The sequence below is a fragment of the Pseudomonas sp. S3_A03 genome, assembly GCF_054668275.1.
In genome coordinates this window covers 4,875,373-4,990,715 of sequence record NZ_CP162753.1, presented here as the reverse complement: position 1 = coordinate 4,990,715, position 115,343 = coordinate 4,875,373, and the positions used below count along the sequence as shown (strand labels likewise).

Genomic DNA, 115,343 nt, shown 5'->3' with positions numbered 1-115,343 from the left:
AGCAGGTCGAACAATATCGCGCGGCGGACGAAGCCAAGCGCGGCAAGATGTTCGGCTTTTTCGTCGGCCAGGCCATGAAAGCCTCCAAAGGCAAGGCCAACCCGCAGCAGGTGAACGAACTGCTGAAAAGCAAGCTCGAAGGCTGATTGCGATGCAGGATCCGGGCAAGACTTCATGCTTGACTCGGACCTCCTGTGGGAGGGGGCTTGCTCCCTCCCACATTTGATATGGGGATACCTTGAATGAAGCGTTTACTTGGCCTTTTAGCCTTGTTCTCTCTGCTGACCGGTTGCGCCAGCGGCCTCATCGACCCCAACGGCTACGACGAAACCGGCACCGCCTCGTATTACGGCGCTCGGCACCATGGTAAAAAAACCGCCAGCGGTGAACCCTTCAACCAGAACGCCCTGACCGCCGCCCACCGGCGACTGCCCTTCGGCACGCGGGTCAAGGTCACCAATCTCGACAACGACAAATCCGTCGTGGTCCGCATCAATGATCGCGGCCCGCATACCCGTGGACGCCTGATCGATCTTTCGCGCGAAGCCGCCGAGCAACTGGGCATGCTGCGCAGCGGCACCGCGCGGGTTCGCGTGCAAGCCATGAGCAACTGACCGAGGGAGCCTGGCCATTTTCGGATTAACCGCCCTTTCGCCCTGGAGCCTGCTCGAACTGGCCAGCGGCCTGCTGCTGCTGATCGCCGGCGCCGAAATCCTGGTGCGCGCCGCCGTGCGCCTGGCGGCCAGCCTCAAGGTGCGCCCGCTGATCATCGGCCTGACCATCGTCGCCTTCGGCAGCAGCGCGCCGCAGATGACCGTCAGCCTGCAGGCCACCCTGGCCGGCAACACCGATATCGCCGTGGGCAGCGTAATCGGCAGCGGTATCTTCAACATCCTGGTGACCCTCGGCCTGTCGGCGCTGATCATTCCGTTACGTGTCTCGCGGCAACTGGTGCGCCTGGATATCCCGGTGATGATCCTCGCCGGCCTGCTGGTGTTCACCCTGGCGGCCAATGAAGAGCTGACGCCGGTCGATGGGCTTTGCCTGCTGACCGCCTTGCTGGCCTACCTCGGCGTGTTGCACTACCAGACCCGTCACTCACGCCGCCCACGCAGCCTGGATACGGTGGCCCGGGCGCCCTGGCTGAGCAGCGTGCTGCTGATGCTCGGCGGGTTGTTGGTGCTGGTGCTGGCCGGGCACCTGCTGCTGGGCGCGGCCGTGGATGTAGCGAGCGACCTGGGCTTGTCGGAACGCATTATCGGCCTGACGCTGATCGGCGTCGGCACTTCGCTGCCATGCCTGGCCACCTCGCTGATTGCCGCGTTGCGCGGCCAACGGGAAATTGCCGTAGGCAACGTGATCGGCAGCAACCTGTTCAACCTGCTGGGAGTACTGGGGCTGACCGCGCTCTTGGCGCCGTCGCCGTTGTCGGTATCGCCCAACGCCCTGGACTTCGACCTGCCGGTGATGCTCGGCGTCGTGGTGTTGTGCTTGCCGGTGTTCTACACCGGCTACCGTGTGACTCGCGCCGAAGGTCTCGTGCTGCTGGGGTTATACCTGGCGTATGGGTTGCACGTGATGTCATTCACCACCGGCATGCCCCTGGCCGGCAAGCTGGAACAATTGATGCTGCATTACGTCCTGCCGGCGCTGGTGGTGTTCCTGATGTTCACCTCGCTGCGCGCCTGGCGCGGCCAACACAAGAGGGAATCGCAATGACCGAACAGAAAAAACCCGGGGTTGAGATGCGTCGCCAGGTCATGGGCGACGTGTTCGTCGACCGCGCCCTGGGCAACGCCACCGAGTTCACCCAGCCGCTGCAGGACTTCGTCAACGAACATGCCTGGGGCAGTGTGTGGAATCGCGAAGGTTTACCGCTGAAGACCCGCAGCCTGATCACCCTCGCCGCCCTCACCGCGCTCAAGTGCCCCCAGGAACTCAAGGGCCACGTGCGTGGTGCGCTGAACAACGGCTGCACCGTGGAGGAAATTCGCGAAGCGCTGCTGCATTGCGCGGTGTATGCGGGTGTGCCGGCGGCGATTGATGCGTTTCGTGCCGCTCAGGAAGTGATCGATACCTACCAGAAAGAAGGCTAGATCCAGCCACCCGCCTGCAGCACAAAAATACCGATATTCGTGGTCACCGCCGCCATCAGGGTGGTGATCACAATAATCGCCGCCGCCAGCTCGTGATTGCCCTCGGCCGCCCTGGCCATCACGAAGCTAGCGGCGGCCGTCGGCGCGCCGAAATACAGGAACAGAATCCCCAGTTCAGGCCCGCGAAAGCCCAGCAGCCAGGCACCCAAAGTGGCGACCACCGGCAACCAGACCATCTTCATCAAGCTCGCGCTCAACGCCATGTTGCCGCTCTTGCGCAGCGCCGCCAGGGACAGGGTGCCGCCGATGCAGATCAATGCCAACGGCAAGGTGGTGTCGGCCAGGTACTGCATGGATTTTTCCAGCCAGCCGGGCAGGCCAATCTGAAAATACGCGAACGGCGCCGCCACGATAACGCTGATGATCAACGGGTTGGCCACCACACTTTTGAAGATACTCCAGGGGTCGGACTTGATCACCGGGCTGTACACCGCCAGCACAATGGTCGAGAGGGTGTTGTAGAACAGGATCACCAGCGCTGCGAGGACGGCCCCGAGCGAGATCCCATAGTCACCGTACATGCTGGCCGCCAGTGCCAGGCCGATCACGCCGTTATTGCCGCGAAACGCGCCTTGGGTGTAGATCCCACGGTCCTCACGCTTGCAACGAAAGATCGCCCAAGCCCAGGCCAGGGCAAAGCTCACCAGGGTGGCGACCGAAAAGTAAATCAGCAAACCCGGCTTGAGCGCCGAGTGCAGGTCGGCATGCAGGATGCCCAGGAACAGCAACGCCGGCATGGTGACGTTGAACACCAGGGACGAGGCCGTGTGGATAAAGTTGTCGTTGATCCAATTGATGCGCTTGAGCAGCACACCGAGAAACAGCATGGCAAACACCGGCGCGGTGATGGTCAGGGTGGTGAGGAAGATAGCCAGCATGCCGGGGGACCTTGGGTGGGCGTCGTTAGGTGGCTAATGATAAGCCATACAGCCCAACGGCGTCTGGGAGACCGCTATCGGGAGCAAGCCCCCTCCCACCCTTGATCGCGCTTTCATGCTGGAACTCGGTCAAAGGTGGGAGGGGGTTTGCCCGCGATGCAGGCAACTCGGTCTCAGGTAATCGGCGCCGGGTTGAACAAGGTGATGTCGTTGTGCAGCTTGTGATGCTCCGCCCAGGTCTGCTTCTTGCCGCTGGCCACGTCCAGGTAGAAGTGAAACAGCTCCCAACCCAGCTCTTCGATGCTCGCGCGGCCGGTGGCGATGCGCCCGGCATCAATATCGATGAGGTCCGGCCAGCGCTGCGCCAATTCCGTACGGGTCGACACTTTCACCACCGGGGCCATCGCCAGCCCGTAAGGCGTGCCGCGCCCGGTAGTGAACACATGCAGGTTCATGCCCGCCGCCAGTTGCAGGGTGCCGCACACAAAATCACTGGCCGGCGTGGCGCAAAAGATCAAACCCTTGCCCTTGAACCGCTCGCCTGGGCCCAACACGCCGTTGATCGCGCTGCTGCCGGACTTGACGATGGAGCCCAAGGACTTCTCGACGATATTCGACAACCCGCCCTTCTTGTTGCCCGGCGTGGTGTTGGCGCTGCGATCCGCCTCGCCCTTGGCCAGGTAGCGGTCGTACCAGTCCATTTCCCGCACCAACTCTTCGGCTACTTCCTTCGTCTTTGCGCGAGAAGTCAGCAGGTAGATCGCATCGCGGACTTCGGTAACTTCGGAAAACATCACCGTCGCCCCCGCCCGCAGCAACAGGTCCGAGGCATACCCCAGCGCCGGGTTGGCGGTGATGCCGGAAAACGCATCACTGCCGCCACACTGCATGCCCAGAATCAGCTCGGACGCCGGCACGGTTTCGCGGCGGCGCTGGTCGAGTTTTTTCAGGCGGGTTTCAGCCAGGTCCATGATCTGCTCGATCATTTCGGTAAATCCGTGGCTGGAGTCCTGCAGCCGATACAACCACGGCTCGCTCAAGTCCACGGAACTGTCGTTGTCATGCATCACCTGCCCGGCCTGCAATTTCTCGCAGCCCAGGCTGATCACCAACGCTTCGCCCCCCAGGTTCGGGTTGCGCGCCAGGTTGCGCACAGTGCGGATCGGGATGTAGGCGTCGGTGGCGGTAATCGCTACCCCACACCCGTAGCTGTGGGTCAGCGCCACCACGTCATCGACGTGCGGGTACTTGGGCAGCAGCTCGTCCTTGATGCGCTTGACCGCATGGTCCAACACCCCGGTCACGCACTGCACCGTGGTGGTGATGCCGAGGATATTGCGCGTGCCCACGGTGCCATCGGCGTTGCGGTAGCCCTCGAACGTGAAACCTTCCAACGGCGCCTGAGCCTCAGGCACCTCGGTGGACAGCGGCAAGCTGTCCAGGGGTGGCGCGGTGGGCATGCGCAGTTGATCCTCCTGCACCCAACTGCCGCGCGGGATCGGCGCCAAGGCGTAACCGATGGTCTGGCCGTAGCGAATAATCTGACCACCTTGCGGGATATCTTCCAGGGTCACCTTGTGGCTCTGGGGGATGAATTCCACGGTCACCAGGCCGTCCGGAAACTCGGTCCCGGCCGGTACGCCCTGGTCATTCACCACGATCACTACGTTGTCGCGCTCGTGCAAACGAATGGAGCGTGGCGAGTCGGCATGTTCAATCAACTGCATCACGGTGCCTCTCAGGAATGCGCTTGGGTTAGGTTGGTCAACTCTGGCCCCTTGCTTGGCGGCTCTTTGAGTACTACACGCTTGATCGGGCCGACAATGACCAGGTAACTGAACACCGCCACCAGCGCGTTGGCGCCGACGAACACCAGGGCCCATTTGAACGAGCCGGTGGTGCTGATGATGTAGCCGATCACGATCGGCGTGGTGATCGACGCCAGGTTACCGAAGGTGTTGAACAAGCCGCCACTGAGGCCGGCGATTTGCTTGGGCGAGGTGTCGGACACTACCGCCCAACCCAGTGCGCCAACGCCCTTGCCGAAGAAGGCCAAGGCCATGAAGCCCACCACCATCCATTCAACGTCGACGTAGTTACACGCAATGATGCTGCTGGAAACCAGCAGACCGGCAATGATCGGCGCTTTGCGGGCGAAGGTCAGGGAATGGCCCTTACGCAGCAGGTAGTCGGAAATCACCCCACCCAGCACGCCGCCGATAAAGCCGCAGATCGCCGGCAACGAGGCGATGAAACCGGCCTTGAGGATGGTCATGCCACGGTCCTGCACCAGATACACCGGGAACCACGTCAGGAAGAAGTAGGTGATCCCATTGATGCAGTACTGGCCCAGGTACACGCCCAGCATCATGCGATTGGTCAGCAGTTGACGAATGTAATCCCACTTCGGACCGTCGGTTTTTTTACCCTTGCCCTTGTCCTGGTCCATATCGACCATCGCGCCGTTGGCCGCGATGTGATTGAACTCTGCTTCGTTGATCATCGGGTGCTGGCGCGGGCTGTGGATAACTTTCAGCCAGACCAGCGAGAACACGATGCCAATCACGCCCATCACGATAAATACGTGCTGCCAGCCGAAGCGGTAGACGATCCAGCCCATCAGCGGCGCGAACAACACCGTGGCGAAATACTGCGCGGAGTTGAAGATCGCCGATGCCGTACCGCGTTCAGCCGTCGGGAACCAGGCCGCGACGATACGCGCATTGCCCGGAAAGGATGGCGCTTCGGCCAAGCCCACCATAAAGCGCAGCATAAACAGCGCAACGACCGCTGTGGAGACACCGAACTCACCCACATAGCCTTGCAGCACGGTGAACAGTGACCAGGTGAAAATGCTCAGCGCATAGACTTTTTTCGAGCCGAAACGGTCCAGCAGCCAGCCACCGGGAATTTGCCCGGCCACGTAGGCCCAACCGAATGCGGAGAAGATGTAACCGAGGGTGACCGCGTCGATGCCGAGGTCTTTTTGCAGGCTGGAGCCGGCGATGGCGATGGTGGCCCGGTCGGCGTAGTTGATCGTGGTCACCAGGAACAGCATGAGCAGGATCAAATAGCGGACGTGGGTCGGCTTGGTCGTTTGCATCTGGAGGTGCTCCCACTAATTATTTTTTTTGCGGGTAATTAATTGTGTGCGCGGGAACCGCTCCAGGTGAAAGCCGGTTCCCGTGGGTGTTGCGTATTACGAACCGATGTAGCTGGTTTTCACCACGGTGTAGAACTCTTGCGCATAGCGACCTTGCTCACGCGAACCATAGGACGAGCCCTTCCGGCCACCGAATGGAACGTGGTAATCCACACCGGCGGTCGGCAGGTTGACCATCACCATCCCGGCCTGGGAATGGCGCTTGAAGTGGTTGGCGTACTTCAGCGAGGTGGTGGCAATGCCCGCCGACAAGCCGAACTCGGTGTCGTTGGCCATGGCCAGCGCCGCCTCGTAGTCCGCCACGCGCACCACGTTGGCCACCGGCCCGAAGATCTCTTCACGGCTGATGCGCATGGCGGCTTCGCTGTCGGCGAACAGCGTCGGCGCCAGGTAGTAACCTTCGGTGTCGCACGTCACCACGCCGCCACCGCTGACCAGCCGCGCGCCTTCGCTTTGGCCGATGTCGATGTATTTAAGGTCTTGGTCCAACTGCGCCTGGGACACTACCGGGCCAATGTCAGTACCGCTTTTCAATGCGTGACCAACCTTGATCGACTTCATGCGCTCGGCCATGGCCGCGACGAATTGGTCGTGAATGCCGGCGGTGACAATCAAACGGCTCGATGCCGTGCAACGCTGGCCGGTGGAGTAGAACGCACTCTGTACCGACAGCTCGACGGCCTGCTTGAGGTCGGCGTCATCGAGAATGATCTGCGGGTTCTTGCCGCCCATTTCCAACTGCACTTTGGCCTGGCGCGACACGCAGCTGACGGCGATCTGACGCCCCACACCCACGGAACCGGTGAAGCTGATGCCGTCGACCTTCGGGCTGTTGACCAGCACATCGCCGACCACACGGCCGCTGCCCATCACCAGGTTGAACACGCCGGCAGGGAAGCCGGCACGGGAAATAATCTCCGCCAGGGCCCAGGCGCAGCCCGGCACCAACTCGGCCGGCTTGATCACCACGCAGTTACCGTAGGCCAGGGCCGGAGCGATTTTCCAAGCCGGGATAGCAATCGGGAAGTTCCACGGAGTGATCAAGCCGACCACGCCCAGGGCTTCGCGGGTGACTTCAACATTGACGCCCGGGCGCACCGACGGCACGTAATCACCGGACAGGCGCAGGCATTCACCGGCGAAAAACTTGAAGATGTTACCGGCGCGGGTCACTTCACCGATGGCCTCGGGCAGGGTCTTGCCCTCTTCCCGGGCCAGCAGCGTGCCGAGCTCTTCGCGGCGCGCGAGAATTTCGCTGCCGACTTTGTCCAACGCGTCATGACGCGCCTGGATGCCGGAAGTGGACCAGGCCGGGAAAGCGGCGCGGGCGGCGTCGATGGCGGCGTTGACTTGAGCGAAATCGGCCTTGGCGTACTCACCAATGACATCAGACAACTCCGACGGGTTGAGGTTGACGCAATAGTCGGCACCCGCCACCCATTGGCCGTTGATGTAGTTTTCAAAACGCTGTGCTTGAGACACGAATCTTCTCCTGACGCAAAAGGCCGCTGATTACTCAGCGGCCTTGTTGATGGGTTATTGCGGGCCTTGCTTGTCGATCAGCGCGGCCAGGGCCTCGTACTCTTCCGGCAGCAGGTCGGTCAGCGGGGTGCGCACAGGGCCTGCGTCGTAGCCGACGATTTTTGCGCCTGCCTTGACGATGCTCACGGCATAACCGGCCTTGCGGTTACGGATGTCCAGGTAGGGCAGGAAGAAGTCGTCAATGATCTTCGCCACGGTGGTGTGATCTTCGCGGGCAATCGCGTGGTAGAAGTCCATCGCGGTTTTCGGGATGAAGTTGAACACCGCCGAGGAGTACACCGGCACGCCCAGGGCCTTGTAGGCAGCGGCGTAAACCTCTGCAGTCGGCAGGCCGCCGAGGTAGCTGAAACGGTCGCCCAAACGACGGCGAATCGACACCATCAACTCGATGTCACCCAGGCCATCCTTGTAACCGATCAGGTTCGGGCAACGCTCGGCCAGGCGCTCCAACAACGGTGCAGTCAGGCGGCACACGTTACGGTTGTAGACCACCACACCGATTTTTACCGATTTGCACACGGCCTCAACGTGGGCGGCAACACCGTCCTGGCTGGCTTCGGTGAGGTAGTGCGGCAGCAGCAGCAGGCCTTTGGCACCCAGGCGCTCGGCTTCCTGAGCGTATTCGATGGCTTGGCGCGTCGAGCCGCCGACACCGGCGAGGATCGGCACGCTGGTGGCGCAGGTATCAACAGCGGTCTTTACCACTTGGGAATATTCGCTGGCGGCCAGGGAGAAAAACTCACCGGTGCCGCCGGCTGCGAACAAGGCGGTGGCGCCATAAGGGGCCAGCCACTCAAGGCGCTTGATATAGCCCGCCTGGTGGAAGTCACCCTGGGCATTGAAATCGGTCACGGGGAAAGACAGCAGACCGTGGGAGAGGATGGACTTCAGTTCTTGTGGATTCATTATTCGAACACCCTGGTAAAGACTTTCTGTCGAAAGGTTGTTGTTGGTTTTTGATGATGTCGTACGTCATCGTACAACTATAAAAAGATTCGTCAACTGCAATTCATCGACCTTCACGTTGAGGCGTGTTTATACCGCGCTTCTTGACGTAGGAAATTTATCCTCTATGCTCGCTACAACTGTATATGCATACAGTTAAAAAGGAAGATTCCTACGACATAGCAAGGAGCTAACATGTCAGGTCTTGAACTCGCAGCACCCGAAAAAAAATCCCCGCCCCTGCGCTTCGAAGGCAGCGAACACACCGCCATCGGCGACGACACACTGTTGCGCTTCGCCAAGGACGCGCCGGCCATTCCCGCACGCCAAGTCGAACTGCACCTGCCCAACGGGCTGGCCCTGACTTACGGCCAAGTGATTGCCCTGGGCGGCGACTTCTATGGCGTTCCCGGCCGCCCCATCAGCGATGGCGCCTCCCCTGCCGACCGTGTGCAACGTTTTATGGCGGCCTTCAACTCGCTGGCGGTGTTGCCAGCCTCGCGGGAAGAAGCCGGCAAGATCCTCGCGGTGATGCAAAAGGAGATCAACGCGGTCAACCAGGCGATCCAGGACGGCAAACAACCCCACGAAGCCTACGATGCCCTCGGTGATACGTTTTCCGAGGAATGGAACCGCATCACCGGAGGCGGCAGCGCGGTTTCGGCGCTGATTCCGCTGGGGCGTTATTTGAAGCTGGCGGCGGACAACGCTGACCACTTCGGTGAATGGGCCCTATCGGCCTACCTGGCAGGGCACACGGCAGCCTTGCAACAAGCCGTCGCGGCCCATCAAACCGGTACCGACCAGGCACTGGAGTTGGCGTATGCCATGAACAGTTTCGCTGATCACTTTTTAACCGATCTATTTTCCGCCGGACACCTGCGCGTACCCCGCAAACAGCTGGCGGCGGTGGTGACGCCTGGCGAACTGGGCTCGTTGATCAGCCGCTTCATGCACGATGAAGACAGCAAGTTTGGGCTCAAAGTACGCAATGCCCTGGGTGATGAGTGGCATGCCTATGGGGATAAACGCTACTTCGACGGCATCGATGCGGCTAATCGGCTGCAGGTCAAACGCGCGGTGCAGGCGTCCGCCAATGAAATCTTCGCAACGTTTGTCAGCGGTGTGGCGCCCTCCCCGGCCAACTTCAAGGCGCCGCTGCATGTGCCGGACTTGAACGCTGCGCAAAACCCGGCGAATAACTTTTCGCCGCTGTTCAAGGTTGAGGGTGACAAGGTGCTGCGACGCAAGGACGTGAATGACCTGAACGACAAGCACTGGACTCACGATTGGTGGGGGTGGAGTACGTATTTGTTGCTCAAGGACTACAAGCCGAATACGCCGCTGAGTTGAGTGACTCTGGTCCCATGCGCTCCGTGAACCGTACGCATGGGACCATTTGTCGGAACTGTGATTTCTGACAGTTTCGCGGGCGCTTGATCATCGCGGATAAATGAACAGGCACATATACCTGAAAAGGAGACCTCGACATGACCTACCCAGCCCCAACCTTAATCACCTCGTCATTGGAGCGGATTGAACTCCAGCTGCCATCTAACGCGCCGCAGCCGGAAAATGCGAACGTCCAAGCTATTTTGTTTGAAAGGAATCCAGATGAGGAAGACGACCTTACCTACTACGAATCTGTTTTCGGGGTTCCTACAGAACTCTCCCCGCAGGTAACACTCGTTATTACGCCGACTAAAGACCAGCAGGAACGCCTTCAAGGCAAAACGTTGGAACTGGGCTATCGAGTAACGAAGCGAGAAACTTCAATGGAAGCCGACTCCGAACGTTTGAAAGTTACGCTTTAGCGTTAGCTAATTCACCCCCGCTGTGCCTGCGCCTCTTCATGCGCGTGGCGCAGCCGCTCGCGGCTGTTGGTCAGGTGCAAACGCATCGCCGCGCGCGCCGCATCCGAATCCTGGCGCGCGATCGCTTCATAAATTTCTTCGTGCTCGCGGCTCAGACGGCCCATGTAATGCTGCTGGTCATCATGGGCCAGGCGCGCCGAGTTCAGGCGGGTTCGCGGAATGATGCTGGTGCCCAGGTGGGTCATGATGTCGGTGAAATAGCGGTTGCCGGTGGACAGGGCAATCTCCAGGTGGAATGCGAAATCGGACGCCACCGCATCGCCAGCATGCGCCGCGCTTTCATTCAGCGCATCGAGCGCCGCGCGCATGGCCGCCAGTTGTTCGTCGCTGCGGCGCAGGGCCGCCAGACCGGCTGATTCCACTTCCAGGCTGATACGCAGCTCCAGAATGGCCAACACATCACGCAACGTGACCACCGTGGCCGGGTCGATACGAAAACCGCTGGGGCTCGGCGTGTCCAGCACAAAGGTACCGATGCCATGGCGGGTTTCTACCTGCCCCGCCGCCTGCAGGCGCGAAATGGCTTCGCGCACCACCGTGCGGCTTACACCATGGGCTTCCATGATCGCCGACTCAGTGGGCAGCTTGTCGCCCCGTTTGAGCTCACCATCGCGGATTTGCTCGGACAACACCGTGACCAATTCCTGGGCAAGGCTGCGGCGCTTGCGGGGAAGACGAGGGGCGGTGTTGGCGTTTTCCATGATGAATCATCTTTCTCGGCGAACTTGAGCACGCATCATAGCCCATGGCGGTTGTACGATCACCGTCCGGGCACGACTTTCATCTATATCCTGCGCGCAAAAAAATGCCCCGACATCAATCGAGGCATTTTTCAGACAGGTCTGACGGAAAAACCGCTTACTTCACCACTTTCAGACTTGGCCGGCCGCTAGGGCGCGGTGGCTCCGTATCCGGTGGTGGCAGATCATCACCGTCTTCGCTGTCGATCGTTTCGTCGTCTTCAAAAGGCGACTCCAGATCGAACACCATGCCTTGGCCATTTTCCCGGGCGTAGATCCCGAGGATGGCACCAATCGGCACGAACAGCGTATGCGGCACACCGCCGAAACGCCCTTCGAAGCTGACGGCTTCATTGTCCATATGCAAGTGGCGCACGGCACTGGGTGATACGTTCAGCACAATCTGCCCGTCACTGGCAAAACCCTGCGGTACCTGAACCGCAGAAAATTCGGAATTGACCAGCATGTGCGGGGTGCAATCGTTGTCCACAATCCACTCATAGAGCGCGCGGACCAGGTAAGGTCGACTGGAGTTCATCAACGGCTCCTTAAGCCTTAGCGCATATCGCGTTCGACACCAGACAGACTCGCCTGGAAAGCCTCACGCGCAAACTGGCGCTCCATGTAATCAAGCAGCGGTTTGGCCGGCCGCGGCAGTTCAATACCCATTATCGGCAAGCGCCAGAGTATGGGTAATAGGCAGCAATCCACCAGGCTTTGTTCCTCGCTGAGGAAAAAAGGCTTATCGGCGAACAACGGGGAAACGCCGGTCAGGCTCTCGCGCAATTCCTTGCGCGCCACGACACGGGCCGCCTCTTTGCTGCGCGAATCCAGAATGACATCCACCAGCCCACACCAGTCACGCTGGATCCGATGGATCAGCAGACGGCTGTTGGCACGCGCCACCGGGTACACCGGCAGCAAAGGCGGATGCGGGTAACGCTCATCCAGGTATTCCATCACCACGGTCGACTCCCACAACGCCAGGTCACGATCGACCAGGGTGGGCAAGCTGCCGTAAGGGTTCACTTCGATCAGCTTCGGCGGATGACGACCCGCTTCCACACTGATGATCTCGGCGCTGACACCCTTCTCTGCGAGCACGATGCGTACTCGGTGGGAATAGTGGTCGGCGGGGTCGGAGTAACAGGCCAACCGATTGGTCACGCCCATGGCGGTCCTCCTCGCTTGTTGAAATTATCGAAAGCTCAAAAACGAGCGCGCCCAGAGAGCATCTCTGTAGGACCTGGTAACCAGGTCACTATGGGTCAGGGATGCCGCTGGGCGCGCAAGATTAACAGCAATTGCTTACGGTTGGATCAATGCACATCTTTCCAGTATTCGCGTTTGAGCAGATAGGCGAATACGAAGAAGAAAGCCAGGTACAGCAAGACGTAAGTACCAATGCGCTGGTGCTGCAGTTTGACCGGGTTGGCCGAGTAGGCCAGGAAGGTCACGAGGTTCTTGACCTTCTCGTCAAACTGCTCTTCGTTCAGCGTACCGGTCTTGGGCACAATGGTCAGTTGATCGCACGCTTCATGAGTCAGAGGCGTACCGGTCAACGGATCATATTGCTTCTTGCCATTGTCCACGACCTGAACCTGCTTGCATCCTACCACTTGGCGACCCTGCAAGCCGACCAGAACGTTAGGCATGCCGACGTTCGGGAACACTTTGTTGTTCACACCCCACGGGCGGGCCGGGTCTTCGTAGAAAGACTTGAGGTAGCCGTAGAGCCAGTCGGTGCCGCGCACGCGGGCTACCAGGGTCAAGTCAGGCGGTGCAGCCCCGAACCAGGCCTTGGCGTCTGCCGGTTTCATACCGATGTTCATGTGGTCACCAATCTTGGCGCCGGTGAACACCAGTTTCTCCAGCATCAACTCGTGGGGAATGCCCAGGTCGTCGGCGACGCGCTCGTAACGTTGGAACTTGGCGCTGTGGCAGCCCATGCAGTAGTTGGCGAACGTTCGCGCGCCGTCTTGCAGGGCAGCCTTGTCAGACACATCGATGTCGACTTTTTCCAGCTCCGGGCCACCGTGCTCGGCGGCGAAGGACAGTAGCGGCAAGGCCGCAAGCATCAATGCAACGAATAATTTTTTCATCAGCCAGTCACCCTTTCCGGAACCGGTTTGGTCTTCTCGAGCCGGGTGTAGAACGGCATCAGAATGAAGTAGGCGAAGTACAGGAAGGTGCAGACCTGCGACAACAACGTACGCTCAGGCGTTGGCGCCAGTACGCCCAATACACCCAGGATCACGAAGGCAATGCAGAACACCCACAGCCAGATCTTGCTTAGCCAGCCTTTGTAGCGCATGGACTTGACCGGGCTTCGGTCGAGCCAAGGCAGTACGAACAGCACGGCAATGGCCGCACCCATGGCAATTACGCCCATGAGCTTGTCGGGGATCGCACGCAAGATCGCGTAGAACGGCGTGAAGTACCAGACCGGGGCAATGTGCTCAGGCGTCTTGAAGGCGTTGGCCTGTTCGAAGTTAGGTTTCTCCAGGAAATAACCGCCCATCTCCGGGAAAAAGAACACGATCGAGCAGAATACAAACAAGAACACCACTACGCCGACGATGTCTTTCACGGTGTAGTAAGGGTGGAATGGAATCCCATCCAGCGGGATGCCGTTCTCGTCCTTGTGCTTCTTGATGTCCACGCCGTCCGGGTTGTTGGAGCCCACCTCATGCAGCGCCAGGATATGCAACACCACAAGGCCAAGAATCACGATAGGCAGGGCTACCACATGCAACGCGAAGAAGCGGTTCAAGGTGATACCGGAGATCAGGTAGTCACCGCGGATCCACTGGGTCAGGTCATTGCCGATCACAGGGATCGCGCCAAACAGCGAGATGATCACCTGCGCGCCCCAGTACGACATCTGGCCCCACGGCAGCAGGTAACCCATGAAGGCTTCGGCCATCAGCGCCAGGTAGATCAGCATGCCGAACACCCACACCAACTCACGAGGCTTCTGATACGAACCGTAGAGCAGGCCACGGAACATATGCAGATAGACCACAATGAAGAACGCCGACGCACCGGTGGAGTGCAGCAGACGCAGGATCGAGCCGTACTCGACGTCACGCATGATGTATTCGACGGAGGCAAACGCCTCTTCCGCCGAAGGGGTGTAGCTCATCGTCAGCCAGACGCCGGTGACGATCTGGTTGACCAGCACCAGGAGTGCCAGGGAGCCAAAGAAATAGAAGAAGTTGAAGTTCTTCGGGGCGTAGTACTTGCTGAGATGGTCTTCCCACATTTTAGTGGCGGGGAAGCGCGCATCGACCCAATCCATGAACTTGCTCATCACGCGTTCTCCTTATCGAGGCCAATGACAATAAGGTCGTCAGTTTCGTAGGTATGCGGTGGCACGGGCAGGTTCAATGGCGCGGGTTGGGACTTGTAGACGCGCCCGGCAAGGTCGTAATGGGAACCGTGGCATGGGCAGAAATAACCACCGACCCAGTCCTTGCCCAGATCGACAGGAGCGACTTCCGGGCGGAAGGTAGGCGAGCAACCCAAGTGGGTACACAGACCGACCAGCAACAGAATCTCTGGCTTGATCGAACGTGCTTCGTTTTTGGCGTAGGCGGGTTGGTCGGATTTCTCGGATTTCGGGTCGGACAACTGACCTTCGATCTTTTTCAGATTTCCCAGGATTTCCTCGGTACGACGAACAATGAACACCGGCTGGCCGCGCCATTCAGCAATCATCTGCTGGCCTGGCTCGATCTTGCTGACATTCACCTTCACCGGTGCACCTGCGGCTTTCGCCTTGGCACTGGGAAACCATGACCCCACGAACGGGACCGCAGCCCCCACCGCTCCTGCAGCACCCACCACGGATGTGGCTGCTACCAAGAAGCGACGCCGGCCTGCATTCACGCCGTCATTGCTCATTCAGTCCTCTCCCATCAGCTTTTTGGCCTGTTAAATCAGGCGTCTACTAAGTATTAAATCTGAACTTATAAAAATTTTGCCGAATGGTAATGAAAAGCCCCACGTCTGACAAGGGAATTGCCCAAGGCTCAGCCTCCAGGCCTTGTAGTATAGGGGGTCTACGGATGTGGCAAGTTGTCACGGTGAAAAATGTGTATAAATCGCAGGCAATAAAAAACGCCCAGCTCCGTAAGGAGGCTGGGCGTTTTTGTGGAACGTAAAGCGAATTAACGCTTCGAGTACTGCGGACGCTTACGCGCTTTACGCAGACCGACTTTCTTACGTTCAACTTCACGGGCATCGCGAGTTACGAAGCCAGCTTTGCGCAGAGCGCCACGCAGGGTTTCGTCGTACTGCATCAGAGCGCGAGTGATACCGTGGCGGATTGCGCCAGCTTGACCACTTACACCGCCACCGATAACGGTGACGTAGATGTCGAACTTTTCAACGGTCTCGGTCAGTTCCAGCGGCTGACGAACTACCATGCGGGCAGTTTCGCGACCGAAGAAATTTTCCAGAGTGCGGTTGTTGATCGAGATGTTACCAGTGCCCGGACGCAGGAAAACGCGTGCGGTTGCGGTTTTGCGACGGCCAGTGCCGTAATTTTGAGTCGCCGACATAATGAACTATTCCGTTAAAACTTCAGTTCTTGGGGCTGCTGAGCAGCATGAGGGTGTACAGCGCCCGCATAGACTTTCAGCTTGCGAAACATATCGCGACCCAGTGGGCCCTTAGGCAGCATGCCTTTGACCGCGATTTCGATCGGGGCTTCAGGCTTCTTGGAGATCAGGCCTTCAAAGTTGGAAGACTTGATACCGCCTGGGAAACCGGAGTGACGGTAGTACATTTTGTCTTGCGCTTTGTTGCCGGTAACACGTACCTGCTCAGCGTTGATGATCACGATGTAGTCACCGGTGTCAACGTGAGGGGTGTACTCAGGCTTGTGCTTGCCACGCAGACGGCTGGCGACTTCAGTGGCCAGACGACCCAGGGTCTGACCAGCGGCGTCGACGACAAACCAGTCGCGCTGAACTGTTTCCGGTTTTGCAGTAAAAGTTGTCATTCTTTAATAGCCTCAGGGGCCGCCCTGTAAATTAGACGGCGGATCTTACTGAATAGTGCGTACTTTGACAAGTCAAAGGCAGCCGGATACAGACGCTATCGGGGGCTCGGGTCGGCGCGTCCGTTCAACGGCAAGATTCTTCGGCAGACGGCGCATCACTTCCACTGCAGAAAGAGGTGGGCAATTATGCAGATTGCGAAAAAAAATTCAACCTGCTTTTATGATTGTTTTCCCTGAAGGAGTACCCGATGGATTATCGACAGCTGGGCCGTACGGATCTGAACGTGAGCGCGATAGCCCTGGGCACCATGACCTGGGGTGAGCAGAACAGCGAGGCAGAGGCCTTCGCGCAGATCGAGCGGGCCAAGTCCGCGGGAATCAACTTCCTCGACACGGCGGAAATGTACCCGGTGCCGCCCAAAGCAGACACCTACGCCACCACCGAACGCTACATCGGTAATTACTTCAAAAGCCGTGGCGACCGCAACGACTGGATCCTTGCCAGCAAGATCGCCGGCCCCGGCAACACCATTGACTACATCCGCGACGGCCACCTGCGCCATAACCGCAAGCACATCACCGAAGCCCTCGACGCCAGCCTCAAGCGCCTGCAAACCGACTGGATCGACCTCTACCAGTTGCACTGGCCGGAGCGCAGCACCAACTTTTTCGGCCAGTTGAGCTACAAGCACAAGGACGAAGACGACCTCACACCGCTTGAAGAAACCCTCGAAGCGCTGGATGAACAGGTAAAAGCCGGCAAGATCCGCCACATCGGCCTGTCCAACGAAACGCCGTGGGGCACCATGAAATTCCTGGCCCTGGCCGAAGCCCGTGGCTGGCCGCGCGCGGTGTCGATCCAGAACCCCTACAACCTGCTCAACCGCAGCTTTGAAGTGGGCCTGGCGGAAGTCGCCATTCGCGAGCAATGCGGCCTGCTGGCCTACTCGCCCCTGGCGTTCGGCATGCTCAGCGGCAAGTACGAAGGTGGCGCACGCCCGGCGAAGGCGCGCCTGACCGAATACAGCCGCTTCAGTCGCTACTTCAACCCGCAGTCGGAAGCGGCGTGCAGCCGTTATGTCGCCCTGGCGCGCGAGCACGGCCTGGACCCAGCGCAGATGGCGTTGGCGTTCGTGACGCAGCAGCCGTTTGTGACCAGCAATATTATTGGCGCCACATCACTGGAACAGTTGGATAGCAACATTGCCAGTGCCGAGTTGAAACTGTCCAAGGAGGTACTGGAAGGGATTGAGGCGATTCAGAAGGATCATCCAAACCCCGCGCCGTGATTGATCTTTAGGCCGCCATCGGGAGCAAGCCCCCACATTTGACTGGGTTCACACATTCAAGTGTGGAAGGGGCTTGCCCCGATGAGGCCCAAACAAACACCAGATTACTCAAAGCGCCCGCGCAATAATCTCTTTCATGATCTCGTTGGTCCCCGCATAAATTCGCTGCACCCGCGCATCCGCCCACGCCCGCGCGATCGGGTATTCCCACATGAAGCCGTAGCCACCGTGCAACTGCACGCATTCATCCAGCACCTTGCACTGCAGGTCAGTGGCCCAGTACTTGGCCATCGCCGCCGTGGGCACGTCCAGCTTGCCTTCCAGGTGCAACGCCATGCACTGGTCGACGAATACACGACCGATTTGAATCTCGGTGGCCATCTCGGCCAGCTTGAAGCGTGTGTTCTGGAAATCGGCAATCGCCTTGCCGAACGCCTTGCGTTCGCGGGTGTATTCCAAGGTCCATTGCAACGCCGCCTCGGCGGATGACAAGGCCCCGATCGCCACCGTCAAACGTTCTTGAGGCAACTCCTGCATCAAATACGCGAAGCCCATTCCGGCCTGGCCTAGCAGGTTTTCCCTGGGCACGCGCACATCCTGGAAGAACAGCTCCGAGGTGTCCTGAGCCTTCATGCCCACCTTCTCCAGCCGCTTGCCCTTGGCGAAGCCCGGCGTATCGGCCTCCACCAGAAACAGGCTGGTGCCCTTGGCGCCCGCCTTGGGATCGGTCTTGGCCACCACGATCACAAGGTCGGCAAGATAGCCGTTGGTAATGAACGTCTTGGAGCCGTTGATTACATACTCATCGCCCTCCAACACGGCGCTGGTCTTGACCCCTTGCAGGTCGGAGCCGGCCCCCGGCTCGGTCATGGCGATAGCGGTGACCATTTCGCCGGCGATCAATTTGGGTAGGTATTTGTGTTTCAGCGCCTCACTGCCGTAATGCAGGATGTACGGCGCGACGATATCCGAATGCAGGGAAAAACCGATGCCGGTCAGGCCCAGCCGGCTGATCTCCTCGATCACCACCGCACTGTAGAGAAAGTCCGCCCCCAGGCCACCGTATTCCTCCGGCAGATGGGAACACAGCATTCCGGCCTCCCCCGCCTTGCGCCACAGATCGCGGTCGATGAAACCCTGCTTTTCCCATTGCCCATGGAAAGGAGCAGCGTCTTTTTCGAGGAAAGTGCGCACGCTTTCGCGGAAGAGCTCGTGTTCCGGAGTGAACAAAGTTCTGGGAATCATGGGTCACCTGCATGGATTGTCGGACAAAGATCAGCTTACAGAGCCTATGCCGCGAAAGGCTCACGGGACACTGGACACATGCGACAAAAAATAAGACGATCCAGCCGTCTGGTGACCACTTTCCCCTATAAGAATAAATGAAATTATGTCTAACCAAATCTCCACGCCCCTGCGGCGCGTCAGCATTTTGGCCATTGATCGGGTATTCGCTTCAACCCTCATGCAAGCCAAGGATTTCTTCCACCTCGCCAGCCTGCGCTATGGCAAACAGCAAGGCCTGGGCCTGACGCCAGCATTCGCAACGCGCCTGGTCAGCCCCGACGGGCAATCGGTGTGCAGCTTCAGTGATGTGATCATGCCCGTGGATGGCGGCCTGGAAGATGCGGACATCATCGTCCTGCCAGCCTTCTGGGATGACTTCGATGCCCTCTGCACGCGCTACCCGCAAGTGCTGCCATGGTTGCGCGAACAACATGCGCGCGGCGCCGTGCTCTGCGGTGAAGCCACCGGGGTGTTCTGGCTGGCCGAAGCCGGGTTGCTCGATGGCAAGGAGGCGACCACCTATTGGCGCTTCTTCAATGCCTTCAGCGAACGCTTTCCCAAGGTCCAGCTCAACCAGGACAAGCACCTCACGGACGCCGATAACCTGTATTGCGCCGGCGGCACTACCTCAGCGTGCGACCTCTATATTTACCTGATCGAGCGCTTCTGCGGCGCCAACATTGCCCAGGCCGTGGCCCGCGACATTCTGTATGAAGTGCAACGCAGCTATGCGCCGGGGCGTATCGGTTTTGGCGGGCAGAAACTTCACCAGGACGTGATCATCCTGCAGATCCAGCACTGGCTCGAAGAGCACTTTGCCGACAAATTCCGCTTCGAGGATGTCGCCCGCGAACACGGCATGAGCATCCGCAACTTCATGCGCCGCTTCCAGACCGCCACCGGCGACAAGCCGTTGCACTACCTGCAACGCCTGCGAATCGAGACGGCCAAAGGCCTGCTCTCGGGCAGCCGTAAGAGCATCAAGACCATCAGTTATGAGGTGGGTTACGACGACGCGAGTTTCTTTGCGCGGCTGTTCAGGCAGCACACCGAATTGTCGCCGAACCAGTATCGCCAGCAATTCCAGCAGGCGGCATAACCCCAGCCAACAAACACAGTAAAAAAATGTGGGAGGGGGCTTGCTCCCGATAGCGGTGGGTCAGTCCACATCTTCAGTGACTGACATTCTGCTATCGGGAGCAAGCCCCCTCCCACATTCTGATTTGTGTTGCTTTTAAGGCTTGTGCCCGCGCGACAGGAACTCGTGGGACTGCATCTCCAGCAAGCGGCTCAGGGTGCGCTGGAACTCGAAGTTCAAACGGCCACCGGTGTACAGATCCTTAAGCTCAACTTCCGCCGAGATGATCAGCTTGACGTTGCGGTCGTAGAATTCGTCGACCATGTTGATAAAACGCCGCGCGATATCGTCAGTAGTGACACTCATCTGCTCCACGCCACTCAAGATCACCGCATGGAAGATCTTGCCCAGTTCGATGTAGTCGTTCTGGCTACGCGGGCCGTCGCACAGTTGGCGGAATTCGAACCAGGCCACGTCATCGCAGGTACGCAGGGCGATGATCTCGCGGTTCTCGATCATCAACTTGTCGTTTTCCACCGCCTGGGTGCATTCCGGTGTCAGCGCGCGGAAGCTTTTTTCAAGCTTTCATGGGCCGCTTCGTTCAGCGGGAAGTGGAACAGCTCCGCTTGCTCCAGGTGACGCAGGCGGTAGTCGACGCCGCTGTCGACGTTGACGATCTCGGTGTGCTGCTTGATCAACGCGATGGCCGGCAGGAAGCGCGCGCGTTGCAGGCCGTCCTTGTACAGGCCGTCGGGCACGATGTTCGAGGTGGCCACCAGGGTCACGCCATTTTTGAACAGCTCTTCCATCAGGGTGCCGAGGATCATGGCGTCGGTGATGTCAGAGACAAAGAACTCATCGAAGCAGATCACCCGCGCCTCGTCGGAGAAGCGCTTGGCGATGATAGTCAGCGGGTTTTTCTCGCCCGGCAGGGTTTTCATCTCTTCATGCACGCGCTTCATGAAGCGGTGGAAGTGAGTGCGGACCTTTTCCTTGAACGGCAGTGCTTCGAAGAAGGTATCGACCAGGTAGGTCTTGCCGCGTCCCACGCCGCCCCAGAAGTACAGGCCCTTGACCGGTGCGCGGTCTTTCTTGCCAAACAGCTTGCCGAGCATCCCTGGCTTGCTTTGCGAGGCCGCGAGCAGGTCGTCGTAGAGGCGCTGCAAATGACGCACCGCCGTTTCCTGGGCCGCGTCATGGAAGAACTCAGGGCGTTTCAGATCAGCTTGATATCGTTCTAGGGGCGTCATAATTTCGTTAGCAAGGCAACAAAAACGGGCCGTCACTGTAACGACGGCCCCGGATAATGGCAATCAACCCTTGGTCGGGTTAATCCTCGAGTGGCGTCAACGCAGTGCGCAAAGCCTCAATGCCGGCATCACGTGATGCACCGTCGGCGAACTCGGCGCCGTCGGCGACCACGGCGCCGTCCAGCCAGACGCTAAAACTCAGAGCTTCGGGGCGTACATCCAAAGCGTCGCCGCTTTGCAGTTGCTTGGTCACCGCGCCCGCCGCTTTGCCGTCGGCAAAATTGCGTGACAGCAGCAATTGCTCGCCATCGGCAGCCAACAGGCGGAAGCGAAAGCTGCCGTCGTCTTCGCGAAAGCTCACAAAGCGCGCCGCTTTCGCAGCTTTCTTTTTGCTGGCGACCGGCGCTGCCGCCTGGTTGACGAACGAACGCAGGCCCACCGCTTCACGCAGCTCGGCCAGGAACGGCGCCGCCACGGCACGGGCTTTTTTGGCGCCTACCAGCAAGAGGTCTTCCATGTCCGATGGGCGCGACATCAACTGGTGGTAACGCTCGCGAGCTTCGCCCAGTTGGCCGTCGAGCAGTTGGAACAGACGGTTCTTCGCCTCGCCCCAGCCCAGACCTTGCAGGAGTTCGGCGCGGAACGCCTCTTCCTGGGCCTTGCTGGCAAACGCCTGGTACAGGGTGAACAGGTGTGAGTTATCCGGGTCCTTGGCTTCGCCAGGGGCGCGCGAGTCGGTGACGATCCGCGAGATGGCGTCCTTCATGTCCTTGGCGCTGGTGAACAACGGGATGGTGTTGTCGTAGCTCTTGGACATCTTGCGGCCATCCAGGCCCGGCAAAGTGGCGACGCTTTCTTCGATCAACGCCTCAGGCATGGTGAAGAATTCTTTGCCGTTGCCGAACAGGTGGTTGAAACGCTGGCCGATGTCGCGCGCCATTTCCACGTGCTGGATCTGGTCGCGGCCGACCGGCACTTTGTGCGCGTTGAACATCAGAATGTCCGCCGCCATCAGCACCGGGTAGCTGTACAGCCCCATGGTGATGCCCGCGTCCGGGTCTTCGCCGGTTTCCACGTTCTTGTCCACCGAGGCCTTGTAGGCGTGCGCGCGGTTGAGCAAGCCTTTGGCGGCCACACAGGTCAGCAACCAGGTCAGTTCGGGAATTTCCGGAATGTCGGACTGGCGATAGAACGTTACACGGTTCACATCCAGGCCACCGGCCAGCCAGGTCGCGGCGATTTCCATACGCGAGCGCTGGATGCGCTGCGGGTCATCGCATTTGATCAGGGCGTGGTAGTCGGCCAGGAAGTAGAAGGAATCGGCATTTGCGTCCTGGCTGGCAAGAATCGCGGGGCGGATCGCGCCGGCGTAGTTGCCCAGGTGCGGCGTGCCGGTGGTGGTGATGCCGGTGAGGATACGGGTACGCGTCGTCATGGGTTTATCGCTTATCAGACTGCTATCAATTCGAGAGGCGCGGCAGCACCAGATCCTTCAGATCGGTGAGCTTGCCATGAAAAAAGTGCCCGCATTCTGCCACTTTCAGCAGCTCATGGGGGCGTTTCAAGGCGCCGGACCAGTCGTAGACGAGTTGCGGGTCGACCACTTCGTCGGTTTCGGGCTGGATCAGGGTCAATGGGCAGCCTTGGGGCAGTACATCCGTATCACGCAGGCGCATCACGGCGGCGGCGACCATGAACAGGTGCGCGAGTTTTTCGCCCTTGGCTTCCAGACGGCCACCGAGGCTGGCGGCCACGTAGCCACCAAAGGAAAACCCGAGCAAGGTGATCGGCAGGTCGGGGTGTTTTTCACGCAGCCAGATGACGGCCGCTTCGGCATCGTCGACTTCACCGGTGCTCATGTCATGCGTACCGGCACTGGCGCCGACGCCACGGTAATTAAAACGTAACGTAATCAAACCGGCATCGCGAGCCGTGCGTTGCAGGGTCGACACAACTTTATTGAGCATGGTCCCGCCCTGCACCGGGTTAGGGTGGCAGACCAGCGCCAGGCCACGTGGTTCGGGGTGGTCGAGGTACAAGGCTTCCAGTTGGCCCACCGGGCCATCGATCAAAACGGGGGTTTCACGCATGAGCAAGGATGAACTCCGTGACCTCTCAAGGGGTCGACTCGTCTAGCTAAAAGTCTGTGCATGGCATCATTGCGAGCTTAATCGCGGTATACAGCGCAGGTTTGAGCCGTTAACGTAAAGCAAAGCCGTTTATAGAGGAAGGACTCGTGGAACACTCGCTCTTAGTTTGGTTGTTGCCGACTCTTGCCCTGGTTGCCGGTGTCGCCATTGGATTCCTGGTTGCTCGCCTGCTGCCGAATGCCGCGCCTAACCGCACGCAGCGTCAGTTGGATGACATTCAGGAACGTTTTGACAGTTATCAGAACGAGGTTGTTACCCACTTCAACAGCACCGCGACCCTGGTCAAGAAGCTCACCCAGAGCTATCAGGACGTACAGGATCACCTCGCCGATGGCGCCAATCGCCTGGCCCTCGATGACATTACCCGTCAGCGCCTGCTGGCCGCGTTGCATTCCGATGCACCGCAAACGCCACGCGAGCGTCTGACCCCGCCCCGGGAAAACCAGGAACCGCCACGGGACTACGCGCCAAAAACGCCAAACGCCCCGGGCATGCTGGATGAGCATTACGGCTTGAAGAAGTAAGTCGCTTCAAGCAATCAAAAAGCCCGGCTGATCGATGATCAGCCGGGCTTTTTGTTGAGCCTCAGGCCACAGGCTGCTCCTGCAACCACCCACCCTCGATGCGCACATGCCGCCCATGGAAACGCTTGAGGCTGCTGCGGTGCCCGACACTGACGATGCTAAGGCCCGGCAGCTCATCGATCAGTGCCTGATACAACGTCGCCTCATCCTCCTCGTCCATGGCCGAGGTGGCTTCGTCCATGTACAGCCATTGCGGCGCGAACAACAATGCGCGGGCAAAGGCCAGGCGTTGTTGCTCACCCGGCGAGAGCATGCGTTGCCAGTGGTTGGCCTCATCGAGACGCCCCACCAGGTGCGCCAAGCGGCAGGTCTCCAGGACCTGTGCATAACGTTGCGCCGGGTACACGCTCTCGTCTTGTGGATAACTTAATACTGCCGCCAACGTGCCAATCGGCAGGTACGGCTTCTGCGGCAGGAACAGGTAACGCGCCGCCGGCAGGCGAATGCTGCCGTGGCCCGCCGGCCACAGGTGGCCCATTGCACGCAGCAAGGTGCTTTTGCCGCTGCCGGAGCGGCCACTGAGCATCAGGCGCTGGCCCGGCTCGACGATCATGTTGGCGTCGGTAAGCAAGTGACGGCCATCGGACAGGTTCATGCCCAACCCCTGCACCACCAGGCGCTCGCCTTGCGCACTCACATCGATGGCCGCCGGGCGTTGCTCGTTGTCAGTCATGGCCTGTTGAAAACTCAATAGACGGTCGCTGGTAGCGCGCCAGCCGGCGAGGTCGGAATACGCGCTGATAAACCAGCTGAAGTTGCCCTGCACGTTGCCGAATGCGGAGTTGATTTGCATCAACTCGCCCAGCTCGATCTTGCCGGCGAAATACCGCGGCGCCGCGACGATAAACGCAAAGATGATTGCAATCTGCTCATAGCCGGCGGTGAAAAACGTCAAACGCTTGGACACTTTCATGATGTCCCAATAGTTATGCCAGACCTTGCCGAACCGCGCGCTCAGACGCTGCGTCTCGTTAGGCTCGCCGTTGTACAGGGCGATGCTTTCGGCACTCTCCCGCACCCGCACCATGGAGAAACGCAGGTCCGCTTCGAAACGTTGTTGCTGGTTACTCAAGCCGATCAAACGACGCCCGATCAGGTGCGTCAGCCAACTGCCGACAGCGGCGTAGAGCAACGCGCACCAAAACATATAGCCGGGAATGGTGATGCCGAACACATCAATGCTGCCCGACACGCCCCACAAAATCACCGAAAACGACACCAGGCTGACGACATTGCGCAACAGCCCAAGGCCCAGGCTCAGGGTGTTGGAAGTAAAGCTGTTGAGGTCTTCGGAGATCCGCTGGTCCGGGTTATCGGTGTAGCCGCCCTGCTCCAACTGGTAGTAATTTTTGTCGCCCAGCCAACGTGCAAAGTGCTTGTCGGTAAGCCACGCACGCCAGCGAATAGTCAGCATCTGGGTCAGGTAGAGGCGGTACACCGCGCCCAGAATCGCCACCGTGGCGATACCGCAGAAATAGACGATCTGCTGCCAGAACGCAGCGGTGTCCTTTTTCTCCAGGGCGTTGTAGAAGTCCTTGTACCAATGGTTGAGCCACACCGAAATGGCGACGCTGAACAGCGACAAACCAATCACCACGGCCAGCAGCAGCCAGGCCTTGCCCTTCTCTTCACTGCGCCAGTAAGGCGTGATCATCGCCCAGGTTCGGCGCAAGAATTGCCCACGCACTGCGTCATTGACCGCGGAGTACTCAGCGTTCTGATTCATCGTTCAGGCTCGGTAGGAAAGAAGTGACAGGCGTTTGAACCGATCATAATTGATCGGTTCAGGGCTCCGTGCGGCCTGAAGCGGGTCGTTCAGCCTAGGTTCAGCGTCGTACCGGACGTTTTTGCAACTTGCGTTGCAGGGTGCGGCGGTGCATGCCCAGGGCGCGGGCGGTGGCGGAGATATTGCCTTCGTGTTCGGTCAGCACGCGCTGGATGTGTTCCCACTGCAAGCGGTCTACCGACATTGGGTTTTCCGGCACCAGGGTGTCGAGATCGGCGTGCTCGGAAAGCAAGGCGGCCAGTACATCATCGGCATCCGCCGGTTTGCACAGGTAGTTGCAGGCGCCGCGCTTGATAGCCTCGACGGCGGTGGCAATGCTGGAGTAACCGGTGAGGATCACCACGCGCATTTCCGGGTCCAGTTCCAACAACTTGGGCAGCAGCACCAGGCCGGAATCGCCGTCCATTTTCAGGTCGAGCGCGGCGTAGTCCGGCAGGTCGGCCTGGGCGATGGTCAGGCCTTCTTCGGCGGAACCGGCGGTGCTTACACGGAAACCGCGACGGCTCATGGCGCGCGCCATCACGCGGGTAAAAGTGGCGTCGTCATCTACCAGCAACAGGTGCGGCAGTTCTTCGCCTTCGACTTGGATCTCGTCACTCATCGATATCTCCTCGTGCGACACGGGGCAGGCGCAGCTCGGTGAGCGTGCCACCTTCCTCATGACTATAGAGCTTCACTGAGCCGCCCGCGCGGGTCACGCTGGCCTTGCTCAAAAACAGGCCCAGGCCGAAACCTTTGCCCTTGGTGGTAAAGAACGGCTTGCCGATCTGCTCGGCAATGGCCAGCGGCACGCCGGCACCGTGGTCGCGAATGCTGATGGTCACGTTTTCCATATCCCAGTCCAACTGCACGCCCAGGCCTTCGGGGCAAGCGTCGGCGGCATTGTTGAGCAGGTTGAGCAGCGCCTGGGTCAGGTCCGGCGGCGGTGCCATGCGCGGCACGGTACCCTGCCCCAGCAGATGGAAGCGGTAGCTGGCCTCGGGACGCATCAGGTGCCAGCGGTTCAGGGCCTCATCGAGCCAGTGGGTGACGTCCTGCATCTCCACCGCCAGGCGGCGATTGGCTTCGGCGGCACGCACCAGTTGCTGCAAGGTTTGCTTGCATTGCTTGACCTGCTCGCGCAATACGCCGAGATCTTCTTGCAGGACGGGGTCGTGGTGGTCCTGCGTCATTTCGTTGAGCAAAACGCTCATGGTGGCCAGCGGCGTGCCCAACTCGTGAGCGGCACCCGCGGCCTGGGTGGCGACGGCCAGCAGTTGCTGGTCACGCAGCCCCTCTTCACGGCGGATAGCGCGCAGTTCTTCCTGGCGGCGCAGCTCTTCGGCCATGCGCGCGGCAAAAAAAGTGATCACGGCGGCGGACAACGCAAAACTCAACCACATCCCATAGATCTGCAGGTTTTCTCGGGCGATGGGAAACGTCTGCAACGGATAGAACTGGGCCAACAACAAGGTATACAAGGTCAGCGCGATGCCCGACAGCACCACCGAATAGCGCCACGGCAACGTCACCGCAGCGATGGTCAGCGGCACCAGGTAATACGAAACGAACGGGTTGGTGGAACCACCGGAGAAATACAGCAACACACTGTGGATAAATAAGTCGCAGGCCAATTGCAGGGCATATTCCAACTCGGTCACCGGCCAGGTGGTGCGCAACCGGATCGCGGTAAACACGCAAAGCACAGTGGAGAACCCGAGGGTCACGCCCAGTGGCAGCCAGGGCAGCGGCAGCAGGTCGAACCAATAGGCAAGCCCCACCGAACCGGCCTGTGCGGCCAGTACCAGGGTACGAATGAACGTCAGGCGCCAGAGGTTCTGGCGGGTGGCGGAAGTCAGTTTTACGGCGGCGAGCATGAGCTCTCCCGGTGGGCGCTGCTAGCAGATCGGCAGGAGTATAAACGAAGCAGGCCTGCCGGCACGGCGTGTGTGGCTCTTTGCCGCAGGCCACCCAAATGACCGCTCGTCGCCGCCCAGACAATTTGTAGCTGATGTGTAAACCCGAAGAACCCGACGTTACCGTCTACAGTCATACCGATACGAACCGCCCAAGGAGCTTCCATGTCACGTTTCACTCGCAATGCAGCCATCATCACCCTCAGCGTCGGCACCCTGGCCAGCGTTCCGGCACAGGCTGGCGATGACCTTCATTACAACCAGATCTCCCTGCGCGCCGAAGCCAGCCAGGAAGTGGCCCGCGACAAGATGATCGTCACCCTCTACACCGAGTCCCAGAACGCCGACCCGGCCAAGCTCGCCGCCGAAATCACCACCACTCTCAACAAGGCCCTGGGCCAGGCCCGCGAAGTCAAGGCCGTGACCCTGCGCCAGGGCAGCCGTAACAGCTACCCGATCTACGACAACAAGAACCAAAAGATCACCGGCTGGCGTGAGCGCGCCGAACTGCGCCTCGAAAGCGCGGATTTCCCGGCGTTGTCCAAACTCACCGGCGAACTGCTTAACACCCTGAAAATGCAAAACATGGATTTCGCCATCGCCGACGCCACGCGCAAAGCCAGCGAAGATGCCCTGCTCAAGGACGCAGTCACTGCATTCAAAGCCCGTGCGCAACTGGCCACCGACGCGCTGGGCGGCAAGGGCTACAAGATCGTCAACTTGAACTTCAATACCAATGGCTACCCACAACCTTACGCCCGTGGCGCGATGATGATGAAAGCGGCGGCCATGGAGGACTCGGCGATCCCTGAGGTCGAGGCCGGTACCAGCCAGGTCACGATGTCTGCCGATGGTGTGATCGAAGTTATTCAGTAGTTTTTTATCGGCTGTGCAATCGCAACGTTTGGTCATTAATTGCGACGTTTATGCGGGAATCCTGGCGGCGGTTTTCAACACATACATACAGTCCCGCCTGACAAGGAGCGTGCAGCGGGTATGTATTCAGATCACCGCCGAGGAGCACCCACATGACTATCCGCCCCACACACCGCTTGCGACCCGCCGACTCAAAAAACCATCGTGTTTCAAACGCTCCGACAATAAGGAACCGAGGATGAATATAAATCCGAGTCCTTATGTGGTCGGCGCCCATTCACCCGCGCATAGCCGCCCTCCTCGATCGATTGATGAATCAGCCTCTGCCGATAACCAGCTGCCGGGCCAGGTAAATAGTGCAGAGGACAAAACGATCGGGCTTGGGCAAAAGCCGCCTCCAACGCCTCGGCACACAGCTGAATCGGCCCCCTACAACGCCACGATTTACGGTTCGAACACCGCGATGGCGCTGGATGCGAGCGTGTCCATTCATCAGCGGGAGCAGCGTATCGGTGCTTATGCCGATCGCGTAAAAACGCAGATCCGGAATATAGAAAGCGGCAGCGAAGGCGAAAGAAACGTTAAGTTCCAACGCGCACGCCAGTTCATGGAACCCGCAGGGTACTTCAGCGGGGGGTTATTGGCTGCGGGGGTCGACCCGCACGAAAAGATCACAGTGACATTTACTTCCTATACGGGCTTGGGCAAACCAGAACATCTTACCGACACCGAAAAGCGTACTTATTTTGCTTGGGAAATCGCAGCGGGTGCGTTTGCTCACGACAAAGTAGAACGCGGCGGCCCGCTCAATTTTCATTTTATGGAAATCGACGAAATAGACCGGGGCAAGGTCAACGATCTGGAAACCATCGGTAAGAAACTTCAAGATCATTGGGAAAAAGAGATAGCGACACCAATGCGGAACGCCTCGGGCGTCATTGCGCGACGCTCAGGAAAATCGGATGCCTATGTATTAAAGGGCAGTTTACAAAGCCTCGCTAACAACAAGGACAGCTTTGAAAAGCTCAGTGCGCAAGCCCAAGCGGCAGTCAAGCGAACACTGGAGCAGAACGGCCAAGTTATCATTCCCAATATTTATGGCTACCCACTGACGGATTATGCATTTGTTCCTTATACGCCCTATGACGGCAATTACAGGAATAGGCCTAATCAAGGCCTGATGATCGACTTACGACATGGCGCCGCCCATGAAATACATGGCGATAAGGGTTTTGTCGATTGGGCTAAAAACAATCGCAACCACCTGCAACTCAGCTTCAATGCCAGTGACCGGCAAGGAGGCCATGACGCCCATTGGCCAAAGGCTGGCGAGGTTCTTGATAATTTAATCGCCGACAATCACACCACTTATCCTGGGTATCAAAACTTCCTCAAGGACCAGGCCATACCGATCCGGGAAACCTTTAATTACACCCGCGGGCGACACGCCGACTATCGGTTGAAATACGCCAACGTGGATAAAGTTGCCTCCCAATACCAGGCTCAGAACGCCAAAAACGCGGTATGGAACGACCAGACCGAGGTCTTTGGTTCTTCACAACAAAGCTGGAAGGCCGCAAAGGAATTTTGGGGCAATACCTTCGGCTACCTGCCCGTGGTTGGCAACGCCGGCAACATCGTCTTCGGCGTGCACGATGGCATCTATGGCATGACGGCCGAGGATCGCGTTGGCGGCAATGCCGCAGCCGTCATCTGCAGCCTGCAGCTGGTGCACGAGGTCGCAACCGCAGGGGCAGAGCGTGGCCTGGGCAGTGTCCCGGTGGCCCCCGACAACAGCGACTTCAGATGGCGGCTAAATCCGCAGACGAGCGATTTTGAACTGGCGCGCGTCCCCGAAACGTTGAACAACCGCGATCTGGCCTCAACCACACCCAAGGCAGCGCCTGATGTAGAACCCACCAACGAGCCCGCGCAATCCTTCCCGGGTATGCGGGAAATCGAGTTCAAGGATAAAAAATATTTCGTCGCTGATAAGCCTGATGCCAGCGACGGCGAGCATTACTTATTGCGCGTCAGGGACCCGGCTGACCCGTCGAAACTGGCGCACAGCGCAATTGTCGCCAAGCCTGACGAAGCCGGGGTCTGGCAACGACGAGGAATAGAGGGCGGCGGCATATGGCCTTGGAGTCGCGCACCTTCGAGCCCCCCACAGAGAACGTGAAGATTCAGCCACGGCTTTCCGACGGATTCGATGTACTGGGCGATCCCAAGACCAGCGGTGCCGATCGTTTTGACAAAGTCTTTAACTACAACAGCGATACCGTTTACGAGCAATCGATCAGCAACTTCAACGACGGGGACGTTCTTAAACGCAAGCTCAATGTTTCCTGGAGCGTTGCAGAGGACAACTTCGAGGTTTCTTCCAGCGAAAAAGCGCAGCACAACGAGCACAGTGAAACGCCCTACTCACAGAACTTTCTCAAGGATTTGAACCGTGACCGCTACACCGTCCAAATAAAGCAACCCGACGGTTACACCACGGTAAAACTGGACGCCTCGGGAAAAGCTGATGGTGAAACACTGGCCCTGCGACTCAAGCAATTTGAAAGTGCCATTCCCGACCCCCTCTTGCGCTCGCGCATCTCCGAAGTCGCGCATCAGGGCAGTGTCGCGCCCACAGCGGTCGAGTTGAAAATCAACCAATTACAGGAACATGTGGGATTTCGGGGCAAGGACACTCACTACATCATTACTTATGACCCACAAACACATACGGCCCAGGTCAAACTGGAGGCTGACATCAACTTACTCGACCTCGATAACGATGCGGCGCCCATACCCGATATGGAGGTCACCGCGCGTCGAACCTTCGATATCGCAGAAACCAATAAACTGAACGAAGACGCAAACCCTTACGCCATTAATAAAAAGGCACCGTTCACCCTGACGGCGTCGAGCATCGTCGATCTAAAACAGTAACCACGCCTTCCTGATACAACATAACGGCGGTAACCTCGGTGACCGCCGTTTTCGTTTGAGCAGCCTTTATATACCTGCCCTATCAGGAGTCTCCATGGACAGAATCGCGCTAAAACCGCTCCTCCTCGCCGCCGGGCTGCTGGCGTTCATGCCGATGGCCCACGCCGCCAGCACCCTGGTCTATTGCTCTGAAGCCAGCCCCGCCGGTTTCGACCCGAGCCAGTACACCAGCGGCACCGATTTTGATGCGTCGGCCGAAACCGTGTTCAACCGCCTGACCCAGTTCAAGCGCGGCGGCACCGAAGTCGAACCCGGCCTGGCGACACGCTGGGAGGTGTCCCAGGACGGCCTGGCATACACCTTCCACCTACGTGATGGCGTCAAGTTTCATACCACTGACTTCTTCACCCCTACCCGCGATTTCAATGCGGACGATGTGCTGTTCACTTTCAACCGCCTGCTGGATGCCGACAGCCCGTTCCGCAAGGCCTACCCGTCCGAATCGCCGTATTTCACCGACATGGGCTTGAACACTACGATCAAGAATGTCGAAAAACTCGACGACCACACCGTGCGTTTCAACCTGAATAACGTCGACGCCGCCTTCGTGCAAAACCTGGCCATGAGCTTCGCCTCGGTGCAATCGGCCGAATACGCCGCGCAATTACTCAAACAGGGCACGGCCTCGGACATCAATCAGAAGCCGGTGGGTACCGGGCCATTTGTGTTCAAGCGTTACCAGAAGGATTCGCAGATTCGTTACTCGGCCAATAAACAGTACTGGAAGCCCGAGGATGTGAAACTCGACAACCTGGTATTCGCCATCACCCCGGATGCGGCGTCGCGCCTGCAGAAACTCAAGGCCGGCGAATGCCAAGTCAGCGGCTACCCACGCCCCGCCGACATCGAGGTGATGAAACAGGACCCGAACCTGCGCGTGTTGCAGCAGGCCGGGTTCAACCTGGGCTTTTTGGCCTACAACGTCAATCGCCCGCCGCTGGACCAACTCAAGGTGCGCCAGGCACTGGACATGGCCATCGACAAGCCGGCAATCATCAAGGCCGTGTACCAAAGCGCCGGACAATTGGCGCAGAACGCCCTGCCACCGGCGCAGTGGTCTTATGACCCGACCATCAAGGACGCCCCATACGATCCGGCCAAGGCCCGGGCGCTACTAAAAGAAGCAGGGGTTGCACCGGGGACCACCATCAACCTATGGGCAATGACCGTACAACGCGCGTCCAACCCGAATGCGCGCATGTCGGCCCAGATGATCCAGCAGGATTGGGAAAAGATTGGCATCAAGGCCAATATCGTCAGTTATGAGTGGGGCGAATACATCAAGCGCGCCAAAAATGGCGAGCACGACACGATGATTTACGGCTGGACCGGCGATAACGGTGACCCGGATAACTGGCTCGGCGTGCTCTACAGTTGTGCCGCGGTCAAGGGCAGCAATTACGCCAAATGGTGTAACCCGGCGTACGACAAGCTGGTTCAGCAAGCCAAGCTGAGCAGTGACCGCGAGCAACGCATAAAGTGGTATCAACAGGCGCAAAAAATCCTTAAGGAACAGGTACCTATAACGCCTATTGCGAACTCGACGGTTTTCCAGCCCCTGCGCAAAGAAGTGAAAGATTTCAAGATCAGCCCCTTTGGGCTGACGCCGTTCTATGGCGTGAGTCTAGATAAGTAACAAACACGCACCAACCGAGTGCGCCAGACGCCTCGGCTGGGCTGTTTTAGTGCGCTGTTTGCACCTAAAAAACCCTCAAAATGTACGTAATTATGTCGAAACTTTCATAATTGCGACATTCCTGTACGTTCGTCCCACTCTTTGCGCCTTGCACCGGTTCAGCATCTTGCAATGGGTATGGCGCCTGCATAAGTATCCGCAGGCCGACTCACGAGGTCGCCCTCACCACCAAAAATGACAACAAATCATGAGGCCAACATGCTTAAACACGCAGTCCTTCCGTTATTAGTGAGCGCGGGCCTTATGGCCGCAGCCCCTTTTGCCCAAGCGGCAACTAACCTGGTGTTCTGCTCCGAAGGGAGCCCGGCCGGTTTCGATCCAGGCCAGTACACCACCGGAACAGACTTCGATGCCTCGGCCGAAACCATGTTCAACCGTCTGAGCCAGTTCGAACGTGGCGGCACCGCCGTTATTCCGGGCCTGGCCACCAGCTGGGACGTGTCCCCGGATGGCCTGACGTACACCTTCCACCTGCGCGAAGGCGTCAAGTTCCATACCACCCCGTACTTCAAGCCTACTCGTGAATTCTCGGCTGACGACGTACTGTTCACCTTCAACCGGATGATCAATAAAGACGATCCGTTCCGTAAGGCCTACCCCACCGAGTTCCCGTACTTCACGGACATGGGGATGGACACCAACATCAAGAACATCGAGAAAATCGACGAGCACACCGTCAAGTTCACCCTTGGCACCGTGGACGCAGCCTTCATCCAGAACCTGGCAATGAGCTTCGCGTCGATCCAGTCGGCTGAATATGCCGCCCAACTGTTGAAGAACGGCACGCCACAGGACATCAACCAGAAGCCGATCGGCACTGGCCCGTTCGTATTCAAGAGCTACCAGAAAGACTCGAACATTCGCTACACCGGCAACAAGGACTACTGGAACCCTGCCGATGTGAAGATCGACAACCTGATCTTCGCCATCACCACCGACCCGTCGGTGCGTATCCAGAAGCTCAAGAAAAACGAATGTCAGATCACCCTGTTCCCACGTCCGGCCGACCTGAAGGCGCTGGGCGAAGACAAGGACCTGAAACTGCCGCACCAGGCCGGTTTCAACCTCGGTTATGTGGCTTACAACGTGATGGACAAGGTCAAAGGCGACGACAAGCCCAACCCACTGGCTGACCTGCGCGTTCGCCAAGCGTTGGACATGGCGGTGAACAAGCAACAGATCATCGACTCCGTTTACCAAGGTGCGGGCCAGCTGGCGGTCAACGCCATGCCACCGACCCAGTGGTCCTACGACACCACCATCAAGGATGCCAAGTACGACCCGGAGAAAGCCAAGGCGCTGCTCAAGGAAGCCGGCATCAAGGAGGGCACCGAGATCGTGCTCTGGGCCATGCCGGTTCAGCGTCCGTACAACCCGAACGCCAAGCTGATGGCTGAGATGCTGCAGAACGACTGGTCCAAGATCGGCCTGAAGGTCAAGATCACCAGCTATGAGTGGGGCGAGTACATCAAGCGTTCCAAAGGCGGCGAGAACCAGGCCATGATCATTGGCTGGAGCGGCGACAATGGTGACCCGGACAACTGGCTGAACGTGCTGTTCGGCTGCGATTCGCTGAACGGCAACAACTTCTCCAAATGGTGCGACAAAAAATTCGATGGCATCGTGAAAGAAGCCAAGGCTACCTCGGATGTCGCCAAACGCACCGAGCTGTACAAGCAGGCGCAACATATCCTCAAAGATGCAGTCCCGATGACACCTATCGCGCACTCGACGGTGTATCAACCCATGCGCACGACCGTGCAGGACTTCAAGATCAGCCCGTTTGGCTTGAATTCCTTCTACGGCGTGAGCGTAAGCGGCAAGTAAGGACCACTGGCGGCGACGTTTCCTAACGTCGCCGTTATTGCATCCGCCAGGCCCGTATGAAACAGACCACGTTCGCAGTCGCTGCTTCCTACAGAAATGAACTGCGGTACGCGACTCCGTTGCCTACAGGGTCAATCCGATTTGGCGCATTTACTGCGAAGTCCTCGGCCCATAACGTCGTAGGACAGCAGAGGCTTCAATTTGGGAAAGGCACTTGCTGTGCGTGGGATCAGTGATGTCCTCCTGGCCGAAAGCCAGGCTGATTGCTCGCTGATGACAATTACAAACAAGGATCGGGATCGTCATGCGCCATACCACCGCTCTCTCCGCAATCTTTGCCACCAGCCTGCTGGCGGTGACCACCATGGGCCAAGCCGCCGACAAGAAGAGCCTGGTGTTCTGCTCCGAAGGCAGCCCGGCAGGCTTTGATACCGCGCAGTACACCACCGCCACCGACAACGATGCGGCCGAGCCGCTGTATAACCGCCTGGTCGAGTTTGAAAAAGGCGCGACCAACGTGATACCTGGCCTGGCGACCAAGTGGGATATTTCCGAAGACGGCCTGACCTACACCTTCCACCTGCGTGAAGGGGTGAAATTCCACAGCAACAAGGAGTTCAAGCCGACCCGGGACTTCAATGCCGACGACGTGCTGTTCACCTTCAACCGCATGCTGGACCCCGACCACCCGTTTCGTAAGGCCTACCCCACCGAGTTTCCGTACTTCAACGGGATGAGCCTGAACAAGAACATCGCCAAGGTCGAGAAGACCGACGCGCATACCGTGGTGATGACGCTGAACACGGTGGACGCCGCGTTCGTGCAGAACATCGCCATGAGCTTTGCGGCGATTCTTTCCGCCGAGTACGCCGAGCAGTTACTCAAGAGCGGCAAGCCCAGCGACATCAACCAAAAGCCGATCGGCACCGGCCCGTTCGTGTTCCAGCGCTACCAGAAAGACTCGCAGATCCGCTATGCGGGCAACAAACAGTACTGGGACCCGAGCCGGGTCCAACTCGATCAACTGATCTTCGCCATCAACACCGACGCCTCGGTGCGCGTGCAGAAACTCAAGGCCGGCGAATGCCAGGTGACCCTGCATCCGCGCCCGGCTGACGTCGATGCGCTCAAGGCCGACCCCAACCTGCAATTGCTGACCAAGCCGGGCTTTAACCTCGGTTACATCGCCTACAACGTGCGCCACAAGCCGTTCGATCAGCTCGAAGTGCGCCAGGCGCTGGACATGGCGGTGAACAAGCAGAGCATCCTGAACGCCGTGTACCAGGGCGCGGGGCAGTTGGCGGTCAACGCCATGCCGCCGACCCAGTGGTCCTACGACGACACCATCAAGGACGCCGCCTACAACCCGGAAAAAGCCAAGGAACTGCTCAAGGCCGCCGGCGTGAAGGAAGGCACCGAGATCACCCTGTGGGCGATGCCGGTACAACGTCCGTATAACCCCAACGCCAAGCTGATGGCCGAAATGCTACAGAACGATTGGGCCAAGATCGGCCTGAAAGTGAAGATCGTCAGCTACGAGTGGGGCGAATACATCAAGCGCACCAAAAATGGTGAGCACGATGTCAGCCTGATCGGCTGGACCGGCGACAACGGTGACCCGGACAACTGGCTGGGCACCCTCTACAGCTGCGACGCCATCGGCGGGAACAACTACTCCATGTGGTGTGACCCGGCGTACGACAAGCTGATCAAGCAAGCCAAGGTCGTCACCGACCGTGAACAACGGACTGCTCTGTACAAACAGGCGCAGCAATTGCTCAAGCAGCAAGTGCCGATCACGCCTGTCGCCCACTCGACGGTCAACCAGCCGTTAAGCGCCAAAGTCGAAGGCTTCAAGGTAAGCCCCTTCGGCCGCAACGTGTTCTCGGGCGTCAGTATCACCCCATAAGAAAATAACCGGATGACAGCAGAGCCAAACGGCTCTGCGGCAAACGTGCAGCCTTTTATTGGGATTTTTCCTACAGCAAACGTTTGCAATAGCTTGAACGAGTTACACACCCAATAGCCGGTCCACCTAAAAAGACCGGCATAAAAAAGAGAACCAAAGGAGCTTCAACCCATGAAACTGAGCAGCAAAGCGCTTCTGGCCCTGGCCATCAGCAGCATCACGGCCACCGCCTATGCCGAACCCGCCAGCCAGGACTTCGTGCCTACCACGCTGGCCGGCACCAGCGCGCAAAGCGAGGCCAAGGGCTTTATCGAAGACTTCACCCTGGGCGGCACCACACGTAACTGGTACTCCCACGAAAGCAAATACCGTGGCGGCACCTTCTCGTACACAAAACACGGCAAGACTGAAACCGACCGCAACCGTACCAACTGGGTACAAGGCACGATCCTCAACGCCAGCTCGGGTTTCACCCAAGGCACCGTGGGCGTGAAGACCGAAGTGGCGCTGTACAACGCGCTGGTTCTGGATCGCAGCAAGCGTGATATCAAGGGCGGTTCCAACCGCACCCTGGCCGGCTCGGACGGCGATGCAGTCGATCAGTGGAGCAAACTGGGCCTGGCCAACATGCAGTTCCGCGTGTCCAACACCACCCTGACCGCCGGTCGCCAGAACTTCAGCAGCGGCATCGTCGACACCATCGGCAACCGTGCGCTGCCTTCCAGCTTCCAGGGTGTGAGCTTCAACAGCGAAGAGTTCAGCAACCTGTCGTTCCAGGGCGGCATTTTCGATCGCGTTTCGCCGCGTACCGAACAGAGCCTGTCGAAATTCAGCTCCGAATACGGCAATGGCCAGACAACCGACAAGGTCAAGACCCTGGGCTTCAACTACCAGCCGTTCAAGAGCCTGAAAACCAGCGTGTTCGCGGCCAACGTCGAAGACTTCTGGAACCAGTACTACTTCGGCGCCACCCACGAACTGGGTGATGCACAGACCCTGGCACTGACCACCGGCCTGAACTACTACAAGACCACCGACACCGGCAGCAAGAAGATGGGCGACATCGACAACGATACCTACTCGTTGTCCCTGGGCCTGACTCACCAGGCTCACAGCCTGACCTTCGCATACCAGGAAGTGAACGGTGACGAGTACTTCGACTACCTGCACGAAACCAACGGCATCTACCTGGCCAACTCCCTGACGTCCGACTTCAACAGCCCGAACGAGAAGTCGTTCCAGGTGGCCTACGCCATCAACATGGCCGAATACGGCGTGCCTGGCCTGAAGTTCAACGTCTACTCGGCACGCGGCTGGGGCATCGACGGTACTCACTACACCGGCACCGCCTACGGCGAAGCTGGCAAGTCGCGCAGCGACTTGCGTTTGATGGATGGCGAGAAACACCAGGAATACGGTGTAGGCGCGGCGTACGCCGTGCAGAGCGGGCCACTCAAGGCCACCGCGATTCGTGCCACCTACGTCGAACACCGTGGCAGCGCTCAACAGGCTGACGGCAACATCAAAGAGTTCCGTCTGGTCACCACCATCCCATTTAAAATTCTTTAATTAGCGCCAGGTAAACGGCGGGCTCAGGACGAGCCCGCCGTCTACGTTTTACTGGTCCCATCGATTGCAGAGGGTTCCGAATGAAAATGCTCCCGCTACAAGCCGCCATGGCTGCCGCGCTGTTGAGCGTGGCGATTGGCGTTTCGGCCAAACCACTGGTGGTCTGCACCGAAGCCAGCCCGGAAGGTTTTGACCCGGTTCTTTACACCACGGCCGTGACCGCTGACGCCGCCGCCGAAACCATGTTCAACCGCCTGGTGGACTTCAAGCCCGGCACCACCGAAGTGGTCCCCGCGCTGGCCAAAGACCTGCCAGAGATCAGCGCCGATGGGCTGACCTACACCTTCCACCTGCGTGACGACATCAAGTTCCACACCACCGACTACTTCAAACCCACGCGCAACCTGAATGCCGACGACGTGCTTTGGAGCTTCCAGCGCCAGCTGGACCCGAAACATCCGTGGCACAACAAGTCCAACGTGGGCTACCCGTACTTTGAAAGCATGGGCTTCAAGGAACTGCTCAAAAGCGTGGAGAAGACCGACGATCACACCGTCGTCTTTACCCTGACCCGTCCTGAAGCACCGTTTTTGGCCGACTTGGCCATGGCGTTCTCCTCGATCCACTCCGCCGAATACGCCGACCAATTGCTCAAGTCCGGCAAGACCGATGACCTGAACGCCAAGCCGGTCGGCACCGGGCCGTTTATCTTCATCCGCTACGCCAAGGACGCCCAGGTGCGCTTCAAGGCCAACCCGGAGTACTTCCGTGGCAAGCCGCCGGCCGATCCGCTGATCCTGGCGATCACCACCGACAACAACGTGCGCCTGCAGAAGCTCAAGGCCAACGAGTGCCAGGTCGCGCTGTATCCCAAGCCGGATGACATTCCGAGCATCAAGAAAGACCCGAACCTGAAAGTCGATGAACTGGCCGCAATGACCACCGCGTACACCGCGTTGAACACCACCCACAAGTACATGAGCGACGCGCGGGTGCGCCACGCGATCAACATCGCGTTCGATAAAAAGGGCTACAACGAATCGCTGTATGGCAAAGGCAACGCCGTCGACGCCACCGGCCCGTACCCACCGACCCTGCTGGGCTTCAGCGACAAGCTGAAAAACCCCGAGCGCGACCTCGCCAAGGCCCGTGCCCTGCTCAAGGAAGCCGGCGTACCGGAAGGCACCGAGTTCACCCTGTTCACCCGTAACGGCGGTGGGCCGACCAACCCCAACCCGCTGCTCGGCGCCCAGCGCATGCAGGCGGACCTGGCGCAGATCGGCCTGAAAGTGAATATCAAGGTCATGGAATGGGGCGAAATGCTCAAGCGTGCCAAAGCCGGCGAGCACGACATGGTCTCGGCCGGTTGGGCCGGTGATAACGGCGACCCGGACAACTTCCTCACGCCGAACCTGAGTTGCGACGCCGCCAAAAACGGCGAAAACTACGCCCGTTGGTGTAACAAAGAGTTTCAGGCCTTGATCGACAAGGCCCGCGCCGACGCTGAACCCCAGGAACGCGCCGCACTCTATCAACAAGCACTGGACGTTTTCGCCAAGGACCAACCCTGGATCCCCATGGCCTACCCGAAAATGTTTACCGCCATGCGTAAAAACGTCGAGGGGTATACCCAAAGCCCTCTGACCACCAATAACTTCGCCACTACCCAGGTGAAGTAAATAAGAAAAACGCTCGGCACCGCCCACAGGGACGGTGCCGGACCTGCCTAACCGGCTGATTGAGGTACACACCAAGATGTTTAGTTTTATTGCGCGCCGATTGGGGTTATTGATCCCCACGTTTTTCGGCATCACGTTGCTCACGTTTGCGTTGATACGCATGATCCCTGGCGACCCCGTCGAAGTCATGATGGGCGAGCGGCGCGTCGACCCCGAGATGCACGCACAGGCAATGGAACGCCTTGGCCTTAACAAGCCGTTGTATGCGCAGTACCTGGACTATGTCGGCAAGCTCGCCCAGGGCGACCTTGGCGAATCGCTGCGTACGCGCACCAGCGTGTGGACCGAGTTCACCGCCCTCTTCCCCGCGACCCTGGAACTGTCCATGGCCGCCCTGTTGTTCGCCGGCATCCTGGGCCTGTTGGCCGGGGTGATCGCGGCATTGAAACGAGGATCGCTGTTCGACCATGGGGTGATGGGCATCTCCCTGGCGGGCTATTCGATGCCGATCTTCTGGTGGGGCCTGATCCTGATCATGTTCTTCTCGGTGAGCCTGGGCTGGACCCCGGTTTCCGGGCGGATCGACCTGCTCTACGACATCGAGCCGCGCACCGGCTTCATGCTCATCGACACGCTGCTGGCTGACGAGCCGGACGCGTTCTTCGACGCCCTGCATCACTTGATCCTGCCGGCCATCGTGCTCGGCACCATCCCGTTGGCGGTGATCGCGCGGATGACCCGTTCGTCGATGCTCGAAGTGCTGCGCGAAGACTACATCCGCACCGCCAAGGCCAAGGGCCTTTCGCCGGCACGCGTGGTGTTCGTACACGGCCTGCGCAACGCGCTGATCCCGGTGCTCACCGTGGTCGGCCTGCAAGTCGGCACCCTGCTGGCCGGTGCGGTACTGACCGAAACGATCTTCTCGTGGCCCGGCATCGGCAAATGGCTGATCGAAGCCATTGGCGCGCGGGACTACCCGGTGGTGCAAAACGGCATTCTGCTGATCGCCTGCCTGGTGATCCTGGTGAACTTCGTGGTGGATATCCTCTACGGCTTCGCCAACCCACGCATCCGTCATCAGCGCTGAGATCATGACCATGACCACACCTACACAAGCGTCGGCAGTCGATCAAAGCCTGCTGTACCCGTCCCCGTACAAAGAATTCTGGCAAGCCTTCTCCAAGAACAAAGGCGCGGTTGCCGGCCTGCTGTTCATGCTGCTGATCGTGTTCTGCGCGATCTTCGCGCCATGGGTGGCACCGCATAACCCGAGCGAGCAGTACCGCGACTTCCTGCTCACCCCGCCGTCGTGGCTCGAAGGCGGGCAGATCCAGTTCCTGCTCGGCACCGACGAACTGGGCCGCGACCTGCTCTCGCGCCTGATCCAGGGCTCGCGCCTGTCGCTGCTGATCGGTTTGTCATCGGTAGTGATGTCGTTGATCCCGGGCATTCTGTTAGGCCTGTTCGCCGGGTTCTTCCCGCGCCTGCTCGGCCCGACCATCATGCGTCTGATGGACATCATGCTGGCCCTGCCGTCGCTGCTGCTGGCCGTGGCCATCGTCGCGATCCTCGGCCCTGGCCTGATCAACACCGTGATCGCCATCGCGATCGTGTCGTTGCCGTCCTATGTGCGCCTGACCCGCGCGGCCGTGATGGGCGAACTGAACCGCGACTACGTGACCGCCGCGCGCCTCGCCGGTGCCGGCCTGCCGCGCCTGATGTTCATCACCGTGCTGCCCAACTGCATGGCGCCGCTGATCGTACAGGCCACCTTGAGCTTCTCCTCGGCGATCCTCGACGCCGCGGCGCTGGGCTTCCTTGGCCTGGGCGTACAACCGCCAACGCCTGAGTGGGGCACCATGCTGGCCTCGGCCCGTGACTACATCGAACGCGCCTGGTGGGTGGTGAGCCTGCCTGGTTTGACTATTTTGCTCAGCGTGCTGGCAATCAACTTGATGGGTGACGGCCTGCGCGATGCGCTGGACCCGAAACTCAAGAACGCCGCCTGAGGAGATTCCCATGTCACTGTTAGAAATCAAGAATCTCAATGTGCGCTTCGGCGACAAGACCGCCGTGCCGGTGGTCGATGGCCTCGACCTGTCGGTCGACAAAGGCGAAGTCCTGGCCATCGTTGGCGAGTCGGGTTCGGGTAAGTCCGTGACCATGATGGCGCTGATGGGCCTGATCGAGCACCCCGGCATCGTCACCGCCGATGCGCTGACCTTCGACGGCAAGGACATGCTCAAGCTGAGCAACCGCCAGCGCCGCCAGATCGTCGGCAAAGACCTGGCGATGGTGTTCCAGGACCCGATGACCGCGCTGAACCCCAGCTACACCGTGGGTTTCCAGATTGAAGAAGTGTTGCGCCTGCACCTGAAGATGTCCGGCAAGCAAGCCCGCAAGCGCGCCATCGAACTGCTGGAAAAAGTCGAAATACCGGGCGCCGCCAGCCGCATGGACGCCTACCCGCACCAACTGTCCGGTGGTATGAGCCAACGCGTGGCCATTGCCATGGCGATTGCCGGCGAGCCGAAGCTATTGATCGCCGACGAACCGACCACAGCGTTGGACGTGACGATTCAAGCGCAGATCATGGACCTGCTGCTGGCCCTGCAAAAAGAGCAGAACATGGGCCTGGTGCTGATCACCCACGACCTTGCGGTCGTCGCGGAAACCGCCCAGCGCGTGTGCGTGATGTACGCCGGCCAAGCGGTGGAAGTCGGCCAGGTACCGCAACTGTTCGACATTCCGGCGCACCCGTACAGCGAAGCGTTGCTCAAGGCGATCCCCGAGCACAGCCTCGGCGCGACACGCCTGGCCACGTTGCCCGGCATCGTGCCCGGCCGTTACGACCGCCCGCAGGGCTGCCTGTTGTCGCCGCGTTGCCCGTATGTGCAGGAAAACTGCCGCACCCAGCGCCCCGGCCTTGATCCGAAAAGCAACAGCCTTGCGCGCTGCTTCTACCCCTTGAACCAGGAGGTGGCGTAATGGCCGTCGTTCTTACCGCCCGCGACCTTACCCGTCACTACGAAGTGTCCCGTGGCCTGTTCAAGGGCCATGCGTTGGTACGCGCGCTTAATGGTGTGTCATTTGAACTCGAAGCCGGCAAGACCCTTGCCGTGGTCGGCGAGTCGGGCTGCGGCAAATCCACCCTGGCCCGTGCGCTGACGCTGATCGAAGAGCCGTCTTCAGGCTCGCTGAAAATCGCCGGCCAGGAAGTCGCCGGCGCCGACAAGGCCCAGCGCAAGCAATTGCGCAAAGACGTGCAGATGGTGTTCCAGAGCCCCTACGCGTCGTTGAACCCGCGCCAGAAGGTCGGCGATCAACTCGGCGAGCCGCTGTTGATCAACACCAACCTGTCCGCCGCCGAACGCCGCGAGAAAGTGCAGGCGATGATGAAGCAGGTGGGCCTGCGCCCCGAGCATTATCAGCGCTACCCGCACATGTTCTCGGGTGGCCAGCGCCAACGCATCGCCCTCGCCCGCGCAATGATGCTGCAACCGAAAGTGCTGGTGGCGGATGAACCGACCTCGGCGCTGGACGTATCAATCCAGGCCCAGGTGCTCAACCTGTTCATGGACCTGCAACAGGAGTTCAACACCGCCTACGTGTTCATCTCGCACAACCTGGCGGTGGTGCAACACGTGGCCGATGACGTGATGGTGATGTACCTCGGTCGCCCGGTTGAGGTGGGCCCCAAGCAAGATATCTACGCCCGCCCGCTGCACCCCTACACCCAGGCGCTGCTGTCGGCCACACCGACCATCCACCCGGACCCGAACAAGCCGAAGATCAAAATCGTCGGCGAGTTGCCCAACCCACTGAACCCGCCGTCCGGCTGTGCTTTCCACAAGCGCTGCCCGTATGCGACGGCACGCTGCAGCACCGAGGAGCCGCAACTGCGCGCCTTGGACAACCGCCAGGTGGCTTGCCACTACGCGGAGCAGTTTGTGGCCTGACCGCCACAAAAAAGGCTCTGGGTTTTCAATCCAGAGCCTCTCTTGAGTTTTACAGCCCTTCCCATCAGGTTGCGCATCAGCCTGGCGGGAGGGGCTTTCTTTTTGGCGACTTAGCTACCGGATTCCCATGGCTGCTGGAGATCAAAAAAGTGGGAGAGGATCACCCCTCCCACTTTTTTGTTCAGCCGCGCTCAGGAATCAGTGGTGCTCGCGGGTCGCGCGGAATTTCACGTCCGGCCAACGCTCTTCCATCAATGCCAGGTTGACCCGTGTCGGGGCCAGGTAGGTCAGGTGGCCGCCGCCGTCCACCGCGAGGTTTTCCACGGCCTTGTTGGAGAACTCTTCCAGCTTCTTCTTATCGCCGCACTCGATCCAGCGCGCGGAGTACACGGTGATCGGCTCGTAGGAGCACTCGACCTTGTATTCCTCTTTCAGGCGGCTGGCCACCACATCGAACTGCAGCACACCGACGGCGCCGAGGATGATGTCGTTGCTGCGCTCGGGGAAGAACACCTGGGTGGCGCCCTCTTCCGCCAATTGCTGCAGGCCCTGGCGCAGTTGCTTGGATTTGAGCGGATCACGCAGGCGTACGCGGCGGAACAGTTCCGGGGCGAAGTGCGGGATACCGGTGAAGCCCAGCGCTTCGCCTTCGGTGAAGGTGTCGCCGATCTGGATGGTGCCGTGGTTGTGCAGGCCGATGATGTCGCCGGCAAACGCCTCTTCCAGTTGCTCACGCTCGGAGGAGAAAAACGTCAGGGCATCGCCGATGCGCACGTCCTTGCCGGTGCGCACGTGGCGCATCTTCATGCCTTTTTCGTATTTGCCGGAGCAGATGCGCATGAAGGCAATGCGGTCGCGGTGCTTGGGGTCCATGTTCGCCTGGATCTTGAACACGAAGCCGGTGAATTTTTCTTCGACCGGTTCCACCGTGCGCTCATTGGCGACACGGGCCAGGGGTTTCGGCGCCCAGTCCACGACGGCGTCGAGCACATGGTCGACACCGAAGTTGCCCAGGGCCGTCCCGAAGAACACCGGGGTCAACTGGCCGTCGAGGAATTCCTGCTGGTTGAACTCATGGCAGGCGCCCTGCACCAGTTCCAGCTGGTCGACAAAGCGGTCGTACTCGTCACCCAGGTGGGCGCGGGCTTCGTCCGAGTCGAGCTTCTCGATGATCTTGGTTTCGGTGCGTTCGTGACCGTGGCCGGCGGTGTAGACAATGATGTAGTCGTCGGCCAGGTGGTACACACCCTTGAAGTCGCGGTAGCAACCGATCGGCCAGGTGATCGGCGCGGCCTTGATTTTCAGGACCGCTTCGATTTCATCCAACAGCTCGATGGGGTCGCGGATGTCGCGGTCGAGTTTGTTGATGAAGCTGACGATCGGCGTGTCACGCAGACGGCACACGTCCATCAGCGCGATGGTGCGTGGCTCGACGCCCTTACCGCCGTCGAGGACCATCAAGGCCGAGTCCACCGCCGTGAGGGTACGGTAGGTGTCTTCGGAGAAGTCTTCGTGGCCCGGGGTGTCGAGCAGGTTGACCATGTGGTCGCGATACGGGAACTGCATGACCGACGTGGTAATGGAAATACCCCGCTGCTTCTCCATCTCCATCCAGTCGGATGTTGCATGGCGGTCGGATTTGCGCGACTTCACCGTGCCGGCCACAGCGATTGCCTTGCCCATCAGCAACAGCTTCTCGGTGATGGTGGTTTTACCGGCATCGGGGTGGGAAATAATGGCGAAAGTGCGGCGTTTCGCGACTTCGGCGGCCTGGTGGGTCATGGGAAATCGCCTGGCAGGTGAGTCAAAAAAGGGCGGCGAGTATAGCGCAAACGCGAGGGTACGGACCACCGTTGGGCCCATCAGGGGTGGCTAAATGCGCCCAAGTGTGGAACCTTTTAAAAGGTGGAGACGTCCACTCCCCTGCTACCGCACTCGGAACAGGGGCTGAAAAATCAGCAAGTTAGCCTTACGAGGCTGCGCTCATGGCTCGATACATACCGCGTTGCCGGTATCGACGAGCTGCTTTTCGCGACCACACTCAAAGGCAGCCAGCAATGGCATTGCCGCCGGAGAATGTGTTCGCCGACAAAAGAAAAAAGGAGTCCGCCTGTGGCTATTCGCTATGGCAAAGGGCTTATAGGAGGCGCGGTTGTCGTCGCGCTCCTGGCCCTGCTGGTCCACTGGATCGGCATCAACACGATCGAACTGTACCGCGACGATTTGTTGTTTTACCTGCAAGCACATTTGATCCTCGTTCTAGCCTCCATGCTGGCGGCCCTCGTTGTGGGCATCCCCGCCGGTATCCTGCTCAGCCGACCGAACATGGTCGGGCGCGCAGAACGCTTCATGCAGATCTTCAACATCGGTAATACCGTCCCTCCCCTGGCCGTACTGGCCATCGCTCTCGGCGTCCTTGGCATCGGCAGTGGCCCGGCCATCTTCGCGCTGTTCCTTGCCTCCCTGCTGCCCATCGTGCGCAACACCTACGAAGGCCTGAAAAACGTTCAAGGTTCGCTCAAGGAAGCCGCCACCGGCATCGGCATGACGCCGCGCCAGGTGCTGTTTCGCGTGGAGTTGCCCAACGCGGTGCCGATCATCATCGGCGGTGTGCGCGTGGCCCTGGCGATTAACGTCGGCACCGCGCCGCTGGCCTTCCTGATTGGCGCCAACAGCCTGGGCAGCCTGATCTTCCCCGGCATCGCCCTGAACAATCAGCCGCAACTGCTGCTCGGCGCCGCGTGCACCGCATTGCTGGCATTGCTGCTCGACGGTTTGGTGACCATGGCCAGCCGCCTCTGGCTGGAGCGCGGAGTACGCGCGTCTTAAGGCTTGCCCAAGGAAATCACATGAAAAAACTAAGCTTGATATTAGGCTGCGCCCTGCTGCTTGCAGGCATTGCGCAAGCCGCCGAAAAACCCGTGATCCGTATCGGCGCCCGGGTGTTCACCGAACAGACCCTGCTCGCCGAAATCACGTCACAGTACCTGCGTACCAAGGGCTACGATGCTCGCGTGACCGGCGGCCTGGGCAGCAACCTGGCGCGTAGCGCCCAGGAAAGCGGGCAACTGGATCTGATCTGGGAATACACCGGCGTGTCGCTGGTGGCCTACAACCACATCGATGAAAAACTCGACAGCGAACAGTCTTACGCCCGTGTGAAAGAACTCGACGCGAAAAAAGGCCTGGTCTGGCTGTCGCCATCGCGTTTCAGCAACACCTACGCCCTGGCGCTGCCGGAGAAAGTCGCCGAGCAACATCCCGAGATCAACAGCATCAGCGACCTCACCAAGGCCATGACGCAAGACACCAAGGAACACCGCCTGGTCGCCCTGGACACTGAGTTCGCCAACCGCTCCGACGGCCTGGCCGGCATGGTCAAGCTGTACGACATGAACCTGACGCGCAAGAACACCCGGCAGATGGACGCTGGCCTGGTCTATACCGCGCTGCGTAACGGCCAGGTGTTCGCCGGTTTGGTCTACACCACCGACGGTCGCTTGAATGCGTTCAAATTGAAGCTGCTCGAAGACGACAAGCACTACTTCCCGGACTACACCGCAGCCCCCGTGATCCGCCAGGAATACCTGGACCAGCATCCGCAACTGGCCGCCGAACTCAAGCCACTGGCCAACCTGTTCGACGATGAAACCATGCGCCAACTGAACGCTCGGGTCGACGTCGGCCATGAAAGCCCGTCCGCCGTTGCCGCCGACTTCCTGCGCCAACACCCCATCAACTAAAGAGGAGAAGACATGGAATTTTTAAACGCCTTTTCCCATCTTGATTGGGCCCAGGTCCTGCACCTGACCTGGCAGCACATCACCCTGGTCGGCATCGCGGTGATCCTCGCGATTTTTATCGGCGTGCCGCTGGGCATCCTGATGACACGTTTCCCGACCCTGGCCGGCCCGTTGCAGGCCAGCGCGACGGTGCTGCTGACCGTGCCGTCCATCGCCCTGTTTGGCCTGCTGCTGCCGTTCTACTCCACGTTCGGCCAGGGCCTGGGGCCGATGCCGGCGATCACCGCCGTGTTCCTCTACTCCCTGCTGCCGATCATGCGTAACACCTACCTGGCCCTGACCGGCGTCGAGCCCGGCATTCGCGAAGCCGCCAGAGGCATCGGCATGACCTTCGGCCAGCGCCTGCGCATGGTCGAGCTGCCGATCGCCGTGCCGGTGATCCTCGCCGGTGTGCGCACCGCCGTGGTGATGAATATCGGTGTGATGACCATCGCCGCCACCATCGGCGCCGGTGGCCTGGGTGTACTTATTCTGGCTTCCATCAGCCGCAGCGATATGTCGATGCTGATCGTCGGCGCCGTGCTGGTCAGTCTCCTGGCCATCTTCGCCGACCTGCTTCTGCAGTGGTTGCAACGCTCGCTGACTCCAAAAGGGATTACTCAAATGATCGAACTTCAAAACCTGTCCAAGACTTTTCAAAGCAACGGCAAAACCGTGACTGCCGTTAACGACGTAAGCCTGACCGTCAATGAAGGCGAAATTTGCGTGTTCCTCGGTCCCTCGGGCTGCGGCAAAAGCACCACGCTGAAAATGATCAACCGCCTGATCAAGCCCACCTCGGGCAAGATCCTGATCAACGGCGAAGACACCACTGACCTTGACGAAGTGACCCTGCGTCGCAACATCGGCTACGTCATCCAGCAGATCGGCCTGTTCCCCAACATGACCATCGAGGAGAACATCGTGGTCGTGCCCAAGCTGCTCGGCTGGGACAAGCAGAAATGCCACGACCGCGCCCGCGAGTTGATGAGCATGATCAAGCTGGAGCCCAAGCAGTACCTGCACCGCTACCCGCGTGAATTGTCGGGCGGGCAGCAACAGCGCATCGGTGTAATCCGCGCCCTGGCGGCGGATGCGCCCTTGCTGCTGATGGATGAGCCGTTCGGCGCGGTCGACCCGATCAACCGCGAAATGATCCAGAACGAGTTCTTCGAGATGCAACGCGCGCTGAACAAGACCGTGATCATGGTCAGCCACGACATCGATGAAGCGATCAAGCTGGGCGACAAGATTGCGATCTTCCGCGCCGGCAAGCTGTTGCAGATCGACCATCCGGACACCTTGCTGGCCCACCCGGCCGACGAGTTCGTCAGCAACTTCGTGGGCCAGGACAGCACCCTCAAGCGCCTGTTGCTGGTGAAGGCCGAAGACGCAGCCGACAACGCCCCCTCGGTGAGCCCGGAAACGCCGGTGGCCGAAGCGCTGGAGTTGATGGACGAAACGGACCGCCGTTATGTGGTGGTCACGTGCGCCGAGAACAAGGCGCTGGGCTATGTGCGCCGTCGCGACCTGCACCGCCAGGCCGGCACTTGCGGCCAGTACCTGCGCGAGTTCAATGCCACGGCGGCGTATGACGAGCATTTGCGCATCCTGCTGTCGCGCATGTACGAGTTCAACCGTTCGTGGTTGCCGGTGATGGATGCGGAGCGCGTGTTCCTGGGTGAAGTGACCCAGGAGTCGATTGCCGAATACCTGAGTTCCGGTAAGTCACGTGGGGGCAAGACCAGCATTGTCTCGCCTGCCGAAACCGCCCTCGCCTGATCTGAACTGACACGACGCCGTTCAAAATGTGGGAGGGGGCATGCCCCTCCCACTTGGGCCTCCCGTGTGTCAGCGAAATACCGTCGATTTGCCTCATCCGGGGAACATCAATCCGTCACACCGGTCGGTTACATAAGTAGCTGCACACGGCCGCGCGACGAACGCGTGCAGAAACGCGACATTTTTAGTTGATCCCACGCCCATCAAGCCCTAAAGTTCGCGCCGAACGTCCATGCTGGAAACGATCCATCCGGCTCAAGTACTGACGACGAGACAGCAAGGCCAAGGGAAGCGGTAACTCCCATGGCCTTTTTGCTTTCGGCGACATGCCTTGGGAAGTAGGCGAACCAAAGTGGGGATACGGAGGACGTTCAGTTGCACCCATTGATTAATACAGTTTGCCCTTAGGAGTTCCCAGCATGTCGATCAACGTCGAAGACTATTTCGCACGCGCCACTTTTGACAAAATGAAGGCGTTTGCCGACAAGCAAGAAACCCCGTTCGTGGTGATCGACACCGCGATGATCAGCCAGGCCTACGACGACCTGCGCGCCGGTTTCGAATTCGCCAAAGTGTATTACGCGGTCAAGGCCAACCCGGCCGTCGAAATCATCGACCTGCTCAAGGACAAAGGCTCGAGCTTCGACATCGCCTCGATCTATGAGCTGGACAAGGTCATGGACCGCGGCGTCAGCGCCGACCGTATCAGCTACGGCAACACCATCAAAAAATCCAAAGACATCCGCTACTTCTATGAGAAGGGCGTGCGCCTGTTCTCCACCGACTCCGAAGCCGACCTGCGCAACATCGCCAAGGCCGCGCCGGGCTCGAAAGTGTATGTGCGTATCCTCACCGAAGGCTCGACCACGGCTGACTGGCCGTTGTCGCGCAAATTCGGCTGCCAGACCGACATGGCCATGGACCTGCTGATCCTGGCCCGTGACCTGGGCCTGGTGCCTTACGGCATCTCCTTCCACGTCGGCTCGCAACAGCGCGACATCAGCGTGTGGGACGCGGCGATCGCCAAGGTCAAAGTGATTTTCGAACGCCTGAAGGAAGAAGACGGCATCCATCTCAAGCTGATCAACATGGGTGGCGGCTTCCCGGCCAACTACATCACCCGCACCAACAGCCTGGAAACCTACGCAGAAGAAATCATCCGCTTCCTCAAGGAAGACTTCGGCGACGACCTGCCGGAAATCATCCTGGAGCCGGGCCGTTCGCTGATCGCCAACGCCGGCATCCTGGTCAGTGAAGTGGTGCTGGTAGCGCGCAAATCGCGTACCGCCGTGGAACGTTGGGTGTACACGGATGTGGGCAAGTTCTCCGGCCTGATCGAAACCATGGACGAAGCCATCAAGTTCCCGATCTGGACCGAGAAGAAAGGCGAGATGGAAGAAGTGGTCATCGCCGGCCCCACCTGCGACAGCGCCGACATCATGTACGAAAACTACAAGTACGGCCTGCCGCTGAACCTGGCGATCGGTGATCGTCTGTACTGGCTGTCGACCGGTGCGTACACCACCAGCTACAGCGCGGTTGAGTTCAATGGCTTTCCACCGTTGAAGTCGTTTTATGTTTAACAGCAGCAGCAAGTTTTAAGCTGCAAGAAAAACCCATGACGTGTCATGGGTTTTTTTATGCCTCGGGAAGGCTGGCGGCGCGTTGTCGGTAGGCCTCGGCCATCGCGCGAATCGGCGGATCGTTGGCCGCCGCCAGCGCCTTGTGGGCCACCCGCAAAAACTTCAGATTGCCGCCGGCAAGCGCTTTGTGCAGCCACTCCAGCGCCGCCTCGACCTGGCCTCTATCCGCCAGCACCGCCGCATAACTGAACTGCCCACGGAAATCCCCGCCGTCGGCTGAGCGGCGATACCAGTCCACGGCGGCCTGCGGGTCCCTCGGGCAATACAGGCCGTCTTCCAGGTAGCGCCCCAGCAGGTTCATCGACTTGGCGTGGCCCTGCTCCGCCGCCAGACGATACAAGCGCAGTGCTTGCGGCTGGTCCTCAGCCACACCGCGACCGGTCGCCAGCAGGTTGGCGTAGTTGTACTGCGCCCAATCCAGCCCCGCCTCGGCGGCCAGACGGTATTGTTGCGCCGCCGCGACCGCATCGGCCGGGCAGCCCCAGCCATGTTCCAGGCAACGCGCGACCATATTGCGCGCCATCAGGTGACCGCCCTGCGCCGCGATGCGAAACCAGCGCAGCGCCAGCGCTTCATCACGGGCAATACCGCGTCCTTGCAGCAGGATTTGCCCGAGCAGGGCCTGGGCATCGACCACGCCCTCCTTCGCCGCGATCAGGATCGCCTGGGCGGCGCGCACCGGCGAGTCGTCAAGCATGCGCTGCAATTGTTCGACGTTGAGCACTTCTGCGCGGCGCAATAAAAACCCCATCTCAGACCTCCACCCAGCGACGCAACAGGTTGTGGTAGGTGCCGGTGAGCTGGATCAACGCCGGGTGGTCGGGTACGTCGGCGGTCAGTTGCCGGATCGCACCGTCCATCTCGAACAACAGGGTGCGCTGGCTGTCTTCGCGCACCAGGCTTTGGGTCCAGAAGAACGAGGCGTAGCGCGCGCCACGGGTTACGGCGTTGACTTTGTGCAGGCTCGAGCCTGGGTACAGCACCATGTCGCCGGCGGGCAACTTGACGCGCTGCAGGCCGAAGGTGTCCTGGATCTCCAATTCGCCGCCGTCGTATTCGTCGGGGTCGCTGAAGAACAGGGTGGATGACAGATCAGTGCGCACACGCTCGTGGCTGCCTTTGGGCTGGCGCACCGCGTTATCGATATGAAAGTCGAAACTGCCGCCAGCGGTATAGCAGTTGAGCAGCGGCGGGAAGACTTTGTGCGGTAACGCCGCCGACATAAACAGTGGGTTTTGCCACAGGCGCTCAAGCATCGCCGCGCCGATTTCCTTGGCCAACGGATGGCCTTCGGGCAATTGCAGGTTGTGTTTGGCTTTGGCGGACTGGTGCCCGGCAGTGATTTTACCGTCGGCCCAATCAGCGCTTTCCAGAGCCTGGCGGATGCGCTGCACTTCCTCGCGAGAGAACAGGCCGGGAATATGCAGCAACATGAGGCACTACCTGTCAGCGGAAAGGCGCCAATGGTATTGATTCTTATCCGCTGTGTAAAACGCAGGGACGAACGAGATCGCAAAAACCTTAAGGAAAAAGTGTAAAGAATGTAAATTCAATGCAATTAGCAATGTATCGCAATTGATATGGAGTCTTGTTCAACCTATATTCCGCGGCCTCACATCCTTGGGGAAAGGACACGTCATGTCGCGCACCACACTAAAAACAACCGCCGGTTCACCACGTCTGCTGGCCTCGGCCATCGGCGTTGCCCTCGGTGCCAGCTCTGCCGCCCACATGGCGCAAGCGGCCGAAGACACGGAACAAAAAGGCCAGCGCAACAGTATTTCCCTGGGTGCCACCAGCATCACCGGCGAAGCACAGGACGACACCTCCTACCAAGTCGAAAAAGCATCCTCGCAGAAATACACCGCGCCCCTGGTGGACACCCCTCGCTCGGTCACCGTAGTGCCACAGCAGGTACTCAAGGACACCGCCGCCACCTCGTTGCAGGATGCCTTGCGTACCGTACCGGGCATCACGTTTGGTGCCGGTGAAGGCGGCAACCCGCAGGGCGATCGCCCGTTTATCCGTGGTTTTGACGCCCAGGGCGACACCTACCTGGACGGCGTGCGCGACACCGGCGGCCAGAGCCGCGAGATCTTCGATATCGAGTCGATTGAAGTCAGCAAAGGCCCGAACTCTTCGTTCGGCGGTCGCGGTTCGGCCGGCGGCAGCCTCAACCTGGTGAGCAAGACCCCACAGGCGGGGGACTTCACCAACGGTGGTTTCACCTACGGCTCCGACCAGACCCGTCGCTACGTACTCGATGTGAACCGCCAGTTCCTCGACGACAGCGCCGCGTTCCGTCTCAACCTGATGACCCACGAGCAGAACGTGGCGGGCCGCGATGCGGTGAACTACGACCGCTGGGGCGTCGCCCCATCGCTGACCTTCGGCCTGGGCACCCCGACCCGCGTCAATCTCAGCTACTACCACATGGAAAGCAACGACCTGCCGGACTCGGGCATTCCCTACGGCTACGGCTCTTCGACCGCCACCGCCCACGTGCATGACAAACCCACCGACGGCGGCGACAGCAGCAACTTCTACGGCCTCAAGGACCGTGATTTTCGCAAGACCCGCGCCGATATCAGCACGGTCTCTGTCGAGCACGACCTGAACGACAACATGACCCTGAAAAACACCCTGCGCCACGGCAGCACCGGCCAGGACTACGTGCTCACCCAGCCGGATGACAGCAAGTTCAACGTCAACCGTTTCGGTACCGTGTGGCGCCGCGCCAACACCCGCGTGTCCACCACCACGACCACCACCAACCAGACCGACCTGTTCGGCAGCTTCCAGGCGCTGGGCTTCAAGCACAGCTACTCCACCGGCCTGGAATTTACCGGTGAAGAAACCCGCGTCAGCAGCTACACCGTCAGCCCGAACGCCAACCCGGTCTGCACCGTGGCCGGCGGTGGTCGCGGCGGCCAATGCACCTCGCTGAGCAACCCGAACCCGGACGACGCCTGGGCCGGCAGCACCGCGCGCAACTACCTGGGCACCAACACCAAGGCCACCAGCCGCGCTGCTTATGTGTTCGACACCATCGAACTCGACCCGAAATGGCTGCTCAACGTCGGCCTGCGCTACGACACCTTCGACACCGAAGCCAACACCAACGCGGTACCGACCGCCACCGTCAAAGCGCGCAGCAAAATCAAGGATGACAGCCAGTTCTTCAACTGGCAGGCCGGCCTGGTCTGGAAGCCGGTGGAGAACGCCAGCATCTATGCCTCCTACGCCACCTCGGCATCGCCAGCCGGCGGCCTGGTGGGTGAAGGCGCCGACGCAAACCCACTGTCGGCGGGCGCCGCATCGAGCGACCTGCAGCCCGAAGAAACCGTCAACTACGAGTTGGGCACCAAGTGGGACCTGTTCCACGATCGTCTGTCGCTGACCGCCGCGGTGTTTCGCACCGAGAAGAAAAACACGCGCATCCTGGTCGACGCGCTCACCTACCAGAATGCCGGTGAATCCCAGGTCGATGGCATCGAGTTGTCCGCCAGCGGCAAGCTCACCGATCACTGGCAAGTGTTCGCCGGCTACAGTTATCTGGACAGCGAGTTGGTCAAGGCCGGTCGTAACGGGCGCAACGGGGTAATCAGCGCCGGTTCCAACGAGGGCAACCAAATGCCCAACACGCCGAAGAACAGCTTCAGCCTGTGGACCACCTACGACGTCACCGCGAAGCTGACCGTCGGCGGCGGCGCGTTCTATGTCGACGACGTTTACGGTGATGTGGGCAACACCGTTTACGTGCCGTCGTACACCCGCTACGACGCCATGGCCAGCTACAAGCTGACCAAGAACGTCGACCTGCAACTGAACGTGCAAAACCTGACCGACAAGGTCTACTACGACAAGGCCTACGGCTCGCACTTCGCCAACCAGGCGGCTGGGCGTACGGCATTGTTGACCACCAGCTTCCACTTCTAAACCGCCGCGACACGCAGCAAACAGCCCCACGCATCGGATGCGCGGGGCTTTTTTATGTAAAACAGAATGTTTCTCGACAAGCCACGGCATAATGCGCGCCGTGCCCTACATACCCAGATAGACGAGGCGGTCAGACGTGTTGAAGAAAACCCTGTTCCAGTTGCACTGGTTCTTCGGCATCACTGCCGGGCTGGTGCTGGCCTTGATGGGGATCACCGGGGCGGCGGTCTCGTTTCAGGATGAACTACTGCGCGCGCTCAACCCCAGCGTACTGAGCGTAGAAAAACGCGAAGCCGGCGTGCTGCCACCCGCCGAACTGGTGCGCAAACTGGAAGCCACCGAAGGCAAAACCGTGGCCATGCTCTGGGTAGAACGCGACAGCGGCCTCGCCGCACGCGTGTCCTTCACCCCGCCGCCGGGCGAGCGCCGGGGCCAGATGCGCTACTTCGACCCCTACACCGGCGACTATCGGGGTGATGTGGTCGGCCAGGACTTCTTCGGCTTTATCCTGCAATTGCACCGTTTCCTCGCCATGGGTGAAACCGGGCGGCAGATCACCGGCGCCTGCACCCTGATCCTGGTGTTCTTCTGCCTCTCCGGCCTGTACCTGCGCTGGCCGCGCCAGGTCGCGAACTGGCGTGCGTGGCTGACCCTGGACTGGCGCAAAAAGGGCCGCAGTTTCAATTGGGACCTGCACTCGGTATTCGGCACCTGGTGCCTGTTGGCCTATCTGCTGGCGGCGTTGACGGGCCTGTCCTGGTCCTACGACTGGTACAGCCAGGGCCTGACCAAGCTGCTGTCCGACGCCCCGCAAAACGAACGGGTGCGCACACGCGGCCCAGCCCCCGCCGGCCCGGCGCCGGTCGCCAATTACGAGGCGATCTGGAGCAGTATCTACAGCAACGCCGGCCCCGGCTTGAGCGCCTACAACATCCGTATGCCGGCAGTCGCCGGGCAGCCCGCCACGGTCTATTACCTGCTGCAAAACTCACCCCATGACCGCGCGCTGAACCAGATCAACCTGGACCCGGCCACCGGCGAGGTCAAATCCCACGATCAGTACGCCAACAAAAGCTTCAAGGCGCAGTTGCTGACCAGCCTTTACGCACTGCACACCGGCAGCTATTTCGGCCTGACCGGGCGCATTCTCCTCACCCTCAGCTCGATGCTGATGCCGTTGTTCTTTATCACCGGCTGGCTGCTGTACCTGGACCGTCGTCGCAAAAAGCGCCAGGTGCGCGATGCCCGCCAAGGCCTCGGCGCCAACCACAGCGATGCACCGGCCTGGCTGATCGGCTTTGCCAGCCAGAGCGGTTTTGCCGAACAGCTGGCCTGGCAGACCGCCGCGCAATTGCAGGCGGCCGGCCTGCCGGTGAAGGTGCAGCCGCTGGGTAGCGTCAGCCAGGATGACCTGTGCCAATCGCACCACGCACTGTTTGTGGTGAGCACCTTCGGCGACGGCGAAGCGCCCGACAGCGCCCGCGGTTTCGAACGCAGCGTGCTTGGGCAAGCCCTCTCCCTCAAGGGCCTGAACTACTCGGTGCTGGCCCTGGGTGATCGCCAGTACGAGCACTTCTGCGGCTTTGCCCGACGCCTGCATTTCTGGTTGACCAACCAGGGCGGCAACCCGCTGTTCGCCCCGGTGGAAGTGGACAGCGGCGACACCGCCGCGCTGCTGCATTGGCAACAACAACTGGGGCAACTGACCGGCCACGCGCCCGCAACGGCATGGCCCACCGCGCAGTACGAACTCTGGACGCTCAGCCAGCGCCGCCTGCTCAACGCCAACAGCAGCGGCTCGGCGGTATACCTGCTGGGCCTCACCCCGCCCAAGCCGCACACCTGGCAAGCCGGTGACCTGGTGGAAGTGCTGCCGCGCAACTGCCCATCGGCCCTCGAGCACTTCCTTGACGGCCTGGGCCTGGCGGGCAGCGACGATGTACTGATCGACGGGCTGGCGCAGCCTCTCAACCAGGCCCTGGCCAGCCGTCAACTGCCGGACAACCGCACCCATCTGGTCGGCCTGCACGCCCAGGCGCTGGTGGACGCGCTGGTGCCCCTGGGCATGCGTGAATATTCCATCGCCTCGATTGCCAGCGACGGCGTCCTGGAACTGATCGTGCGCCAGGAACGCCACCCCGACGGCAGCCTGGGCCTGGGTTCGGGTTGGCTCACCGAGTACGCGGCGGTCGGCTCGGGCATCAGCCTGCGCCTGCGGCGCAACAGTGGTTTCCATCTGCCGGATGCCCCGGTGCCGCTGATTCTGTTGGGCAACGGCACCGGCCTCGCCGGACTGCGCAGCCTGCTTAAGGCACGCATTGCCGATGGCCAGCAGCGCAACTGGTTGTTGTTCGGCGAACGCAATATCGCCCACGACTATCTGTGCCGGGATGAGCTGCAAAGCTGGCTGGCCAGCGGTGATCTGGCCTTGCTGGACCTGGCGTTCTCGCGGGATCAGGCAGAGAAGATCTACGTACAGGACCGACTGCGCGAATCGGCGGATGTCGTGCGCAAATGGCTGGCCGATGGCGCGGCGATTTATGTGTGCGGCAGTTTGCAGGGGATGGCGGCGGGCGTGGATCAGGCACTGCTGGATATCCTCGGACGTGAGGCGGTGGAACGCTTGATCGAGCAAGGCCGTTACCGTAGAGACGTGTACTGACGCGATCCAATGTGGGAGGGGGCTTGCTCCCTCCCACATTTGGATTGCATTTCAAGTCAGGTTGGTTGCAGCTTCTGTTGGAACACCGAGATCCCATCCAAGTCCCGCAATATCACGGTCAACTCCGCCGTCTGACCATCGATGTTCACCTCGCCAAAAAACTGAAACCCGGCAAATGGGGAGGTGTTTTGCGCCGGCGGTGCCTTCTCGAACACCACCTCCGGGCCAAAGGTTTTATCCAATGGATTGGGCCCGAAGCTCCCCGCATTCAGGGGCCCGGCGACAAACTCCCAGAACGGCTCGAAATCCTGGAACGCTGCGCGGTCCGGGTGATAGTGATGCGCTGCGCAGTAGTGCACATCCGCCGTCAGCCACAGGTGGTTACGCACCTGTTGCGCCCTTAAAAAGCCCAGCAGCTCGGCAATTTCCAGCTCGCGACCTTGCGCCGCGCCAGGGTCACCATTGGCAATGGCTTCCCAGCGTGGCACGCCGGGGCTGACTTCACCGTCGGGTACACCCAGGCCAATCGGCATATCCGCGGCAATCACCTTCCACTGCGCCGTGGAAGCCTTGAGTTCGCGCTTGAGCCAATCGAGTTGCTCGCGGCCCAGGAAGGGTTTGGCGCCGCCCAGGTTGTCATCGTTGCCACCGCGATAGCTGCGCATGTCGAGCACGAACACATCCAGCAACGGGCCGTAGCTGAGCTTGCGATAAATCCGCCCACCGCCGTCGGCGCTCTGCAGGCGCATCGGCGCATATTCGAGCCAGGCCTGACGCGCGCGCCCCACCAAGGTGTTGACGTTCTTGGTCTGGTAACGCTCATCGAGCTGCTTGCTTGGCGACCAGTTATTCACCACCTCGTGGTCGTCCCACTGCCAGATCTGCGGCACCTCGGCATTGAAGCGGCGCACGTTTTCATCCAGCAGGTTGTAGCGGTAATTACCGCGATATTCGTCAAGGGTTTGGGCGACCTTGCTCTTGGCTTCGGTGGTGATGTTGCGCCAGATGCGCCCGTCCTCGGTGGTCAGTTGCGTCGGTACCGGGCCGTCGGCGTAGATGGTGTCGCCGCTGTGGATAAAGAAGTCCGGCAGGCGCAGGCGCATGGCTTCGTAGATGCGCATGCCGCCGATGTCCGGGTTGATGCCGAAGCCCTGGCCGACGGTGTCGCCACTCCACACAAAGCGGATGTCGCGCCGCTGTTGCGGCACGCTGCGCAGGTGGCCGAACCAGGGCTCGCTGGCGATGCCCGTCTGGGCATCTTCGAAGTGCACGCGGTAGAAAATCGCCTGGTCGGCGGGCAGCCCGCTGAGTTCAACGCGGGCGGTAAAGTCGCTGCGGTTATCGGCCAGCGGCGAAACGAATCGACGCGGGTTGCTGAAGACACTGCGGGTGTCCCACTCCACCACCATGCGCGCCGGGCGGTCGCTGCGGCTCCAGATCATGGCGCGGTCGCCAAGCAGGTCGCCGGACTGCACACCGTCAGTGAGTTGCGGCCGGTCCTTGACCGACGCGATCACCGCAGGCGCCAGGCCCGGCAGCAAAAGACCGGCGCCGACGGCTTGCATCACGCGGCGACGGCCCAGATCGAAGTGGCTCATGCGGGTGCCCTCTTGAGAATCAAAAGGGCACTTAAACACGCAGGAATGAAGCGAATGTGACACTCACCCTGCGGTGAGCCGAGCTCCAATGTGGGAGCAAGCCCCCACATTATTGAAGGGTGTCAGGCCTTGGCGGTGGTGACTGCCAGCTCCACCGCTTCCGGGCGCTTGATCAACGCGTACACCACGCCGGTCAACAGGCTGCCGGCCATAATCGCCAGTAGGTACAACAGCGCATGGTTGATTGCATTCGGGATCACCAGGACGAACAACCCGCCATGGGGCGCCGCCAGCACACAGCCGAAGTACATCGACAAGGCGCCGGTCAATGCACCGCCGGCGATGCTGGCCGGGATCACGCGCAGCGGGTCTTTGGCGGCAAACGGAATCGCGCCCTCGGAGATAAAGCACAAACCAAGGATCATCGCGGCCTTGCCGGCTTCGCGCTCGGTCTGGGCAAATTTGCGCCGTGCCAGGAACGTGGCGATGCCCATACCGATTGGCGGCACCATGCCGGCGGCCATGGTCGCGGCCATCGGCGCGCCACTGGACGCCGCCAGTAACCCCACCGAAAACGCATACGCGGCCTTGTTGATCGGCCCACCCAGGTCCACACACATCATGCCGCCCAGCAAGATACCCAGCAGCACCGCGTTGGTGGTGCCCATCGTGCTGAGGAAGTCGGTCAGCCCGGTGAGCATGCGCGCCACCGGCGGCCCCACCAGATAGATCATCGCAAGGCCGGTGAACAGGCTCGCCAGCAACGGGATGATCAGGATCGGCTTGAGCGCCTCCATGCTCTGCGGCAAGCGCACGGCACGGCTGATCAGCTTGACGCTGTAGCCCGCCAGGAAACCCGCCAGGATCCCGCCGATAAACCCCGCGCCCAACGTGCCGGCCAACAGGCCGCCGATCATGCCGGGCGCAATGCCAGGACGGTCGGCAATCGAGTACGCGATATAACCCGCCAGCAGTGGCACCATCAACGTAAAGGCGCTGTTGCCGATGGTTTTCAACGCCGCCGCGAGAGTGCCTGGCTGTTCAAACGCGTGAATGCCGAACGCGAACGACAACGCGATCAACAACCCGCCCGCCACTACCATCGGCAACATGAACGACACCCCGGTGAGCAGGTGTTTGTACACGCCGGTTTTTTCCGGCTTGGCCACCGCGCCGCTGGCCGCGCTTTCAACGCTGCCTTCGGCCAGGGCCTTGTTGAGGGTCGCCTCGGATTGCTTGAGGGCAATGCCGGTGCCGCAACGGTAGATTTTCTTGCCGGCGAAGCGCTCGGTGGCGACTTCGATGTCGGCCGCGAGCAACACCACATCGGCATCGGCGATGGCCTGCGGGCTCAACGGCGTACGCGCCCCAACCGAGCCTTGGGTCTCGACCTGCAAGTCGTAACCCAGGCGCCTGGCCGTCTGCTGCAAAGCTTCGGCGGCCATGAAGGTGTGGGCGACGCCGGTCGGGCAGGCCGTGATCGCCACGATCCGCGGGGCACTCTTCGGCGCAACGGGGGCTTGGCTGGCGACAAATACCTGGGCTTCTTCAGCACCGCGACGCAGCACCGCTTCGACATCCGCCAACGCCTGCGCCGGGGTGCTCTGGAATACGCGCTTGCCGACAAACCGCTGCATATCCACTGGTGTGCTGCTGACCAGCAACACCCATTCGGCGCCGTCGATCGTGGCCTGGGACAACGCGCGCTCCGGGTGCTGCGTATCCACCACTTCGACGCTGGTGCTCCAACCCTGGCGTTGCGCGGCGGCGTCCAACAAGCGGGCGCACAGCACACTGGTGACCATGCCGTTGGGGCAGGCAGTAACAATGGCTAACTTCATCACAAACCCTCTTATTGTTCTGTCAGCGGGCGTACAACAACGCCGCTTTCGAGGCGCGCCAAGTGCGCGTCATCGCTGATGCCGAAACCGATCTGCGTCACCGCCATCGCGGCAATCGCGGTGGCACGGCGCAGCGTCTGCTCGGGCGTGTCGCCGCTGAGCAGACCATGCAGCATGCCGGCCAGCAGCGAGTCGCCGGCGCCCACGGTGCTGGCCACCGTCACCCGTGGCGGCGTGGCATGCAGCGTCGCACCCGAGCTGTACCAGGTCACGCCTGCGGCACCGTCGGAAACCACCACGTGCTCCACACCCTGTTGATGCAGTTGGCTGACGGCATCGGTGGCGTTGTCCAGCGCCTCGGCCAGTTCTTCGGTATTGGGCTTGACCATCCAGGGGCCTGCCTTCAAACCGGCGCGCAGCGCTTCGCCGCTGGTGTCCAACACGACTTTCAATCCGAGGTTTTTGAGGTGCTCCAACATGCCCTGAAACCACTGCGGGCTGACGCCGCGCGGCAAGCTGCCGGCCACCACCACCACATCGAAGTCGAGGCCGACGGTTGCGATCCTGTTGAGCAGGTCTTGTTGCGCCTGCTCACTCACCAGCGGCCCCGGCGCATTGATATCGGTAACCCGGCCATCCTGTTCGGCAATCTTGATATTGCTGCGGGTTTCGCCCGGTACACGAATGAACACGTCGCCAAACCCACGGCCGGCGATCAGCGCCTCGAACGCCTGGGGGTTTGCGCTGCCGAGAAACCCGCCGACGCTTACGTGATGCCCCAGGTCGGCCAGCACTTGGGCGACATTCACGCCCTTGCCGGCGGCATGGGTCAGCAGGGTTTCGCTGCGGTTGACTGCACCGGGCGCCAGGCGCGGCAAACGCACCGTCAGGTCCAACGCCGGGTTCAGCGTCAGGGTTAGAATCCTTGCCATTTACACCGCCTCCACTAGGGCACGCACTTCGGCAGGGGAACCCACCGCCAGTGCTTGTTGCGCCAGGCGCTGGGCCTCGCTCAGACTGAATTCACGCACCCGCGCTTTCACTTCGGGAATGCTGCGGGCCGACACGCTCAACTCATCCACGCCCAGGCCGACCAGCACCGGCACCGCCAGCGGGTCCGCCGCCAGCTCGCCGCACACGCCGACCCATTTGCCATGGGCATGGGCCGCGCGCACGGTGATGTCGATCAGTTGCAACACCGCCGGGTGCAGGCCATCGGCCTGGGCCGACAAGGTCGGGTGGCCACGGTCGATGGCCAGGGTGTATTGGGTCAGGTCGTTGGTGCCGACGCTGAAGAAGTCGACCTCCTTGGCCAGCACCGGCGCCAACAACGCGGCGGAGGGCACTTCGATCATGATGCCCAATTGCAGATCCGCCACCGGAATCTCCAGGCGCAGGCGTTCGGTCATGTCGCGGGCCGCGCGCCATTCATCCACGCTGCCGACCATGGGGAACATGATGCGCAACGGGCGGCTGTCGGCGGAACGCAGCAATGCGCGCAACTGCGCTTCCATGATCTGCGGGCGCTGCAGGGTCAGGCGAATACCGCGCACACCGAGAAAGGGGTTTTCTTCCTCGGCAATCGGCCAGTAAGGCAACGGCTTGTCACCGCCCACATCGAGGGTACGCACCACCAGCGGGCGCCCGCCGAGGCCATCGAGCACGCGGCGGTATTCGGCTTCCTGGGTGGCTTCGTCCGGGGCTTGGGGGTGCGCCATGAAAATCAGTTCGGTACGCAGCAAACCGATGCCTTCGGCGCCCTGCTCCACCGCGCTGGCCACCCCGGCGCTTTCGCCGATGTTGGCGAACACTTCCACGGCATGACCATCGCGGGTCAGGGCCGGTTCGTGGCGCTGGGCCGCAGCGGCTTGCAGGCGTTGTTCGCGGGTGTCGCGTTCAACGGTGGCGCGTTGCAGGGTCGCGGCGTCGGCGTCCACATGCAGGCGGCCGCGCTGACCATCGAGCAACAGCGGCGTGCCGGCGGCCAACAACAACACGCCGGGGCCGGCGCCCACCAACGCGGGAATGCCGAGGGCGCGCGCGACGATGGCACTGTGCGCCGTGGCGCCGCCACGGGCGGTGAGGATGCCGGCGACGCGAGTCGGGTCCAGGCGCGCAACATCGGAGGGGCCGACTTCGTCCATCACCAGGATGTAAGGCTCACTCGGCTCCTGGGCGCCTTCGACGCCGCACAATTGCGCCAATACACGCCGGCCGATGTCGCGCAGGTCGGCGGCGCGCTCGGCGAGCAAGGCGTCCTGCAATGCCTCCTGCTGCTTGGCGGCGGCTTCGATCACGCTCATCCACGCGGCTTCGGCGCTCTCGCCCTGCTTGAGGCGCGTGTCGACTTCGTCGGTCAGTTCGGGGTCGTCGAGCATTTCCTGGTGAGTGATGAAAATCTCACGGATCGCCTTGGACGGGTTACGTTCGATCAAGCCCTGGATATCCCGGCGCACGTCCGCCAGGGCGGCTTGCAGGCGCTGACGCTCAACGGCCGAGGTTTCGCCGCGCAGCGGGTAGTCGAAGACTTGCTGGACCTGGATATGCGCAGGGCCGATGGCAATGCCCGGCGCGGCGGCAATTGCCTGCACCTGGCTGCCGGCCGGCGGCGCGCTGACTGCCGGCTCGATATCGAGCACTTCGGGCTGGGCGCTCACCGTCGGCAACGCCTCGACCTCTTCGCCGAGGCCCTCTTGCACCGCCGCCAACAGCGCGGGCAGGGCATCGCCGGCAATGCTCGGCTCGGCGACAAATTCCAGCACCTGGCCGCGACGCGCGCCGAGGCTGAGCAGCTTGCTCAGGCTTTTCACCGACACGGCGCCTACCGGACCATCGACGATGCGCACACGCAGGTCGCCGTCAAAACTCTTGGCCAGTTGCGCGAGGATCTTCGCCGGGCGTGCATGCAGGCCGTGGGCGTTGGCCAGGGTGATGCGGGCGCTCGGCCAGTCAGGCGGCAGTTCGCCGCCCAATACTTCCAGCACCGCGCGACTGCTGGTAGCGCGCCCCAACTCTTGGCCGCGGCCTTCAATCAACAAGGCGCACAGGCGCTCCAGCAAGGCCTGGTGCGCTTCGCCAAGGCTGGCCAGGCAGAACAGACCGTTGAGCGGCTGGCCGAGGTAACGCATGGGCTTGTCCGGTGTGACAAACGCCAGGCCCGGACGCTTGACCGTCTGTTCACTGTGCAGCCACCACAGGCCATCGCCCAGTGGCAGTGCATCGACCTGCTGCAGCACCGCGGCAAAGCCATTGCTCACGCAATCGGCCTGGCGCAACAGGCGCGCACCTCGCCACACCAGCTCTTCGAAGTCGTCGGCGGACACGCCGAGGCTGATCATCTGCGCATCCAGCGCCAGTTCCTGCGGCGCGCCTTGCAACAGTTTCAGCAAGGCTTCGGCGCTCGCGGCACGGCGCAGCGCCTGGCCCAGGTCGGTTTCGCCGAGGGCACGGGTAAGCAGTTGCAGCAGGCGCAGGTGTTCATCCGATTGGGCGGCAATACCAATCGCCAGGTAGACGATCTGGCCGTCGCCCCAGTCCACCCCTTCGGGGAACTGCAGCAGGCGCACGCCGGTAAGAAAAACCTGGTCGCGGGTTTCGGGAGTGCCGTGGGGGATGGCAATACCTTGGCCGAGAAAAGTCGAGCCTTGGGCTTCACGGGCCTGCAAACCGCTGAGATAACCCTCGGCGACCAGGCCATCGGCCACCAGTTTGTCTGCGAGCAGGTGCAAGGCAGCAGATTTATCCACAGCCACTTGGCCCATGGATATCTGCTCTACAGTGAGCTCAAGCATGCCGTTCTCCTAGTTAGTGCAAAGGGTGCACTAGGTATTGTTTTGAATAAAACAGTGTAAAGGTGTTCAGTGATAGCTGACTGAGTAGTCAATTGGCAGTAGTTACTCAGTAGCGAACGTCTTAAAAATACGCTGGCTGAAACGTTTAATCTAGAATTTATGGCAGATTACGCGTTTATTGCGCATCCTTGAAGAACCACTCGGCGTTTGAGCGCGGACATGGGCGGCAGGCTGGAATCGGTTACGATTGGACAAAATGTCGGGGCAAGCTCCAAAAAACAAGGAAATCCCGGTTTGAAACTCAGTGATATCGCACGCCTGGCCGGTGTCTCCGTGACCACCGCCAGTTACGTGATCAATGGCAAGGCCGCACAGCAACGCATCAGCAACGCTACCGTCGAGCGGGTGCGTGCGGTGGTCGAGGCCCATGGTTTTACCCCCAACCCCCAGGCCGCCGGACTGCGCAGTCGGCACACGCGCACCTTGGGCTTTATCCTGCCCGACCTGGAAAACCCCAGTTACGCACGAATCGCCAAGCTCTTGGAACAAGGCGCGCGCGCGCGCGGCTATCAGCTACTGATCGCCAGTTCCGACGACGACGCAGACAGCGAGCGCCAACTGCTGCAACTGTTCCGCGCACGACGCTGCGATGCGTTGTTCGTGGCCAGTTGCCTGCCCGCCAGCGACGACAGTTACCGCGAGCTGCAAGCCAAGGGCCTGCCGGTGATCGCCATCGACCGGGTGATGGCGCCGGAGCAGTTCTGCTCGGTGGTCAGCGACGACCGCCAGGCCTGCCAGCAACTGACCAGCAGCTTGCTGCAGCCGTTGCCCAAACAGATTGTGCTGATCGGCGCACGGCCCGAGCTGAGCATCAGCCAGGAGCGCGCCGCCGGCTTCCGTGAAGCGCTGCAAGGGTTCGCGGGTGAGGTGATCGTCGAACACGGCGAAGCTTTCAGCCGCGACTGTGGCCGCCAGTTGATGGAGCAACTTCTGCATCAACTGGGGCATCTGCCTGACGCGCTGGTGACCACGTCCTACGTGTTGCTGCAGGGTGTGTTTGACGCGCTGCATGACTTCCCGCTGAAATCACGCCCGTTGCGCCTGGGCACCTTTGGTGACACCCAACTGCTGGACTTCTTGCCGCTGCCCGTGAACGCCATGGCCCAGCAGCATCAGCTTATTGCCGAAACCGCCCTGCGCCTGGCCCTGGCGGTCATTGAAGAAGAACAGTACCAACCGGGCGTACACGCCATCGGCCGGACCTTCAAGCAGCGCATTGTCGAGGCTTGAGCGTGGAGCTGATCGACACCCACACCCACCTGGACTTCGCGGACTTCGACACCGACCGCCGCGAAGTCCTCGCCCATAGCCGTGAAGTGGGCGTGCGGCGCATGGTGGTGCTGGGGGTGTATCAGCAGAATTGGCAGCGCGTGTGGGATTTGGTACAGGCTGATGAAGGTTTGTTCGCCGCCTTTGGCCTGCACCCGGTGTACCTCGACGATCACCGCGCCGCCGACCTGACGGCCCTGGGCGACTGGCTGAGCCGCCTGCGCGGCCATCGGCAATTGTGCGCGGTAGGCGAGATCGGCCTGGATTACTTCCTTGAACACCTGGACCGCGAACGCCAGCAAAGCCTGTTCGAAGCCCAACTGCAACTGGCGGCGGACTTCCAGCTTCCGGCGCTGCTGCACGTGCGCCGCAGCCACGCGGTGGTCATTGCCACCCTCAAACGCATCCGCCTGGCACGGGGCGGCATCATCCATGCCTTCGCCGGCAGCCGGGAAGAGGCGCGCGAATACATCAAGCTGGGCTTCAAGCTTGGCCTGGGCGGCGCCGCCACCTGGCCCCAGGCGCTGCGCATGCACAAGGTACTGGCGCAACTGCCGCTGGACGCGGTGGTACTGGAAACCGACTCGCCGGACATGGCCCCCGCCATGTACCCAGGCCAGCGCAATAGCCCCGAGCATCTGCCGGCTATCTGCGCCGCGCTGGCCGATCGCATGGGCATCAGCCCGTCATTGCTGGCCGAGGCGAGCACACGCAATGCGTGCGAGTTGTTTAATTGGTAGCGCCGGGTTCACGGCTTGCAGGTTCAAGGTCAACCGTTGCTGGTGACGGGCATAGCGCAACACCGCGAAATGCACCAACACCACCAGTGATGAAAGGTTGAACTGCCCAAGCACACTGAGCAGCCCCAGCCACTCGGCCACCAGCGCCACGATCAACACCACGCACGTCAGCGCCACCATGCCCGGGCGTACCAGCGCCCAGTGGTCCAGCGCCTTGAAGTGGCGCAACTGCCGGGGGCAATTGAGCGCCAGGACCCGCTGGCAATAGGGGCAATCGAAAGGTACTTCGATGGCGATGGCATTCAATTGCCAAGCCTTGAGTTCAAACGTGATGTCGCAATGGGCGCAATGCCCTTTGATGCCAATTGCACCGGTCATCGTCGTGCCTACCCTGGACTGTGATTGAGTGAAATAAATTCTCACCCATTCACTCGACGAGAAAACCCGGCCAGGCAAATCCAGACATGCGCCACACCGGCAGCAGCGCCCCTCCTACATCTGCGCCCTACACGCGAAAGGCACCTATCAATTGCTTCAATTCGACCACCTGCATCGATAGCTGTCGGCTCGCCGCTTCGGTCTGATGCGCGCCTTGGGCGGCATGTTCGCCGGCGCGATTGATTTCGACGATGTTCTGATCGATGTCGTGGGCTACCGCCGTCTGTTGTTCCACGGCGGCGGCGATCTGCTGGTTTTGATCAACGATCATGCCGACGGCGCCGAGAATATTCTCCAGGGCCTGCTGGACCTGCTGCGACTGGCCCACCGTGCCGTTAGCCACTTCATGGCTGGTGCCCATGGCCCGCACCGCCGCGTCTACTCCGCTGAGTAAACGGCTGATCATTTGTTCGATTTCTTCGGTGGAATGCTGCGTGCGCCTTGCCAGCGTGCGAACCTCGTCGGCCACCACCGCAAACCCTCGCCCTTGCTCACCTGCCCGCGCCGCCTCGATCGCCGCATTGAGCGCCAGCAGGTTGGTTTGCTCGGCAATGCTTTTGATCACTTCCAACACGCTGCTGATGGACTGGCTGTCGGTGGCCAATTGGTTGATCACCCGTACCGACTGGTCGATTTCGCCGGCCAACCGCGCAATGCTGGCTTGCTGGGATTGCACCAGGCCGCGGCCGCTGACGGTTTCTTCGTTGACACTATGGGCACTGCTCACCGCAGCAGCCGCATTGCGCGCGACTTCCTGGGCAGTGGAAGACATCTGGTTCATGGCCGTCGCCACCTGTTCGATTTGCGTGCGCTGGCCCGAAACCGCCTGGTTGCTCTGGGCCGAAACCGTTTGCACCTGGCCCGCCTGCACTTCGACCTGGCCGACGGTGTGCCCGACGCGCTCGATTAAATCATGGATTTTCGCCACCGTGCCGTTGAACACCTGGCCGAGGTCACCCAGCTCATCACGGCTGTGGGCGACGAAGGTGACGGTCATGTCGCCGGCCGCCACCTTGTCCATCATCGCGCCCAGGCTGCGCAGCGTCGTGCGGGTGGACGCGTAGAACCCGGCATATAAATAGAAGATCAGCAAAAACACCGCCGTCAGCGCCGAAACCAGTAGCACCATGTGCAGGCGATTCTGCGCCAGGCGCTGCTCCAACTGCTGCCCGAGGAACGTCAGCGTGGCCTCGTCGAGTTGGTAGGTCTGGGCCATCAATTGGCTGACCGCGTCATAGAAACCCTGCCAGGGCGCGTCGAGGGTTTCGGCCATGACCACCTGTTCTTCAAACAACTCGCTGGCGTGTTTGAGGCTGGCATTGCTGGCCTTGGCCAGGCCATCGAGCGCGCCGTGGGCGGCTTTGCTGGAGCCCAGGGCATCCTGCAACTTCAACCCGTATTCGGCCTGCAGCTTTTCCAACTGCTGCAACAGTTCGTCAAACCGCGTGCTGGAGGAAGAATTGAGAAAGCCCTGGCCCAGTGAGTACGCGCCCATTGCCCGCCCTTCTCCCAAGGTCTGGGTGACTTGCGGGGTGACACTGGTGATCAGCTCGCTGAGCTGGCGCAAGTCGCTCTGGGGGTCGCGGCTCAAGCCTGACTGGCTGGCGATGATCTGGCTGAGCATCTGCGCTTGGTTGAGCAATTTGCCGATCAATGCACTTTTGCTCAGCAGCGAGGTTTCCTGTTGCTGAGCCTTGAAGGCGGCGATCAATTCGTCGCGCTTGCCGTCAAAGACTGCAATTTGCTCAGGGTCGGTGGCCATTGCGCTGAAGCCTTGCAGGCGGCTGAGCGCGCCCTGCTCAAGGCTGTTGATCTTGCTTTCAAGGTCACCCGCCTTGCCGGACTGGCCGAGGGTCGCGTTGATTTGCACCTGGTTGTTGAGCGTTTCCAGGTCGCGGCGCAGGGCCAGGCTGCTGCCAAGCAGGTCCAGGCTTTGCAGCTCGACACGGGTGCCCTGGAATTCGCGCCAGGAATCGCGCACCAGATAATAGTTGGTCGCCAGCATCGGTAGCAGGAACAGCACGCTGATCAAGCTGAACTTCATGCCAAAGCTCAAGCGATTCATCAGCGCGACGGCGGGATAGAGCAAGCTCTTCACAGGTGAACTCCCTTTTTATTTTTATTGAGGCGCAGGGCGGCGGCACAAAGCCACTATTTGGCGCTCTGTCTGTATAGCTCAATTCGAAAGGGAGTTTTGTAACTTAAGGTTAACGAGCGAGAATCGGGGCTGCTGTTACGCAGCCCCTTGCGGGCAAGCCCGGCTGACCATTGAGATCAAGGCAACACGGTCCAGATGGCAAACCCCGCGTACCACAACACCGCCGCGCGCAACAGCAACTCCCACAGACGATCCAGACTGTTGATGCCGTCGGCGCCCACTGCCGGCGGTGGGATTTCGGCGGCCACCAGGCCGACTTTTTCGACCAACTGCGCGGCACTGATGTCCCAACTCAGGAGTTCATGCAGCATCACCCGGCTGACCGCAACGAAATTGCCCACCAAGGCAAAACTGGCGGCCAGCAAGCGCACCGGCAACCAGTCAAACGCATGCCGCAGTTGCCCGGCGCGCTCGGCCACCAGAGGGTTGCGGCTGTGTTCACTGGCCAGCGCCAGCAGGCGATAAGCCAGGGCGGCGACCGGGCCCAGCAGGAAGTACCAGAAAATCACCGCAAAAAAGCTCTGATAGGCCTGCCACAACAGATGGCCCTGAACGCGCTCCAGCAGTTGCTCGCCGCTGTCGGCGCCCAGTTTCAGGTCGCGTTCGGCTACATGTTCGGCGGCTTGCAGGTCCCCACGCCGCCAGGCATCGCGAAACGGACCGAGGCCGGCCAATAGATCACCACGCCCCAGGCTGTAGATCACCACCAACAGGTGCACCGGCAGCGCCAACAGGCCATACGCCACGGGCTCCAGCACCAGCAGCAACAGCGCCAGCAACGCCACCGGCAGCAACACCAATACGGTCAGGATCAGCCACGGGCGCTTGCCCATGCGCGGGCTCGCTTCCAGCTTGGCCAATTCGCGCAACCAGCCGCCGTCACGCTGCAACCGCTGGCGCAGGGCCGAGAACTTCTCGATCCACACCGCCAGCACCAAAACCAGAAAACTCATCGTGCGTGTCCTCCATCCTGCAGGGCGCTGCGAAAGCGCGTCCAATCAAAAGCGGGGCCGGGGTCGGTCTTGCGTCCCGGAGCAATATCGCTGTGGCCACAAATACGCTGCGCGGTGATGCCTGGGTAGGCCTTGAGCAACTGGCGGCTCAGGTCGATCAATGACGCATATTGAGCGTCGGTGAAGGGCAGATCGTCCGTCCCCTCCAGCTCGATGCCCACGGAAAAGTCATTGCACGTTTCACGCCCTTCGAAACACGAGACTCCAGCATGCCAGGCCCGGTCGTTGCAGGACACAAACTGCGTCACATCGCCGTCGCGCTCAATCAGAAAATGCGCAGACACGCGCAGGTCGGCGATCCCTTCAAAGTAGGGATGTTCCGTGACATCCAGGCGATTCTGAAAAAACTCCTGCACCTTGCCGGTGGCGAACTGTGCCGGAGGCAGGCTGATGTTATGCACCACCAACAGTGAGATTTCGCCTGTGGGGCGCTCGTTGAAGTTGGGCGAAGGGCAATGGGGAATGCCCTGACACCAACCACTGGCGGGGTCCAACTGCATACAGGATCCTTGAATGTGACTAATTATGACCAGTATGCCGCGTTCGACCCTGTGGTTGCGATCACTTGCCGCGATTGAGTTGACGCAATTGACTGATCACAGCCGTCAGCGCGCGTTCGAACAATGGCCCATCGTCCAGGGTATGCAGTGCGCCGCGCTTGAACGCCCGCGCCAGTTGGCCGGCGTTTTTCTCCAGGACCTTGAGCCCCGTGCGGCCGACAAAAATATAGGTATTGGCCGGCGCCATGATCGCCAGCAATTTGCAACGCAGGGCGTCAGCCTGGTCTTGCTGGAACACGACCCAGCTACCGAGCCGTAGTTGGCGCACCTTGAGCAGATCAGGATCATCGTCCGCCAGGCCTTCGGCCGAATCGGGCGGCAGCACACTGAACACAAAAGGCTCGCGCACTTCGAGCAAGCCTTCGCCGTCGGGCGGCCGAACATGCAGGGCCTGCAGGCGAACAAAAAAATCACGGCTGCTGAACGGGTCGAACGCGGCGCTGGCCAAGCCGTCGCGCAATGCCTTGAGCAAGCGCGGCAACTGCTCCAGCAAGTGCCGTCCGGCTTCGGTATCTGCCTGCAGGCCGACGCTCCATATCAGCTCGTCCATGGTGCGCAGCGCCGCCTGCCATTGCACCGACTGCTCGCCGTGCTTAAGGCAGGTCAAAAGCAGCACCTGGCTCCAGGCCTGCTGTAAAAACTGCACGACCGCATGCGGCAACACCTTGCCCAGCAGCCGTCGATTCAAGGCGTCGGCTACCCGCTGCCGGGCGGCTTCGGTGAGGACGCGCCCGGCCTCGGTATCGAGGGTGTGCTGTTCAAGCAGCTCGCTGCGGCGCTGCTCTTGGGCGATAAACCCACAGAACTCGGCGAGCAGTTGGGAAAAAATCAGCGGATCTTCGACATATTCATTGAGCAAACGCTGCACCACCTGCTCGATGCGCATGTACAGGCTGTCGCGCGCGTAGTCATCCACAGGGCTCCAGGCCATGGCCGCTGCCGCGAGTTCATTGAGCAGGCGCCGGGCCGGGTGGCCGGCACGGCTGAAGAAGCTCTTGTCCTGCACCGCCACTTTCAACAGCGGGATCTGCAAGCGCGCAATCAGGGCCTTGAAGGCATCCGGCACGGCGCGGTCATTGAGGATAAATTCGAACAGCAACGCGATCAGGTTGATCACGTCTTCATCCACCGCTTCCACCACCCGTGACTTGCCACTTTTGACGCTGACGCGGGTTAGCAACTGCTCGAGTTGGTTGCGCAGGTCAAAATCGTCCTCGGCATCAGGCTCCGGCACGTATTGCTGCAAATGCGATAACAGCCGCACGAGGTCGCGGGTGGCGATGGGCTGGGGTGCGGCGCTGGCTTCCAGGGTGGGCGCGACACTACCGCGTACTGCGGCCAGCAACGTCTGCAAGGCGGCGAATGCCTGTTGGCCATTTTCATCGACGGGCTGATCGGCCGCCGGCATTGCCGCTTCGCGCTGGTGATCACGGGCGCGCGCCCGCCGGGGCGACGGGACGGTACAGCCTTGAGTTCGGGCAACACCCCGGTAGCCACCAGCAATTGATTGGCTTCGCAGTAGAGCTGGTCGGCGTCACTGAGCACGTATTTCTCAAACAGCTTGAGCATGATCAGTTTGACCCGGATCTCCACGCCCAGGCTGCGCCCCGCCTGCAGAAAAAATTCGCACAGCTGCGCCGGCCCCAAGGGGTTTTCACGATCATCCAGGCGATTGCCCAGCACGGCGCTCAAGCGCGCGGTGAGTTGTGACAGCGCCAGGCCGTCGCGGTGGTGTACCCGGCCAAGCATGGCGTCAAGCGCCACGGCTTTTTCCTGCTCATCCTTGGAGGTGCCCGGCGTCGTGTCATAGGACAAAGCCGGCACCCGTTGAAGCACACCACGCCCCGCCAGGCCCAACTCGGCAAAGGCGTCGAACAGCCTCTGCATGAACACGCGCTCAAAGTTCTTGCGCTTGAGGCGCAGGTCGCGCATGGCTTCGAAAAAAATATGGTGGTCGAGGTTGTTGCCGGCCTTGTCAGCCATTTCGAACAAGGTGTCGTCGGCGTTATCGAACAGCTCTTGCAGGCCCTGCTGCAATTGTTGCGCAGCCTTGTCGCGAACCTGCTGCAACACTATCGGCAGACGGGCCAGCGGCGATGGCATGGCATGCGCCGTGCTGATTGGCACCACCTTTCCGTCATTGTGCATCCTGGCCTCCTGAAACGGCGGTATTGAGTTGGGAAATATCGGGTACAGGCCCGTTGGGGCGCTGCGAATAACCGGTTATCACCAGCACGTCAAAGCTATGACGCCAATTGCAAGGCGCGAGATTATCTTGCAAATGAGAGGGGTTGCGCCAGCAAACTCTGACATTGCGCTGTAAATGAGTGGTGAGCCTGGGTTCGCACGCACGCAGCCCCTATAATCGGGGCACTTTGTTTGTGGAGCCTGTTATGCCGAACCTCCGTCTTGCCGACCTCACCGCCGAAATCGAAGCCAACGTGCGCCGCGCACTGCTGGAAGACATCGGCAGTGGCGATATCACCGCGCAGTTGATCCCGGCCGAACGGCTGGCCACGGCCAACATCATTACCCGTGATGCCGCCGTCATCGCCGGCACGGCCTGGGTGGACGCGGTGTTCCGCCAACTGGACCCACGCGTCGCCGTGCATTGGCACGTGGCCGACGGTGAGCGCGTCAGCCCCAACCAGGCACTATTTCACCTCGAAGGCCCGGCACGTTCATTGCTCAGCGGCGAACGCTCTGCGCTGAATTTCCTGCAATTGCTGTCCGGGGTAGCCACGCGCGCAATCCCTGGCGGACTTTGTCGCCAGCACCCAGGTCAAGTTGCTGGACACCCGCAAAACCCTGCCGGGCCTGCGCCTGGCGCAAAAGTATGCTGTGACCTGCGGTGGCTGCCACAACCATCGCATCGGTTTATATGACGCGTTCCTGATCAAGGAAAACCATATCGCAGCCTGCGGCGGCATCGCCCAGGCCATCACCGCCGCCCACAAAATCGCCCCCGGCAAGCCGGTGGAAATCGAAGTGGAAAGCCTGGATGAACTGCGCGAGGCACTGGCGGCGGGCGCCGATATCATCATGCTTGATGAACTGAGCCTGGAGGATATGCGTGAAGCCGTGCGCCTCAACGGCGGCAAGGCAAAGCTGGAAGCCAGCGGCGGGATCAATGAAACCACCCTGCTGCCCATCGCTGAAACCGGGGTGGACTACATCTCCATCGGGGCGATGACCAAGGATGTGAAGGCGGTGGATTTGTCGATGCGGCTGAGCATCTGAGGGCTGATCGTTTTAGTGAGCGGGCTTGCCCGCTCACTACGGCGTGTCTGCGTCAGACGACCAGATTATTCATCTCGCAATACTCTTCCCAATCGACACCCAACACCTCGGCCGCCTCTTTGTGCAAGGCCAGCCGTGCCGCTTCGAATTCTTCCGGCGTGGAGGTGTACTTGAGGGTCAGCTCCCAAGGCTGAAGACTCTGGCTCTCGGCCTCGTCCTCGAATGCCCACTGAATCTGGTCGCGCTGGTCATCGGCGCTCAGGTCCTTGATTTCGTCTTTAAGCTGCGGCGTGGCCTCAAGGTATTTCTTGAGTGCTTCTTCGTGCCGAGCTTCCTGGGTCATTTCAGTTGTGGTCATGTCGTTCTCTTAGATCGAGGAATGGGGATGCATCTGGGACATCAAGGTTGCGCAGATACAAAAGAGCAGGCACGAATGCCGACTCGTCTGGCCTTCAGAACCATTCTGGGATCATCTGAAAACATTGCCTTTGAAACACGTCTATTGAAACAGTGATGCTCTTTTGCCCGAGACAGGAGTCGAACCTGCGACCTTCGCGTTACGAGTGCGCTGCTCTACCGACTGAGCTACACGGGCGGTGGGCTAAAGCTAGCACCGCATCCGGCGTCCGGCAACTCGCGCCTTTTTTAGCGGGCAATAACCCCTTGGGCCCAGAAGCGCGGTTGCAGATGACGGCCTTCCCCGCTCAGGTACGCCTGCTGGGCAGGCTTGATGTGCGGCACGTCGCGAAGCGCAACCCCGACCAGCAGACCAACGGCCAGCACGCTCAATACCCTCCACGCGAACCAGGCCGGCGGCAGCGCGGCGGTGGCGGGCGCCTGCCACACATGCAACGCCATCAGCCAGCCCACCACCAGCGCCAGCCAGACCTGGGAGTTGGGCATCACGATCACCCCATCGACCATGGATTGCACCAACGCCGCGACCAACGCGGCAAACAGGCATAACCGCAGCAGGTCCACGCGCGCGGCGCAAAGCATGCGCCTGCGCAGCAGGCCCCACGTAGCCCATCCGGCTCGCCACGCCAATACCGCCACGCACAGGGCCGAGGGCACGCCCCATTCGCTGGCCCACTGCAGGATTGCTTGATGGGGATGGGCGGCAATCTCGTTGGCGATATCCGCAAAATGCATCGGGCCAAAGCCCAGCCACGGATGCTCGACAAGCATGTGCCACGCCTGCCACCAGATCGCCTCCCGGCCCGACAGTGTCGTAGTGAGACGATCACCAGCGTCCTTGGTTGTCTCGAACCCCAGGTATTGCGCCAGCAGCGTGAATGCCAGCCAATACAACACCAGCCCGCCCAGCACCGCCGCCAGTTGCCACCCCAGCCAACGTCGACCAACCGGCCCCAGCACCGCGAGCACCAGCCCCGCCGCGCTCATGCCGAGCCAGGTGCCGCGCGTGCCACCGCTGATCGCTATCAGCCACCAGACGCACAGCAACGCCAACACGCCCCCCTCGCCAAACGCGGGAGACAGTGGGCATCAGCAAGGGCAGCGCCAGCAACGGCAGGGTGAATGTCTGGAACTGGCCGTAGAAGCGCTTGTTGGAAAAGCCGGACAGCAGCAGGTCTGGGTCCAGGGTGCGTTCGCCACTGGTGAACGCCAGGGCACCGGCATACAGGTATTGGATCGATTTGATCAGGCACAGCAGCACCACAATAAGGATCAGCACACGATCCAGCGACTCTCCGCCGTGACGGCGGAGCAAGGCAAATGCCAGCGTGATCGCCGCACAGCTGACAAACAGTGCCACTTCAATCAGTGCCCACACAGGCTGATGGGCCAGCGCCGAAGAGACCAGGCCCAACCCGATGATCAGCGCCAGGCCCAGGGCCGTGGGCCGATCCACCAGCGACACGGCAGGGGCGACCGACAACCCGTAAAGCACCGCACAGAGCCCGATGGCGATCTGCATGACACGCTGCAGGTCATGCCCGCTGAACGGCGCGCAAATCCCAACCGCCAGCAGGCACACCACGACCACCAGGAAAATATTGCCTCGCTGCGGTACGGATAACACCATCGGCCACCTCTACGTCCCTGTGGATGGTTGAGCAGTTACGCCCCGTCAGTGCCGCAACCTTTACCGACGTATTTCCCTTCGGCGGTTGTGGTGCACTTCCAGCCGGTGGCGGCGGTGCGCGTCAGGCTGATGGTCTTGCCCAGCACCGGCGCAGGGGCGTCGAGGATTTCGCAGCTGATGCTGCCCGCCCCCGTGGCCACATCACCTACCACGTCGATTTTGCAGTTGGCGGTGGGGCTGGTGCCGCCGATCAACTCCAGTTTCGGCACGGTGCCCTCGTTGATGACGCTTTCGTATCCGGCCTTCAGCGCAGTGATTTCAGCCAGGCCGGCGGTGAACTTGGCCTTGGCCTGGTGGGTGGTGTACATGGGCAGGCCGATAGTGGCCAAAATGCCGATGATCGCAACGACGATCAGCAATTCAATCAGGGTAAAGCCTTTCTGACGTATCACATTCACTCTCCAGAATAGAACTCATGACAAGGCGCATCCTGCGCCCCGTGTTGTGCTGCGGCGCCAGTGTACTCACCCGCGAGTGCTCAATCGCCCGCAAGACGCACATTCTGACATTTTATTTGCCAACGCCAGCCAGCCCGAATCCGTCACCTGACTAAGCTATAAATCTTCTACGACCCGTGTGCGGAACCGTTACATGAACAACGCTTCGACGACATATACCTGGGAAGGCATCAACCGCAAAGGGCGCCGGGTGGGCGGACACACCCGCGCGCACAACCCCGCCCTGGTCAAGGCGCAATTGCGCCAACAAGGCATCAGCCCCGGCCGCGTGCGCAAAAAAACCCGTTACTGCCCAGCCTCTACCCACCGATAAAAACAGCCGACATCACCCTCTTCACTCGCCAACTGGCTACGCTGCTCAAAGCCGGGATCGCCCTGCTGCAGGCCTTCGACATCATCAGCGAAGGCTTCGAAAACCGCCCAGTCCGCGCGCTGGTGCACGGGCTCAAACAGCAAATCGCCGCCGGCACCAGCCTGGCTGAAGCACTGCGCAAACAACCCCGCTATTTCGATGAGCTGTATTGCAACCTGGTGGCTGCTGGCGAACAGGCCGGGGCGCTCGAAACCCTGCTGGAGCGCGTGGCGACCCATCGGGAAAAAAGCGCGCAACTCAAGGCCAGGATCCAAAAGGCCATGACTTACCCTATCGCGGTATTGGTGATTGCCAGCCTCGTGACGGGCGTGCTGCTGATCCACGTGGTGCCACAGTTCCAGGCGCTGTTTGCCGGCGTCAACGGCCAACTGCCAGGGTTTACCTTGCACGTCATCAATCTGTCTGCGTTCATGCAGCAGGCCTGGTGGCTACTGGCGCTGGGCCTGGGCGCGGGCGTCATCGGGCTGCGCCATGCCTATCGAGCCTCGCCGGGTTTTCGCTACTGGCTGGATGCCGGTTTGTTGAAAGCGCCTCTGGCAGGCAAACTGCTCACAAAATCCGCCGTCGCCCGCTTCGCCCGTACCCTTTCCACTACCTTCGCCGCCGGCGTCCCGCTGGTGCAGGCATTGGATTCGGTGGCAGGGGCTGCCGGGAGCGGTCCGTTCAAACAGGCAATCGAACATATGCGTCGCGATGTATCCACCGGCATGCAATTGAATCAATCCATGGCCATCAGCGGCCTGTTCCCAGGCATGGCGATCCAGATGACGGCGATCGGCGAAGAGTCGGGCACACTCGAGCGCATGCTGGAAAAGGTCGCCAGCCACTATGAAGCGGATGTCGACAACCTCGTCGATAACCTCACCAGCCTGATGGAGCCGCTGATTATGCTGGTACTCGGGGGTATTGTCGGAGCGCTGGTCATCGCCATGTACCTGCCGGTCTTTCAACTGGGGAGCGCATTTTGAGCCAGCTGCTAAGCGAGCACCCGTGGGCCTTGGTCACGATGGCAGCGGTGCTGGGGCTGATAGTCGGCAGCTTTATCAACGTGCTGGTGTGGCGCCTGCCCAAAATGCTCGACCGCGAATGGCGCGCGCAGGCCCTTGAAGTGCTGGGTCTGCCCGCAGAACCCGCCGAGCCGACCTACAACCTGTTACACCCCAATTCCTGTTGCCCACGCTGCGGGCATGCGATCCGCCCCTGGGAAAATATTCCAGTGCTCAGCTATCTGGCGCTCAGGGGCCGCTGCGCTCACTGCCGGGGGGCAATCAGCGCACGCTACCCTTTCACCGAGCTTGCCTGCGGGTTGACCTCGGCGTTGGTGGCCTGGCATTTCGGCTTCGGCTGGCAGGCTGGCGCGGTGCTGGTGGTGAGCTGGGGGCTGCTGGCAATGAGCCTGATCGATGCCGACCATCAGTTGCTACCGGATGTGCTGGTGCTGCCGCTGCTGTGGCTGGGGCTGATCGTCAATGGCTTTGGGCTGCTGACCACGCTACCCGACGCCCTGTGGGGCGCGGTGCTCGGATACATGAGCCTTTGGAGCGTGTTCTGGCTGTTCAAGCTGGTCACCGGCAAGGACGGCATGGGCCACGGCGACTTCAAGTTATTGGCATTGCTCGGAGCCTGGGGTGGCTGGCAGATGCTGCCGATGACACTGTTGATGTCGTCGCTGGTGGGGGTGTTTATCGGCCTGATCCTGATGCGTGTGCGCAAGGCTCAAGTATCGACACCCATGCCGTTTGGTCCGTATCTGGCAATTGCCGGCTGGATTGCATTGCTCTGGGGTGGTCAAATAACCGACTTCTATTTGCAGTCTGTCGGTTTCAGATGACCACTTCTGTTGCAGCACCTTGGATTCTCGGCCTTACCGGCGGCATCGGCAGCGGTAAAAGCGCGGCGGCCCAACATTTTATCGACCTTGGCATAGACCTGGTGGACGCCGACCATGCCGCCCGCTGGGTGGTCGAACCCGGCCGTCCGGCACTGGCACGCATCGCCGAGCATTTTGGTGACGGCGTGCTGCAGCCTGACGGCCAGTTGGACCGCGCCGCATTGCGCAAGCTGATCTTTGAAGTTCCCGAAGAGCGCCTGTGGCTCGAAGGCTTGCTGCACCCGCTGATAGCCGAAGAGATTCGCAGCCACCTGGCGCGAGCGCGCTCGCCGTACGCGATCCTGGTATCGCCGCTGCTGATCGAATCCGGCCAGTACAGCATGACCCAACGCATCCTGGTGATCGATGTGCCGCAAGCGCTGCAGATACAGCGTACCCTGCAGCGCGACGGCATCAGCGAGCAACAGGTGCAGGCGATCCTAAAGGCGCAATCCAGCCGCGAAGACCGCCTGAACCATGCCGATGACGTGCTGGTCAACGATAAAGACCTCGCCTGGCTACACGCAGAGGTCGAGAGACTGCATTACTTTTACCTTACTTTGCGTGGAGGCCGATCATGAGCCAACCCTTGACCGTCGACTGCCCAACCTGCGGCGCACCCGTGGAATGGAAAGCGACCAACCTCAACCGGCCATTCTGCTCGGACCGTTGCAAACTCATCGACCTGGGTGCCTGGGCCGCTGAAGAACACAAGATCCCAGTGGCACCGGACGCTGAAGACGAGCTGTTTTCCGAGGACCTGCCGCCGCGCCATTAAGGCCGCATAAAAGCATATTCCTGCTGGTCGTCGAGGTTCTCTGCAAGGTATTGCAGCTCGTCGGCCAGATCTTCGAAACTGCGCACACCCTTGCTCTGCTGTACCACGGCGCTGAGCATTGCGCGCAGGGTCAAGCCGGGGTCAAAACCGATTTCCTGTGCCGCATCCTGACTTCTGCGTAGCTCCTGCCGTGCCCACTCGTACACACTCATGACCCGCGCTCCTGAAGAAATTTGGCAGAGCATGGGCCCGCTTGGCCGCCTGGGGTTTGATCTGGATCAACGCTGTGAATCGTCATCCTTCCAGGGCGCCGAGAGGTAGCGCGTACGGTTGAAGGTCTCCAGCCATTCCGGGCAGAACACCACCAGGGCGCTGATCAGCATGCCGTTGATAAAGGCTTCGGGGAAGATGATCAACCACAGGTAGCCGACGAAATCCTCCAGCCATTCGGGCATCGCAAACCGGCCGTCGAACCACAGCACGCCCAACCCCAGCAACAGGCAGAGCAAAGCCGACAGCGCGGCAGCAAAAAAACCGGAACAAAAGATATACACAAAGGGATTGCGCGGTTGCGCTCGTTCCACCAGCAGTGCGCAGCCTTCGGTGACCAGCACCGGCAACGCAATCAATAACAAACCGTTGACGCCCAGAGCGGCGAGGTCCTGACGCCCGAATAACATCAAACCCAATTGCGCCGCGAAGCCGCCGACGATTGCCAGGGGCCAATCCAGTAACAGGGTTACGGCCGTCATGCCGATAAAGTGGTAGGAAACGCCGGTGTCGAAATCCCGCCGGACCAACCACAACATGAACAACGCGAATACCGTACCGAACAGCAGATGTTGACGTCGGCGATCGGCAAACAACTCAACCCACGGCGAGCGCAGGACCGCCCAGGCCACCACCGGCGCATACAGCAGCCAGCCGATGCTCAGAGTGCTCGGTGCCAGCACTGCTGCACTGATCACAGACGAAATACCGCTGCAAAAAACCTCACCACACACCTCTACATTGGCGTTGAAGTAGAGTCGCCAGTCTACACCGACCTTTTATAGCAGGACTTCCTGCGGTCATCATTTGAGCGCTAAGCTGCAAACATGGATGACTCAGATTACTTGCGCCTGCTCACCGTGGCGGCCGAACAAGCCAATGCGTTCCTGTCCAATGCCCGCAAATGGGAGCGTGAGCGTTGGGTCTGCCAACGCCTGCTGCAAGGCCTGAACGTGCCTTACCGCGCCGAAGAATTCCACGCCGCAGGGCAAGAGCCGCCGGATGTGCTGTTTCGCGACGCCAGTTTCGAGGTGTTTTTTGTGCTCGATGAAGGCCGGCGCCTGAATGACGAATGGCGCGACGAGTTACTGCGCCGTCGCAGCGCCTTCTCCTTGAGCCAACTGGTGCGGCGCGAGGCAAAGCCGCGACGCATCCCTGCCCATGAATTCCTGTTGCGCCTGGCGCCCACATTGCGCAAAAAAGCACACAACTACAAAGAACGCGGCATGGACCTGGGCGAGTTGGATATCGTCGCCTTCACCAGCCTCAAGCGCGAAGTGCTCGACCTCAACAGTCACTTCCTCCTCCCACGGAATACCTGCGCCAAGGCTGGCGCTCGCTGTCATTGGTGGGGCCGACGTTTGCGCGGGTGCTGTTCGCCCACCCGGACGCGCCGGATTTCTTGCGCAATAACCTGGGCCGCAGCATAGTGTTCGACGTGGGCATCAGCCTCTGATCCCCCCGGACTGTAACGTGGCGCCCCCTTGCAACGTCTACCTGACGAGGCTCTATATGACCAGCCGCCTGAAACCCGACGACCAACAGCGTGTCGAAGAGTACCTGCAACTCTCCCAGAACAGAGTCGAGCGCAAGCCTTTCCGGCCGTGGCTGCTCCTCTGTGTGGTGCTGGTGGCGGTGATTGGGCTCGGCCTGCTGAGCCGCCTTTTGAGTTACCTGACGCTATGAGCTGCCTGGCGCTCGCGGGGGTAACTGCTCCGATTTTTTTTAGCCTTGCGAGATATCCCCATGACCCATCGTATTATTATCGTCGGCGGCGCGCGCCGGCGGCCTGGAGTTGGCTACCCGCCTGGGTAAGACTCTGGGCAAGCGCGGTACCGCCAGCATCACGCTGGTAGATACCAACCTGACCCATATCTGGAAACCCCTTCTGCACGAAGTGGCTGCCGGGTCGCTGAACTCTTCTGAAGACGAACTTAATTATGTCGCCCAGGCCAAATGGAACCACTTCGAGTTCCAACTGGGGCGCATGAGCGGGCTTGACCGTGAACAGAAGAAAATCCAGCTGGCCGCCACCCTCGACGAAGAAGGCCGCGAGCTAGTGCCTGCGCGCGTGCTGGCCTATGACAGCCTGGTGATCGCGGTCGGCAGCACCACCAACGATTTCGGCACCGAAGGCGCGGCGCAACACTGCCTATTCCTCGACACCCGCAAGCAGGCCGAACGCTTCCACCAACAATTGCTCAACCACTATCTGCGCGCTCATGCAGGGCAGAGCGATGTGGTGGAGAAAATCAGCGTCGCGATCGTCGGCGCCGGCGCAACCGGCGTTGAACTGGCCGCCGAGCTGCATAACGCCGCCCATGAACTGGCGGCGTATGGCCTGGACCGCATCAAGCCGGAAAACATGCACATCACCCTGATCGAAGCCGGCCCACGGGTACTGCCTGCCCTGCCGGAGCGCATCGGCGCGCCCGTGCATAAAACCCTGGAGAAGCTCGGCGTGACCGTGCTGACCGACTCGGCGGTGAGTGAGGTGACGGCTGACGCGCTGATCACCAGCAGCGGCCAGGTGATTCCGGCCAGCTTGAAAGTGTGGGCCGCCGGGATTCGCGCGCCGGCGTTCCTCAAGGACATCGATGGCCTGGAAACCAATCGCATTAATCAGCTGCAGGTACTGCAGACACTGCAAACCACCCGCGACGAAAATATCTTCGCGTTTGGCGACTGCGCGGCCTGCCCGCAACCGGGTACCGACCGCAACGTGCCGCCCCGTGCGCAAGCCGCTCACCAGCAGGCATCACTGCTGGCCAAGTCGCTGAAACTGCGAATTGAGGGCAAGGAGTTACCGTCGTACAAGTACACCGACTACGGGTCGCTGATTTCGCTGTCTCGCTTCTCGGCGGTGGGCAACCTGATGGGCAACCTGACCGGCAGCGTAATGCTGGAAGGCTGGCTGGCGCGGATGTTCTATGTGTCGCTGTACCGCATGCATCAGATGGCGCTGTATGGGTTCTTCCGTACGGCGATGTTGATGTTGGGCAGCAAGATCGGACGTGGCACGGAGCCGCGCCTCAAACTTCACTAAAAACGCATAAGCCATGTGGGAGCAAGCCCCCTCCCACAGTTACTCTTCAGCGCACTTGGGTTTCGTGCACGCAAAAAAAATCCCCGTATCTTTCGATACGAGGATTTTCAATATGGTCGGGGTAAGGGGATTCGAACTCCTGACATCCTGCTCCCAAAGCAGGCGCGCTACCGGACTGCGCTATACCCCGGTAATAAAAAGGCGACCTTTCAGTCGCCTTCTTCGATCAGCGCTTTTGGCCTCTGATCTTAAGATTCGATTCCAGCCTGAGCTGGTTTCAAAAATGGTGGGTCGTGTGGGATTCGAACCTACGACCAATTGGTTAAAAGCCAACTGCTCTACCAACTGAGCTAACGACCCAAATATGGTCGGGGTAGGGGGATTCGAACTCCCGACATCCTGCTCCCAAAGCAGGCGCGCTACCGGACTGCGCTATACCCCGGTTTGAAATTGGCTCCGTGACCAGGACTCGAACCTGGGACCCAATGATTAACAGTCATTTGCTCTACCGACTGAGCTATCACGGAACTACATATTTCAATTTTACTGCGGTGTAACCTTCCTCTTCGACCCTGTCCGTATCGCTACGTTAGCGTCTCTGAGGCGCGCTATTCTACAATCTTAAAAACCCCTGTCAACCCTTTAAATTGCTTTTAAGACAATGATTTGCGCTTCTTTCTGATTTCTTCTTGGGGAGAAGAAACCCGTGGGCTGACGTTGCTGCGGGGCGCACTTTACAAGCCTTTGCCTTACAGTTCAACGCCCTATCGAAAAAAAAGGCCCCGCAATGCGGAGCCTTCTCTTATCAGCCTTGCAGGATGGGCTTAGTGAAAGACGATTTCGTCGTTTTCCACCGTCGCTTCAACGCTGGTACCCGGCATGAAGCTGCCCGACAGAATCAACTGCGCCAGCGGGTTCTCGATCCAGCGCTGAATGGCACGTTTCAGAGGCCGTGCGCCATACACCGGGTCGTAACCTACCGCGATCAGCTTGTCCAACGCCTCGCGGCTCAGTTCCAGCGACAGCTCGCGCTCTGCCAGGCGAGCGCGTAGACGGCCCAACTGAATCTCAGTGATACCGGCGATCTGATCCCGCGCCAATGGTTCGAAGATCACTACTTCGTCGACCCGGTTGATAAATTCCGGGCGGAAGTGCGAGGTCAGCGCATCCATCACCGCCGCGCGCTGCGCCTCACGATCACCAACCAGCTCCTGGATCTGTGCCGAGCCCAGGTTGGACGTCATCACGATCACCGTGTTGCGAAAGTCCACGGTACGCCCGTGGCTGTCCGTCAACCGACCATCCTCCAATACTTGCAGCAAGATGTTGAACACATCCGGATGCGCCTTCTCCACTTCATCCAGCAGGATCACCGAGTAAGGCTTGCGCCGCACCGCTTCGGTCAGGTAACCGCCCTCTTCATAGCCCACATAACCTGGCGGCGCACCGATCAGGCGAGCCACCGAGTGTTTCTCCATGAACTCAGACATATCGATCCGCACCATGGCCTCTTCAGTATCAAAGAGAAACTCGGCCAACGCTTTGCAAAGCTCTGTCTTACCCACACCGGTCGGGCCGAGGAACATAAACGAGCCGCTTGGACGGTTCGGGTCGGACAGGCCGGCCCGGGAACGGCGCACCGCATTGGACACCGCCACCACAGCTTCTTCCTGGCCGATCACGCGCTGGTGCAGCAGGTGCTCCATCTTCAGCAGCTTATCGCGCTCGCCTTCGAGCATTTTCGACACCGGAATGCCGGTCCACTTCGAGACGACTTCGGCGATTTCCTCTTCGGTCACCTTGCTGCGCAGCAGCTGGTTTTCCGCCTTCCCGTGCTGGTCAACCATTTGCAGGCTGCGCTCCAGGTCGGGAATGACCCCGTACTGCAACTCGGCCATGCGGTTCAAGTCGCCTTTACGGCGCGCGGCTTCCAGTTCCTGGCGGGATTGCTCGATCTTCTGCTGGATTTGCGCAGAGCCCTGCACTTCGGCTTTTTCCGAAGTCCAGATTTCTTCGAGGTCCGAATATTCACGCTCCAGGCGCACGATTTCTTCCTGGAGTTTTTCCAGGCGTTTCTTCGCGGCGTCGTCCTCTTCTTTTTTCAGCGCCTGGGATTCGACTTTGAGTTGAATCAAGCGTCGGTCGAGACGGTCGAGCACTTCCGGCTTGGAATCGATTTCCATGCGAATACGGCTGGCCGCTTCGTCGATCAAGTCGATCGCCTTGTCCGGCAACTGACGGTCGGTGATATAGCGATGGCTCAGTTTGGCCGCCGCAATGATCGCGCCGTCGGTGATCGCCACCTTATGGTGGACCTCGTAACGCTCCTTCAGGCCGCGCAGGATCGCGATGGTGTCTTCCTCGCTCGGCTCTTCTACCAGCACTTTCTGGAAACGCCGCTCAAGGGCTGCGTCTTTTTCAATGTATTGGCGATATTCGTTGAGCGTGGTCGCACCGACGCAATGCAATTCGCCCCGCGCCAAGGCGGGCTTGAGCATGTTGCCAGCATCCATGGAGCCCTCGCCTTTACCGGCGCCGACCATAGTGTGCAGTTCGTCGATGAACAGAATGATCTGCCCTTCCTGCTTCGACAGCTCATTGAGCAGGGATTTGAGGCGCTCTTCGAACTCGCCACGGAACTTGGCACCCGCGATCAACGCCCCCATGTCCAGGGACAGCAAGCGCTTGCCTTTAAGGCCGTCCGGCACTTCACCATTAATGATGCGCTGGGCCAAACCCTCGGCAATCGCGGTTTTACCCACGCCAGGCTCACCGATCAGTACCGGGTTGTTCTTGGTACGCCGCTGCAGGACCTGGATGGTGCGACGGATTTCATCGTCACGCCCGATCACCGGGTCAAGCTTGCCGTCTTCGGCGCGCTTGGTCAGGTCGACGGTGTACTTGTCCAGGGCCTGGCGCGACTCCTCGTGGTTGGGGTCGTTGACCGCGTCGCCACCACGCAGGTTGTTGATGGCATTTTCCAAGGCTTTCTTGCTCACGCCCTGCCCCAACAGCAATTTGCCGAGCTTGCTGTTTTCGTCCATCGCGGCGAGCAACACCAGTTCGCTGGAGATGAACTGGTCACCCTTTTGCTGGGCCAGGCGATCGGCCTGGTTAAGCAGGCGCGCCAAGTCCTGGGACATATTCACGTCACCGGTCGGGTTTTGAATTTTTGGCAGTTGGTCGAGCTCTTTGCTCAACTCCTTGCGCAGGCTGTTGACGTCAAAGCCCACCTGCATGAGCAAGGGTTTGATAGAACCACCCTGCTGCTCCAGGAGCGCCTGCATCAAGTGCGCGGGCTCAATGGCCGGATGGTCGAGGCCGACCGCCAAGGATTGGGAGTCCGATAAGGCCAACTGCAATTTGCTGGTTAAACGATCAATACGCATTAGTCACCTTCCTTTTGAGCAGGCCGGAGCTATAAAACATTCCTGAATGAAGAAACCTGCCAGATACCCTTATAGATGGGGTGGATTCTGGAGGATTCAAGCGGGCGATGCTTGATATGGATCAGGAGAGTCTAGCGTTCCAGCCAGATAAGGGAGGCAAACCGACCGGTGCGCGGGCTGCGGCGGTAAGAGAAGAAACGCGGGTCGGTCACCGTGCACAAACCGCCACCGTACACGGCCGTGACGCCACGCGCAGCGAGGCGCAGACGCGCCAGCATATAAATGTCGGCCATGAACTTGCCAAGGTTGCGGCTCGGCACAAAGGCGTCGACGGTACCCGGCAGTTGCTTCACGAAGGCGTCACGCACTTCCGGGCCGACCTCGAAGGCTTGCGGACCGATTGCCGGGCCCAGCCAGACCAATACATCGGCGGGCTCTGCGGCCAGGCTTTCAAAAGCAGCTTCCAACACACCCGCCGCCAGCCCACGCCAACCGGCATGGGCCGCCGCGACACGGGTACCCGCACGGTTGCAGAACAACGCAGGCAGGCAATCGGCGGTCATGGCGGTGCAGGCGATGCCCGGCGTGCTGGTCCAACTGCCATCGGCTTCAGCCGTGCGGTCGGGGTCGGCCTCGACCACACTCACGCCATGAACCTGGCGCAGCCAGGCCGGCTGAATACCAAAGGCTTCGGTAAGACGGCGGCGGTTCTCGAGGACGGCCTCAAGGCTGTCCTCGACATGATCGCCCAGGTTGAGGCTGTCGAACGGCGCCAGGCTCACGCCGCCCGCACGGGTGGTGACGCAGGCCTTTACCCGGTCCGGCGCGGGCCAGTCAGGTATCAGCCAGTCACTCATCCGACAAACGCCTCGCGATCTTGCTTGAGCAGCGACAGCAACCAGACAAAATCGTCAGGAAGTGGCGATTCCCAGCTCATGCGCTGACCGCTCGTCGGATGGTCCAGCTCCAGGAAGCGCGCATGCAGCGCCTGGCGCGGGAACGTTTTGAGCGACTCGACCATGGTCTGGCTGGCTGCCGGCGGAATACGGAAACGACCACCGTAGGCAGGATCGCCGACCAGCGGGAAGTTGATATGGGCCATGTGCACGCGAATCTGGTGGGTACGACCGGTTTCCAGCTTAACCCGCACGTGGGTGTGGGAACGGAAACGCTCCAGCACGCGGTAGTGGCTCACGGCCTGCTTACCACCTTCCATCACCGCCATACGCTGGCGCTGCTGGCCGTGGCGACCGATCGGGGCGTTGATCTTGCCACCCGCCACGACCACGCCGATCACGATGCACTCATAGATCCGGCTGACGCTACGGCTCTGCAACTGCGTAACCAGTTGCGTCTGCGCCTGAATGGTCTTGGCCACCACCATCAAGCCGGTGGTGTCCTTGTCCAGACGGTGCACGATGCCGCAGCGAGGCACATTGATAATGTCGGGGATGTGGTGCAACAAGGCATTGAGCAAAGTGCCATCAGCGTGCCCGGCCGCCGGGTGAACCACCAGGCCTGCGGGTTTATTGATGACCAGGATGTCGTCGTCTTCATAGACGATATCCAGCTCGATGTCCTGGGCGACCCATTCTCCCTGGGCTTCCTGCTCGGCAGTCAGCTCAAGAATCGCACCGCCATGGACTATGTCTCGCGGGCGGATAACCGCTCCATCCACAGTCAGGCGGCCGTCTTTGATCCAGGCGGAAAGGCGCGAGCGCGAGTGCTCAGCGAATAATTGTGCGGCGACTTGATCGAGGCGTTGGCCGCCCAATTCGGACGGCACCTCTGCGCGAAGTTCAATTTTATCGGACATGCTCAGACTAGGCGTGGCACAGCCTTTGGTTTCGGCTGCGCGCTTGTGGTTAAATACGGCGTCTTTTGCCCCGAGGCTTTCAACGGGGCGCTCATCATAACAGGACGGCCCCGCCCAAGACAGCGGCCGTCATAGGGACGCAAGCCGCCATGCAAGTGAAACACCTGCTGCTGATCGCCATCCTCGCCATGACTGCTGCTTGCTCGTCAACAAAGGAAGTCGTCGACGAAAACCTGAGCGAAGTCGAGTTGTACCAACTGGCTCAGAAAGACTTGGACAATAATAGCTACACCAGCGCCACAGCGAAGCTGAAGGCACTGGAGTCGCGCTATCCGTTCGGGCGCTATGCTGACCAGGCGCAGCTTGAACTCATCTACGCCAACTACAAGAACGCCGAGCCGGAGGCCGCCAAGTCCGCCGCCGAGCGCTTTATCCGCTTGCACCCACAGCACCCGAACGTCGACTACGCCTACTACATGAAGGGCCTGACCTCGTTCGATCAGGATGTTGGCCTGCTGGCGCGCTTCCTGCCGCTGGACATGACCAAGCGTGACCCCGGCGCCGCCCGCGATTCCTACAACGAGTTCGCCCAGCTGACCAGCCGCTACCCCAACAGCCGCTACGCGCCGGACGCCAAGCAGCGCATGATCTACCTGCGCAACCTGCTGGCGTCCTACGAAATTCACGTGGCGCACTACTACCTGACCCGTCAGGCCTACGTCGCTGCCGCCAACCGTGGCCGTTACGTGGTCGAGAACTTCCAGGAAACCCCTTCGGTGGGTGATGGCCTGGCCGTGATGACCGAGGCTTACCAGCGCCTGCACCTGGACGATCTGGCCAGCACCAGCCTGGAAACCCTGAAGCTCAACTACCCGGATCACCCTAGCCTGAAAGACGGCCAGTTCGTGCCTCAGGTTGCCGAAGCGGACAACCGTTCGTGGTTGAGCAAATATACCCTGGGCCTGATCGAGTCCCGCCCACCATTGCCGCCGGGCGAAACCCGTGCCAATCAGGACGTGATCAAGCAGTACCAGGACGCGAAAGACGCCATCCCTTCGGATCTCAAGCCTCACGACGAGAACGGCGACGTGATCGAAGAGGAAGCACCGCAAGCCCTGGGCAACAATCAGGACCGCTCGTGGTTCAGCTACATGACGTTCGGCGTGTTCGACTGATCAGTCGGCGAAACGTAAAAAGGAGCCCCCAGGGGGCTCCTTTTTTATGGGTGAGCATTATTACTCTGTGCGCCCGACATGTCCTTGGCTAAACTGGCGCATTACTTGTCGAGAACTGCCCACTATGCTTCGTCTTCTGTTCTGGATCGCCGTTATTGCTGCCGCGGTATGGTTCTGGCGCAAATTCAAAAGCCCAGCCGCCAAGCAACAGCGTGCCGGCGAGCCCCATTCGGCACTGATGGTGCGCTGCGCTCACTGCGGCGTGCACCTGCCGCAGGACCGCGCCCTCAGCTTGCGCCAGGAGTGGTACTGCACCCAGGCGCATTTGGAGCAAGGGCCGAAGTCTATCCAGCGTTGACTCGCCCTTCAGGCGCATAAGGTGAAGGGTCGATGATCGGCGTACGAGCCAGCAACAGATCGGCGAACAACTGACAGGAAGCCGGCGCCAGCACCAGGCCATTGCGATAATGCCCGCAATTGAGCCACAACCCTTCGAAGCCCGGCACCTGGCCGATATACGGAATGCCTTCCGGCGAACCTGGCCGCAAACCGGCCCAGTGCCCAACCACCTCGGCGTCCGCCAGCGCGGGAATCAGTTCTACGGCTGAGGCCTTGAGGCTTTCCAATGCGGTGTCAGTGGGGGTCTTGTCGAAGCCTTCGTGCTCCAGAGTACTGCCAATCAGGATATGCCCGTCGCGCCGCGGGATCGCATAACGCCCCTTGGCCAGCACCATGCACGACAGGAAATCCGCAGCGCATTTGTAGAGGATCATCTGGCCTTTTACCGGCTCCACTGGCAGCGACAAGCCCAGCGTGCCCAGCAGCTCACCGCTCCACGCGCCCGCCGCCAGCACCACCTGTTTGCCCAGGATCGGGCCATGTGCCGTATTCACCCCCAACACGCGCCCATCGCCGAGGACAAACCCGCTGACTTCGCACTGTTCGTAGAGGGTGACGCCGGGTAGAGCCAGCAACGCAGCCTTGAGCGACTTGACCAGGCGCGGGTTACGCACATTCGCCACGTCGGCCATATGGATCGCCTGGGAATACCCACCACCCAGCACCGGAACCGCGTCATGGGCAGCCGCCATATCGACCTTGCTCAGGGGGCGACCTTCACGGGCAGCCCAAGCCAGCGCCTCGGTTTCGTCGTCCAGGTCCAGCCAGTACAGGCCAGTGGTATGTACCTGCGGGTCGATACCCGTAGCGGCAAACAGCCGCTCGGCCAGTTGTGGATAAAAATCTTGGGACCAATGCGCCAGCGCGGTGACCGCCGGGCTATAGCGCCACGGATACAGGGGCGAAACAATACCGCCCCCCGCCCAGGACGACTCCTGCCCCACGCCCGCGCGCTCCAGCAGCACCACCGCCTGCCCCTGGGTCGCAAGGTTGTACGCCGTCAACAAACCGATGACTCCGCCACCGACGATCACCACTTGCTGTTGCTTAGCCATCATTCGATCCAGCCGATAAAAAGAAACAAGCGCACCTGGCGCCCAGTCATCCAACACTCTCATCACTGCCCCCAGCACTGGCGCCGCGACATTTCAGGCGCTGCATCCGGGTTTTCCCGCGCACCGGTGCTGGTCAAGCTGAAGTTACCGCACGGGTCGTCGACCATAGCTGAGCCTGTGATCGGCACCGCCAGCAGGTGGAAATCCTGAGGATTCAACACAGCGGTGATTCTATAGCGATCATTGCCCGCGCTGATGCCACTGGCGTCAATAAAAGTGCCGTTGCTCGTATAAAAGCGCTCCAGGTGCTGGGCTTGCTCGTTCAACAACGCGACAATTTCCGCGCGATAAACCTTCTTCACATGGCCGGAGTAGCCGGGGTAAGCGATCCCGGCCATAAATGCGATGATCGCCATGGCGATCAGTAACTCGATCAGGGTAAAGCCCAGGCTGTCCTTGCCCATCCCACTGCTCCTCATTGAAGTTGTCGCCACGCCACTCGCTGAAACCGCGAGCGCCCCTGCTCTTCTACCCGCGCATACACGGTCTCCAATACGGTGCGCGATTGACCACTGAGGCCGACCGCCGTGACCCGGAACAACGCCGCAGAACTGTGCGGCGGCAAATGCGCCAGCCCGGTCCCAACCCCCAAGGATTGAACCCCATAAAGCCCAGCCTTGAGGGCAACCCAGCTAACCGCCGAAACAGGATGAGCCCCGGCGCCCAGCACCGAAAATGCCTCGCCCGGCGGCGCACAATGGATGATCGACCGGCACAGGGGCATGACGGCGCCCATTTGCTGCACAGCCCGTTCCCCCAGCCTCAAGCCGCTCTCGGCACTTTGGAACGACTGGTTGCGATGCCAAAGGCTGCCGGCGATCTTTTGCTGGGTAACGGCCCCCTGCATCGACGACAAGCCGATCAACGACAACAGCAGCAGAAGGACCAGGCTGGTCAGCAAGACCATGCCCGTCTGTCGCGAAGAAATACCCACCATCATCAAGATGCCCCTACCCCAGGCGGTTTCGCAGCGCCGCCACGACACTGTAGGTTTGGTCTTTGACACGGCCAGCTGGGTCTTGCAGAGTCATGCGCAGGCGCACGCTGCGGATCAAGGCTTCGTCGGCGGGGCGGGTCTCGTAACGCACAACGCCTGTCGAATCCAACCTGGCGGCCACGCCGAAACTGATATCGAATGCCCGTACGTTATCCACCAGTACCGCCTTGGCCGGTGCATTGGGCGTGGCGACCTTCAACTGCCCGGTCTCGAAGGTATAGGTGAGTTGGCGTATAGCAAAACGGATCTCGCCCGGGCTCGGGCGCAGGAGCGTTACCGATATAGGCGTGGGCAGTGGACGTGCAGTCCGACAGTACCGTCCAATCCGGCCTGCCACCCTCTTCGCCAACCTGCGCCGTGAGCAACGTCAGCGAAGTCGAACCGCCCCCGGCACTCCAGGCGATGGGGCGATCAAAGGCTAAAGGCGCATTCTCGATAAACGCCGGGGCCAAACAGCCAAACATGCCTGCCTGACGAATATCCTGGATCATTTTGCTCAGTACAAAGCGTGCGTCATCTTGCAGCAGCATCGCCGCCTGTTGACTGGCGTGGGTCACGCGGGAACTGATCAGCACCTGGCTTGCGCCAAGCAACAACACAAGCCCGATAACCAAGGCCAATAACAACTCCACCAGACTGAAACCGCGAACCCGGTACCTCATTGCGCCACTCGTGACGCAGAGCCGATGCGACTGGTCAGCGTGAACGTTTCCCGGGCTCCGGCCGTGTGCGTCGCCCTGCTGTCATCCCAACGGATGCTCACGGTCACTTCATCTGCACTGACCGCTACCGCGCCTTTGGCGCTCTCGCCGGCAAACCCGAGGATGTTGCTCTGGAAATCGCGCAGATCCAGGTCGCGCACCCCGGCAGAGGTGGTCGGGGCTCGCTCAATTCGCCCACATTGGTAGTCCGCGCTGGAATTGGCGCGGATTCGGTCGAGCATGTCATAGGCGATGAAACTGGCTTGGCTGGCCATCCTCGCGCTGTCGGTGTACTTGAGCGCATTGAGCTGAAGCGCAGCCGCACCTAACAGACCAACGGTAAGAATCAGCACCGCTACCAGCGCCTCGATCAGCGTCATGCCGATTTGGTACCGGGGTAAAGAGCAGGAAAAACAAGTGTTCACATAAATCTGCATTACCGTCGCGATCCGTGTCGAAGGCCAGAAAAGCAGGCAAAGCCCGCCGTGCGACTCAAGCCTAGCGCTGGTTTTTCGCCCGTGCCGCTCGCGGAACAAAGGGAAATACTTTGGACGTAAAGGCCATCATCCAGCGCCTCGTTCCAGCCGCTATACCTTTGACTGAGCCGCATCCAGACCTGCGTCCACGGAGAAACATTACATGCGCCAACGGGGTTTCACTTTAATAGAACTGCTGCTCGGGCTGCTGGTGAGCGGCATCCTGGCGCACCTGGCCGTGCCCGGTTTCAAGAGCCTGCTCGAGTCACAGCAACGACAGAGCGCGGCACGATCACTGGCGAGCGGGCTTCGCTTCGCCCGCACTGAAGCCATCGTACGCAACCGGGCGGTGGTCATTTACGCCGTCAATGATGACTGGAGCCAAGGCTGGCGGGTAATCGCGGATCTGAGCGGGCGCGGTCAAGAGGACGATGACAACCCCGTACTGCTGGAGCGCCAGAACAGCGGGCGCGTGCCCATCGTCGGCAATGGGCCGGTCAAGAGCCAGGTACGTTTCAACGGGCTGGGCGAACCGGTGTTTTCAGGAGGAGGGTTTCGGGCCGGCACGGTGCATGTCTGCGCCACGGACCAGCCCCAGAGCTTGCACCAGGTGGTGTTGGCACCCAGCGGGCGCATCAGCCTGCGCAGCGACAAAGCCGAGCAGGCGTTGTGCCGGAGCTATTCCGGCATCCCGGCCGTCACAGCAGCGAGCGCACCCGCAGCTCCTTGGGCATAGAGAACGTGATGTTCTCCTCACGGCCAGCCAATTCATCAGCGCCGGTAGCACCCCAGGCATGCAGTTGCTGGATAACGCCGCGCACCAGCACTTCCGGGGCCGAGGCGCCGGCGGTGATACCGATCCGCTCGACACCGTCGAACCAGCTGCGCTGCAGGTCTTCGGCACCGTCGATCAGGTATGCCGGTGTCGCCATGCGCTCAGCCAACTCGCGCAGGCGGTTGGAGTTGGAGCTGTTTGGGCTGCCGACGACCAGTACCACATCGCATTCATCAGCCAGTTGCTTGACCGCATCCTGGCGGTTTTGGGTGGCGTAGCAAATGTCGTCTTTGCGCGGGCCGCCAATGGCTGGAAAGCGGGTGCGCAGGGCATCGATCACGCGACTGGTATCGTCCATGGACAAGGTGGTCTGGGTCACGAAGGCCAAACGTTCAGGGTTATTCACCTGTAGGCTGGCGACGTCTTTTTCGTCTTCCACCAGGTAAATCGCGCCGCCATTACTGGCGTCGTACTGGCCCATGGTGCCTTCAACTTCCGGGTGGCCGGCATGGCCGATCAGGATGCATTCACGACCGTCGCGACTGTAGCGCGCGACTTCGATATGCACCTTGGTGACCAGCGGGCACGTGGCGTCGAAGACTTTCAGGCCACGGCCTGCCGCTTCGGTACGCACGGCCTGGGAAACACCATGGGCGCTGAAGATAACGATAACGTCGTCCGGCACCTGATCCAGCTCTTCGACAAAGATCGCACCGCGTGCGCGCAGGTCCTCGACCACGAATTTGTTGTGGACGACTTCATGGCGCACGTAGATAGGCGGCCCGAAGACTTCAAGGGCGCGGTTGACGATTTCGATCGCCCTATCCACGCCGGCGCAGAAACCACGGGGGTTGGCGAGTTTGATTTGCATGCTGTGCCTCGTGTTTTGCAGCCACATTGAGTCAATTTGACACTGACTCAACCAACAATGGAGATCAAAGGTGGGAGGGGGCTGGCTCCCGATATCGGTATATCAGTCTGTACATATTTAGCTGATACGCCGCTATCGGGAGCTAGCCCCCTCCCACATTTTAGAGCGCGTACGCTCAGTTACAGCGCTTTGACGTTAATAATCTCGACGTCAAAGGTCAGTGTCTTGCCAGCCAACGGGTGGTTGAAGTCGATGGTCACTTGCGCGTCATCAAATGCTTTCACCACGCCAGGCAATTCAGTGTTCGCCGCATCGTTGAAAATCACCAGCAGGCCTTCCGACAGTTCCATATCCTGGAACTGCGAACGCGGGATGATCTGTACGTTTTGCGGGTTGGGCTGGCCAAAGGCGTTTTCCGGCAGGATCTGCAGGGTGCGCTTGTCACCGGCCTTGAAACCGAACAGTGCCGCTTCGAAACCCGGCAGCAGGTTGCCGTCGCCGACTTTGAAGGTCGCCGGGGCCTTGTCGAACGTGCTGTCGACCGTGTCGCCATTTTCCAGACGCAGTGCGAAATGCAAAGTGACTTCCGTGTTCTGGCCGATGCGTTGCTCAGCCAATACCTGATCAGTCATTGACGGTCTCTCCGGTTTTCTTACTTTTAAACATATCCAGCGCCAGCATGATTGCGCCCACGGTGATGGCACTGTCGGCGAAGTTGAACGCAGGGAAATAATGACGGTTCTGCCAATGCACCAGGATGAAGTCGATCACATGGCCGAGGGCAATGCGGTCGTACAGGTTACCCAGTGCACCGCCCAGCACCAGGGCCAGGGCGACGGCAAGCCAGGTGTCATCACGGCCCAGGCGCTTGAGCCAGACCACCAGCACCGCACTGACCACCAAGGCGATCAGGGCAAACAACCAACGCTGCCAACCACCACCATCGGCGAGGAAACTGAAGGCGGCGCCGGTGTTGTAGGCCAGGGTCCAACTGAAGTAATCCGGGATCACCACGATTTGCTGGAACATTTCCAGGGAGCCTTCGAAGTGAGCCTTGCTGACCTGGTCAATGATCAGGATCAGCAGGCTCAACACGAGCAAGCCCAGGCGTCCGAAACGACGGGTGTCAGGCATAGTGACGAACCTCGCCTTCACCGGAAATGTTGTCGACGCAACGACCGCAGATTTCCGGATGCTCCGGGTTTACGCCGACATCTTCACGGCAGTGCCAGCAACGCGCGCACTTGGGGAAGGCCGACTTGACCACTTTGAGCTTGAGGCCCGGCACTTCGGTGGCCACGGCGTCCGCCGGGGCCTGGGCGAATGGCGCCAGGCTCGCGGTGGAGGTGATCAGCACGAAGCGCAGTTCGTTGCTCAGCTTGGCCAGGTCGGCCGTCAGGCCTTCCTCGGCAAACAGGGTGACTTCGGCTTGCAGGTTGCCGCCAACGGCTTTGGCCGCACGCTGAACCTCCAGCTCCTTGTTCACCGCGACCTTGACGGCCATTACGCCTTCCCAGTATTCGCGGCCCAGTTCGAAGTCAGCCGGCAACTCGGTCAGGCCTTCATACCAGGTGTTGAGCATGACCGATTCGTTACGCTCGCCCGGCAGGTATTCCCACAGCTCGTCGGCGGTGAAGGCCAGGATCGGCGCGATCCAGCGCACCAGCGCTTCAGAGATGTGGTACAGCGCGGTCTGCGCCGAGCGGCGTGCCTTGCTGTTGGCGCCGGTGGTGTACTGGCGGTCCTTGATGATGTCGAGGTAGAAACCACCGAGCTCCTGCACGCAGAAGTTGTGGATTTTCGAGTAGACGTTCCAGAAGCGGTATTCGCCGTAGTGTTCCTGCAACTCGCGCTGCAGCAACAGGGTACGGTCCACGGCCCAACGGTCCAGGGCGAGCATGTCCTCGGCCGGCAGGATGTCGGTGGCCGGGTTAAAACCGGTCAGGTTCGACAGCAGGAAGCGCGCGGTATTACGGATACGGCGGTAGGCATCGGCGCTGCGGGCCAGGATCTGGTCCGACACGGCGATTTCGCCCGAGTAATCGGTAGACGCCACCCACAGGCGCATGATGTCGGCGCCCAGGGTGTCGTTGATTTTTTTCGGTTCGATCACGTTTTTCAGCGACTTGGACATCTTGCGACCCGTCTCGTCGACGGTGAAGCCGTGGGTCAGCAGTTCGCGGTACGGCGCGTGATTGTCGATAGCGCAACCGGTCAGCAACGAAGAGTGGAACCAGCCACGGTGTTGGTCGGAGCCTTCCAGGTACAGGTCGGCACGCGGGCCAGCGTCATGGCCCATCGGGTGCGAACCACGCAGCACGTGCCAATGGGTGGTGCCGGAGTCGAACCACACGTCGAGGGTGTCGCTGATCTTGTCGTACTGCGGCGCTTCGTCGCCCAGCAGCTCGGCGGCGTCCAGCTTGAACCAGGCTTCGATGCCTTCCTGTTCAACGCGCTGGGCCACGACTTCCATCAGTTCGACGGTGCGCGGGTGCAGTTCGCCGCTTTCCTTGTTCAGGAAGAACGGGATCGGCACGCCCCAGTTACGTTGGCGGGAGATGCACCAGTCCGGGCGATTGGCGATCATCGAGTGCAGGCGCGCCTGGCCCCAGGCCGGCACGAACTGGGTGTCTTCAATGGCTTTGAGCGAGCGAACACGCAGGGTGTCGCCGCTGGTCGGCGCTTTGTCCATGCCGATGAACCACTGCGCAGTGGCGCGGTAGATCAGCGGAGTCTTGTGGCGCCAGCAGTGCATGTAGCTGTGCTTGATGGTGTCGGTTTGCATCAGCGCACCGACTTCACGCAACTTGTCGATGATCGGCTGATCGGCCTTGAAGATGAACTGGCCGCCGAAGAACTCCAGCGACGGCACGTAGACACCGTTGCTCTGTACCGGGTTGATGATGTCGTCGTTGACCATGCCGTATTTCTTGCAGATCACGAAGTCGTCCACGCCGTAGGCCGGCGAGCAGTGGACAATGCCAGTACCCGAACCCAGCTCGACGTAGTCAGCCAGGTACACCGGCGACAGGCGGTCATAGAACGGGTGACGGAAGTTGATCAGTTCCAGCGCGGAGCCGGTGGTGGTGGCGATCACCGAGCCTTGCAGTTCGTAACGCGCCAGGCACGCCTCGACCATTTCCTCGGCGAGCACCAGCAGGCGATCACCCACGTCCACCAGGGCGTAGGTGAATTCCGGGTGCACGTTCAGCGCCTGGTTGGCGGGAATGGTCCAGGGGGTGGTGGTCCAGATCACGATGGCAGCCGGCTTGGCCAGGCTTGCCAGGCCGAAAGCCTCGGCCAGCTTGGCGTCGTCGGCGATCGGGAAGGCCACGTCGATGGTCGAGGACTTCTTGTCTTCGTACTCGACTTCCGCTTCAGCCAGGGCCGAACCGCAGTCAAAGCACCAGTTCACGGGCTTGAGGCCCTTGAACACGAAACCGCCCTTGACGATTTCGGCCAAGGCACGGATTTCACCGGCCTCGTTCTTGAAGTTCATGGTTTTGTACGGGTTGGCCCAGTCGCCCAGCACACCCAGGCGGATGAACTCGGACTTCTGCCCTTCGATCTGCTCGGTGGCGTAGGCACGGCACAGTTCGCGGGTTTTATCGGCACCCAGGTTCTTGCCGTAGGTCACTTCGACTTTGTGCTCGATCGGCAGGCCGTGGCAGTCCCAACCCGGGACATAGGGTGCGTCGAAGCCCGAAAGGGTTTTGGAGCGCAGGATCATGTCCTTGAGAATCTTGTTCAGCGCATGACCGATGTGAATCGTGCCGTTGGCATAAGGAGGGCCGTCGTGCAGGACGAACTTCGGACGATCCTTGCCAATTTCGCGCAACTTTCCGTACAGGCCAATACTGTCCCAGCGCTGCAGGATCTGCGGTTCGCGCTGTGGCAGGCCGGCCTTCATTGGGAAGGCGGTGTCCGGAAGGTTTAGCGTGGCTTTATAGTCGGTCATTTAAGGCTCTTCGGTTAGCGATGGGCGCTAGGTGCGGCTAGTGCACGGGCGGCGGCGACATCCGCATTGATCGCCGTTTTCAACGCCTCAAGGGAGGCGAAACGCTGCTCTTCACGCAGCTTCTGGTGGAAAACCACCGTCAAACGCCGGTCATATAAATCACCGGCAAAATCCAAAAGGTGAACTTCCAGGTGGGCCTTGCCATCACCTGCAACCGTTGGCCTGACGCCTATATTGGCGACTCCCGGCCACGATTGGCCGTCGATGTCGACGCTCACCAGGTAAACCCCGGTCAACGGCACTCGACGGCGCTTGAGTTGCACGTTGGCGGTAGGCGTGCCTAATTGGCGCGCCAACTTCTGGCCGTGCAACACCCGCCCGGCAATGCGGAACGGGCGACCGAGCAATCGCTCGGCCAAGGCGAAGTCGGCAGCGGCCAGGGCGTTACGCACCTGTGTACTGCTCACGCGCAGGCCGTCCAGTTCGACGGTTTGCGCGGCCTCGACGGTAAAACCCTGCTCTACGCCAGCGTGTTGCAGGAAATCGAAATCGCCGACGCGGTCGCAACCAAAACGGAAGTCGTCACCGACCTCCAGGTGTTGTACGCCCAAGCCATCCACCAGGATGCGATCGACGAATTCGGCGGCGCTGAGGCTTTGCAAGCGCTGGTTGAAAGCCAGGCAGAGAACGCGGTCCACGCCTTCTTCAGCCAGCAGTTGCAGCTTGTCCCGCAAGCGGGCCAGGCGGGCCGGAGCCGTTTCTGGGGTAAAGAACTCCCGCGGCTGTGGCTCAAAAATCACCACGCAGCTGGGTACGCCCAACTCGACGGCGCGCTCGCGCAGCCGGGCCAGGATAGCCTGGTGGCCACGGTGAACACCGTCAAAGTTGCCAATAGTGGCGACGCAGCCCCGATGCTCGGGGCGCAGGTTGTGGAGACCTCGAACCAGCTGCATAACGCGCTTCTTGCTCATAAAGTGGTCGATTATAACCACACCCGGCCCCGGACGACAGGCAACAGCGCAGGCCAAATGGGTCGAATCGATAAAACTGCCGTTTTATCGCGGCAAACTCTCTAACTCAGGGACTTGCGATTGAAATCCCGCAAACGGAAACCCTGCAGCAGCAACATGCCGAAGTACACCACCACGCCAGCGACGACCAGCACGCCCAGGCGCATGAAGCGCTCCAGCATATGGCCTTCGCTCCAGGCGGGCATCACGTGCATCAGCCCGAGCAGCACCGCCGACATCATTGCCACCGCCACCAGCAGCTTGAGCGCAAACAGGCCCCAACCCGGTTGCGGCTGGAACATCTGCTGTTTGCGCAGTTGGTAAAACAAAAGGCCAGCGTTGATGCACGCACCGGCGCTGATCGCCAGGGCCAGGCCGGCGTGGGCCAGCGGGCCGATAAACACCAGGTTCAGCAGTTGGGTGACGATCAAGGTGAAGATCGCGATTTTTACCGGCGTACGGATGTTCTGCTGCGCATAAAACCCCGGTGCCAGCACTTTGATCACGATGATGCCCAGCAGGCCCACGGAATAGGCGACCAGCGCGTGCTGCGTCATTAACGCGTCATGGGCATCGAATTGCCCGTATTGGAACAGCGCCACCGTCAGCGGCTCGGCGAGGATGCCCAGGGCCAGGGCGCAGGGCAACACCAGGACGAAGCACAGGCGCAGCCCCCAATCGAGGATGCGCGAGTATTCCTGGCGGTCCTTGCTCGCGTAGGTACGCGCCAGGGTTGGCAGCAGAATGGTACCGAGGGCCACGCCGAGCACGCCGGAGGGCAGTTCCATCAGGCGGTCGGCGTAGTACATCCACGACACAGAGCCCGACACCAGCAACGAAGCGAACGCAGTGTTAATGATCAGGGAGATCTGGCTGACCGACACGCCGAGGATCGCCGGCAGCATATTGCGCATGACGCGCCACACGCCGGTGTCCTTGAGGTTCAAACGCGGCAACACCAGCATGCCGATCTTTTTCAGGTGCGGCAGCTGGTACAACAATTGCGCCAGGCCACCGGCCAGCACGGCCCAGCCCAGGGCCATCACCGGCGGCTCGAAGTACGGCGTGAGGAACAACGCGAAGACGATCATGCTGACGTTAAGCAGGGTCGGTACGAATGCCGGCACCGAGAAACGGTTCCAGGTATTGAGGATCGCCCCGGCCAGGGACGACAGGGAGATCAGCAATATATAAGGAAAGGTCACTCGCAGCAGGTCGGTGGTCAGCGCGAATTTTTCCGGGGTATTGGCAAAGCCGGGGGCCGTGGCCCAGATGACCCAGGGCGCCGCAAGCATGCCGATGAGCGTCACCAGCATCAACACCAGGGTCAGCAGGCCCGAGACGTAGGCAATAAAGGTTCGGGTCGCCTCCTCGCCCTGCTGGGTTTTGTATTCCGCCAGGATCGGTACAAATGCCTGGGAAAAGGCCCCCTCGGCGAAGATCCGCCGCAGCAGGTTGGGCAATTTAAAGGCAATAAAGAACGCATCCGTGGCCATACTGGCGCCAAAAATACGCGCCAGCAGGGTGTCACGCACAAACCCTAAAACCCGGGAGATCATCGTGATAGAGCTGACGGCGGCCAACGATTTGAGCAGATTCATTGAAAGAGTTTGCGCCTATGGATAAAGAGCAGGCGAACAAAGCGCCTACTTATGCGATACTGCGCGCCTGCAACAGCACAGAGCCAAAGCTCGCGAGTTTACAGGTCAAGCGCCGGAAATAAATCACCCGCCTCTTCAGATCGACCACTCAGCAGTTCGCATCAGCCGCCCTTGACAACCCGTCAAGTCATCGGCATGATTCGCGGCCTATTTTGTTTGCTATTTCCTAAAAAGTCTTTCGAGGAGCTCGACGGTGGCCAACACACCTTCCGCCAAAAAACGTGCAAAACAGGCTGAGAAGCGTCGCAGCCACAACGCCAGCCTGCGTTCCATGGTTCGTACCTACATCAAGAATGTAGTTAAAGCCATCGACACCAAAGACGCTGAAAAAGCTCAAGCAGCTTACGTTCTGGCTGTGCCTGTTATCGACCGTATGGCCGATAAAGGCATCATCCACAAGAACAAGGCCGCTCGTCATAAGAGCCGCCTGAATGGCCACATCAAGGCTCTGAGCGTTGCTGCCGCAGCCTAAGTGGTAACAACTGCAACGCAGCCCAGGTTGCGAAACAGTTAAGAAATGCCCCGTACCGAAAGGTCCGGGGCATTTTTGTTTTCTGAAGTGCGCCTTCCACATTTGGAACGCGGTGAATTTCAGATAAAAAAACGCCCCGAACAGGTCGGGGCGTTTTGGCTACCGCTTGATCAAAACATCAATCAATGGTGATGACCGCCTTCACCGTGGACGTGACCATGGGCCACTTCTTCCTGGGAGGCGTCGCGGATGGCAACGATCTTCACCTGGAAGTTCAGGCGCTGACCCGCCAGCGGGTGGTTGCCATCAACGGTCACGTCGTCGCCGTCCAGATCACGGATGGTCACGATCTGCATTTGGCCATCCGGCGCGGAAGCGTGGAACTGCATGCCCACTTCCAGTTCGTCGACGCCTTCGAACATGCTGCGGCTCAGGGTGCTGACCAGTTCGGCGGAATATTCGCCATACGCATCTTCAGGTTCTACGGCAACGGTCAGTTCATCACCAACTGCCTTGCCTTCCAGAGCCTTTTCCAGGCCTGGGATGATGTTACCTGCGCCTTGCAGGTAGACCAGCGGCGCGCCGCCGGCTGAGCTGTCGATGACCTCACCAGCGTCGTTGGTCAGGGTATAGTCGATGGAGACAGCCTTGTTAGCGGCGATCGTCATGGGGCGAGACCTTTTGCATAAGAATGAAGAACGGACAAGTCTAAACAAGGATTTGCCCGAAAGCGAACGGAACCCGGACAGACGGGGCCGACAAACGGTCACTGTCTGTGGTTTTCATCAGGACGAAGACGGGCACTGGGTGGCCGAGCTGTCCTGCGGCCACACCCAGCACCTGCGCCACCAGCCGCCATGGCAGTCGCGCGCCTGGGTGCTCGACCCCGCACAACGTCTGGAAAAAATAGGCCAGCCCTTTGCCTGCGGCTGGTGTACGCAAGCGCGTGAATAACGATAACCTTGGCGCCTGATTCCCGGTAGGCACTCAGCCATAGAGCGCCGCCGAAGCCATGCACCTCCAGAGAATTCGCATGCAGACTTTTTTTATCGCGCCCACCGATTTTGGTGTGGGCCTGACCTCCATCAGCCTTGGGCTGGTGCGTACCCTTGAGCGAGCCGGGCTTAAAGTCGGCTTTTTCAAGCCGATTGCCCAACCGCACCCAGGCGATACCGGCCCTGAGCGCTCCACCGAACTGGTGGCACGCACCCACGGCCTCAAACCGCCGCCCCCGCTGGGCCTGCCCCATGTCGAGCGGATGCTCGGCGACGGCCAGCTCGACGAGTTGCTCGAAGAAATCATCACGCTGTATCAGCAGGCGGCCGTGGGCAAAGACGTGCTGATCGTCGAAGGCATGGTGCCCACGCGCAGCGCCAGTTATGCGGCGCGGGTCAACCTGCACTTGGCCAAGAGCCTGGATGCCGAGGTGATCCTGGTATCGGCGCCGGAAAACGAAGTGCTCACCGAACTCTCCGGCCGCGTGGAATTGCAGGCACAACTGTTCGGCGGCCCAAAAGACCCGAAAGTACTCGGCGTCATCCTGAACAAGGTGCGCACCGACGAGAGCATGGAAGCGTTCTCGGCGCGCCTTAAAGAACATTCGCCGCTGTTGCGCAGCGGTGATTTCCGCCTGCTTGGCTGCATTCCTTATCAGCCCGAACTCAACGCGCCGCGCACCCGCGACGTGGCCGACCTGATGGGCGCACAGATCCTCAATGCCGGCGACTATGAAACCCGGCGCATGACCAAGATCATTATTTGCGCGCGCACCATGCGTAACACCGTGGAACTGCTCAAGCCCGGCGTGCTGGTGGTAACGCCCGGCGACCGTGACGACATCATCCTCGCCGTCAGCCTGGCCGCGATCAACGGCGTGCCCTTGGCCGGCCTGCTGTTGACCAGCGATACCCTGCCCGACCCGCGCATCATGGAGCTGTGCCGCGGCGCGTTCCAGGCCGGGTTGCCGGTGCTGTCGGTGAGTACCGGCTCCTACGAGACCGCCAACCTGCTTAACAACCTGAACAAGGAAATCCCCATCGATGACCGCGAGCGGGCCGAGATCATCACCGATTTCGTCGCCAGCCACCTCGATGCGCGCTGGCTGCACCAGCGTTGCGGCACGCCACGGGAAATGCGCCTGTCGCCGGCGGTGTTCCGCTACCAACTGATCCAGCGAGCCCAGGCCGCCAACAAACGCATCGTGTTGCCCGAAGGCAGCGAACCGCTGACCGTGCAGGCGGCCGCCATCTGTCAGGCCCGTGGCATTGCCCGTTGCGTGCTGCTGGCCAAGCCTGCGGATGTGGAAGCGGTGGCCCGCGCCCAAGGCATCGAATTGCCCGAAGGGCTGGAGATCCTTGACCCGGACCTGATCCGCCAGCGCTATGTCGAGCCAATGGTGGCGCTGCGCAAGAGCAAGAGCCTCAACGCGCCGATGGCCGAGCAGCAACTGGAAGACACCGTGGTGATCGCCACCATGATGCTCGCGCTGGATGAAGTCGACGGCCTGGTCTCCGGCGTCATTCACTCCACCGCGAATACCATCCGCCCCGCCCTGCAACTGATCAAGACCGCGCCGGGCTGTACGCTGGTGTCGTCGGTGTTCTTCATGCTGTTCCCCGAGCAGGTGCTGGTGTATGGCGACTGCGTGATGAACCCGCACCCAAGCGCCGCCGAACTGGCAGAAATCGCCCTGCAAAGCGCCGACTCGGCGGCCGCGTTCGGCATCACCCCGCGCGTGGCGATGATCAGCTATTCCAGCGGCGATTCCGCCAGCGGCGAGGAAGTGGAGAAGGTTCGCGAAGCCACCCTGCTCGCCCATGAACAGCAAAGCTCTCTGCTGATCGACGGCCCGCTGCAATACGACGCCGCCGCCAACGAAAACGTGGCACGGCAGTTGGCCCCCAATAGCCAGGTCGCCGGCAAGGCCACGGTGTTTGTGTTCCCCGACCTGAACACCGGCAATACCACCCACAAAGCGGTGCAACGCAGCGCCGATTGCGTGAGTCTGGGGCCGATGCTCCAAGGCCTGCGCAAACCGGTCAACGACCTGCCGCGCGGCGCCCAAGTGGATGACATCGTGTACACCATCGCGCTGACTGCGATCCAAGCCGCCAACCGACCTATGGATATCTAAATGCTGGCTTTTCTACCTGCCGCCATGCGCGGGGTGATCGCATCACTGCTGTTGGCGCTGAACACGATCCTGCTGTGTTCGTTCCTGTTTATCGTCGCGCTGTTCAAGGCACTGCCGTTTGCCAAGCGTTTCAGCGAATGGCTGATGAACCACACTCACGAAGCCTGGGTCACCAACAACAAAGGCTGGATGAACCTGGTGCAACGCACGCGCTGGCACCTCAAAGGGCTTGAGGGCCTGGACTATCAGCACTCGTACCTGGTGACCAGCAACCACCAGAGCTGGGTCGACATCATGGTGCTGCAATACGTGCTCAACCGCCGCATTCGCCCGCTCAAGTTCTTTCTCAAGCAAGAGCTGATCTGGGTGCCGGTGATTGGCCTGGCGTGGTGGGCGCTGGGCTTTCCGTTCATGAAGCGCTACACCAAGGCCTACCTGGAGAAACACCCGGAGAAGAAAGGCAAGGACCTGGAAACCACCCGCAAGACCTGCGCGAAATTTCGCGACAACCCGGTGGGCATTTTCAACTTTGCCGAGGGCACACGGTTTACGCCGGGCAAACATGCGCAGCAGAACTCACCGTTTCGCTATTTGCTCAAGCCCAAGGCTGGCGGTATCGCGTTTGTGCTGGATGCCATGGGGGAACAGCTCAAATCACTGGTCAACGTGACCATCCACTACCCTCCCGGGCGCCCAGGCTACTGGGATTTGCTGTGCGGTAAGGTGAAGGACGTGGTGGTGCAGTTTGAAGAAGTGCCGATCCCGGCCGAGTTCATTGGCAAGAATTATGAGCAGGATGCCGAGTACAGGCTGGCGTTCCAGGGCTGGATCAACCGGCTGTGGGAAGAGAAGGATCAGTTGCTGGACAAGCTGCACACCGATTACCCAGACAAAAAATGATCAAAATGTGGGAGGGGCTTGCTCCCTCCCACATTTGACCGCGGCGAGTGTTAGATCGCGCCGCGCTGACGCAACAGCTCCAGCACTTGCTTGACGCTCTCTTCCAGCGACAGGGCCTGGGTGTCGATTACCAGATCGGCGTTCAACGGCACGTCGTAAGGGAAGGATTCGCCAGGGATGTTATCCCCGCCCGCAGCGTACAAACCTTGCGGATCACGCTCGGCACACACCAGCGGCGACGCCTGCACGTACACGGTCAACAGGCGATCGGCGCCAATCAGCGACTTGGCCTGTTCACGGCCTTCGGCATCCGGGGCGACAAACGCGGCCAGCGTCAACAGGCCGGCTTCGTTGAACTGGCGCGCAACGTGGGCGGCACGACGCCAGTTCTCGGTACGCCCGGCACGGTCATGCGGCAAGCCCTTGTTCAGGTCATGACGCAGGTTCTGGCCATCCAGTACGAACACGGCACGACCCATGTCGAACAGCTTGCGCTCAACCGCATAGGCCAGGGTGCTCTTGCCGGCGCCCGACAGGCCGCTGAACAACACGGTGGCCGGCTGCTGGCCGAAGCGCAGGGCGCGCTCCTCGGTGGCTACATGGGCCAACTTGCCGTGCTGCGCCGCGCTGCCGTGAGTGACCGGCGGTGCGATGATCATGCCGGCGGCCACGGTGCCGTTGGTCAAGCGGTCGATGACGATAAACGCGCCGGTGGTGCGGTTGCTGTCATAACCGTCCAGGGCGATGGCTGCGTCGAGGCTGACCTTGACCCGGCCAATCTCGTTCAATTGCAGCGAACTCGCAGGGCCTTCGGCCAGGGTGTTCACGTCCACGCGGTGCACGATGCTGGTGATGGAGCCCGGCACGTAGCTGGTGGCACGCTTGATGTCATATTTCTTGCCCGGCAGCATCGGTTCTTCGGCCATCCACACCAGCATGGCGTCGAAGGCGTCGGCCACTTGCGGCACGTTGTCGGCATGCACCAGCAGGTCGCCACGGGAGATGTCGATCTCGTCTTCCATGGTCAGGGTCACGGCCTGGCCTGGGCCGGCATGCTCCAGTTCACCGTCGAAGGTGACAATGGATTTGACGCGGCTGCTCTTGCCCGACGGCAGCACCACGACTTCGTCGCCCTTGTGCACGATGCCGCTGGCCAGGGTGCCGGCGAAACCACGGAAGTTCAGGTTCGGACGGTTGACGTACTGCACCGGGAAACGCAGGTCGGTGTAGTTGCGGTCGTTGGCGATCTCGACGGTTTCGAGGATCTCCATCAGCGACTGGCCGGTGTACCAAGGCGAGCGCTCGCTCTTGTTCACCACGTTGTCACCCTTGAGCGCCGACATCGGCACAAAGGCCATGGTGCTCGGCTTGAACGCGATACCGTCGGCAAACTTCAGGTAATCGGCCTTGATGGCCTCAAATACGCTTTGGTCAAAGCCATTGATGTCCATCTTGTTGACGGCGATCACGATGTGCTTGATACCCAGCAACGAGGCGATATAGCTGTGGCGACGGGTCTGGGTCTGCACGCCGTAGCGGGCGTCGATGAGGATGATCGCCAGGTCACAGGTAGACGCGCCAGTGGCCATGTTGCGGGTGTACTGCTCATGGCCTGGGGTGTCGGCGATGATGAATTTGCGCTTGGCGGTGGAGAAGTAGCGGTAAGCGACATCGATGGTGATGCCCTGCTCACGCTCAGCCTGCAAGCCGTCGACCAGCAACGCCAGGTCGATGTCATCGCCGGTGGTGCCGGACTTCTTCGAATCGCGGGTAATGGCTTCCAGGTGATCTTCGTAGATCATCTTGGAGTCGTGCAGCAGGCGCCCGATCAGGGTGCTCTTGCCGTCGTCGACGTTGCCGCAGGTCAGGAAGCGCAACATCTCTTTGCGCTCGTGCTGGCCCAGGTAGGCGAGGATGTCCTCGCTGATCAAATCAGATTGATGCGACATGACAGCCCCTTAGAAATAACCTTGACGTTTTTTATCTTCCATTGAGCCTGCGCCATCGTGGTCGATGACCCGGCCCTGGCGCTCGGAAGTTCGCGTCAGGAGCATTTCCTGGATGATGTCCGTCAGCGTCTCGGCTTCGGACTCCACCGCGCCCGTCAACGGGTAGCAGCCAAGGGTACGGAAACGTACTTTCTTTTTGACGATGCGGGCTTTGTCTTCGTCGGACAGGTGCTCGAGGATGCGGTCGTCGTCGATCATGATCAACGTGCCGTTCTTCTCGATCACGTCACGCTCGGCGGCGAAATACAGCGGAACGATCGGGATGCCTTCGAGGTAGATGTATTGCCAGATGTCCAGCTCGGTCCAGTTGGACAGCGGGAACACGCGAATCGACTCGCCCTTGTTGACGTTGCCGTTATAAACGTTCCACAGCTCCGGGCGCTGGTTCTTCGGGTCCCAGCGGTGCTTGCTGTCGCGGAACGAGTACACGCGCTCTTTGGCGCGGGATTTCTCTTCATCGCGACGGGCACCGCCGAACGCGGCATCGAAACCATGCTTGTCCAACGCCTGCTTGAGGCCTTCGGTCTTCATGATATCGGTGTGCTTGGCGCTGCCGTGGGTGAACGGGTTGATGCCCTGCGCAACACCATCCGGGTTGACGTGGGTGATCAGGTCCAGGCCAAGCTCCTCGACCATCTTGTCGCGGAACCTGTACATCTCCTGGAATTTCCAGCGGGTGTCGACGTGCATCACGGGGAACGGCAGTTTGCCCGGGAAGAAGGCCTTGCGTGCCAGATGCAGCATCACGGCGGAGTCTTTACCGATCGAGTAGAGCATCACCGGGTTGTCGAACTCGGCGGCGACCTCGCGGATGATGTGGATGCTTTCCGCCTCCAGCTGTTTCAGATGCGTCAGTTTGTCGACCATGGCTACTCACGGAAAAACGATCTTATGGACGGCCAGCGGGCCGTGTTCGAGCGGGGCATGCTAGCACAGCACCTTCTTCTATTCAGGGCGCCGGCTAGATCGAAACGGTATATGAATATGCCCCCGAGTTTGGGCTTCCTGCGGGAGCTGTGTGGCTTAGATCGGATTCGGGCAATCGATAAACAAATGCTCCAGGGCGAAGCGCCGGGCCAGGTAGTCGCCCAGTGCCTGCACGCCGTAGCGCTCGGTGGCGTGATGGCCGGCAGCGATGAAGCTGATGTCGTTTTCGCGCGCGCTGTGGAAGGTTTGCTCGCTGGCTTCGCCACTGAGGAACAGGTCGACACCGGCGGCAATTGCGTCATCGATATAACCCTGGCCACCACCGGTGCACCAGCCGACGCGGCGGATCATCTCGCTGCCTTCGATCAGCAGCGGCTCGCGGCCCATGACCTCCTGCACGCGGCGCGCAAAATCGCGCGGCGACAGGGGTTCGGCGAGGGAGCCGACCAGGCCGACGACCTTGGGGTTGCCAGGGTCCAGCGGGCCTTCGACGGTGATGTCCAATTGGCGGGCCAGTTGCACGTTGTTGCCGACATCCGGGTGCAGGTCCAGAGGCAGGTGGTAGGCCAGTAGACTGATATCGTGCTTGAGCAAGGTTTTCAGGCGACGCTGCTTCATACCGGTGATGCAGGGGTTTTCGCCTTTCCAGAAATAACCGTGGTGCACCAGGATCAAATCGGCCTGGGCCTCGACGGCGGCGTCCAGCAGGGCCTGGCTGGCGGTCACGCCGCTGACGATGCGCATCACCTGCGGGCGACCTTCGACCTGCAGGCCATTGGGGCAATAATCAGCAATTTTTGCGCTGGCGAGGTAGCGGTCCGCTTCCTCGACGAGGGTGGTAAGAGGGACGGCCATAAAAGACTCCTAAATATCCGGTTCCGAGGTGCTCGCAGCCTCGTATAATGCGCGACATTATGGGCGCTCTCCCGCCCCCCTGCAACCTGTCAGGACTTACTTGATGCTCAAGGCACTGCGTTTTTTTGGATGGCCATTGTTGGCTGGCGTGCTGATCGCGATGCTGATTATTCAGCGTTTCCCACAGTGGGTGGGCTTACCAAGCCTTGACGTAAACCTGCAGCAGGCACCGCAGACCAGCGCGGTGGTGCAAGGCCCGGTGACCTACGCGGATGCGGTGGTCATTGCCGCGCCGGCCGTGGTTAACCTGTACACCACCAAAGTCATCAACAAACCGGCGCACCCGCTGTTTGAAGACCCGCAGTTCCGCCGCTATTTCGGCGACAACGGGCCCAAGCAGCGTCGAATGGAATCCAGCCTGGGTTCCGGGGTGATCATGAGCCCCGAAGGCTACATCCTCACCAACAACCACGTGACCACCGGCGCCGACCAGATTGTGGTGGCCCTGCGTGACGGCCGCGAGACCTTGGCCCGCGTGGTCGGCAGCGACCCGGAAACCGACCTGGCGGTGCTGAAGATAGACCTCAAGAGCCTGCCGGCCATCACCCTGGGCCGCTCCGATGGCCTGCGGGTGGGCGACGTGGCGCTGGCCATCGGCAACCCTTTCGGCGTGGGCCAGACCGTGACCATGGGCATCATCAGCGCCACCGGGCGCAATCAGTTGGGGCTTAACAGCTACGAAGACTTCATCCAGACCGACGCCGCGATCAACCCGGGCAACTCCGGCGGCGCGCTGGTGGATGCCAACGGCAACCTGACCGGCATCAACACGGCAATCTTCTCCAAATCCGGCGGTTCCCAGGGCATCGGTTTTGCGATCCCGGTGAAGCTGGCGATGGAGGTGATGAAGTCGATCATCGAGCACGGCCAGGTGATTCGCGGCTGGCTGGGCATTGAAGTGCAACCGCTGACCAAGGAACTGGCCGAGTCATTTGGCCTGACCGGGCGCCCTGGCATCGTGGTCGCCGGGATCTTCCGCGACGGCCCGGCGCAAAAAGCCGGTTTGCAACTGGGGGATGTGATCCTCAGCATCAACGGCGAACCGGCCGGCGATGGGCGCAAGTCGATGAACCAGGTGGCGCGGATCAAACCCACCGACAAAGTTGCGATCCTGGTGATGCGCAACGGTAAAGAGATCAAATTGGCGGCCGAAATCGGTCTGCGTCCGCCGCCCGCCCCGGTCAAAGAAGAAGAATAAGCCGTTGCGCACAGGTGCCCGTTCGCGGGCATCTGTGCGCTGACATTTAAAAGCGATTCAGTCTCATATGGCATGTTATATTGTTTCAATATCGACATTGGAACGCTCTATCATGCCGTCTCGAAAAATCGCTCCCCTGGCCGGCCTGGCCTTGGGTTTACTGCTGGACCCCGCCTTCGCCGAAGAAAACACCCTGGAACTCGATACCATCAGCGTCACGTCTGATGCCTATGAGTCCGCCACCGGCCCGGTCGATGGCTACCGGGCCACCCGTTCGACCAGCGCGACAAAAACCGACACGGCCCTGCGCGACATCCCACAGTCCATCAGCGTAATTCCCGCTACGGTGCTCAAGGACCTAGGCACTACCAATGTGGAACGCGCTCTGGAATTTGCCGGTGGTGTGTCCAAGCAAAACAACTTCGGCGGCCTCACGCTCTACGAATACAGCGTGCGCGGTTTCACTACGTCGGAGTTCTATCAGGACGGTTTCAGCGCCAACCGTGGCTACCCGAGCACACCGGATGTGGCCAACATCGAACGCATCGAAGTGCTCAAAGGTCCCGCTGCCAGTTTGTACGGGCGCGGCGATCCGGGCGGCACGGTCAATATCGTCACCAAAAAGCCCCAGCCGCAAGCCTTCACCACCCTGCAAACCAGTGCCGGCAGCTGGGACCGCTATCGCACCGCCCTGGACGTCAACACTCCGCTGGACGCCGAAGGCAATCTGCTGTCACGGGTCAATCTGGCCGTGGAAGACAACAACAGCTTCCGTGATCACGTCGAAAGCAAGCGCGTGTTCGTCGCGCCTTCATTCAGTTGGCAACTGAGCCCGGACACCAGCTTGCTGGTAGAAAGCGAATTCGTGCGCCACAGCTCCACCTTCGATCGCGGCATCGTCGACGCACCCGGGGTATCACGCTCCACTTTCCTCGGCGAACCCAACGACGGCGACATCGACAACCACAACAATCGCATCCAGGCCACCCTGGAACATCACCTCAACGATGCCTGGAAACTGCGCCTGGCCAGCCACTACAAACAGGGCAGCCTGTGGGGCGACGCGTCGGAAAACCGGGCCCTGAACGCCGACGGCCACACCCTCAACCGGCGCTACCGCGAGCGCTCCATGGGCTGGCACGACAGCATCACTCAGTTGGAACTGCGCGGCCTGTTCGACATCGGCAGTTGGCAGCATGAACTGCTGGTGGGCACCGAATACGAGGACTACCGCAAGAACGAACGCGTTACCGCTATCGCGGGCAGCTACCCCATCGACCTCTACAACCCGGTCTACGGCCAGCCAAAACCCAACGGCACACGCTCCGGTACCGACTTCTTTGAGCAGACCAAAAGCCACGCGCTCAACCTGCAAGACCAGATCGTCTTTACCGACCGCCTGCGCGGCATGATTGGCGCGCGCTTTGAGCATTTCGAGCAAACCGTCGACGACTTCACCCGTAACGCCCCACCCAGCCGGCAAACCCACGACGCGCTCACCCAGCGCGCCGGCCTGCTTTACCAGCTCACGCCCGAAATCGGCGTGTTTGCCAACGCCTCGACCTCGTTCAAGCCCAACAGTGGCCTGGACGCCACCGGCAATACCTTCAAGCCTGAGGAAGGCGTGGGTTATGAAGTGGGGGTCAAGGGCGAATTGTTCGACGACCGCCTCAGCGCCACACTCGCCGCGTTCCATATCGAGAAGGAAAACGTGCTGGCCCTGGACCCGTCCACCAACCTCAACCGCGCCATGGGCAAGGCCCGTAGCCAAGGTTTCGACCTGCAACTGACCGGGCAAGTGACCGATGCCGTGCGAGTGATCGGCGCCTTCGCCTACATCGACGCCGAAGTGACCAAGGGTGACAAAACCATTCCAACGGGCAGCCGCATTCTTGGCGTGGCCAAGCGCAGCGGCAGCCTGTTGGGCGTGTATGAGTTCCGGGATGGCGCATTGCGCGGCTCAGACCTGGGCGCGGCGTTCACCTACGTGGGCGACCGCTCCGGCGAGGCCGGGGGCAGCTTCGAACTGCCCGCCTACCACACCGTGGATTTACTGGCTCATTACAAAGCCACTGACAACGTGACCGTGGGCCTGAACCTCAACAACCTGTTTGACGAGAAGTACTACGAGCGGTCCTACAGCAACTACTGGGTCAACCCCGGTGAACCGCGCAATTTAACGGTTAGCCTGACCCTAAAGCTCTAACACAAATCAAACATGTGGGAGGGAGCAAGCCCCTCCCACATTTGGATCTGCGCCAGGTTCAATTACAGGGAAAGAGGTGCTCTTTCACACAGCGTATTGAGCGCCGCCGCCCACTGCGGGTCATCATTCAAACACGGCACCAACACCAACTCCTCCCCCCGGCCTCGCGGAACTGCTCCCGCCCGCGATCGCCGATCTCTTCCAGGGTCTCGATGCAATCGGCCACAAACGCCGGGCACATCACCAGCAGCTTTTTCACGCCTTGCCGGGCCAGTGCATCCAGGCGCGCCTCGGTGTAGGGTTCGATCCACTTCGCACGGCCCAGGCGCGATTGGAACGCCACCGACCATTTGCCGTCAGGCAAGCCCAAGCGCTCGGCAACGTCGCGAGCAACGCTGAAGCATTGCGCCCGATAGCAGGTGGCGAGCACCTCGGCAGAGGCGTTTTTGCAGCAGTCGGCGTCCTTGAAACAATGCTGGCCGGTGGGGTCGAGCTTGGTGAGATGACGCTCGGGCAAGCCGTGGAAACTCAACAGCAAATGATCGTAGTCCTGCTCGACATAAGACCGTGCGCTCGCCGCCAGGGCATCCAGGTATTCCGGCTGATCGTAGAACGGCTGCAGGATCGAGAATTGCACATTGAGTTTTTTGTCCTGCACCACGCGGCGCGCCTCTTCGATCACCGTGGTGACGGTGCTGTCGGCAAATTGTGGGTACAGCGGCGCCAGGGTGACGTTCTGAATACCCTGGGCGGCCAGACGGGTGAGGGTCGTTTCCAGGGACGGCTCGCCGTAGCGCATCGCCAACTCCACGGGCCCCTGGGTCCACTGGGCGGTCATCTGCTGTTGCAGGCGGCGGCTGAGCACTACCAGCGGCGAGCCTTCATCCCACCAGATCGACGCATAGGCATGGGCCGACTGCTCGGGGCGCTTGATCAGGATCAGCGACACCAGCAAGCGCCGCACCGGCCACGGCAGGTCGATCACGTAAGGGTCCATCAGGAACTGATTGAGGTAGCTGCGCACATCGGCCACCGAAGTGGAGGCCGGTGAACCCAGGTTGACCAGTAACAACGCGTGATCCGTCATGCAACATCCTATGGCTAGAGGCGGCTGGACAGGTCGTCCAGAGCCGCGCGCAACTCAGTGAACTGAAAAGTGAAACCGGTGGCCAGCAAGCGTTCGGGCACCGCCTTCTGCCCGCCCAGCAACAAGCCGGACAACTCCCCCAAGCCAACCTTCAAGGCAAACGCCGGCATCGGCATGAATGCAGGGCGATGCAACACCTGGCCCAGGGTCTTGGCGAACTCGCGGTTACGCACCGGGTGCGGCGCGCACGCATTATAAGGACCGCTGGCGTCATCCTTGTGCAGAAGAAAATCAATCAGGGCGATTTGATCCTTGATATGCACCCATGGCATCCACTGCCGCCCATTGCCGATAGGCCCGCCCAGCGCCAGTTTGAAGGGCAGCAGCAACCGCGACAAAAAGCCGCCCTCGGCCGCCAGCACCAGGCCGGTGCGCACCAGCACCACACGAATACCCAGGGCTTCGGCGCGTTGGGCGGTTTCTTCCCAGGCGATGCACAGCTGACTGGGAAAATCGTCCAGTACCGGGCCGCCGGCCTCGGTCAATTCACGTTCGCCACCGTCGCCGTACCAACCCACCGCCGAGCCGGACACCA

The 115,343-nt window shown here is 60.6% G+C and carries 94 protein-coding genes, 5 tRNA genes and 10 pseudogenes (2 of these 109 only partly in view); 47 read left to right on the top strand and 62 right to left on the bottom strand.

Annotated features, from left to right (window positions below):
- From gatB to AB4O25_RS22805, 4 genes are all read left to right on the top strand, one after another.
- Positions 1-146: the 3' end of an Asp-tRNA(Asn)/Glu-tRNA(Gln) amidotransferase subunit GatB gene (gene gatB / locus AB4O25_RS22820; protein WP_460149998.1), read on the top strand. It extends 1,300 nt beyond the left edge of the window; the window shows 146 of its 1,446 coding nt (coding positions 1,301-1,446); its start codon lies beyond the left edge, outside the window; it ends in the stop codon at positions 144-146.
- Between the two features lie 96 nt (positions 147-242).
- The gene (locus AB4O25_RS22815) at positions 243-614 is read left to right on the top strand and encodes a septal ring lytic transglycosylase RlpA family protein (protein WP_017530102.1); all 372 of its coding nucleotides are present in this window, start codon (positions 243-245) and stop codon (positions 612-614) included.
- A 58-nt stretch (positions 615-672) separates the two neighbouring features.
- Entirely contained in the window at positions 673-1,719 is a 1,047-nt protein-coding gene (locus AB4O25_RS22810; RefSeq protein WP_460150997.1) for a calcium/sodium antiporter, read from the top strand.
- Complete coding sequence (locus AB4O25_RS22805) at positions 1,716-2,096, top strand: carboxymuconolactone decarboxylase family protein (protein ID WP_137219975.1); 381 nt, start codon at positions 1,716-1,718, stop codon at positions 2,094-2,096. The genes AB4O25_RS22810 and AB4O25_RS22805 overlap by 4 nt, the downstream gene beginning before the upstream one ends.
- Here AB4O25_RS22805 and AB4O25_RS22800 read toward each other — a convergent pair.
- From AB4O25_RS22800 to kdgD, 5 genes are all read right to left on the bottom strand, one after another.
- A complete protein-coding gene (locus AB4O25_RS22800; protein WP_460149997.1) occupies positions 2,093-3,034 on the bottom strand; it encodes an AEC family transporter in 942 nt (313 codons plus the stop codon). The two genes, AB4O25_RS22805 and AB4O25_RS22800, sit on opposite strands and share 4 nt — an antisense overlap.
- A gap of 173 nt (positions 3,035-3,207) precedes the next feature.
- A complete protein-coding gene (gene garD, locus AB4O25_RS22795; protein ID WP_017530106.1) occupies positions 3,208-4,761 on the bottom strand; it encodes a galactarate dehydratase in 1,554 nt (517 codons plus the stop codon).
- Positions 4,762-4,772: 11 nt separating this feature from the next.
- Positions 4,773-6,137, bottom strand: a complete 1,365-nt coding sequence (locus AB4O25_RS22790) for an MFS transporter (RefSeq protein ID WP_017530107.1) — start codon at positions 6,135-6,137, stop codon at positions 4,773-4,775.
- A 96-nt stretch (positions 6,138-6,233) separates the two neighbouring features.
- A complete protein-coding gene (locus AB4O25_RS22785; RefSeq protein ID WP_460149996.1) occupies positions 6,234-7,679 on the bottom strand; it encodes an aldehyde dehydrogenase family protein in 1,446 nt (481 codons plus the stop codon).
- A gap of 54 nt (positions 7,680-7,733) precedes the next feature.
- Positions 7,734-8,645, bottom strand: coding sequence for a 5-dehydro-4-deoxyglucarate dehydratase (gene kdgD, locus AB4O25_RS22780; RefSeq protein WP_017530109.1), 912 nt, complete (start codon positions 8,643-8,645; stop codon positions 7,734-7,736).
- A gap of 234 nt (positions 8,646-8,879) precedes the next feature.
- On the opposite strand from kdgD, the gene AB4O25_RS22775 reads away from it, so the two are divergent.
- On the top strand, positions 8,880-10,037 hold the full coding sequence (locus AB4O25_RS22775; RefSeq protein ID WP_460149995.1) for a phospholipase: 1,158 nt from the start codon (positions 8,880-8,882) through the stop codon (positions 10,035-10,037).
- 137 nt (positions 10,038-10,174) lie between these two features.
- On the top strand, positions 10,175-10,498 hold the full coding sequence (locus AB4O25_RS22770; RefSeq protein WP_017530111.1) for a hypothetical protein: 324 nt from the start codon (positions 10,175-10,177) through the stop codon (positions 10,496-10,498).
- An 11-nt stretch (positions 10,499-10,509) separates the two neighbouring features.
- Here the strand turns inward: AB4O25_RS22770 and AB4O25_RS22765 are convergent, their stop codons facing one another.
- The 8 genes from AB4O25_RS22765 to rplM form a co-directional block, all read right to left on the bottom strand.
- A complete protein-coding gene (locus AB4O25_RS22765) occupies positions 10,510-11,259 on the bottom strand; it encodes a FadR/GntR family transcriptional regulator (protein WP_065877295.1) in 750 nt (249 codons plus the stop codon).
- A 157-nt stretch (positions 11,260-11,416) separates the two neighbouring features.
- A complete protein-coding gene (locus AB4O25_RS22760) occupies positions 11,417-11,836 on the bottom strand; it encodes a ClpXP protease specificity-enhancing factor (RefSeq protein ID WP_065877296.1) in 420 nt (139 codons plus the stop codon).
- 17 nt (positions 11,837-11,853) lie between these two features.
- On the bottom strand, positions 11,854-12,471 hold the full coding sequence (locus AB4O25_RS22755) for a glutathione S-transferase N-terminal domain-containing protein (protein ID WP_017530114.1): 618 nt from the start codon (positions 12,469-12,471) through the stop codon (positions 11,854-11,856).
- A 146-nt stretch (positions 12,472-12,617) separates the two neighbouring features.
- On the bottom strand, positions 12,618-13,400 hold the full coding sequence (locus AB4O25_RS22750) for a cytochrome c1 (RefSeq protein ID WP_017530115.1): 783 nt from the start codon (positions 13,398-13,400) through the stop codon (positions 12,618-12,620).
- Positions 13,400-14,611, bottom strand: a complete 1,212-nt coding sequence (locus AB4O25_RS22745; RefSeq protein WP_003171746.1) for a cytochrome b — start codon at positions 14,609-14,611, stop codon at positions 13,400-13,402. Before AB4O25_RS22745 ends, AB4O25_RS22750 begins: the two co-directional genes overlap by 1 nt.
- Positions 14,611-15,204, bottom strand: a complete 594-nt coding sequence (gene petA, locus AB4O25_RS22740; protein WP_034095877.1) for a ubiquinol-cytochrome c reductase iron-sulfur subunit — start codon at positions 15,202-15,204, stop codon at positions 14,611-14,613. Before petA ends, AB4O25_RS22745 begins: the two co-directional genes overlap by 1 nt.
- A gap of 266 nt (positions 15,205-15,470) precedes the next feature.
- Complete coding sequence (rpsI, locus tag AB4O25_RS22735) at positions 15,471-15,863, bottom strand: 30S ribosomal protein S9 (protein ID WP_003216038.1); 393 nt, start codon at positions 15,861-15,863, stop codon at positions 15,471-15,473.
- 14 nt (positions 15,864-15,877) lie between these two features.
- Positions 15,878-16,306 carry a 50S ribosomal protein L13 gene (gene rplM, locus AB4O25_RS22730; protein WP_003171742.1) on the bottom strand — a complete coding sequence of 143 codons (429 nt, stop codon included), beginning with the start codon at positions 16,304-16,306 and terminating at the stop codon, positions 15,878-15,880.
- A 248-nt stretch (positions 16,307-16,554) separates the two neighbouring features.
- On the opposite strand from rplM, the gene AB4O25_RS22725 reads away from it, so the two are divergent.
- Positions 16,555-17,595, top strand: a complete 1,041-nt coding sequence (locus AB4O25_RS22725) for an NADP(H)-dependent aldo-keto reductase (protein ID WP_017530118.1) — start codon at positions 16,555-16,557, stop codon at positions 17,593-17,595.
- 108 nt (positions 17,596-17,703) lie between these two features.
- On the opposite strand, the gene AB4O25_RS22720 is transcribed toward AB4O25_RS22725, so the two are convergent.
- Positions 17,704-18,840: an acyl-CoA dehydrogenase family protein gene (locus AB4O25_RS22720; protein ID WP_065877298.1), complete on the bottom strand. Its 1,137-nt coding sequence runs from the start codon at positions 18,838-18,840 to the stop codon at positions 17,704-17,706.
- 220 nt (positions 18,841-19,060) lie between these two features.
- Here AB4O25_RS22720 and AB4O25_RS22715 point away from each other — a divergent pair, with 220 nt between their 5' ends.
- Positions 19,061-19,981 (top strand): GlxA family transcriptional regulator, encoded by a 921-nt coding sequence (locus AB4O25_RS22715; RefSeq protein WP_175404191.1) that lies wholly within the window; start codon positions 19,061-19,063, stop codon positions 19,979-19,981.
- Between the two features lie 135 nt (positions 19,982-20,116).
- Here the strand turns inward: AB4O25_RS22715 and zapE are convergent.
- From zapE to AB4O25_RS22700, 3 genes and pseudogenes are all read right to left on the bottom strand, one after another.
- A pseudogene (gene zapE / locus AB4O25_RS22710) lies at positions 20,117-21,210 on the bottom strand (cell division protein ZapE).
- Positions 21,211-21,289: 79 nt separating this feature from the next.
- Positions 21,290-22,645 carry a tryptophan--tRNA ligase gene (locus AB4O25_RS22705; RefSeq protein ID WP_017530122.1) on the bottom strand — a complete coding sequence of 452 codons (1,356 nt, stop codon included), beginning with the start codon at positions 22,643-22,645 and terminating at the stop codon, positions 21,290-21,292.
- A 25-nt stretch (positions 22,646-22,670) separates the two neighbouring features.
- Complete coding sequence (locus AB4O25_RS22700; RefSeq protein ID WP_116078465.1) at positions 22,671-23,300, bottom strand: alpha/beta hydrolase; 630 nt, start codon at positions 23,298-23,300, stop codon at positions 22,671-22,673.
- A gap of 146 nt (positions 23,301-23,446) precedes the next feature.
- Here AB4O25_RS22700 and AB4O25_RS22695 point away from each other — a divergent pair, with 146 nt between their 5' ends.
- Entirely contained in the window at positions 23,447-23,884 is a 438-nt protein-coding gene (locus AB4O25_RS22695) for a Z-ring associated ZapG family protein (RefSeq protein WP_460131506.1), read from the top strand.
- Positions 23,885-23,945: 61 nt separating this feature from the next.
- On the opposite strand, the gene AB4O25_RS22690 is transcribed toward AB4O25_RS22695, so the two are convergent.
- From AB4O25_RS22690 to AB4O25_RS22680, 3 genes are all read right to left on the bottom strand, one after another.
- Positions 23,946-25,670 (bottom strand): ABC transporter ATP-binding protein/permease, encoded by a 1,725-nt coding sequence (locus AB4O25_RS22690; protein ID WP_460149994.1) that lies wholly within the window; start codon positions 25,668-25,670, stop codon positions 23,946-23,948.
- A 100-nt stretch (positions 25,671-25,770) separates the two neighbouring features.
- Positions 25,771-26,331, bottom strand: coding sequence for a response regulator transcription factor (locus AB4O25_RS22685; protein ID WP_003171731.1), 561 nt, complete (start codon positions 26,329-26,331; stop codon positions 25,771-25,773).
- The gene (locus AB4O25_RS22680; protein WP_017530125.1) at positions 26,324-27,586 is read right to left on the bottom strand and encodes an ATP-binding protein; all 1,263 of its coding nucleotides are present in this window, start codon (positions 27,584-27,586) and stop codon (positions 26,324-26,326) included. The genes AB4O25_RS22685 and AB4O25_RS22680 overlap by 8 nt, the downstream gene beginning before the upstream one ends.
- 204 nt (positions 27,587-27,790) lie before the next feature.
- Between AB4O25_RS22680 and AB4O25_RS22675 the strand changes: the two genes are divergently transcribed.
- The 12 genes from AB4O25_RS22675 (at position 27,791) to AB4O25_RS22620 (ending at position 44,140) form a co-directional block, all read left to right on the top strand.
- Positions 27,791-28,501 (top strand): SIMPL domain-containing protein, encoded by a 711-nt coding sequence (locus AB4O25_RS22675; protein ID WP_065877300.1) that lies wholly within the window; start codon positions 27,791-27,793, stop codon positions 28,499-28,501.
- A 238-nt stretch (positions 28,502-28,739) separates the two neighbouring features.
- Positions 28,740-30,683, top strand: a complete 1,944-nt coding sequence (locus AB4O25_RS22670; RefSeq protein ID WP_460149993.1) for a hypothetical protein — start codon at positions 28,740-28,742, stop codon at positions 30,681-30,683.
- A complete protein-coding gene (locus AB4O25_RS22665) occupies positions 30,638-31,441 on the top strand; it encodes a hypothetical protein (protein WP_460149992.1) in 804 nt (267 codons plus the stop codon). Before AB4O25_RS22670 ends, AB4O25_RS22665 begins: the two co-directional genes overlap by 46 nt.
- A 94-nt stretch (positions 31,442-31,535) precedes the next feature.
- On the top strand, positions 31,536-33,137 hold the full coding sequence (locus AB4O25_RS22660; RefSeq protein ID WP_017530128.1) for an ABC transporter substrate-binding protein: 1,602 nt from the start codon (positions 31,536-31,538) through the stop codon (positions 33,135-33,137).
- A 258-nt stretch (positions 33,138-33,395) separates the two neighbouring features.
- A complete protein-coding gene (locus AB4O25_RS22655) occupies positions 33,396-35,024 on the top strand; it encodes an ABC transporter substrate-binding protein (protein ID WP_017530129.1) in 1,629 nt (542 codons plus the stop codon).
- A gap of 364 nt (positions 35,025-35,388) precedes the next feature.
- Complete coding sequence (locus AB4O25_RS22650) at positions 35,389-36,933, top strand: ABC transporter substrate-binding protein (protein ID WP_370737714.1); 1,545 nt, start codon at positions 35,389-35,391, stop codon at positions 36,931-36,933.
- A gap of 171 nt (positions 36,934-37,104) precedes the next feature.
- Positions 37,105-38,502 carry an OprD family outer membrane porin gene (locus AB4O25_RS22645; protein ID WP_017530131.1) on the top strand — a complete coding sequence of 466 codons (1,398 nt, stop codon included), beginning with the start codon at positions 37,105-37,107 and terminating at the stop codon, positions 38,500-38,502.
- An 80-nt stretch (positions 38,503-38,582) separates the two neighbouring features.
- Positions 38,583-40,181, top strand: a complete 1,599-nt coding sequence (locus AB4O25_RS22640; protein WP_017530132.1) for an ABC transporter substrate-binding protein — start codon at positions 38,583-38,585, stop codon at positions 40,179-40,181.
- Between the two features lie 76 nt (positions 40,182-40,257).
- On the top strand, positions 40,258-41,268 hold the full coding sequence (locus tag AB4O25_RS22635; RefSeq protein ID WP_017739471.1) for an ABC transporter permease subunit: 1,011 nt from the start codon (positions 40,258-40,260) through the stop codon (positions 41,266-41,268).
- 10 nt (positions 41,269-41,278) lie between these two features.
- Entirely contained in the window at positions 41,279-42,190 is a 912-nt protein-coding gene (locus AB4O25_RS22630) for an ABC transporter permease subunit (protein WP_017530134.1), read from the top strand.
- Positions 42,191-42,200: 10 nt separating this feature from the next.
- The gene (locus AB4O25_RS22625) at positions 42,201-43,169 is read left to right on the top strand and encodes an ABC transporter ATP-binding protein (protein WP_017530135.1); all 969 of its coding nucleotides are present in this window, start codon (positions 42,201-42,203) and stop codon (positions 43,167-43,169) included.
- Positions 43,169-44,140, top strand: coding sequence for a peptide ABC transporter ATP-binding protein (locus AB4O25_RS22620; RefSeq protein ID WP_068938064.1), 972 nt, complete (start codon positions 43,169-43,171; stop codon positions 44,138-44,140). Before AB4O25_RS22625 ends, AB4O25_RS22620 begins: the two co-directional genes overlap by 1 nt.
- 198 nt (positions 44,141-44,338) lie before the next feature.
- Here the strand turns inward: AB4O25_RS22620 and AB4O25_RS22615 are convergent, their stop codons facing one another.
- Positions 44,339-45,922, bottom strand: coding sequence for a peptide chain release factor 3 (locus tag AB4O25_RS22615; protein ID WP_017530137.1), 1,584 nt, complete (start codon positions 45,920-45,922; stop codon positions 44,339-44,341).
- A 294-nt stretch (positions 45,923-46,216) separates the two neighbouring features.
- On the opposite strand from AB4O25_RS22615, the gene AB4O25_RS22610 reads away from it, so the two are divergent.
- The 5 genes and pseudogenes from AB4O25_RS22610 (at position 46,217) to AB4O25_RS22590 (ending at position 51,287) form a co-directional block, all read left to right on the top strand.
- Positions 46,217-46,969, top strand: a complete 753-nt coding sequence (locus AB4O25_RS22610) for an ABC transporter permease (protein ID WP_263290767.1) — start codon at positions 46,217-46,219, stop codon at positions 46,967-46,969.
- A gap of 20 nt (positions 46,970-46,989) precedes the next feature.
- Positions 46,990-47,883: a glycine betaine ABC transporter substrate-binding protein gene (locus AB4O25_RS22605; protein ID WP_017530139.1), complete on the top strand. Its 894-nt coding sequence runs from the start codon at positions 46,990-46,992 to the stop codon at positions 47,881-47,883.
- Between the two features lie 12 nt (positions 47,884-47,895).
- Positions 47,896-48,540 (top strand): annotated as a pseudogene (locus AB4O25_RS22600) (ABC transporter permease); the annotation flags it as partial.
- 6 nt (positions 48,541-48,546) lie between these two features.
- Complete coding sequence (locus tag AB4O25_RS22595; RefSeq protein ID WP_017530141.1) at positions 48,547-49,704, top strand: osmoprotectant ABC transporter ATP-binding protein OsmV; 1,158 nt, start codon at positions 48,547-48,549, stop codon at positions 49,702-49,704.
- Positions 49,705-50,123: 419 nt separating this feature from the next.
- Positions 50,124-51,287: a type III PLP-dependent enzyme gene (locus tag AB4O25_RS22590; RefSeq protein ID WP_014716890.1), complete on the top strand. Its 1,164-nt coding sequence runs from the start codon at positions 50,124-50,126 to the stop codon at positions 51,285-51,287.
- 55 nt (positions 51,288-51,342) lie between these two features.
- Here the strand turns inward: AB4O25_RS22590 and AB4O25_RS22585 are convergent, their stop codons facing one another.
- Entirely contained in the window at positions 51,343-52,098 is a 756-nt protein-coding gene (locus AB4O25_RS22585) for a tetratricopeptide repeat protein (protein WP_460149991.1), read from the bottom strand.
- A gap of 1 nt (position 52,099) precedes the next feature.
- The gene (locus tag AB4O25_RS22580; RefSeq protein WP_017530143.1) at positions 52,100-52,780 is read right to left on the bottom strand and encodes a Fe2+-dependent dioxygenase; all 681 of its coding nucleotides are present in this window, start codon (positions 52,778-52,780) and stop codon (positions 52,100-52,102) included.
- 205 nt (positions 52,781-52,985) lie between these two features.
- Here AB4O25_RS22580 and AB4O25_RS22575 point away from each other — a divergent pair, with 205 nt between their 5' ends.
- On the top strand, positions 52,986-55,286 hold the full coding sequence (locus AB4O25_RS22575; protein ID WP_460149990.1) for a TonB-dependent receptor: 2,301 nt from the start codon (positions 52,986-52,988) through the stop codon (positions 55,284-55,286).
- 136 nt (positions 55,287-55,422) lie between these two features.
- Positions 55,423-57,948, top strand: coding sequence for a PepSY domain-containing protein (locus AB4O25_RS22570; RefSeq protein ID WP_068938060.1), 2,526 nt, complete (start codon positions 55,423-55,425; stop codon positions 57,946-57,948).
- 56 nt (positions 57,949-58,004) lie between these two features.
- Here the strand turns inward: AB4O25_RS22570 and AB4O25_RS22565 are convergent, their stop codons facing one another.
- The 4 genes from AB4O25_RS22565 to ptsP all read right to left on the bottom strand — a co-directional run bounded on the left by AB4O25_RS22565 (position 58,005) and on the right by ptsP (position 65,178).
- The gene (locus tag AB4O25_RS22565; protein WP_460149989.1) at positions 58,005-59,546 is read right to left on the bottom strand and encodes an alkaline phosphatase D family protein; all 1,542 of its coding nucleotides are present in this window, start codon (positions 59,544-59,546) and stop codon (positions 58,005-58,007) included.
- A 122-nt stretch (positions 59,547-59,668) separates the two neighbouring features.
- Positions 59,669-61,387, bottom strand: a complete 1,719-nt coding sequence (locus tag AB4O25_RS22560; RefSeq protein WP_017529848.1) for a PTS fructose-like transporter subunit IIB — start codon at positions 61,385-61,387, stop codon at positions 59,669-59,671.
- Positions 61,388-61,398: 11 nt separating this feature from the next.
- Entirely contained in the window at positions 61,399-62,319 is a 921-nt protein-coding gene (pfkB, locus tag AB4O25_RS22555) for a 1-phosphofructokinase (RefSeq protein WP_017529849.1), read from the bottom strand.
- A complete protein-coding gene (gene ptsP / locus AB4O25_RS22550; protein ID WP_017529850.1) occupies positions 62,320-65,178 on the bottom strand; it encodes a phosphoenolpyruvate--protein phosphotransferase in 2,859 nt (952 codons plus the stop codon). It lies immediately after the preceding gene.
- A 294-nt stretch (positions 65,179-65,472) separates the two neighbouring features.
- On the opposite strand from ptsP, the gene cra reads away from it, so the two are divergent.
- Together cra and AB4O25_RS22540 are read left to right on the top strand one after the other, a co-directional pair.
- Positions 65,473-66,468, top strand: coding sequence for a catabolite repressor/activator (gene cra / locus AB4O25_RS22545; protein ID WP_017529851.1), 996 nt, complete (start codon positions 65,473-65,475; stop codon positions 66,466-66,468).
- Positions 66,469-66,470: 2 nt separating this feature from the next.
- Complete coding sequence (locus tag AB4O25_RS22540) at positions 66,471-67,247, top strand: TatD family hydrolase (protein WP_065877309.1); 777 nt, start codon at positions 66,471-66,473, stop codon at positions 67,245-67,247.
- On the opposite strand, the gene AB4O25_RS22535 is transcribed toward AB4O25_RS22540, so the two are convergent.
- The 5 genes and pseudogenes from AB4O25_RS22535 to AB4O25_RS22515 all read right to left on the bottom strand — a co-directional run bounded on the left by AB4O25_RS22535 (position 67,194) and on the right by AB4O25_RS22515 (position 73,564).
- On the bottom strand, positions 67,194-67,625 hold the full coding sequence (locus AB4O25_RS22535) for a hypothetical protein (RefSeq protein WP_017529853.1): 432 nt from the start codon (positions 67,623-67,625) through the stop codon (positions 67,194-67,196). The two genes, AB4O25_RS22540 and AB4O25_RS22535, sit on opposite strands and share 54 nt — an antisense overlap.
- A gap of 127 nt (positions 67,626-67,752) precedes the next feature.
- Positions 67,753-69,783 (bottom strand): methyl-accepting chemotaxis protein, encoded by a 2,031-nt coding sequence (locus AB4O25_RS22530; RefSeq protein ID WP_460149988.1) that lies wholly within the window; start codon positions 69,781-69,783, stop codon positions 67,753-67,755.
- 176 nt (positions 69,784-69,959) lie between these two features.
- Positions 69,960-70,796: a regulatory signaling modulator protein AmpE gene (gene ampE / locus AB4O25_RS22525; protein ID WP_017529855.1), complete on the bottom strand. Its 837-nt coding sequence runs from the start codon at positions 70,794-70,796 to the stop codon at positions 69,960-69,962.
- Positions 70,793-71,356: a 1,6-anhydro-N-acetylmuramyl-L-alanine amidase AmpD gene (ampD, locus tag AB4O25_RS22520; RefSeq protein ID WP_017529856.1), complete on the bottom strand. Its 564-nt coding sequence runs from the start codon at positions 71,354-71,356 to the stop codon at positions 70,793-70,795. The genes ampE and ampD overlap by 4 nt, the downstream gene beginning before the upstream one ends.
- A 61-nt stretch (positions 71,357-71,417) precedes the next feature.
- Positions 71,418-73,564, bottom strand: a pseudogene (locus tag AB4O25_RS22515) (DUF1631 domain-containing protein).
- A gap of 245 nt (positions 73,565-73,809) precedes the next feature.
- On the opposite strand from AB4O25_RS22515, the pseudogene nadC reads away from it, so the two are divergent.
- Positions 73,810-74,656, top strand: a pseudogene (nadC, locus tag AB4O25_RS22510) (carboxylating nicotinate-nucleotide diphosphorylase).
- 52 nt (positions 74,657-74,708) lie between these two features.
- Here nadC and AB4O25_RS22505 read toward each other — a convergent pair.
- The 4 genes and pseudogenes from AB4O25_RS22505 to AB4O25_RS22490 form a co-directional block, all read right to left on the bottom strand.
- Positions 74,709-75,014 (bottom strand): DUF6388 family protein, encoded by a 306-nt coding sequence (locus AB4O25_RS22505; RefSeq protein WP_017529859.1) that lies wholly within the window; start codon positions 75,012-75,014, stop codon positions 74,709-74,711.
- Positions 75,015-75,178: 164 nt separating this feature from the next.
- A tRNA-Thr gene (locus tag AB4O25_RS22500) sits at positions 75,179-75,251 on the bottom strand.
- A gap of 50 nt (positions 75,252-75,301) precedes the next feature.
- Positions 75,302-76,703, bottom strand: a pseudogene (locus tag AB4O25_RS22495) (O-antigen ligase family protein).
- A 35-nt stretch (positions 76,704-76,738) separates the two neighbouring features.
- The gene (locus tag AB4O25_RS22490; protein WP_026067420.1) at positions 76,739-77,152 is read right to left on the bottom strand and encodes a pilin; all 414 of its coding nucleotides are present in this window, start codon (positions 77,150-77,152) and stop codon (positions 76,739-76,741) included.
- A 202-nt stretch (positions 77,153-77,354) separates the two neighbouring features.
- On the opposite strand from AB4O25_RS22490, the pseudogene AB4O25_RS22485 reads away from it, so the two are divergent.
- The 4 genes and pseudogenes from AB4O25_RS22485 to yacG all read left to right on the top strand — a co-directional run bounded on the left by AB4O25_RS22485 (position 77,355) and on the right by yacG (position 80,242).
- A pseudogene (locus AB4O25_RS22485) lies at positions 77,355-78,562 on the top strand (type II secretion system F family protein).
- Positions 78,559-79,425 (top strand): prepilin peptidase, encoded by an 867-nt coding sequence (locus AB4O25_RS22480; protein WP_017529863.1) that lies wholly within the window; start codon positions 78,559-78,561, stop codon positions 79,423-79,425. Before AB4O25_RS22485 ends, AB4O25_RS22480 begins: the two are co-directional and overlap by 4 nt.
- Positions 79,422-80,045, top strand: a complete 624-nt coding sequence (gene coaE / locus AB4O25_RS22475) for a dephospho-CoA kinase (RefSeq protein WP_017529864.1) — start codon at positions 79,422-79,424, stop codon at positions 80,043-80,045. Before AB4O25_RS22480 ends, coaE begins: the two co-directional genes overlap by 4 nt.
- Positions 80,042-80,242 (top strand): DNA gyrase inhibitor YacG, encoded by a 201-nt coding sequence (gene yacG / locus AB4O25_RS22470; protein ID WP_003188437.1) that lies wholly within the window; start codon positions 80,042-80,044, stop codon positions 80,240-80,242. The genes coaE and yacG overlap by 4 nt, the downstream gene beginning before the upstream one ends.
- On the opposite strand, the gene AB4O25_RS22465 is transcribed toward yacG, so the two are convergent.
- The gene (locus AB4O25_RS22465) at positions 80,239-80,454 is read right to left on the bottom strand and encodes a hypothetical protein (protein WP_003171680.1); all 216 of its coding nucleotides are present in this window, start codon (positions 80,452-80,454) and stop codon (positions 80,239-80,241) included. The genes yacG and AB4O25_RS22465 overlap by 4 nt on opposite strands.
- Before the next feature lie 66 nt (positions 80,455-80,520).
- Positions 80,521-81,210: an energy-coupling factor ABC transporter permease gene (locus tag AB4O25_RS22460; protein WP_460149987.1), complete on the bottom strand. Its 690-nt coding sequence runs from the start codon at positions 81,208-81,210 to the stop codon at positions 80,521-80,523.
- A gap of 129 nt (positions 81,211-81,339) precedes the next feature.
- Between AB4O25_RS22460 and AB4O25_RS22455 the strand changes: the two are divergent.
- From AB4O25_RS22455 to AB4O25_RS22445, 3 genes and pseudogenes are all read left to right on the top strand, one after another.
- Positions 81,340-81,905, top strand: a pseudogene (locus AB4O25_RS22455) (DUF1780 domain-containing protein); the annotation flags it as partial.
- Between the two features lie 119 nt (positions 81,906-82,024).
- Positions 82,025-82,198 carry a DUF3094 family protein gene (locus AB4O25_RS22450; RefSeq protein WP_017529866.1) on the top strand — a complete coding sequence of 58 codons (174 nt, stop codon included), beginning with the start codon at positions 82,025-82,027 and terminating at the stop codon, positions 82,196-82,198.
- A gap of 60 nt (positions 82,199-82,258) precedes the next feature.
- Positions 82,259-83,558 (top strand): annotated as a pseudogene (locus AB4O25_RS22445) (NAD(P)/FAD-dependent oxidoreductase).
- A 113-nt stretch (positions 83,559-83,671) separates the two neighbouring features.
- On the opposite strand, the gene AB4O25_RS22440 reads toward AB4O25_RS22445, so the two are convergent.
- The 7 genes from AB4O25_RS22440 to rluD form a co-directional block, all read right to left on the bottom strand.
- Positions 83,672-83,748: transfer RNA gene (locus AB4O25_RS22440), tRNA-Pro, on the bottom strand.
- A gap of 94 nt (positions 83,749-83,842) precedes the next feature.
- A tRNA-Lys gene (locus tag AB4O25_RS22435) sits at positions 83,843-83,918 on the bottom strand.
- Between the two features lie 5 nt (positions 83,919-83,923).
- Positions 83,924-84,000: transfer RNA gene (locus AB4O25_RS22430), tRNA-Pro, on the bottom strand.
- Positions 84,001-84,009: 9 nt separating this feature from the next.
- A tRNA-Asn gene (locus AB4O25_RS22425) sits at positions 84,010-84,085 on the bottom strand.
- A 297-nt stretch (positions 84,086-84,382) separates the two neighbouring features.
- Positions 84,383-86,947: an ATP-dependent chaperone ClpB gene (clpB, locus tag AB4O25_RS22420; protein WP_065877316.1), complete on the bottom strand. Its 2,565-nt coding sequence runs from the start codon at positions 86,945-86,947 to the stop codon at positions 84,383-84,385.
- 131 nt (positions 86,948-87,078) lie between these two features.
- Positions 87,079-87,804 carry a peptidoglycan editing factor PgeF gene (gene pgeF / locus AB4O25_RS22415; RefSeq protein ID WP_065877317.1) on the bottom strand — a complete coding sequence of 242 codons (726 nt, stop codon included), beginning with the start codon at positions 87,802-87,804 and terminating at the stop codon, positions 87,079-87,081.
- Positions 87,801-88,763 (bottom strand): 23S rRNA pseudouridine(1911/1915/1917) synthase RluD, encoded by a 963-nt coding sequence (gene rluD / locus AB4O25_RS22410; RefSeq protein WP_003171668.1) that lies wholly within the window; start codon positions 88,761-88,763, stop codon positions 87,801-87,803. Before rluD ends, pgeF begins: the two co-directional genes overlap by 4 nt.
- A 149-nt stretch (positions 88,764-88,912) precedes the next feature.
- On the opposite strand from rluD, the gene AB4O25_RS22405 reads away from it, so the two are divergent.
- Together AB4O25_RS22405 and AB4O25_RS22400 are read left to right on the top strand one after the other, a co-directional pair.
- Positions 88,913-89,938 (top strand): outer membrane protein assembly factor BamD, encoded by a 1,026-nt coding sequence (locus AB4O25_RS22405; protein ID WP_017529870.1) that lies wholly within the window; start codon positions 88,913-88,915, stop codon positions 89,936-89,938.
- A 124-nt stretch (positions 89,939-90,062) separates the two neighbouring features.
- The gene (locus AB4O25_RS22400) at positions 90,063-90,296 is read left to right on the top strand and encodes a PP0621 family protein (protein ID WP_017529871.1); all 234 of its coding nucleotides are present in this window, start codon (positions 90,063-90,065) and stop codon (positions 90,294-90,296) included.
- Here the strand turns inward: AB4O25_RS22400 and thiO are convergent.
- The 5 genes and pseudogenes from thiO to pilV form a co-directional block, all read right to left on the bottom strand.
- The gene (thiO, locus tag AB4O25_RS22395) at positions 90,283-91,392 is read right to left on the bottom strand and encodes a glycine oxidase ThiO (protein WP_135196371.1); all 1,110 of its coding nucleotides are present in this window, start codon (positions 91,390-91,392) and stop codon (positions 90,283-90,285) included. The genes AB4O25_RS22400 and thiO overlap by 14 nt on opposite strands.
- Before the next feature lie 62 nt (positions 91,393-91,454).
- Positions 91,455-91,856 (bottom strand): type IV pilin protein, encoded by a 402-nt coding sequence (locus tag AB4O25_RS22390; protein ID WP_135196370.1) that lies wholly within the window; start codon positions 91,854-91,856, stop codon positions 91,455-91,457.
- An 11-nt stretch (positions 91,857-91,867) separates the two neighbouring features.
- Entirely contained in the window at positions 91,868-92,392 is a 525-nt protein-coding gene (locus tag AB4O25_RS22385) for a pilus assembly PilX family protein (RefSeq protein ID WP_116078484.1), read from the bottom strand.
- Between the two features lie 10 nt (positions 92,393-92,402).
- A pseudogene (locus tag AB4O25_RS22380) lies at positions 92,403-93,111 on the bottom strand (PilW family protein).
- Positions 93,108-93,587, bottom strand: a complete 480-nt coding sequence (gene pilV, locus AB4O25_RS22375) for a type IV pilus modification protein PilV (RefSeq protein ID WP_460149986.1) — start codon at positions 93,585-93,587, stop codon at positions 93,108-93,110. The pseudogene AB4O25_RS22380 and the gene pilV overlap by 4 nt, the downstream one beginning before the upstream one ends.
- 202 nt (positions 93,588-93,789) lie before the next feature.
- On the opposite strand from pilV, the gene AB4O25_RS22370 reads away from it, so the two are divergent.
- A complete protein-coding gene (locus AB4O25_RS22370) occupies positions 93,790-94,362 on the top strand; it encodes a GspH/FimT family pseudopilin (RefSeq protein ID WP_460149985.1) in 573 nt (190 codons plus the stop codon).
- Here AB4O25_RS22370 and ispH read toward each other — a convergent pair.
- From ispH to murJ, 6 genes are all read right to left on the bottom strand, one after another.
- Positions 94,325-95,272, bottom strand: a complete 948-nt coding sequence (ispH, locus tag AB4O25_RS22365; protein ID WP_017529878.1) for a 4-hydroxy-3-methylbut-2-enyl diphosphate reductase — start codon at positions 95,270-95,272, stop codon at positions 94,325-94,327. The genes AB4O25_RS22370 and ispH overlap by 38 nt on opposite strands.
- 179 nt (positions 95,273-95,451) lie before the next feature.
- Positions 95,452-95,889, bottom strand: a complete 438-nt coding sequence (fkpB, locus tag AB4O25_RS22360; protein ID WP_175404195.1) for an FKBP-type peptidyl-prolyl cis-trans isomerase — start codon at positions 95,887-95,889, stop codon at positions 95,452-95,454.
- 7 nt (positions 95,890-95,896) lie between these two features.
- On the bottom strand, positions 95,897-96,406 hold the full coding sequence (lspA, locus tag AB4O25_RS22355) for a signal peptidase II (protein WP_017529880.1): 510 nt from the start codon (positions 96,404-96,406) through the stop codon (positions 95,897-95,899).
- On the bottom strand, positions 96,399-99,230 hold the full coding sequence (gene ileS / locus AB4O25_RS22350; RefSeq protein ID WP_065877322.1) for an isoleucine--tRNA ligase: 2,832 nt from the start codon (positions 99,228-99,230) through the stop codon (positions 96,399-96,401). The genes lspA and ileS overlap by 8 nt, the downstream gene beginning before the upstream one ends.
- 14 nt (positions 99,231-99,244) lie before the next feature.
- Positions 99,245-100,183 (bottom strand): bifunctional riboflavin kinase/FAD synthetase, encoded by a 939-nt coding sequence (gene ribF / locus AB4O25_RS22345; RefSeq protein WP_017529882.1) that lies wholly within the window; start codon positions 100,181-100,183, stop codon positions 99,245-99,247.
- A gap of 119 nt (positions 100,184-100,302) precedes the next feature.
- Positions 100,303-101,841 (bottom strand): murein biosynthesis integral membrane protein MurJ, encoded by a 1,539-nt coding sequence (gene murJ / locus AB4O25_RS22340; protein ID WP_065877323.1) that lies wholly within the window; start codon positions 101,839-101,841, stop codon positions 100,303-100,305.
- Positions 101,842-102,094: 253 nt separating this feature from the next.
- Between murJ and rpsT the strand changes: the two genes are divergently transcribed.
- On the top strand, positions 102,095-102,373 hold the full coding sequence (rpsT, locus tag AB4O25_RS22335) for a 30S ribosomal protein S20 (RefSeq protein WP_016976313.1): 279 nt from the start codon (positions 102,095-102,097) through the stop codon (positions 102,371-102,373).
- A 182-nt stretch (positions 102,374-102,555) separates the two neighbouring features.
- Here rpsT and AB4O25_RS22330 read toward each other — a convergent pair whose 3' ends face one another.
- Complete coding sequence (locus AB4O25_RS22330; RefSeq protein WP_003171645.1) at positions 102,556-103,041, bottom strand: FKBP-type peptidyl-prolyl cis-trans isomerase; 486 nt, start codon at positions 103,039-103,041, stop codon at positions 102,556-102,558.
- Here AB4O25_RS22330 and AB4O25_RS22325 point away from each other — a divergent pair.
- From AB4O25_RS22325 to AB4O25_RS22315, 3 genes are all read left to right on the top strand, one after another.
- Positions 103,040-103,327 (top strand): DUF3565 domain-containing protein, encoded by a 288-nt coding sequence (locus AB4O25_RS22325; protein ID WP_065877324.1) that lies wholly within the window; start codon positions 103,040-103,042, stop codon positions 103,325-103,327. The two genes, AB4O25_RS22330 and AB4O25_RS22325, sit on opposite strands and share 2 nt — an antisense overlap.
- A gap of 79 nt (positions 103,328-103,406) precedes the next feature.
- Positions 103,407-105,506: a phosphate acetyltransferase gene (gene pta / locus AB4O25_RS22320; protein WP_017529885.1), complete on the top strand. Its 2,100-nt coding sequence runs from the start codon at positions 103,407-103,409 to the stop codon at positions 105,504-105,506.
- Positions 105,507-106,406: an acyltransferase gene (locus tag AB4O25_RS22315; RefSeq protein WP_017529886.1), complete on the top strand. Its 900-nt coding sequence runs from the start codon at positions 105,507-105,509 to the stop codon at positions 106,404-106,406.
- Between the two features lie 50 nt (positions 106,407-106,456).
- On the opposite strand, the gene cysN is transcribed toward AB4O25_RS22315, so the two are convergent.
- The 3 genes from cysN to AB4O25_RS22300 form a co-directional block, all read right to left on the bottom strand.
- Complete coding sequence (cysN, locus tag AB4O25_RS22310) at positions 106,457-108,355, bottom strand: sulfate adenylyltransferase subunit CysN (RefSeq protein WP_017529887.1); 1,899 nt, start codon at positions 108,353-108,355, stop codon at positions 106,457-106,459.
- A 9-nt stretch (positions 108,356-108,364) separates the two neighbouring features.
- A complete protein-coding gene (gene cysD, locus AB4O25_RS22305) occupies positions 108,365-109,282 on the bottom strand; it encodes a sulfate adenylyltransferase subunit CysD (RefSeq protein ID WP_017529888.1) in 918 nt (305 codons plus the stop codon).
- A gap of 156 nt (positions 109,283-109,438) precedes the next feature.
- Positions 109,439-110,197 (bottom strand): Nif3-like dinuclear metal center hexameric protein, encoded by a 759-nt coding sequence (locus tag AB4O25_RS22300; protein WP_017529889.1) that lies wholly within the window; start codon positions 110,195-110,197, stop codon positions 109,439-109,441.
- A gap of 103 nt (positions 110,198-110,300) precedes the next feature.
- Between AB4O25_RS22300 and algW the strand changes: the two genes are divergently transcribed.
- Both algW and AB4O25_RS22290 read left to right on the top strand, forming a co-directional pair.
- The gene (gene algW, locus AB4O25_RS22295; RefSeq protein WP_017529890.1) at positions 110,301-111,455 is read left to right on the top strand and encodes a Do family serine endopeptidase AlgW; all 1,155 of its coding nucleotides are present in this window, start codon (positions 110,301-110,303) and stop codon (positions 111,453-111,455) included.
- Positions 111,456-111,567: 112 nt separating this feature from the next.
- Positions 111,568-113,661 (top strand): TonB-dependent siderophore receptor, encoded by a 2,094-nt coding sequence (locus AB4O25_RS22290; protein WP_460149984.1) that lies wholly within the window; start codon positions 111,568-111,570, stop codon positions 113,659-113,661.
- Between the two features lie 62 nt (positions 113,662-113,723).
- On the opposite strand, the pseudogene hemH reads toward AB4O25_RS22290, so the two are convergent.
- Positions 113,724-114,748, bottom strand: a pseudogene (hemH, locus tag AB4O25_RS22285) (ferrochelatase).
- A 14-nt stretch (positions 114,749-114,762) separates the two neighbouring features.
- Positions 114,763-115,343, bottom strand: the 3' portion of a protein-coding gene (locus tag AB4O25_RS22280; protein ID WP_017529893.1) for a TIGR01777 family oxidoreductase. Its footprint extends 319 nt past the window's final position; only the last 581 of its 900 coding nucleotides appear in the window; its start codon lies beyond the right edge, outside the window; it ends in the stop codon at positions 114,763-114,765.

Excerpts from the sequence above, each read along its gene's own strand:
- AB4O25_RS22750 (WP_017530115.1), bottom strand. The coding sequence starts at position 13,400 with ATGAAAAAATTATTCGTTGCATTGATGCTTGCGGCCTTGCCGCTACTG.
- AB4O25_RS22770 (WP_017530111.1), top strand. The coding sequence starts at position 10,175 with ATGACCTACCCAGCCCCAACCTTAATCACCTCGTCATTGGAGCGGATT.
- AB4O25_RS22715 (WP_175404191.1), top strand. The coding sequence starts at position 19,061 with ATGCAAGCCAAGGATTTCTTCCACCTCGCCAGCCTGCGCTATGGCAAA.
- AB4O25_RS22800 (WP_460149997.1), bottom strand. The coding sequence starts at position 3,034 with ATGCTGGCTATCTTCCTCACCACCCTGACCATCACCGCGCCGGTGTTT.
- AB4O25_RS22635 (WP_017739471.1), top strand. The coding sequence starts at position 40,258 with ATGTTTAGTTTTATTGCGCGCCGATTGGGGTTATTGATCCCCACGTTT.
- petA (WP_034095877.1), bottom strand. The coding sequence starts at position 15,204 with ATGAGCAATGACGGCGTGAATGCAGGCCGGCGTCGCTTCTTGGTAGCA.
- AB4O25_RS22315 (WP_017529886.1), top strand. The coding sequence starts at position 105,507 with ATGCTGGCTTTTCTACCTGCCGCCATGCGCGGGGTGATCGCATCACTG.
- AB4O25_RS22590 (WP_014716890.1), top strand. The coding sequence starts at position 50,124 with ATGTCGATCAACGTCGAAGACTATTTCGCACGCGCCACTTTTGACAAA.
- AB4O25_RS22700 (WP_116078465.1), bottom strand. The coding sequence starts at position 23,300 with ATGCGTGAAACCCCCGTTTTGATCGATGGCCCGGTGGGCCAACTGGAA.
- AB4O25_RS22615 (WP_017530137.1), bottom strand. The coding sequence starts at position 45,922 with ATGACCCACCAGGCCGCCGAAGTCGCGAAACGCCGCACTTTCGCCATT.
- cysN (WP_017529887.1), bottom strand. The coding sequence starts at position 108,355 with ATGTCGCATCAATCTGATTTGATCAGCGAGGACATCCTCGCCTACCTG.
- rplM (WP_003171742.1), bottom strand. The coding sequence starts at position 16,306 with ATGACAACTTTTACTGCAAAACCGGAAACAGTTCAGCGCGACTGGTTT.
- AB4O25_RS22645 (WP_017530131.1), top strand. The coding sequence starts at position 37,105 with ATGAAACTGAGCAGCAAAGCGCTTCTGGCCCTGGCCATCAGCAGCATC.
- AB4O25_RS22595 (WP_017530141.1), top strand. The coding sequence starts at position 48,547 with ATGATCGAACTTCAAAACCTGTCCAAGACTTTTCAAAGCAACGGCAAA.
- AB4O25_RS22370 (WP_460149985.1), top strand. The coding sequence starts at position 93,790 with ATGCGCCAACGGGGTTTCACTTTAATAGAACTGCTGCTCGGGCTGCTG.
- AB4O25_RS22720 (WP_065877298.1), bottom strand. The coding sequence starts at position 18,840 with ATGATTCCCAGAACTTTGTTCACTCCGGAACACGAGCTCTTCCGCGAA.
- AB4O25_RS22675 (WP_065877300.1), top strand. The coding sequence starts at position 27,791 with ATGTCACGTTTCACTCGCAATGCAGCCATCATCACCCTCAGCGTCGGC.
- AB4O25_RS22400 (WP_017529871.1), top strand. The coding sequence starts at position 90,063 with ATGCTTCGTCTTCTGTTCTGGATCGCCGTTATTGCTGCCGCGGTATGG.
- AB4O25_RS22630 (WP_017530134.1), top strand. The coding sequence starts at position 41,279 with ATGACCACACCTACACAAGCGTCGGCAGTCGATCAAAGCCTGCTGTAC.
- pgeF (WP_065877317.1), bottom strand. The coding sequence starts at position 87,804 with ATGAGTGACTGGCTGATACCTGACTGGCCCGCGCCGGACCGGGTAAAG.
- AB4O25_RS22640 (WP_017530132.1), top strand. The coding sequence starts at position 38,583 with ATGAAAATGCTCCCGCTACAAGCCGCCATGGCTGCCGCGCTGTTGAGC.
- AB4O25_RS22605 (WP_017530139.1), top strand. The coding sequence starts at position 46,990 with ATGAAAAAACTAAGCTTGATATTAGGCTGCGCCCTGCTGCTTGCAGGC.
- clpB (WP_065877316.1), bottom strand. The coding sequence starts at position 86,947 with ATGCGTATTGATCGTTTAACCAGCAAATTGCAGTTGGCCTTATCGGAC.
- AB4O25_RS22565 (WP_460149989.1), bottom strand. The coding sequence starts at position 59,546 with ATGAGCCACTTCGATCTGGGCCGTCGCCGCGTGATGCAAGCCGTCGGC.
- AB4O25_RS22765 (WP_065877295.1), bottom strand. The coding sequence starts at position 11,259 with ATGGAAAACGCCAACACCGCCCCTCGTCTTCCCCGCAAGCGCCGCAGC.
- AB4O25_RS22790 (WP_017530107.1), bottom strand. The coding sequence starts at position 6,137 with ATGCAAACGACCAAGCCGACCCACGTCCGCTATTTGATCCTGCTCATG.
- ileS (WP_065877322.1), bottom strand. The coding sequence starts at position 99,230 with ATGACCGACTATAAAGCCACGCTAAACCTTCCGGACACCGCCTTCCCA.
- cysD (WP_017529888.1), bottom strand. The coding sequence starts at position 109,282 with ATGGTCGACAAACTGACGCATCTGAAACAGCTGGAGGCGGAAAGCATC.
- AB4O25_RS22805 (WP_137219975.1), top strand. The coding sequence starts at position 1,716 with ATGACCGAACAGAAAAAACCCGGGGTTGAGATGCGTCGCCAGGTCATG.
- AB4O25_RS22760 (WP_065877296.1), bottom strand. The coding sequence starts at position 11,836 with ATGAACTCCAGTCGACCTTACCTGGTCCGCGCGCTCTATGAGTGGATT.
- AB4O25_RS22655 (WP_017530129.1), top strand. The coding sequence starts at position 33,396 with ATGCTTAAACACGCAGTCCTTCCGTTATTAGTGAGCGCGGGCCTTATG.
- murJ (WP_065877323.1), bottom strand. The coding sequence starts at position 101,841 with ATGAATCTGCTCAAATCGTTGGCCGCCGTCAGCTCTATCACGATGATC.
- kdgD (WP_017530109.1), bottom strand. The coding sequence starts at position 8,645 with ATGAATCCACAAGAACTGAAGTCCATCCTCTCCCACGGTCTGCTGTCT.
- ribF (WP_017529882.1), bottom strand. The coding sequence starts at position 100,183 with ATGCAGCTGGTTCGAGGTCTCCACAACCTGCGCCCCGAGCATCGGGGC.
- pta (WP_017529885.1), top strand. The coding sequence starts at position 103,407 with ATGCAGACTTTTTTTATCGCGCCCACCGATTTTGGTGTGGGCCTGACC.
- AB4O25_RS22650 (WP_370737714.1), top strand. The coding sequence starts at position 35,389 with ATGGGCCAAGCCGCCGACAAGAAGAGCCTGGTGTTCTGCTCCGAAGGC.
- AB4O25_RS22450 (WP_017529866.1), top strand. The coding sequence starts at position 82,025 with ATGACCAGCCGCCTGAAACCCGACGACCAACAGCGTGTCGAAGAGTAC.
- ispH (WP_017529878.1), bottom strand. The coding sequence starts at position 95,272 with ATGCAAATCAAACTCGCCAACCCCCGTGGTTTCTGCGCCGGCGTGGAT.
- garD (WP_017530106.1), bottom strand. The coding sequence starts at position 4,761 with ATGCAGTTGATTGAACATGCCGACTCGCCACGCTCCATTCGTTTGCAC.
- AB4O25_RS22660 (WP_017530128.1), top strand. The coding sequence starts at position 31,536 with ATGGACAGAATCGCGCTAAAACCGCTCCTCCTCGCCGCCGGGCTGCTG.
- rpsI (WP_003216038.1), bottom strand. The coding sequence starts at position 15,863 with ATGTCGGCGACTCAAAATTACGGCACTGGCCGTCGCAAAACCGCAACC.
- thiO (WP_135196371.1), bottom strand. The coding sequence starts at position 91,392 with ATGGCTAAGCAACAGCAAGTGGTGATCGTCGGTGGCGGAGTCATCGGT.
- AB4O25_RS22725 (WP_017530118.1), top strand. The coding sequence starts at position 16,555 with ATGGATTATCGACAGCTGGGCCGTACGGATCTGAACGTGAGCGCGATA.
- AB4O25_RS22680 (WP_017530125.1), bottom strand. The coding sequence starts at position 27,586 with ATGCTCGCCGCCGTAAAACTGACTTCCGCCACCCGCCAGAACCTCTGG.
- AB4O25_RS22670 (WP_460149993.1), top strand. The coding sequence starts at position 28,740 with ATGAATATAAATCCGAGTCCTTATGTGGTCGGCGCCCATTCACCCGCG.
- AB4O25_RS22300 (WP_017529889.1), bottom strand. The coding sequence starts at position 110,197 with ATGGCCGTCCCTCTTACCACCCTCGTCGAGGAAGCGGACCGCTACCTC.
- AB4O25_RS22775 (WP_460149995.1), top strand. The coding sequence starts at position 8,880 with ATGTCAGGTCTTGAACTCGCAGCACCCGAAAAAAAATCCCCGCCCCTG.
- AB4O25_RS22505 (WP_017529859.1), bottom strand. The coding sequence starts at position 75,014 with ATGACCACAACTGAAATGACCCAGGAAGCTCGGCACGAAGAAGCACTC.
- AB4O25_RS22325 (WP_065877324.1), top strand. The coding sequence starts at position 103,040 with ATGGGGCGAGACCTTTTGCATAAGAATGAAGAACGGACAAGTCTAAAC.
- AB4O25_RS22575 (WP_460149990.1), top strand. The coding sequence starts at position 52,986 with ATGTCGCGCACCACACTAAAAACAACCGCCGGTTCACCACGTCTGCTG.
- AB4O25_RS22815 (WP_017530102.1), top strand. The coding sequence starts at position 243 with ATGAAGCGTTTACTTGGCCTTTTAGCCTTGTTCTCTCTGCTGACCGGT.
- algW (WP_017529890.1), top strand. The coding sequence starts at position 110,301 with ATGCTCAAGGCACTGCGTTTTTTTGGATGGCCATTGTTGGCTGGCGTG.
- coaE (WP_017529864.1), top strand. The coding sequence starts at position 79,422 with ATGACCACTTCTGTTGCAGCACCTTGGATTCTCGGCCTTACCGGCGGC.
- AB4O25_RS22620 (WP_068938064.1), top strand. The coding sequence starts at position 43,169 with ATGGCCGTCGTTCTTACCGCCCGCGACCTTACCCGTCACTACGAAGTG.
- ptsP (WP_017529850.1), bottom strand. The coding sequence starts at position 65,178 with ATGCTTGAGCTCACTGTAGAGCAGATATCCATGGGCCAAGTGGCTGTG.
- yacG (WP_003188437.1), top strand. The coding sequence starts at position 80,042 with ATGAGCCAACCCTTGACCGTCGACTGCCCAACCTGCGGCGCACCCGTG.
- AB4O25_RS22465 (WP_003171680.1), bottom strand. The coding sequence starts at position 80,454 with ATGAGTGTGTACGAGTGGGCACGGCAGGAGCTACGCAGAAGTCAGGAT.
- ampE (WP_017529855.1), bottom strand. The coding sequence starts at position 70,796 with ATGAGTTTTCTGGTTTTGGTGCTGGCGGTGTGGATCGAGAAGTTCTCG.
- AB4O25_RS22560 (WP_017529848.1), bottom strand. The coding sequence starts at position 61,387 with ATGAAGTTAGCCATTGTTACTGCCTGCCCCAACGGCATGGTCACCAGT.
- AB4O25_RS22625 (WP_017530135.1), top strand. The coding sequence starts at position 42,201 with ATGTCACTGTTAGAAATCAAGAATCTCAATGTGCGCTTCGGCGACAAG.
- pfkB (WP_017529849.1), bottom strand. The coding sequence starts at position 62,319 with ATGGCAAGGATTCTAACCCTGACGCTGAACCCGGCGTTGGACCTGACG.
- AB4O25_RS22705 (WP_017530122.1), bottom strand. The coding sequence starts at position 22,645 with ATGACGACGCGTACCCGTATCCTCACCGGCATCACCACCACCGGCACG.
- AB4O25_RS22385 (WP_116078484.1), bottom strand. The coding sequence starts at position 92,392 with ATGATGGTGGGTATTTCTTCGCGACAGACGGGCATGGTCTTGCTGACC.
- AB4O25_RS22535 (WP_017529853.1), bottom strand. The coding sequence starts at position 67,625 with ATGACCGGTGCAATTGGCATCAAAGGGCATTGCGCCCATTGCGACATC.
- AB4O25_RS22665 (WP_460149992.1), top strand. The coding sequence starts at position 30,638 with ATGGCCTTGGAGTCGCGCACCTTCGAGCCCCCCACAGAGAACGTGAAG.
- AB4O25_RS22290 (WP_460149984.1), top strand. The coding sequence starts at position 111,568 with ATGCCGTCTCGAAAAATCGCTCCCCTGGCCGGCCTGGCCTTGGGTTTA.
- lspA (WP_017529880.1), bottom strand. The coding sequence starts at position 96,406 with ATGCCTGACACCCGTCGTTTCGGACGCCTGGGCTTGCTCGTGTTGAGC.
- AB4O25_RS22745 (WP_003171746.1), bottom strand. The coding sequence starts at position 14,611 with ATGAGCAAGTTCATGGATTGGGTCGATGCGCGCTTCCCCGCCACTAAA.
- AB4O25_RS22405 (WP_017529870.1), top strand. The coding sequence starts at position 88,913 with ATGCAAGTGAAACACCTGCTGCTGATCGCCATCCTCGCCATGACTGCT.
- pilV (WP_460149986.1), bottom strand. The coding sequence starts at position 93,587 with ATGCAGATTTATGTGAACACTTGTTTTTCCTGCTCTTTACCCCGGTAC.
- AB4O25_RS22585 (WP_460149991.1), bottom strand. The coding sequence starts at position 52,098 with ATGGGGTTTTTATTGCGCCGCGCAGAAGTGCTCAACGTCGAACAATTG.
- AB4O25_RS22580 (WP_017530143.1), bottom strand. The coding sequence starts at position 52,780 with ATGTTGCTGCATATTCCCGGCCTGTTCTCTCGCGAGGAAGTGCAGCGC.
- AB4O25_RS22390 (WP_135196370.1), bottom strand. The coding sequence starts at position 91,856 with ATGGGCAAGGACAGCCTGGGCTTTACCCTGATCGAGTTACTGATCGCC.
- AB4O25_RS22685 (WP_003171731.1), bottom strand. The coding sequence starts at position 26,331 with ATGAGTGACGAGATCCAAGTCGAAGGCGAAGAACTGCCGCACCTGTTG.
- ampD (WP_017529856.1), bottom strand. The coding sequence starts at position 71,356 with ATGCAGTTGGACCCCGCCAGTGGTTGGTGTCAGGGCATTCCCCATTGC.
- AB4O25_RS22330 (WP_003171645.1), bottom strand. The coding sequence starts at position 103,041 with ATGACGATCGCCGCTAACAAGGCTGTCTCCATCGACTATACCCTGACC.
- AB4O25_RS22690 (WP_460149994.1), bottom strand. The coding sequence starts at position 25,670 with ATGAATCAGAACGCTGAGTACTCCGCGGTCAATGACGCAGTGCGTGGG.
- AB4O25_RS22755 (WP_017530114.1), bottom strand. The coding sequence starts at position 12,471 with ATGGGCGTGACCAATCGGTTGGCCTGTTACTCCGACCCCGCCGACCAC.
- AB4O25_RS22610 (WP_263290767.1), top strand. The coding sequence starts at position 46,217 with ATGTGTTCGCCGACAAAAGAAAAAAGGAGTCCGCCTGTGGCTATTCGC.
- rluD (WP_003171668.1), bottom strand. The coding sequence starts at position 88,763 with ATGTCCGATAAAATTGAACTTCGCGCAGAGGTGCCGTCCGAATTGGGC.